The sequence below is a fragment of the Enterobacter sp. ECC_219_Taxon_10 genome (genome assembly GCF_058354905.1).
The window spans coordinates 1-115,343 of the sequence record NZ_CM178005.1 but is presented as its reverse complement, the minus strand read 5'-3'; the positions used below and the strand labels follow the sequence as shown (position 1 = coordinate 115,343).

General features: G+C 56.9%; 85 protein-coding genes, 1 tRNA gene, 3 pseudogenes and 1 other annotated feature (1 of these 90 running past the window's edge). Of the genes and pseudogenes, 34 read left to right on the top strand and 55 right to left on the bottom strand.

The annotated features are described in order from the left end of the window. Both AC4ICF_RS00445 and AC4ICF_RS00440 read left to right on the top strand, forming a co-directional pair. Positions 1 to 977, top strand: the 3' portion of a protein-coding gene (locus AC4ICF_RS00445) for a nucleobase:cation symporter-2 family protein (RefSeq protein ID WP_316380397.1). 415 nt of this gene lie to the left of the window's left edge; 977 of the gene's 1,392 nt are visible here — the last part of the coding sequence; its start codon lies beyond the left edge, outside the window; its stop codon occupies positions 975 to 977. 119 nt (positions 978 to 1,096) lie between these two features. Next, positions 1,097 to 2,800 (top strand): AsmA family protein, encoded by a 1,704-nt coding sequence (locus AC4ICF_RS00440; RefSeq protein WP_316380395.1) that lies wholly within the window; start codon positions 1,097 to 1,099, stop codon positions 2,798 to 2,800. Positions 2,801 to 2,860: 60 nt separating this feature from the next. Here AC4ICF_RS00440 and yicI read toward each other — a convergent pair whose 3' ends face one another. Together yicI and AC4ICF_RS00430 are read right to left on the bottom strand one after the other, a co-directional pair. After that, the gene (gene yicI, locus AC4ICF_RS00435) at positions 2,861 to 5,179 is read right to left on the bottom strand and encodes an alpha-xylosidase (RefSeq protein ID WP_316380393.1); all 2,319 of its coding nucleotides are present in this window, start codon (positions 5,177 to 5,179) and stop codon (positions 2,861 to 2,863) included. A gap of 12 nt (positions 5,180 to 5,191) precedes the next feature. Further along, a complete protein-coding gene (locus tag AC4ICF_RS00430; RefSeq protein WP_316380392.1) occupies positions 5,192 to 6,583 on the bottom strand; it encodes a glycoside-pentoside-hexuronide family transporter in 1,392 nt (463 codons plus the stop codon). Between the two features lie 288 nt (positions 6,584 to 6,871). On the opposite strand from AC4ICF_RS00430, the gene AC4ICF_RS00425 reads away from it, so the two are divergent. Further along, a tRNA-Sec gene (locus AC4ICF_RS00425) sits at positions 6,872 to 6,966 on the top strand. Positions 6,967 to 7,443: 477 nt separating this feature from the next. On the opposite strand, the gene AC4ICF_RS00420 is transcribed toward AC4ICF_RS00425, so the two are convergent. Continuing rightward, on the bottom strand, positions 7,444 to 7,626 hold the full coding sequence (locus AC4ICF_RS00420) for a YlcI/YnfO family protein (RefSeq protein ID WP_316380391.1): 183 nt from the start codon (positions 7,624 to 7,626) through the stop codon (positions 7,444 to 7,446). Between the two features lie 296 nt (positions 7,627 to 7,922). Between AC4ICF_RS00420 and AC4ICF_RS00415 the strand changes: the two genes are divergently transcribed. Then, the gene (locus tag AC4ICF_RS00415) at positions 7,923 to 8,273 is read left to right on the top strand and encodes a type II toxin-antitoxin system RelE/ParE family toxin (protein WP_032662102.1); all 351 of its coding nucleotides are present in this window, start codon (positions 7,923 to 7,925) and stop codon (positions 8,271 to 8,273) included. After that, positions 8,270 to 8,569, top strand: a complete 300-nt coding sequence (locus AC4ICF_RS00410) for a helix-turn-helix domain-containing protein (protein WP_032661956.1) — start codon at positions 8,270 to 8,272, stop codon at positions 8,567 to 8,569. The genes AC4ICF_RS00415 and AC4ICF_RS00410 overlap by 4 nt, the downstream gene beginning before the upstream one ends. Positions 8,570 to 8,591: 22 nt before the next feature. On the opposite strand, the gene AC4ICF_RS00405 is transcribed toward AC4ICF_RS00410, so the two are convergent. From AC4ICF_RS00405 to AC4ICF_RS00395, 3 genes are all read right to left on the bottom strand, one after another. Beyond that, positions 8,592 to 9,032, bottom strand: coding sequence for an acetyltransferase (locus tag AC4ICF_RS00405; protein ID WP_116342941.1), 441 nt, complete (start codon positions 9,030 to 9,032; stop codon positions 8,592 to 8,594). 102 nt (positions 9,033 to 9,134) lie between these two features. Continuing rightward, entirely contained in the window at positions 9,135 to 10,133 is a 999-nt protein-coding gene (locus AC4ICF_RS00400; protein WP_116342939.1) for a class I SAM-dependent methyltransferase, read from the bottom strand. Positions 10,134 to 10,211: 78 nt separating this feature from the next. Beyond that, entirely contained in the window at positions 10,212 to 10,736 is a 525-nt protein-coding gene (locus AC4ICF_RS00395; RefSeq protein WP_008500115.1) for a lipocalin family protein, read from the bottom strand. 117 nt (positions 10,737 to 10,853) lie between these two features. Here AC4ICF_RS00395 and AC4ICF_RS00390 point away from each other — a divergent pair, with 117 nt between their 5' ends. The 5 genes from AC4ICF_RS00390 (at position 10,854) to AC4ICF_RS00370 (ending at position 15,220) form a co-directional block, all read left to right on the top strand. Then, complete coding sequence (locus AC4ICF_RS00390) at positions 10,854 to 11,579, top strand: MerR family transcriptional regulator (RefSeq protein WP_032661978.1); 726 nt, start codon at positions 10,854 to 10,856, stop codon at positions 11,577 to 11,579. 99 nt (positions 11,580 to 11,678) lie between these two features. Then, positions 11,679 to 12,089, top strand: a complete 411-nt coding sequence (gene uraH / locus AC4ICF_RS00385; protein ID WP_069733374.1) for a hydroxyisourate hydrolase — start codon at positions 11,679 to 11,681, stop codon at positions 12,087 to 12,089. Positions 12,090 to 12,191: 102 nt separating this feature from the next. Beyond that, entirely contained in the window at positions 12,192 to 13,151 is a 960-nt protein-coding gene (locus AC4ICF_RS00380; protein ID WP_316380388.1) for a YbgA family protein, read from the top strand. A 146-nt stretch (positions 13,152 to 13,297) separates the two neighbouring features. Next, positions 13,298 to 14,386, top strand: a complete 1,089-nt coding sequence (locus AC4ICF_RS00375) for an AAA family ATPase (protein ID WP_316380386.1) — start codon at positions 13,298 to 13,300, stop codon at positions 14,384 to 14,386. A 102-nt stretch (positions 14,387 to 14,488) separates the two neighbouring features. Then, a complete protein-coding gene (locus AC4ICF_RS00370) occupies positions 14,489 to 15,220 on the top strand; it encodes a carbonic anhydrase (RefSeq protein WP_163329999.1) in 732 nt (243 codons plus the stop codon). 63 nt (positions 15,221 to 15,283) lie between these two features. Here AC4ICF_RS00370 and AC4ICF_RS00365 read toward each other — a convergent pair whose 3' ends face one another. From AC4ICF_RS00365 to AC4ICF_RS00285, 17 genes and pseudogenes are all read right to left on the bottom strand, one after another. Then, entirely contained in the window at positions 15,284 to 15,706 is a 423-nt protein-coding gene (locus tag AC4ICF_RS00365) for a nuclear transport factor 2 family protein (protein ID WP_192984148.1), read from the bottom strand. Positions 15,707 to 15,735: 29 nt separating this feature from the next. Then, on the bottom strand, positions 15,736 to 16,713 hold the full coding sequence (locus AC4ICF_RS00360; RefSeq protein WP_316380385.1) for a YncE family protein: 978 nt from the start codon (positions 16,711 to 16,713) through the stop codon (positions 15,736 to 15,738). A 157-nt stretch (positions 16,714 to 16,870) separates the two neighbouring features. Continuing rightward, on the bottom strand, positions 16,871 to 17,623 hold the full coding sequence (locus AC4ICF_RS00355; RefSeq protein WP_316380383.1) for an anti-sigma factor family protein: 753 nt from the start codon (positions 17,621 to 17,623) through the stop codon (positions 16,871 to 16,873). Further along, entirely contained in the window at positions 17,620 to 18,138 is a 519-nt protein-coding gene (locus AC4ICF_RS00350; protein ID WP_116342922.1) for a sigma-70 family RNA polymerase sigma factor, read from the bottom strand. The genes AC4ICF_RS00355 and AC4ICF_RS00350 overlap by 4 nt, the downstream gene beginning before the upstream one ends. Before the next feature lie 237 nt (positions 18,139 to 18,375). Continuing rightward, a complete protein-coding gene (locus AC4ICF_RS00345) occupies positions 18,376 to 18,930 on the bottom strand; it encodes a hypothetical protein (protein WP_116342920.1) in 555 nt (184 codons plus the stop codon). Further along, positions 18,917 to 19,639: pseudogene (locus AC4ICF_RS00340) on the bottom strand (DUF6862 domain-containing protein); the annotation flags it as partial. The gene AC4ICF_RS00345 and the pseudogene AC4ICF_RS00340, both read right to left, overlap by 14 nt. A gap of 99 nt (positions 19,640 to 19,738) precedes the next feature. Beyond that, a pseudogene (locus AC4ICF_RS00335) lies at positions 19,739 to 22,987 on the bottom strand (hemagglutinin repeat-containing protein); the annotation flags it as partial. A 2,814-nt stretch (positions 22,988 to 25,801) separates the two neighbouring features. Beyond that, positions 25,802 to 34,225: pseudogene (locus AC4ICF_RS00330) on the bottom strand (two-partner secretion domain-containing protein); the annotation flags it as partial. A gap of 961 nt (positions 34,226 to 35,186) precedes the next feature. Then, positions 35,187 to 35,438, bottom strand: a complete 252-nt coding sequence (locus AC4ICF_RS00325; RefSeq protein WP_316380381.1) for a MafI family immunity protein — start codon at positions 35,436 to 35,438, stop codon at positions 35,187 to 35,189. Between the two features lie 486 nt (positions 35,439 to 35,924). Beyond that, entirely contained in the window at positions 35,925 to 36,284 is a 360-nt protein-coding gene (locus AC4ICF_RS00320) for an immunity 8 family protein (RefSeq protein ID WP_116342911.1), read from the bottom strand. Next, entirely contained in the window at positions 36,281 to 49,465 is a 13,185-nt protein-coding gene (locus AC4ICF_RS00315; RefSeq protein ID WP_491466140.1) for a hemagglutinin repeat-containing protein, read from the bottom strand. The genes AC4ICF_RS00320 and AC4ICF_RS00315 overlap by 4 nt, the downstream gene beginning before the upstream one ends. 14 nt (positions 49,466 to 49,479) lie before the next feature. Continuing rightward, a complete protein-coding gene (locus AC4ICF_RS00310) occupies positions 49,480 to 51,120 on the bottom strand; it encodes a ShlB/FhaC/HecB family hemolysin secretion/activation protein (RefSeq protein ID WP_166709615.1) in 1,641 nt (546 codons plus the stop codon). Between the two features lie 237 nt (positions 51,121 to 51,357). Then, positions 51,358 to 52,311 (bottom strand): GlxA family transcriptional regulator, encoded by a 954-nt coding sequence (locus tag AC4ICF_RS00305; RefSeq protein WP_316380379.1) that lies wholly within the window; start codon positions 52,309 to 52,311, stop codon positions 51,358 to 51,360. Positions 52,312 to 52,337: 26 nt separating this feature from the next. Further along, positions 52,338 to 53,117, bottom strand: coding sequence for an MBL fold metallo-hydrolase (locus AC4ICF_RS00300; RefSeq protein ID WP_316380378.1), 780 nt, complete (start codon positions 53,115 to 53,117; stop codon positions 52,338 to 52,340). A 122-nt stretch (positions 53,118 to 53,239) separates the two neighbouring features. Continuing rightward, the gene (gene nlpA / locus AC4ICF_RS00295; RefSeq protein ID WP_302219447.1) at positions 53,240 to 54,040 is read right to left on the bottom strand and encodes a lipoprotein NlpA; all 801 of its coding nucleotides are present in this window, start codon (positions 54,038 to 54,040) and stop codon (positions 53,240 to 53,242) included. A gap of 214 nt (positions 54,041 to 54,254) precedes the next feature. Continuing rightward, positions 54,255 to 54,515 (bottom strand): antitoxin, encoded by a 261-nt coding sequence (locus AC4ICF_RS00290; RefSeq protein WP_302219449.1) that lies wholly within the window; start codon positions 54,513 to 54,515, stop codon positions 54,255 to 54,257. A 129-nt stretch (positions 54,516 to 54,644) separates the two neighbouring features. Further along, positions 54,645 to 55,064, bottom strand: a complete 420-nt coding sequence (locus tag AC4ICF_RS00285; protein ID WP_316380377.1) for a GNAT family N-acetyltransferase — start codon at positions 55,062 to 55,064, stop codon at positions 54,645 to 54,647. 139 nt (positions 55,065 to 55,203) lie between these two features. On the opposite strand from AC4ICF_RS00285, the gene AC4ICF_RS00280 reads away from it, so the two are divergent. After that, complete coding sequence (locus tag AC4ICF_RS00280) at positions 55,204 to 55,500, top strand: YicS family protein (RefSeq protein ID WP_316380376.1); 297 nt, start codon at positions 55,204 to 55,206, stop codon at positions 55,498 to 55,500. 45 nt (positions 55,501 to 55,545) lie between these two features. Here the strand turns inward: AC4ICF_RS00280 and AC4ICF_RS00275 are convergent, their stop codons facing one another. Next, positions 55,546 to 56,496, bottom strand: coding sequence for a LacI family DNA-binding transcriptional regulator (locus AC4ICF_RS00275; protein ID WP_061096675.1), 951 nt, complete (start codon positions 56,494 to 56,496; stop codon positions 55,546 to 55,548). A 293-nt stretch (positions 56,497 to 56,789) separates the two neighbouring features. Between AC4ICF_RS00275 and AC4ICF_RS00270 the strand changes: the two genes are divergently transcribed. From AC4ICF_RS00270 to AC4ICF_RS00245, 6 genes are all read left to right on the top strand, one after another. After that, complete coding sequence (locus AC4ICF_RS00270; protein ID WP_116342898.1) at positions 56,790 to 57,104, top strand: PTS sugar transporter subunit IIB; 315 nt, start codon at positions 56,790 to 56,792, stop codon at positions 57,102 to 57,104. A gap of 11 nt (positions 57,105 to 57,115) precedes the next feature. After that, a complete protein-coding gene (locus AC4ICF_RS00265; RefSeq protein ID WP_316380375.1) occupies positions 57,116 to 58,441 on the top strand; it encodes a PTS sugar transporter subunit IIC in 1,326 nt (441 codons plus the stop codon). A 17-nt stretch (positions 58,442 to 58,458) separates the two neighbouring features. After that, the gene (locus AC4ICF_RS00260; RefSeq protein ID WP_316380374.1) at positions 58,459 to 59,835 is read left to right on the top strand and encodes a glycoside hydrolase family 1 protein; all 1,377 of its coding nucleotides are present in this window, start codon (positions 58,459 to 58,461) and stop codon (positions 59,833 to 59,835) included. A gap of 5 nt (positions 59,836 to 59,840) precedes the next feature. Further along, positions 59,841 to 60,143 (top strand): PTS lactose/cellobiose transporter subunit IIA, encoded by a 303-nt coding sequence (locus AC4ICF_RS00255; protein ID WP_192845932.1) that lies wholly within the window; start codon positions 59,841 to 59,843, stop codon positions 60,141 to 60,143. A gap of 136 nt (positions 60,144 to 60,279) precedes the next feature. Next, the gene (locus AC4ICF_RS00250) at positions 60,280 to 61,659 is read left to right on the top strand and encodes a carbohydrate porin (protein ID WP_116342890.1); all 1,380 of its coding nucleotides are present in this window, start codon (positions 60,280 to 60,282) and stop codon (positions 61,657 to 61,659) included. Between the two features lie 578 nt (positions 61,660 to 62,237). Beyond that, a complete protein-coding gene (locus AC4ICF_RS00245) occupies positions 62,238 to 63,143 on the top strand; it encodes an EamA family transporter (protein ID WP_316380373.1) in 906 nt (301 codons plus the stop codon). Between the two features lie 118 nt (positions 63,144 to 63,261). On the opposite strand, the gene nepI is transcribed toward AC4ICF_RS00245, so the two are convergent. The 3 genes from nepI to AC4ICF_RS00230 form a co-directional block, all read right to left on the bottom strand. Beyond that, the gene (nepI, locus tag AC4ICF_RS00240) at positions 63,262 to 64,452 is read right to left on the bottom strand and encodes a purine ribonucleoside efflux pump NepI (RefSeq protein WP_192984167.1); all 1,191 of its coding nucleotides are present in this window, start codon (positions 64,450 to 64,452) and stop codon (positions 63,262 to 63,264) included. 65 nt (positions 64,453 to 64,517) lie between these two features. Next, positions 64,518 to 65,045 carry an SRPBCC domain-containing protein gene (locus AC4ICF_RS00235; protein WP_116343624.1) on the bottom strand — a complete coding sequence of 176 codons (528 nt, stop codon included), beginning with the start codon at positions 65,043 to 65,045 and terminating at the stop codon, positions 64,518 to 64,520. Positions 65,046 to 65,143: 98 nt separating this feature from the next. After that, positions 65,144 to 65,596, bottom strand: a complete 453-nt coding sequence (locus AC4ICF_RS00230; protein ID WP_008500140.1) for a DUF1198 domain-containing protein — start codon at positions 65,594 to 65,596, stop codon at positions 65,144 to 65,146. Between the two features lie 99 nt (positions 65,597 to 65,695). Here AC4ICF_RS00230 and AC4ICF_RS00225 point away from each other — a divergent pair, with 99 nt between their 5' ends. Further along, positions 65,696 to 66,598 carry a LysR family transcriptional regulator gene (locus AC4ICF_RS00225; protein WP_116343625.1) on the top strand — a complete coding sequence of 301 codons (903 nt, stop codon included), beginning with the start codon at positions 65,696 to 65,698 and terminating at the stop codon, positions 66,596 to 66,598. Here the strand turns inward: AC4ICF_RS00225 and AC4ICF_RS00220 are convergent. From AC4ICF_RS00220 to ivbL, 8 genes are all read right to left on the bottom strand, one after another. Continuing rightward, positions 66,586 to 67,590, bottom strand: coding sequence for an alpha/beta fold hydrolase (locus AC4ICF_RS00220; RefSeq protein WP_316380372.1), 1,005 nt, complete (start codon positions 67,588 to 67,590; stop codon positions 66,586 to 66,588). The genes AC4ICF_RS00225 and AC4ICF_RS00220 overlap by 13 nt on opposite strands. A gap of 148 nt (positions 67,591 to 67,738) precedes the next feature. After that, positions 67,739 to 69,136: a hexose-6-phosphate:phosphate antiporter UhpT gene (gene uhpT, locus AC4ICF_RS00215; RefSeq protein WP_316380371.1), complete on the bottom strand. Its 1,398-nt coding sequence runs from the start codon at positions 69,134 to 69,136 to the stop codon at positions 67,739 to 67,741. A gap of 132 nt (positions 69,137 to 69,268) precedes the next feature. Next, entirely contained in the window at positions 69,269 to 70,588 is a 1,320-nt protein-coding gene (locus AC4ICF_RS00210; protein ID WP_491466139.1) for an MFS transporter, read from the bottom strand. Next, complete coding sequence (gene uhpB / locus AC4ICF_RS00205; RefSeq protein ID WP_316380369.1) at positions 70,581 to 72,086, bottom strand: signal transduction histidine-protein kinase/phosphatase UhpB; 1,506 nt, start codon at positions 72,084 to 72,086, stop codon at positions 70,581 to 70,583. The genes AC4ICF_RS00210 and uhpB overlap by 8 nt, the downstream gene beginning before the upstream one ends. Further along, positions 72,083 to 72,676: a response regulator transcription factor UhpA gene (gene uhpA / locus AC4ICF_RS00200; RefSeq protein WP_116343630.1), complete on the bottom strand. Its 594-nt coding sequence runs from the start codon at positions 72,674 to 72,676 to the stop codon at positions 72,083 to 72,085. The genes uhpB and uhpA overlap by 4 nt, the downstream gene beginning before the upstream one ends. A gap of 82 nt (positions 72,677 to 72,758) precedes the next feature. Further along, on the bottom strand, positions 72,759 to 73,046 hold the full coding sequence (gene ilvN, locus AC4ICF_RS00195) for an acetolactate synthase small subunit (protein ID WP_010426528.1): 288 nt from the start codon (positions 73,044 to 73,046) through the stop codon (positions 72,759 to 72,761). A gap of 3 nt (positions 73,047 to 73,049) precedes the next feature. Continuing rightward, the gene (gene ilvB / locus AC4ICF_RS00190; RefSeq protein ID WP_316380367.1) at positions 73,050 to 74,738 is read right to left on the bottom strand and encodes an acetolactate synthase large subunit; all 1,689 of its coding nucleotides are present in this window, start codon (positions 74,736 to 74,738) and stop codon (positions 73,050 to 73,052) included. Between the two features lie 106 nt (positions 74,739 to 74,844). Further along, positions 74,845 to 74,943, bottom strand: a complete 99-nt coding sequence (gene ivbL / locus AC4ICF_RS00185) for an ilvB operon leader peptide IvbL (protein WP_057979964.1) — start codon at positions 74,941 to 74,943, stop codon at positions 74,845 to 74,847. Positions 74,944 to 75,263: 320 nt separating this feature from the next. On the opposite strand from ivbL, the gene tli1a (AC4ICF_RS00180) reads away from it, so the two are divergent. From tli1a (AC4ICF_RS00180) to emrD, 8 genes are all read left to right on the top strand, one after another. After that, positions 75,264 to 75,860, top strand: a complete 597-nt coding sequence (gene tli1a / locus AC4ICF_RS00180) for a Tli1a family immunity protein (protein ID WP_316380365.1) — start codon at positions 75,264 to 75,266, stop codon at positions 75,858 to 75,860. Beyond that, the gene (gene tli1a, locus AC4ICF_RS00175) at positions 75,848 to 76,459 is read left to right on the top strand and encodes a Tli1a family immunity protein (protein ID WP_316380364.1); all 612 of its coding nucleotides are present in this window, start codon (positions 75,848 to 75,850) and stop codon (positions 76,457 to 76,459) included. The genes tli1a (AC4ICF_RS00180) and tli1a (AC4ICF_RS00175) overlap by 13 nt, the downstream gene beginning before the upstream one ends. Further along, positions 76,447 to 77,058, top strand: coding sequence for a Tli1a family immunity protein (gene tli1a / locus AC4ICF_RS00170; protein ID WP_320720590.1), 612 nt, complete (start codon positions 76,447 to 76,449; stop codon positions 77,056 to 77,058). The genes tli1a (AC4ICF_RS00175) and tli1a (AC4ICF_RS00170) overlap by 13 nt, the downstream gene beginning before the upstream one ends. Beyond that, positions 77,046 to 79,454 carry a T6SS phospholipase effector Tle1-like catalytic domain-containing protein gene (locus AC4ICF_RS00165; protein WP_316380843.1) on the top strand — a complete coding sequence of 803 codons (2,409 nt, stop codon included), beginning with the start codon at positions 77,046 to 77,048 and terminating at the stop codon, positions 79,452 to 79,454. The genes tli1a (AC4ICF_RS00170) and AC4ICF_RS00165 overlap by 13 nt, the downstream gene beginning before the upstream one ends. A 401-nt stretch (positions 79,455 to 79,855) precedes the next feature. Next, the gene (gene tisB, locus AC4ICF_RS00160) at positions 79,856 to 79,945 is read left to right on the top strand and encodes a type I toxin-antitoxin system toxin TisB (RefSeq protein ID WP_008500146.1); all 90 of its coding nucleotides are present in this window, start codon (positions 79,856 to 79,858) and stop codon (positions 79,943 to 79,945) included. Positions 79,946 to 80,009: 64 nt separating this feature from the next. After that, positions 80,010 to 80,456 carry a GNAT family N-acetyltransferase gene (locus AC4ICF_RS00155; RefSeq protein ID WP_061096693.1) on the top strand — a complete coding sequence of 149 codons (447 nt, stop codon included), beginning with the start codon at positions 80,010 to 80,012 and terminating at the stop codon, positions 80,454 to 80,456. A 62-nt stretch (positions 80,457 to 80,518) separates the two neighbouring features. Beyond that, the gene (locus AC4ICF_RS00150) at positions 80,519 to 81,352 is read left to right on the top strand and encodes an EamA family transporter (protein ID WP_116343635.1); all 834 of its coding nucleotides are present in this window, start codon (positions 80,519 to 80,521) and stop codon (positions 81,350 to 81,352) included. A 175-nt stretch (positions 81,353 to 81,527) separates the two neighbouring features. After that, positions 81,528 to 82,712, top strand: coding sequence for a multidrug efflux MFS transporter EmrD (gene emrD / locus AC4ICF_RS00145; protein ID WP_192984735.1), 1,185 nt, complete (start codon positions 81,528 to 81,530; stop codon positions 82,710 to 82,712). On the opposite strand, the gene AC4ICF_RS00140 is transcribed toward emrD, so the two are convergent. Continuing rightward, positions 82,615 to 83,703: a glycoside hydrolase family 5 protein gene (locus AC4ICF_RS00140; protein WP_192984737.1), complete on the bottom strand. Its 1,089-nt coding sequence runs from the start codon at positions 83,701 to 83,703 to the stop codon at positions 82,615 to 82,617. The two genes, emrD and AC4ICF_RS00140, sit on opposite strands and share 98 nt — an antisense overlap. A gap of 95 nt (positions 83,704 to 83,798) precedes the next feature. On the opposite strand from AC4ICF_RS00140, the gene dsdA reads away from it, so the two are divergent. Beyond that, the gene (dsdA, locus tag AC4ICF_RS00135; RefSeq protein WP_316380840.1) at positions 83,799 to 85,085 is read left to right on the top strand and encodes a D-serine ammonia-lyase; all 1,287 of its coding nucleotides are present in this window, start codon (positions 83,799 to 83,801) and stop codon (positions 85,083 to 85,085) included. 17 nt (positions 85,086 to 85,102) lie between these two features. Here dsdA and AC4ICF_RS00130 read toward each other — a convergent pair whose 3' ends face one another. From AC4ICF_RS00130 to AC4ICF_RS00115, 4 genes are all read right to left on the bottom strand, one after another. After that, on the bottom strand, positions 85,103 to 85,450 hold the full coding sequence (locus AC4ICF_RS00130; RefSeq protein WP_116343639.1) for a DUF202 domain-containing protein: 348 nt from the start codon (positions 85,448 to 85,450) through the stop codon (positions 85,103 to 85,105). Continuing rightward, on the bottom strand, positions 85,440 to 85,787 hold the full coding sequence (locus tag AC4ICF_RS00125) for a YidH family protein (RefSeq protein ID WP_116343640.1): 348 nt from the start codon (positions 85,785 to 85,787) through the stop codon (positions 85,440 to 85,442). Before AC4ICF_RS00125 ends, AC4ICF_RS00130 begins: the two co-directional genes overlap by 11 nt. 92 nt (positions 85,788 to 85,879) lie before the next feature. After that, on the bottom strand, positions 85,880 to 87,202 hold the full coding sequence (locus AC4ICF_RS00120; RefSeq protein ID WP_116343641.1) for a 6-phospho-alpha-glucosidase: 1,323 nt from the start codon (positions 87,200 to 87,202) through the stop codon (positions 85,880 to 85,882). After that, positions 87,199 to 88,821 (bottom strand): alpha-glucoside-specific PTS transporter subunit IIBC, encoded by a 1,623-nt coding sequence (locus AC4ICF_RS00115; protein WP_192984743.1) that lies wholly within the window; start codon positions 88,819 to 88,821, stop codon positions 87,199 to 87,201. Before AC4ICF_RS00115 ends, AC4ICF_RS00120 begins: the two co-directional genes overlap by 4 nt. A 221-nt stretch (positions 88,822 to 89,042) precedes the next feature. Between AC4ICF_RS00115 and AC4ICF_RS00110 the strand changes: the two genes are divergently transcribed. Beyond that, positions 89,043 to 89,789 (top strand): GntR family transcriptional regulator, encoded by a 747-nt coding sequence (locus AC4ICF_RS00110; RefSeq protein ID WP_024907387.1) that lies wholly within the window; start codon positions 89,043 to 89,045, stop codon positions 89,787 to 89,789. Here the strand turns inward: AC4ICF_RS00110 and AC4ICF_RS00105 are convergent. From AC4ICF_RS00105 to ibpA, 3 genes are all read right to left on the bottom strand, one after another. Next, entirely contained in the window at positions 89,757 to 91,418 is a 1,662-nt protein-coding gene (locus AC4ICF_RS00105) for a putative transporter (protein ID WP_316380837.1), read from the bottom strand. The two genes, AC4ICF_RS00110 and AC4ICF_RS00105, sit on opposite strands and share 33 nt — an antisense overlap. Before the next feature lie 165 nt (positions 91,419 to 91,583). Then, positions 91,584 to 92,012 carry a small heat shock chaperone IbpB gene (gene ibpB, locus AC4ICF_RS00100; protein ID WP_116343644.1) on the bottom strand — a complete coding sequence of 143 codons (429 nt, stop codon included), beginning with the start codon at positions 92,010 to 92,012 and terminating at the stop codon, positions 91,584 to 91,586. Between the two features lie 136 nt (positions 92,013 to 92,148). After that, positions 92,149 to 92,559 carry a small heat shock chaperone IbpA gene (ibpA, locus tag AC4ICF_RS00095; protein ID WP_116343680.1) on the bottom strand — a complete coding sequence of 137 codons (411 nt, stop codon included), beginning with the start codon at positions 92,557 to 92,559 and terminating at the stop codon, positions 92,149 to 92,151. Further along, positions 92,553 to 92,624 (bottom strand) — a sequence feature (ROSE (Repression Of Heat Shock gene Expression) occurs in the 5'-region of heat shock genes and acts as an RNA thermometer to modulate expression.). (Overlaps the previous gene by 7 nt.) A 250-nt stretch (positions 92,625 to 92,874) precedes the next feature. Here ibpA and AC4ICF_RS00090 point away from each other — a divergent pair. Continuing rightward, positions 92,875 to 93,207, top strand: coding sequence for a YceK/YidQ family lipoprotein (locus AC4ICF_RS00090; protein WP_116343645.1), 333 nt, complete (start codon positions 92,875 to 92,877; stop codon positions 93,205 to 93,207). Between the two features lie 2 nt (positions 93,208 to 93,209). On the opposite strand, the gene AC4ICF_RS00085 is transcribed toward AC4ICF_RS00090, so the two are convergent. The 7 genes from AC4ICF_RS00085 to yidA all read right to left on the bottom strand — a co-directional run bounded on the left by AC4ICF_RS00085 (position 93,210) and on the right by yidA (position 100,352). Further along, positions 93,210 to 94,433: a YidR family protein gene (locus tag AC4ICF_RS00085; protein WP_316380834.1), complete on the bottom strand. Its 1,224-nt coding sequence runs from the start codon at positions 94,431 to 94,433 to the stop codon at positions 93,210 to 93,212. A gap of 51 nt (positions 94,434 to 94,484) precedes the next feature. Beyond that, complete coding sequence (locus tag AC4ICF_RS00080; protein ID WP_316380833.1) at positions 94,485 to 95,822, bottom strand: MFS transporter; 1,338 nt, start codon at positions 95,820 to 95,822, stop codon at positions 94,485 to 94,487. Positions 95,823 to 96,002: 180 nt separating this feature from the next. Further along, on the bottom strand, positions 96,003 to 97,151 hold the full coding sequence (dgoD, locus tag AC4ICF_RS00075; protein ID WP_028014940.1) for a galactonate dehydratase: 1,149 nt from the start codon (positions 97,149 to 97,151) through the stop codon (positions 96,003 to 96,005). Continuing rightward, positions 97,148 to 97,765 carry a 2-dehydro-3-deoxy-6-phosphogalactonate aldolase gene (locus tag AC4ICF_RS00070; protein WP_116343649.1) on the bottom strand — a complete coding sequence of 206 codons (618 nt, stop codon included), beginning with the start codon at positions 97,763 to 97,765 and terminating at the stop codon, positions 97,148 to 97,150. The genes dgoD and AC4ICF_RS00070 overlap by 4 nt, the downstream gene beginning before the upstream one ends. After that, positions 97,749 to 98,627, bottom strand: a complete 879-nt coding sequence (locus AC4ICF_RS00065) for a 2-dehydro-3-deoxygalactonokinase (protein WP_316380830.1) — start codon at positions 98,625 to 98,627, stop codon at positions 97,749 to 97,751. Before AC4ICF_RS00065 ends, AC4ICF_RS00070 begins: the two co-directional genes overlap by 17 nt. Continuing rightward, positions 98,624 to 99,313 (bottom strand): D-galactonate utilization transcriptional regulator DgoR, encoded by a 690-nt coding sequence (gene dgoR, locus AC4ICF_RS00060; protein ID WP_003861109.1) that lies wholly within the window; start codon positions 99,311 to 99,313, stop codon positions 98,624 to 98,626. Before dgoR ends, AC4ICF_RS00065 begins: the two co-directional genes overlap by 4 nt. Before the next feature lie 226 nt (positions 99,314 to 99,539). Then, positions 99,540 to 100,352, bottom strand: a complete 813-nt coding sequence (yidA, locus tag AC4ICF_RS00055; protein ID WP_192984751.1) for a sugar-phosphatase — start codon at positions 100,350 to 100,352, stop codon at positions 99,540 to 99,542. 164 nt (positions 100,353 to 100,516) lie between these two features. Here yidA and AC4ICF_RS00050 point away from each other — a divergent pair, with 164 nt between their 5' ends. The 4 genes from AC4ICF_RS00050 to AC4ICF_RS00035 are packed head-to-tail and all read left to right on the top strand — an operon-like array spanning position 100,517 to position 107,077. Continuing rightward, entirely contained in the window at positions 100,517 to 101,980 is a 1,464-nt protein-coding gene (locus AC4ICF_RS00050; protein ID WP_491466138.1) for a DUF3375 domain-containing protein, read from the top strand. After that, positions 101,967 to 102,572 carry a DUF4194 domain-containing protein gene (locus AC4ICF_RS00045; protein WP_316380827.1) on the top strand — a complete coding sequence of 202 codons (606 nt, stop codon included), beginning with the start codon at positions 101,967 to 101,969 and terminating at the stop codon, positions 102,570 to 102,572. Before AC4ICF_RS00050 ends, AC4ICF_RS00045 begins: the two co-directional genes overlap by 14 nt. Beyond that, on the top strand, positions 102,565 to 105,945 hold the full coding sequence (locus AC4ICF_RS00040; protein WP_316380826.1) for an ATP-binding protein: 3,381 nt from the start codon (positions 102,565 to 102,567) through the stop codon (positions 105,943 to 105,945). Before AC4ICF_RS00045 ends, AC4ICF_RS00040 begins: the two co-directional genes overlap by 8 nt. Then, positions 105,926 to 107,077 carry a Wadjet anti-phage system protein JetD domain-containing protein gene (locus tag AC4ICF_RS00035; RefSeq protein WP_316380825.1) on the top strand — a complete coding sequence of 384 codons (1,152 nt, stop codon included), beginning with the start codon at positions 105,926 to 105,928 and terminating at the stop codon, positions 107,075 to 107,077. The genes AC4ICF_RS00040 and AC4ICF_RS00035 overlap by 20 nt, the downstream gene beginning before the upstream one ends. 153 nt (positions 107,078 to 107,230) lie before the next feature. On the opposite strand, the gene AC4ICF_RS00030 is transcribed toward AC4ICF_RS00035, so the two are convergent. Then, the gene (locus AC4ICF_RS00030) at positions 107,231 to 108,256 is read right to left on the bottom strand and encodes a zinc-dependent alcohol dehydrogenase family protein (protein ID WP_316380823.1); all 1,026 of its coding nucleotides are present in this window, start codon (positions 108,254 to 108,256) and stop codon (positions 107,231 to 107,233) included. Positions 108,257 to 108,365: 109 nt separating this feature from the next. Between AC4ICF_RS00030 and AC4ICF_RS00025 the strand changes: the two genes are divergently transcribed. Further along, the gene (locus tag AC4ICF_RS00025) at positions 108,366 to 109,301 is read left to right on the top strand and encodes a LysR family transcriptional regulator (protein WP_316380821.1); all 936 of its coding nucleotides are present in this window, start codon (positions 108,366 to 108,368) and stop codon (positions 109,299 to 109,301) included. Positions 109,302 to 109,330: 29 nt separating this feature from the next. On the opposite strand, the gene gyrB is transcribed toward AC4ICF_RS00025, so the two are convergent. Genes gyrB through dnaA form a run of 4 tightly spaced genes read right to left on the bottom strand, consistent with a single transcriptional unit; the run spans position 109,331 to position 115,343 of the window. Then, a complete protein-coding gene (gyrB, locus tag AC4ICF_RS00020) occupies positions 109,331 to 111,742 on the bottom strand; it encodes a DNA topoisomerase (ATP-hydrolyzing) subunit B (protein ID WP_116343654.1) in 2,412 nt (803 codons plus the stop codon). A gap of 28 nt (positions 111,743 to 111,770) precedes the next feature. Then, positions 111,771 to 112,844 carry a DNA replication/repair protein RecF gene (gene recF / locus AC4ICF_RS00015; RefSeq protein ID WP_163329967.1) on the bottom strand — a complete coding sequence of 358 codons (1,074 nt, stop codon included), beginning with the start codon at positions 112,842 to 112,844 and terminating at the stop codon, positions 111,771 to 111,773. Further along, the gene (gene dnaN, locus AC4ICF_RS00010) at positions 112,844 to 113,944 is read right to left on the bottom strand and encodes a DNA polymerase III subunit beta (protein WP_008500170.1); all 1,101 of its coding nucleotides are present in this window, start codon (positions 113,942 to 113,944) and stop codon (positions 112,844 to 112,846) included. Before dnaN ends, recF begins: the two co-directional genes overlap by 1 nt. Positions 113,945 to 113,948: 4 nt before the next feature. After that, positions 113,949 to 115,343, bottom strand: coding sequence for a chromosomal replication initiator protein DnaA (dnaA, locus tag AC4ICF_RS00005; protein ID WP_032644944.1), 1,395 nt, complete (start codon positions 115,341 to 115,343; stop codon positions 113,949 to 113,951).

The following is a 115,343-nucleotide window of genomic DNA, read 5'->3' as shown; positions in this document are numbered from 1 at the left end:
CCAGCTGCACGGAGATGGTCATCTCCCGCGTGCTGCATCTGGCTCGCCGCGTCATTACCCCGCTGGTCTCCGGCGTGGTGGTGATGATTATTGGCCTGTCGCTGATCCAGGTGGGCCTCACCTCCATCGGCGGCGGCTATGCGGCAATGAGCGACCACACCTTCGGCGCGCCGAAAAACCTGCTGCTGGCGGGCGTAGTGCTGGCAATTATTATTCTGCTTAACCGTCAGCGTAACCCTTACCTGCGCGTCGCCTCGCTGGTGATCGCCATGGCGGCGGGTTATTTGCTGGCGTGGGCGCTGGGCATGCTGCCGGAAAACACCGCGCCGACCAACAGCGCGCTGATCACCGTTCCTACGCCGCTGTACTACGGACTGGGCATTGACTGGGGCCTGCTCCTGCCGCTGATGCTGGTCTTTATGATCACCTCTCTGGAGACCATCGGCGATATCACCGCCACCTCCGACGTCTCCGAGCAGCCGGTGTCCGGCCCGCTGTACATGAAGCGTCTGAAAGGCGGCGTGCTGGCGAACGGCCTGAACTCGTTTGTCTCTGCGGTATTCAACACCTTCCCGAACTCCTGCTTCGGCCAGAATAACGGCGTGATCCAGCTGACTGGCGTGGCCAGCCGCTACGTCGGTTTTGTGGTGGCGCTGATGCTGATCGTCCTCGGCCTGTTCCCGGCGGTGAGCGGCTTTGTGCAGCACATTCCTGAGCCGGTACTCGGCGGCGCAACGCTGGTGATGTTCGGGACTATCGCGGCCTCCGGCGTGCGTATCGTCTCCCGCGAGCCGCTGAACCGCCGCGCGATCATGATTATCGCGCTGTCGCTGGCAGTTGGCCTGGGCGTTTCCCAGCAGCCGCTGATCCTGCAGTTTGCCCCGGACTGGGTGAAAAACCTGCTCTCTTCCGGCATTGCCGCGGGCGGTATCACCGCTATCATGCTGAACCTCGTTTTCCCGCCTGAGAAGAACTGATCTCCCTCACGGCAGGCAGTCAATGCCTGCCGTGACATCTAATTACACCATTCCCGCCTTGAGCATTGCGTATAAATCGTGCATAACTCCTTTATGTTCGTTTTGCGGGATGGAAGACCATGAAATTTATTGGAAAGCTACTCGTCTATCTTCTGATAGCCCTGCTTATTGTGCTGCTGGCGTTCTATATTTTGCTCCAGACCCGCTGGGGCGCGGCTCAGGTCAGCAGCTGGATTACGGTGAATACCAACTACGAACTCAGTTTCGATAAAATGAATCACCGCTTTTCGTCGCCTTCCCACATCATTCTGGAAAACGTCACCTTTGGGCGGGATGGTAAACCTGCCACATTAGTTGCCAAAAAAGTCGATATTGGCCTGAGCAGCCGCCAGATCACCGATCCGCTGCACATGGGCACCATCACCCTGTTCGACGGTACGCTGAATCTCTCGCCTCAAACAGCACCGCTGCCCTTCCAGGCCGATCGTCTGCAGCTGAACAACATGGCCTTTAACAGCCCGAATACCGAATGGGACCTGAGCGCGCAAAAGGTCACGGGTGGCGTCAGCCCATGGCAGCCGGAAGCCGGCAACGTGCTGGGGAATAACGCGCAGATCCAGATGAGCGCGGGCTCGCTGACCCTGAACGGCGTACCGGCCACCAACGTGCTGATCGAGGGCCAGCTGAACGGCAAGGAGGTGGTGCTGAAAACGATTGGTGCCGACATGGCCCGTGGTTCACTCACCGGCTCCGCCCTGCGCAACGCCGACGGGAGCTGGATTATCGACACGATGCGCCTGAACGAGATCCGCCTGCAGAGCGACAAAACGCTGACGGCGTTCTTCGCACCACTGGCCACCATTCCCTCTTTACAGATTGGCCGTCTGGACGTGACCGACGCCAGGCTTCAGGGTCCGGACTGGGCGGTGACCGATCTCGACTTAAGCCTGCGCAACCTGACTCTCAGCAAAGGCGACTGGCAGAGCCAGGAAGGCCGCCTGTCCATGAATGCCAGCGAGTTTATCTACGGCTCGCTGCACCTTTTCGACCCGATCCTGAATGCGGAGTTTTCCCCGCAGGGCATGGCGCTGCGCCAGTTCACCTCCCGCTGGGAAGGCGGCATGGTGCGCACGTCCGGTAACTGGCTGCGCGACGGCAAAGCGCTGGTGCTGGACGATGTCGCCATCGCCGGGCTGGAGTACACCCTGCCGCAGAACTGGAAAACGCTGTGGATGGAGCCGCTGCCGGAATGGCTGAACAGCGTCACGCTGCAAAAATTCGGCCTGAGCCGCAACCTGGTGATCGACATCGATCCCGCCTTCCCGTGGCAGATCACCTCTCTGGACGGCTATGGCGCAAACCTGCAGCTGGTGAAAGATCGCCAGTGGGGCGTCTGGGGCGGCAGCGCAACATTGAACGGCGCGGCGGCGACCTTTAACCGCGTCGACGTACGCCGTCCGTCGCTGGCGCTGAATGCCAACGCCGCCACGGTGAACATTACCGACCTGAGCGCGTTTACCGAGAAAGGCATTCTGGAAGCCACGGCGACGGTTTCACAGCTGCCACAGCGGCAGACCACGGTGAGCCTGAACGGGCGCGGCGTGCCGCTCAACGTGCTGCAGCAGTGGGGCTGGCCTGCGCTGCCGATTACGGGTGACGGCAATATTCAGATGACCGCCAGCGGCAGCGTGCAGGCGAATGCCCCGCTTAAGCCGACGGTGAACGGCAAGCTGAACGCGGTGAATATGGATAAACAGCAGGTACAGCAGACGATGACGGGCGGTGTGGTGTCGACACCACCCTCACCCCAGCCCTCTCCCTGAAAGGGAGAGGGAGCAAACCCTTCCCTCGCCCCTTTGGGGAGAGGGTTAGGGTGAGGGGAATTAAAGGTGAACCACCACCACTTCCCCCTCCGCTTTCACCACCACACCCCACTCGCTGCCCGCGAGTGAACCGCCCTTCACGCCGCTCACCTTCTGCACGTTGCGCAAGCACACCGACCAGTTTTGCGCGTCTCCCGCGCCGGTAAAGGTCACAATGTCTCCCCGACGTGACGCCTTCAGCGTAAACGCCACTGAACCGTCCGCCGCAGGCACCTCGCTTACCGCCGTTGCGCCATCGTCCAGGTTAAACAGCTGGAAGGCCGTCCCCTCATTCCACGCGTAGTCCGGCTTCTGGTTGTTGTTACCCAGCGCCAGCAGGGTATTGTCGCGCACGTAGACCGGCAGGCTCATGAAATCGTGCTGCTGCTTATGCCAGCGGCTGCCCTGAAGTTCGTCGTTGTGCCACAGGTGCGTCCAGCGGCCTTCCGGCAGGTAGAACTGTACGTCGCCCGCCTCAGAGAACACCGGCGCGACCATCACTGAATCCCCCAGCATGTACTGACGGTCAAGGTAATCGCACGCCGGATCGTCCGGGAACTCCAGCATCATCGCCCGCAGCATCGGCGTGCCGAACTCACGCGCCAGCGCCGCCTGGCGATACAGATACGGCATCAGCTGACATTTGATCTGGGTGAAGTGACGCACCACGTCGCAGGACTCGTCATCGTACGCCCACGGCACGCGGTAGGATTTGCTGCCATGCAGGCGGCTGTGGCTGGAGAACAGCCCGAACGCGCACCAGCGCTTGTAGACGTGCGCCGGGGCGGTGTTTTCGAACCCGCCGATATCGTGGCTCCAGAACCCGAAGCCGGACAGGCCAATCGACAGCCCACCGCGCAGGCTTTCAGCCATCGATTCGTAGTTGGCGTAGCAGTCGCCGCCCCAGTGTACCGGGAACTGCTGCGCACCCACGGACGCCGAACGGGCAAACAGCACCGCTTCTTCCTCCCCCACCGTCTCTTTCAGCACGTTCCACACAAGTTCGTTGTAAATGTAGGCGTAGTGGTTATGCATCTTCTGCGGATCGGACCCGTCGAACCACTGCACGTCGGTCGGGATACGCTCGCCGAAGTCGGTCTTAAAGCAGTCGACACCGATCTCCACCAGACCTTTCAGCCTGTCGGCATACCACCGGCACGCGTCCGGGTTGGTGAAGTCATAGATCGCCAGCCCCGGCTGCCATTTGTCCCACTGCCACAGGGAGCCGTCCGGGCGCTTGAGCAGGTAGCCCTTCTCTTTCAGCTCCCGGAAGATCGGGGATTTCTGGCCGATGTACGGGTTAATCCACACGCAGACCTTCAGCCCTTTCTCTTTCAGGCGGCGGATCATGCCTTCCGGGTCCGGGAAGGTCACCGGGTCCCACTCAAAATCGCACCACTGGAAGGCCTTCATCCAGAAGCAGTCGAAGTGGAAGACGTGCAGCGGCAGGTCGCGCTCGGCCATGCCGTCGATAAAGCTGTTCACCGTCGCTTCGTCGTAGTTGGTGGTGAACGAGGTGGTGAGCCACAGGCCGAACGACCACGCAGGCGGCAGCGCCGGACGCCCGGTAAACTGCGTATAGCGGTTCAGCACCTCTTTCGGCGTCGGGCCGTCGATCACGAAGTACTCAAGATATTCCCCTTCCACGCTGAACTGCACTTTGGAGACCTTCTCGGAGCCGACTTCAAACGAGACGTTTTCCGGATGATTCACCAGCACGCCGTAGCCGCGGTTGGTCAGGTAGAACGGGATATTTTTGTAGGACTGCTCGGTGCTGGTGCCGCCGTCGCGGTTCCAGGTTTCGACCGTCTGGCCGTTGCGCACCAGCGCGGTAAAGCGCTCGCCCAGACCGTAGACCGTTTCCCCCACGTCCAGATCCAGACGTTCGAACACGTAATTGCGGTCGGTGTTGCTGTCCTGCACGTAGCCGTTGTTTTTCAGCTGGCTGCCGGTAATGCGCTGGCCGTTGCGCAGGAAATCCAACGCCCAGAACTCGCCTTTGGTGACTCGCACGCTGACGCTGCCGCTTTTCAACTCGGCAAAATCGGCGTTGTTTTCAATCTCTACCTTCACGTCTTTCAGAACGTTCAGCGGATAGTGCGGGCCGTTATTCAGCGCGCCCTGGAAGTGCTCGATACGCACCCCGACAATCCCTTCCTGGGGGGCGAACAGACGCACCGTGAACATCAACGTGTCGAGCTGCCAGGTGCGTTCGCGCACGTCGCGCGGCGCAACAAACACCACCAGGTCATTGCCCTGCTGCTCCACGTCGAACACCTGCACCGGATACGTCACGTTCAGGCCCGGTTGAATAAGCCAGTTTCCATCACTGATTTTCATGCTCTCGTCCTCTTAGTTCTGCAATTCTTTGCTGGCCGGCAGGTTTTCAAACTCCTGCTGATTGCGGCGTGCGCCCTGCGCCAGCTCGCCCAGGATTTTGGTCAGGAAAGGGGTTTTCAGCGTGTAATAGCGTTTGGCGATGATGGCGCTCAGCACGTAGCAGACCGCCGGGGCCAGGGTGAACAGGCCGATAATGATGCTGATGGTCGCGCTGTTCTGGGTTTTGGCCGCCGCGTCGTAGCCGCCGCCTGCCAGCATCCAGCCGATCATTGCCCCGCCCAGCGCCAGGCCGAGCTTCAGCACGAACAGCGTGCCCGCAAAGCTGATGCCGGTCAGGCGCTTGCCGTTGGTCCATTCGCCGTAGTCGACGGTATCGGACATCATCACCCACTGAATCGGCGTCACCAGCTGGTGCAGCACGCCGATGACGAAGATGAAGCCGAACATCAGCACGGTGGCGTGCATCGGGACGAAGAACATCGCCACACTGACCACCGCCAGCGCGGCGTTGGTCCACCAGAAGATGCTGACCTTGCATTTCCAGTCGGTGAGCGGTTTCGCCAGCGCGGAGCCGATCAGGTTGCCGACGCAGTAGGTGGTGAGGAACGCGACGAACACCTCCGGCGAACCCATGATCCAGGTGCAGTAGTACATCATCGCCCCGCCACGCACGCAGACGGCGAGGATGTTGAGGATGGTGAGCACGCCGACGATGCGCCACTGGTCGTTGTGCCAGATGTCGCGCAGGTCTTCCCGCATGGAGGTGGTGCTCGGCGGCACCTGAATGCGCTCTTTGGTGGTGAAGAAGCAGAACGCCAGCATCAGGAAAGCGACAACCGACAGCACGGCGATGCCGCCCTGGAAGCCGAACGCCTTATCGTCGCCGCCAATGAAGTTCACCAGCGGCATCATGAGCACCGTGGAGAGCATGCCGCCCGCGGTCGCCAGCACGAAGCGCCAGGACTGAAGGGAGATACGCTGCGTCGGGTCGTTGGTGATCACGCCGCCCAGCGCGCAGTAGGGGATGTTGACCACGGTATAGAGCAGGGTCAGCAGCGTGTAAGTAATGGCGGCATAGATCATTTTGCCGTTGAGGCTGAGGTCCGGCGTGGTGTAGGCCAGCACGCAGACGATGCCGAACGGTATCGCACCGAACAAAATCCACGGGCGGAACTTGCCCCAGCGGCTGCGGGTGCGGTCGGCAATCAGCCCCATGCACGGGTCGGAGATCGCATCCAGCGCGCGGGCCAGCAGGAACATGGTGCCGACAAAACCGGCGGGAATGCCGAAAATATCGGTGTAGAAAAACATCATGTACAACATGACGTTATCAAAAATGATGTGGCTGGCGGCGTCTCCCATACCGTAGCCAATCTTCTCTTTTACTGACAATACTTCGCTCATCTTTTTTATCCTTCACGCTGTAGGGGGCGCTGAGACCGGTTGCATTGGTTTTAAACCATTGTTTCAAAGGCGGGTATTGCGTTTTCTGGTTAGCAAATTACGTTTCTTGTTTTTTGTGATCGCGGTAAATGTTGGCAGCACGAAAAGCTAACCTGAGGATTTTCTTAAGTATTAACTGAAACAGGGGTGTACAGGTCAAAAGAGAGGTGAAAAAAGTGTGTGGGGGTATGTGGTAAATGCCTGAAAGTAGCTATAATGCGCCCCGCCTCCATGTAGCAATGCAGGCGCGGAAGATCGTCATCTCCGGTGAGGTGGCTGGACTTCAAATCCAGTTGGGGACGCCAGCGTTCCCGGGCAGGTTCGACTCCTGTGATCTTCCGCCAAAATGCCATCCGCTTTAATAAAAACTTTATTAATAAATAGATTCGCCCATTCCAGTCACCTTATGTGAACATGATCACTTATTCATTTAAATATTGAGTGTTATTCTCTCCCCCTTTTCAAAATTATCACCAAGGGAATCCGTAATGGAATGGATTATAGGTGCTGTAGTTTTAATGGTCATTATTGGTGCTATATTGAAGCCCAGACAGTGTGATATCTGTCATAATCCCTTTAAGAAGAAATACTACACATGGGAAATTGAAGGGAAGAAACAACATTTATGTCCCAATTGTAATGGTAAAATGCAACGACGAATCAGTTCGCAAAAATTTAAAAGCAGATTCGGTTAAAATCGACTGATACATTTTAATTATATAAATGATAATTATAAAATCATCATCAATGATAAGTTTGGAACATATATTCCGAACTTATCATCTATTTTATCGTTAACACTACCTATAAAGCTTTGATGACTACTCACTCAAAAGCCTAAGCCTACAAGCCTCTTTCACCCACTTATTAAAATTCCCCTTACCCGCAGCCTTTTCAATCTGTTCCAAAAGCTCATCCTCGAACCGGATGTTCTTCATCGTGCTCTTTGTGCGGTCAAAATTGGTTTCTTTTTCTTGAGACGTAATCCAATCTCCGGCAGCCATGGCCGATCTGTAAGGTAAAGATGTTCGAACTATTAATGGGTATCTCATGAAAAAATTTTCTGGTCGCAAAGTTGATTAACATTCAACTAACCGGTTATGCAGGATAGTTCACTAGCCAGCATGAATAGAAAATACGCTGGAAAGCGCCTCGCAATTTTTTAATTGCGCGATCCGCTTGATTTCCCTTCTTTGTCATACTCTTGCCACTAACAGCCTGGCTGTCGATGACAGCCATTGCATTTATTAACTACAGCTTATATTCTATTTATAAGCTACAGCTTATCATGGACGAAAGCATGTGGACGGTTCTGTTCGGAAAGGTATTCGAGCAATGGCTGCTTGAGCAGGAAGAAGGATTACAGGATAAGGTACTGGCAGACCTGTTAAATCTGCAAAACTATGGGCCACGTCTTCCTCGCCCCTATGCAGATACGGTTAAAGGCTCACGGTATAACCATATGAAGGAATTACGTATTCAATATGCTGGTCGTCCGATACGTGCTTTCTTCGCATTTGATCCTATCCGTCAAGCCATTGTGCTTTGCGCGGGCGATAAGAGTAATGACAAAGCCTTTTATGAAAAAATGATTCGCATCGCAGATGCCGAATTTTCCTTTCATCTGACAAGCCTGGAGGCAACCAAGTGAAAACCTTAAATGAAGTGATTGCGTCACGTTCACCGGAAAGCCAACAACGTATTAAAGAGATGGCAGATGAAATGATCCTCGAGACGGGTCTACAACTTTTACGTGAAGAGCTGAGGCTTTCGCAAAAAAATGTTGCCGATCTGATGGGGGTGAGCCAACCCGCAGTAACGCAGCTTGAGCAACGTGGAAATGAACTAAAAATTGCCACGCTTAAGCGTTACATCGAAGCAATGGGTGGAAAACTCTGTATCGACGTTGAACTTCCCACAGGAAAACGCGTTGCATTTCATATCTAACAAGCGTGATATTTGCGTTAAGTTAGCATTCACCCAACCGCATATGCAGCAACGGAAACGGATTCCCCTGCCCGTCCAGTTCCGAGCGTCCGACCTGCTCAAACCCCATATGGCGATAAAATCCCACGCCCTGCGGGTTCTGCTCATTCACGTCCACCTCGTTCGCGCCAAACTCTTCGATGGCGTGTTGCAGCAGCAATTTCCCGACGCCCTTTCCCCGGCTCGCGTCATCCACAAACAGCATTTCAATGCGGTTTTCATCCACGCCTAAAAAACCGTGAATAACGCCTGCGTCATCGCGAGCGATCACAACCTTGAGGTTAGGCAGGTAGGCGTTGAGCAATAGCGGGCGCAGCGCCGCAATATCGCTTTCCTGTAAAAAGTGATGGGTGGCACGGACGGAGGATTCCCAGATCGCGACCAGACGTTCGAAGTGTGAGGGGAGTGCGGTTTCTATTTTCATTGGGGGATCATGATTGGAAAACCGAGCTATTTCAAGCCACGCTTTGCGGTCTGTTCCACCCTCACCCTAACCCTCTCCCTCAGGGAGAGGGAACAGATCGAGCTAAACCTTAATCTCCATCACCGCGTACACCCCATCCTTCGGCACAACCACGGTGACGTTTTCCACCGGCACGCCCGCCGCGAGGTGAATATCCTGCAGCTGCTGTAACGATCTCGGGTAAATATCTTCCCAGCCGATACCCCGCAGCACAAAGTCAATTTGCGGGCTGCTGGTGAGCATGTTCGACACAATCACCGCGCCGCCGGGTTTGACCAGCCGCAGGGCGCGCTGGAGAAAAATCACCGCATCGGTATCGTTGAAGTATTCGAAGATCCCCAGCGCGTCGACCAGTTCGGCCTGATGCTCGCCCAGCTCCAGCAGCAGGTCCTCGTTACGCACCAGCGTATGGAGCAGGTTGCGCCTGAGCAGTGTCAGCTGTTCGCCCACCACAATGCCTTCCTGCGCCGCCATAGTTTCGGCCCAGCTGAGCGCTACCGGGTCTTTGTCCACCAGCGTGAGATAGACCTGCTGGCCGTCGAGCTTTGCTTCGCGCAGCGCCTCCAGCACCGGAATGGCGGCGCCGCTCGCGAGGCTGACCCAGTTGTTCTCGCTTTCATTATGAATGTACTTATCCACCAGCGCGGCCAGCACCCGGGCGCGGGAGCGCACGCCGATGGCATCGTTGGCGTGGATAAACCACTGGCGGCTGTCGCTGTCCATTTTTGTGCCGTCGGGCAGGCGGTCCTCCAGCGGATTTTGCACCACAAACAGCGCCAGCGCGGAGGGCACCAGCCGGGTGCGCCACGCGGCGAGCGCCGGACGGTTGCGGAAGGCCTGTTCGGAATAGCGGTTCTGAGGAACCAGCACGGCCTGCCCCCCTTCGTCGTATTCCACCCTCGGTGGCCGGAGCACCGGTTCGGCTTTCAGGGCGCGGTCAAGGGAGGCGATCTTACGGGCAGCATCGTCTTTCATCGGCCACTGGTCGCTGACGTCGGGAAAGGACGCGCTGAAAATGGTCATATTTTCCGGTGCATCGCCGCGAAAAGGCTGCCAGTTCATGTTGTCGTCCCTCCGTTAGGCTTTTAACGGAAGTCTATCCAGGCGAGCCAGTAATGCCCCAGGAAGAAAGCACGATTTTTATTGCTTCACCCACACCAGCTGATCAACCCGGAAGCCCAGACTGCGCGCGGTGTTCAGGTAATCCTGCTTCACCGCATCCGGAATGGTTGGCGTGCGCGACAGGATCCACAGGTAATCGCGGTTCGGGCCGCTCACCAGCGCGTACTGGTACTTATCGTCCAGCCTGATCACGTTATAGCCGCCGTAGAACGGGCCGAAGAACGACACCTTCAGCGCGGCGGTGGTCGGTTCGCCGGTAAAGTAGGCTTTCCCTTCGCTCTCGTTCCACTTGTTCTTCACCGGATCGTAGCCCCGGTTAAGCACGCTGATGCCGCCGTCGCTGCGTTTGCCGTAGGTGGCGGTTACCTGCTCCAGCCCGCGTTCAAAGCGGTTTTCCAGACGGGCGACCTCGTACCATTTTCCGAGATAGCGGCTGGCTTCAAAGTTGGTAATAGGCTGCACGCCCTTCGGCGGCGTGGGGGATTTACAGGCGACCAGCGTCAGCGCAATGGCAACACCGGTCACAACAGGCCATAGCTTCATGAGAATTCCTTTCATTTGCGCGGTTGGATATTAAGTGTAGTGCACCGTTTCGGCGCTTCATCCCGTTCGGGAAAATTCGTAGTATATTGAGAGTATTCCTCCACTCTGGACACGGACATGGCTTACTCCATCGGCGAATTCGCCCGACTCAGCGGCATCACCGCCACCACCCTGCGGGCGTGGCAGCGTCGCTATGGTTTACTCAAGCCACAGCGCACGGAAGGCGGCCACCGCCAGTACAGCGATGAGGACGTCCAGCAGGCGCTCAAAATCCTCGACTGGGTAAAAAAAGGCGTCCCGATCGGCCAGGTCAAACCGCTGCTGGAACGCCCGATGCCGGGTCGGACCAACAACTGGCAAACCCTGCAGCAGAACATGCTGCAGCGCCTGCAGGACGGCAAAGTCGAGTCCCTGCGCCAGATGATTTACGACGCCGGACGCGAATACCCAAGGCCGGAGCTGGTCGCGAACGTGCTGCGCCCTCTGCGCAGCCAGGTTTCGGCCAACGTCGCCGCCGCCATGACCCTGCGCGCGATCCTCGACGGCATCATTATCGCCTACACCTCGTTTTGCCTCGAAGGCGATAAAAAAGCGCCGGGCGATAACATTCTGCTCAGCGGCTGGCACCTGAATGACCCGTGCGAGATCTGGCTCGAAGCCCTGACGCGCACCGGGCAGGGCCACCGCATCGACATCCTGCCGGTTCCGCCTGACGCGCTGGCACCGGAAATTTTCCCGGAGCGAAAATGGCTTCTGGTCACCAGCGGCAAACTCACCGCCGGGCGGAAAAAGCAGGTGGAGCAGTGGCAGCAGCAGGTATCGCTTGAAGTGATTATCCTCTGATAATTTTCTCCTGCGGGAATCTTCACGAAAAGTTGAATATTTTCCCGCGCCGCAGATGCTAACGTTTTCCTGTGACGAATAACTCCACAGGAATACACCATGAAAAAAACTGCCCCTCTGCTGATCCTGGCCTCGATGGCCTTTGCCCCTGCCGCCTTTAGCGCCCCTGCCGGCACGCTGAGCGTCCACATTCTCGACCAGCAAACCGGGATGCCGCCGTCGGATGTGACTGTGACTCTCGAAAAGCAACAGCAGGACAAGTGGACCCCGATTGCCAGCGGCAAAACCGACCACGACGGCCGTATCAAATCGCTCTATCCGCAGGATCAGGACATGCAGCCTGGCGTGTATAAAGTGACCTTCAAAACCGCAGAGTACTTCCACGGCAAAAAGCTGGACACCTTCTTCCCGGAGATCCCGGTGCTGTTTACCGTGACCCGCACCAACGAGAAACTGCACATTCCGCTTCTGCTGAGCCAGTACGGTTATTCGACCTACAAGGGCAGCTAAGACGCATTGATTTTAAAGGATTATAAAAAATAGTTCCGCGAATACTTGGACAAATTAGTCATGTTGTGTAAGTTTTAGTTATATGAACGGGAGGACTTCACCATGACAACGAAACCTGTGCTCGGTATTAGCGGATGTTTGACCGGATCCGCTGTTCGCTTTGACGGCGGACACAAACGCATGGGCTTCGTCATGGATGAGCTGGCCCAGTGGGTGAATTTCAGGCCCGTCTGCCCGGAAATGGCCATCGGCCTGCCTACGCCTCGCCCGGCCATACGCCTGACGCTGACGGACAGCGGCGAAACGCAGCTCCGTTTCAGCAAGCCGCCTCATGATGACCTCACGCAGAAAATGGCCAACTTCACGGCGGACTACCTGCCGAAAATCGGCGATCTGTCAGGATTTATCGTCTGTGCAAAATCCCCAAGCTGCGGCCTGGAACGCGTGCGGCTGTATGATGAAAACGGCAACCGGGGCCGCAAGGAGGGCGTCGGGCTGTTCACCGCCGCCCTTCTTGAAACCTGGCCGTGGCTGCCCGTGGAAGAGGACGGACGCCTGCACGACCCAGTGCTGCGGGAAAACTTCGTCGAGCGCGTTTTTGCGCTGCACGAACTGAATACGCTGCGTAAAAATGGCCTTACGCGCCGCGCGCTGCTGGACTTCCACAGCCGCTATAAGCTTCAACTGCTGGCGCACCATCAGGCGGGCTACCGTGAAATCGGCCCGTTCGTTGCCTCGCTGCACGAGTGGGAAGACCTGGACGCCTTCTTCGTGGCGTACCGGGAAAAGCTGATGACCATCCTGAAAAAACCCGCCTCGCGGAAGAATCACACCAACGTGCTGATGCACATTCAGGGGTATTTCCGTAACCAGCTGAACAGCCGCCAGCGCGGCGAGCTGCGCGACGTGATCCTGCACTATCGCAACGGACAGTTGCCTATCCTCGCGCCGATCACGCTGCTGAAGCACTACCTGGCCGAATACCCCGACCGGTATCTGATGACGCAAAACTATTTTGATCCCTATCCTGATGATTTGGGTCTGCGTCTGGCAGTCAAGTGATCATAAAAATGCGAAGGCCCCATTGACCCTTAGAGGCCCAAAGCAGTACCCCGTTTAGACGACATCCTCACTGTCGTCTCTTTTTTGCATTTCACCTCAAAGACTGTGATTATATACAGGCTTATTCTGCAAAAAGGGGCCTGCCTGTGATCAACACCCTGCATATTCAAAACTACCGCTCCATCCGCGAGATGTCGCTGGAGCTGGAGCAGCTCAATATCGTCTTTGGGCCAAACGGCACCGGGAAATCCAATATTTACAAGGCGATATACCTGATGCACAGCGCCGCCCAGGGGCAGTTTTCCCAGGCGCTGGCGAACGAGGGCGGCATTCTGAAGGTGTTCTGGGCAGGTAAAACCCGCAGCGACCAGCTGCGGCGGATGAACCTCTCGGTGGAAACAGAGACCTATGAATACGAGTTGCAGGTCGGGTTTGTGGAGAAGCTGCCTTACCCGTCGCAGTTTCAGCTCGACCCGGTGATCAAAGAGGAGTCCATCTGGCTGAGCGGCCAGCACCGTCGACCGTCGTCACAGCTGATGAAGCGCAGGAATCAGGCCGTGTTTCTGAACAACGTGCATCATGAAAAAGTGACCCACAGCGGCACGCTGTACGAGAACGAATCGGTATTCGGGCAGCTCGGCGAACCGCACCTTTACCCGGAAGTGTCGCAGATGCGCGAGTCCCTGCGTAACTGGCGCTTTTATCATGAGTTTTCTGTATCAATCGGCTCGGCGATGCGCGCCCCGCAGGTCGGCTTTCGCTCGCCGGTGCTGGCCAGCGACGGCGCTAATCTCGCGGCGGCGTTTCAGACCATTGTGGAGATTGGCGACGAGCTGCTGCTGATGCGCATCCTCGACCAGGCCTTCCCCGGCTGCGTGTTTTACAGCGACAACACCGGCGGACGTTTTCGCATGATGATGCAGCGCGAGGGGCTGAGCAGACCGCTGGAACCGGCGGAGTTCTCCGACGGCACCCTGCGCTTTCTGTGCCTGGCGGTGGCGCTGTTAAGCCCGCGTCCACCGGCATTTATCGCGTTGAACGAACCGGAAAACAGCCTGCACCCACAGATGCTGCCCGCGCTGGCGAGCTTAATCGCCGAGGCCAGCCGCTACTCGCAGATTTGGCTCACCAGCCACTCGCCGGAGCTGGCGAAGCTGATTGAGAAGCAGCGGTCGTTTTCGCTGTATCAACTGTCGATGGTTGAGGGGGAGACGAGGGTGGAGAGGCTGGGGTAGCGTCTTTCATTTTCCACTTTAAAACACGTTTCAGGACGGGTCTTGTAGGACTTAATACGATGTCATCTCTATCTTTATCCGCTTTAACTATAGAGACACATCATGAAACGAGTCCTTACTGCATCCCTGTTCGTTTTGTCTGTTTCCGCCTTCGCGGAATCGACCCCGCACTGGGCGTATGAAGGAAAAGGTGGACCGGACAACTGGGGAGAACTCAGTGATACATTTTCCACCTGCAAGACCGGGAAATACCAATCCCCTATCGATATCCGCCATCCCTTTGATGCCACACTGCCGCCGCTGATTCTGGATTTTCATACCGCAGCAGAAAAGCTTGTCAACAACGGTCACACTCTTCAGGTCACTGCTGGAGATGAAGATGAATTCCGTCTGGATGACACCACGTTTATCTTGCGCCAGTATCATTTCCATACCCCGAGCGAGAACCGGATTAACGGTAAATCCTTCCCGCTTGAGGCGCACTTTGTCCATGCCAGCGAAGACGGCGACATCGCGGTGCTTGCCGTTATGTTCGAGGTTGGCCCTGAAAACACCGCACTGTCCCCGCTGCTGGCGCGTCTTCCGAAAGAGAAGAACCACGAAGTCTCGATTGATAAACGCTTCGACCTCCGCCCGCTGTTTCCGGCCGATCTCCACTATTATCGCTTCAGCGGCTCACTGACGACCCCACCCTGTACTGAAGGGTTGCGCTGGCTGGTGATGAAAAATACGGTAAACCTATCTGAAAAACAGCTGGAAACATTTAAGCAAGCGCTTGAACACAGCAATAACCGCCCACTCCAGCCGCTAAATGGACGGGTTATTGTTCAATAACACGCTGTGATGCATAAAAAAATCCCGCCGTACTGGCGGGATATAACTGGGGTCAGCCGTTTTTTAACCTTTTGCAGGATCAATCTGCCACGTTTCATTGACGATTTTGCCTTCGCGGTAGGTCAGGACATAAAAGACATTGATTGTCGTTTTTCCGGCAAACTGAACACGTGCGGTGACGGTACTCCCTTTCGGGTTTGTGACCTCATTCAGATTATCGACTTTGTGGCTCAGTTTTCCCTGGGTCGTGATGAATTTGCTCCATACTCCGCCAATCGCGTCAGATGAGGTATAAGTGCCGTCCAGCGGCCCTCCTATCCAATCCAGACGCGCGTCTTGCGCGTACTGTTGCTTGAGATCTGCGGTTTTCCCGTCGGCGATAGCGTTAAAATGCGCCAGCGCGTCATCCTTTACGGCAGCAACGCTTTGCCCAGAAACCAGAGCCAGCAGTGCAGCAAGTAAAACGTTGTGTGTTGTTTTTTTCATGTCATTCTCTTTGCGTAAGTTTCAGGTCTTCAGCGTTTGATCGTGGACACAATACGTTGCGTTTCACGATCGATTCTGGAGATGCTCAAATCTTTGTTCAGTACCCAGGCATATCGGTTATCTGCGGTAAAGACGATGGCCTGTCGCGGTTCGTTAAAGCCCTTCACGGTGGCGATCGCTTTGCGTGTCTGCACGTCGATAATGGAGACGCTGTTATCACCCAGGTTGCCGCTGTAAACGAATTTACCGTCTGGCGACAGCGCCGCACCATACGGTTGCTTCCCGACAGGAATGGTGTCAGTCACCTTTTGCGCGGTGGTGTCGACGACCGAAATCGTGTCATTCCCACTATTGGCGGCAAACAGCGTTTTCCCGTCTGCGGTCACGGAAATGGCGCGGATCTTATTAAACCCGCCAATTTCACCGATGATTTTGTTGGTGGCGGTATCTACGAGGGTGATTTTGTCGCTAACGAAGTTGGTAACATACAGCACCCGGCCATCCGGGCTGAGTCGCACACCCTGTCGGGGTTGCGAAAACCCGGTGATCACGGCATTCGCAATTTTCGTCTCAGTATTCATACTGATGACTGCGTTGCTGGCCTGATTATTGATATAGAGCGTCTTGCCATCTTTGCTTAACACCGTGCCAAACGCGCCAGGGCCTGCGGCATAGTATTCACGCGTTTCGAAGGTCGAAGCATCCACGCGCTCGATAAGGCCCAGACTGCTATCCGAGACATAGAAACTCTTACCGTCCGGTGCAAATACGATATTTCGCGGAGTGTTGAAGTGCTTCAGCACCGCGCTGACGGTACCGGTCGTCAAGTCGTAAACAATGACTTCAGGTTGTCCGCTGCGTGCAACAACGGCCTGTGTTTCATTCGGGCTCACTGCCAGCGTATTGTTCTGGATTTCGCCATCAAAATTTTGTTTGACCGCTTTTGTCAGCGGCGTCGTGCTTGCGGAAACCGGGAAGGCAGTACCTGCAAGCAATAAAGACGCCATGAAAAAACCGTGAGTGGCTAGCGTTGCTTTTCTCATCTCTCAATCCTTATTCATCCAGGTCTGCATCATGCAGACCTGTGTAAGAGATGCTTCAGCGCGCCGTTTATTCCCGACCGTTGCAAAAAAACTATTTTTTCCGCAACGGACAATGACGTCGTCAGATCCGTTTGCTCAGCTCGCGGGAAATGGCCGGATTATTGACCATGCCAGCCGGGCCGACGACGGCGTAGTTCAACCCCTGCGAGGAACCATAAAGGGCAACCAGACCTTCTGCGCTGCGCTGCCCGGAAGAAAGCAGCGGCTGGCGAGGGTCCGGTGGACGAATATAAAAGCTAAGGGTATGCCCGGCATGATCCCGATAGAGCACCATCGCGGCGGCCCCCTGTTCCGTAGCAAACAGGCGACCGCTCACCGGCGTGAAGCCAGCCTGACGCAGATCCGGCATTTGTGCGCTCGTACCAACGTGCTGGGTGAGCCACGCTGTCAGCGCTTTCGGTCCATCCGGAGTAAAATCGGCGGTCATGCTCTTCTCTATGACCATCAGCTTGTAGGCGCTGAGCGCATCACCCATCGGCGCGCTGGCGGGGCTTTGCCAGCTGTGAGCCTGCCAGCCCCCCAGCAAACCCAGCGCAATACACAAAACAAAAGAGGCGGCCAGCCGCATACGGCTGTGGGTGCGACGCACCTGTCGGGCGCGTATCGCGGCAGGATCCAGCGTGGTAGTTACGTCGGGCAGAGGCAGCCCTGCCAGCGTGGCACGCAGGCGTTGTGCATCCTCCCGCCAGCCCTGAACCTGACGGGCAATGTGCGGGTGCTGCGCCAGGTAACGTTCAATGACAACGCGTTCGCTCGCATCCAACTGGTCGTCGACGTACGCATGCAAATCGTGCTCGTTAGGCGGTATTTTCATTTCATCAGTCTCAATATCGGCTGTGGGACGTCACCCTCACCCAGACGGTGTAGTGCCTGGCGGGCCCGGGACAATCGGGACATCACGGTGCCGATGGGAATATCCATCACATGGGCAACGTCCTGATAACTCAGTCCTTCAATGGCAATGAGTATCAACAAACTCCGTTGTTCTTCCGTCAAACGACCAAAGGCTTCCAGCATACTTTGCGTTGCAATCTCTTGCTCTGCTGACGGCCAGGCAGGATTGTCATCGCTTTTCATTCTGCTGAGCAATCCCCAGTAGCGCTTTGTGCGGCGTTTCTCGATCAGGAACTCGCGATAAAGAATGGTGAATAACCAGCTTTTTAACGAGGCATCGGGGCGTCGTGTTGTCCATTTATCCAGGGCACGCTCAAGCGTTGTCTGAACCAGATCGTCGGCTACATGGACATCCCGAATCAGCCAGAGGGCGAAACGGCGCAGTCCGGGGATCAGCTCTCGCAGCTGGTTATTTTCAGCGTCATTAGGGGGCATAAGGTCTGCACTCGTCGTGGGCTCGTTATCATTCGCAATAAGATGCCGCTTGTAGGATTTTATTCCATCACGGCAGAATTATTTTTAAGCGGAGGGAGGCGGTGCCAACCTGGTGGCCGCGTTTCAGATTAACGTCGAGATTGGCGACGAGCGGCGGCGGCTGCGTATTCGCGACCAGACCTTCCCCGCCGCAAGCATGCCATCAATCCCGGAATAGTAGAGTTTGGAATTGTTTATCTACAGGTCATCTTCTGAGACAACGTCTATCGCTCCACAGGCTTTAAATAACTTTTTCAATGCTCCGGCCATAAACATTGAGTCCAAAGTCGTTACTTCTATTAAAAAGTGGGTATTATTTAAGGGCATATCGAAAATAATAGTATCCCACCAAAACCATTCACGCTCATTTGGCTCCATCCATGATAACCATGACGATAACGTCCACTGTTCATCATGAGAAGCTTCAGTTAGTTTCTCTTCGTATGTCAGGGCTTCCCAGTCTTTTGTTTGTTTTTCCCTTTCGACTTCCGATAACTCAGGCAAGAAACAATGAGTAAATTGAAGTGGAAGTATATTTAACCATCTATCAAGAGACGGCCAATTTTGTGTCGAATAATTATTTATAATAGTCATAACATCTTTCGCAAGTGTCAAAACTAAATAAGCATCATTACACGACACAACGAACCTGGCGATTCCGACTCCAGATGCCTTACTCATCGCCTGGGGAGGGGTTGTTAACCTCTCCCTTTCTAAAACAATTTGCCGTAATACTTCGTCATTTACTTGCATCTTTTCCCGTCCCCGGAATGATCTTATCTTGCAATTCTTTCAGCTTTTCAGGTCTTATCCCATACTGATCTTTAGCTTTTGTTGGATCAGCAATCACAGGCTTTCCTTTGTTCTCTGGCAATCTGGCGACACTCTCTTTGACAGCCGTTCTTCTCAAATCATCCAAAACAGAGTTGGGTACTTCAAATGTTTTGATCGTTGCATCGTCCATATTTTGGATGCTGCGTTTTTCAAAAAACGCTATAGCTCTGGCTTTATCGCCAAAATTTAAATATAAGGTTGTACTGCCAGTGATAGTAACTTGTCCATTATCTCCAATCAAAAGGCGAGTGTTTGGTGTCCCTTCAACGCGATAAACAGTTACCGTACTCGGGCCTCTCATCCCATAAAGAGACCCAGCAACAGCCGCAGTACTGTGCACGGCCGTCATTCCATCATAAAGTATCGCGGCGGTTTCCGGACTGACGCCCCAGTTTTTGCCTATTAACTCAACACTGGCGTCACGCTGCGCCTTAGCATCGGCGGTGGCGTACTGCCACTGCTGCCCGGCAATTTTCTCGGCACCGTCTTTATACACACTGCCCATTGTGCCGACATACTGACCATCCATCTGCTCATCATAGCTCTGACCCATTACAGCCAGCTCCTGCCTCATCCCCTGACATGCTGATGACGACAGTCCCTGGCAGGCTTTATCCAGCGCTATATCGAATGCTTTATCCTTCGCATTAAGATCAGCAATCAGCTTTTCAGCTTTCGCTTTTTCTGTTGCGTCCTTGATATACGGCAATGACCACTTCGCGTCCTGGCGTTTTTTCTCATCCTGTGCACTGAGCGAGTTATTCTCAACTGTCGTCTTGCCCGCTTGCGCCGACGCTACCGCATTCGCGCTACTGTCTCCGACGAGTCCGCCAGCCAGGCCAGAAGCCAGTGTCGCTAGCGCAGATACCGTCTGTTTCTCTTCCTCGCTCAGTTCGCTGACTTTTTTACCAAAGCCATCAACCGCAATCTTACCGGCCAGCTCGCCCACCGCCGCACCGGCTGCGGCGGAAGCAGCATCTCTGCCGGAAGCCGCTGCAAGCGCGGCGTTGACGACAGCATGGGCCAGCACACGTCCTTTAAGATCCGTCTCGGGTATGGCATTAGCGATGGCATTGGCGATATACGGCGCGGCACCGCCGCCAATCGCAGCTTTTATGTCTCCTCCTGCAAGCGCCTGAACGGCTGCCGTTGCTGCCGTGATGGCGCGCTGGGTGCTCTGCCCCGTTCCCATGCCAGACTTGTTGAACGCTTCGTTATAGAAGGTCTGGTACATCTGATCATGAATTGCCTGATCGGTAACCTCTTTACCGTCTTTTTTCAGCTGGCTGATGGCGGCGTTACGCTCATCGCCGCCAGCGGTTTTCATCTTCTCGTTGGCCGCTTCCGTGGCCGCAATCTTGCCGTTGGTGTGCGCAATATCCGCAACCTGATTGCCGATCTCACCAATCATCTGCGCGGTTTGCAGTCGTTTTTGCTCTTTCTCTTTGTTAAAGATCGGGTCGATACTGCCGTTGGCATGGTCAGTGTCACGGCTGAGCGTGCTGACATCCTGCTTCTGATTAGACTGGTCGCGAACGATGATAGCGCCGTCGGCCACCGCTGACTGCGTGGTCCCTTCCGCATTGCCGCTGCTCCCCATCCCTGCCAGCAGGGTGTTGGCCATATTGCCAACCAGATTACCTGCAACCCCGACGCCGGTACTGAAGCCCACGCCCTGATGCTCAACCTTATACTCCGCTTTATTGTTGATGTCCGCGAAGCCTAGCGTCGCCGTCTCCAGGCGGTTTTTGTCTGCGTCAGCACGGCTGGCAATCACCGCACCGTCCAGCTGCGTATGGTTGCCGACGTTAATATCAAAGCCGCCTTTGCCTGCAAAGATCCCGGTCTGCTCCTGCACCGAGTCATAATTACTCTTCATCTTATCGCGGCTGATGCTAAAGCTACCGCTACCGCCGCCCGCACCCCAGGTGTAGCTTGCGCCAGCATTCATGCTCTGCTGTTTGCTGTCGTATTTGTCGCTATCCTGCAGGCTGCTGAGGGTCAGGTCGCGCCCGACATCCGCCGTGATTTTATCGCCATTGACCTGTGCGCCTTTCAGCACCGTGTCGCGGCCGCTCGTGAGGCTGACAGTCTGCCCGGCATCCAGCGTCGTTTCGTTCCAGGAGGTTCCATTACCTTTTTCTTTACCTTTTGCAGCGTTTACGCTGGCAGAGAGGGTGATACCCGCACCTTTCGGACCGGCGGTGATACCGATGCCGACCGAGCCACCTTTGCTGGAGTTGCTGCCCGTCAGCTTGTTGGTATCGGCTGCGCCCGCCAGGCTGATATCCTGGGCTGCATTAAGCGTCAGATCTTTGCCCGCCTTCAGTTGGCTGCCCGTCACGGTAATATCACCGCTGTTGGCAGCATGTCCCTGACCTGTCGCCGTGATGGCGAGGTTATTACCAGCATTCAGCGTGCTGCCGGTGGTCTTATCCTGCTCCGAATGTGAAGTGGATTTAGAAGACTGCCCGCCAATCGAGGCCATCACGCCGAACGCACCATTCCTGGTGGGGTCGCTGCCGTGGGTTACTTCTGCGAGACGGTTGGCCTGCACGGCCTGGGCACCCGAAAGCGCAGCTTTGGTCGCCTGTAACGCTGCGAGACGACCATCGCTCTGCTCTTTTACCGCCATTGCCGTGCTGGCGGCAGCGTTCACTGCGTCACCCACGGCGCCGGAGAGGGCAATCGTCAGGCCGCTGCTTTTCTGCTTGAAGGTTTGATCGCTGGTAAGCCTGTCATGACCCGGTTCGATCGCCACGCTGTCACCGGTGAGCGCCATGTCCTTGCCCGCCACCAGGTCCGCACCGCCGACATGAAGCTGATTACCGGCAGCGATATCCACGCTTCCCCCTGTCGAGCCCACCGTACTGAAGCTCTGGCTCTGGGTGGTGCCCTTCTCACGGAGATCCTGGGTACTTTTGCTGCTGCCGATGGTGAAGCCAATCCCGCCCGAGCCCATCAGGCCGGATTTTTTCTCTTCCTTAAAGCGCCAGGAGGTGTCGGTGTTGGTAGCTGCAACGATATCAACGTTGTTACCTGCCTTAAGCCGCACGTCGCCATCGCCCGCCACGGCGGAGCCTGACACCCGCAGGTTATTGCCCGCCACCACCTGCACGTTATCGCCGCTCAGCAATGAGCCGGATTCACGCGTCGCGCTGTTCTCCTCGATGGTGTGGGTGGTTTTCTTGCTCAGGAAACCTTTCTTAGTTTTGGTCTGCTCTTTGTAGTGGTAATCGCTGTCGGTAGCGGTGGCGAGATTTATGTCCCGCCCTGCGCCCACGCCAATATCCCCGTGTGCTGTGACCTGCGCCGCCTGGGCATTAACATCACGGTTCGCAATGATTGTGGTGCTGCTGCCGCTGGCGATCTCCGTTCCCTGCTGGCGCACGGACTGGTTGATCTCGACCTTTTTCTTCGCGCTGTATTTGTCGCTGGTTGTGGTCTCTGCCGCCAGCAGATCGATATCCCGTCCGGCCTGCAGCCCCACGCGATCCTGTGCGGCAAGCGCCGCGGCGTTACTGCGCAGATCGCGGCCTGCGGCCAGCGTCAGATCGTCGCCAGCGCTAATGACCGTACGCGTATTATCCGTCTTCAGGGAATCCGTTTTCGCGGTCTGGCTGTGGCGGCTATTCTGCGCCACATCCAGCACCAGATCGTTCCCCGCCCAAAGCGCAGCGCTGCCTCCGGCCGTCAGATTACTGCCCGTAACGTTCAGATCGTGACCTGCCTGCAGGCCAAGATTGCCTCCGCTGGTGACCGTACTGCCCTGGTTGGTGACGGTCTCATTGAGATTGCGGCCATAACGGTCGCGCGTCACCAGTTGATTCCCTGTAACAGAGATATCATCCAGCGCTTTTAGCAACATATCGCCGCCAGCACTGAGGTTAGCGCCAGTATTGATGATATCTTTCCCGGCGCTCAGGGTCAGGCTGTCCGTCGCTTTGATGGAAGCAAGTGCGCCCAGGTCGGTTTGCGTCAGCGAGACGGCCTGGCTGTTCCATCCGTTCGTAGCGCCCGAGATATTCCACTGGTTGGTCAGCGTCTGGTTAATAATGCTCCCCCCCACGCTCTCAAGGCTAACCGTCTGCCCGCTGATGGTGGACCCCACGTTATTGATATTGCCCAGGGCGCTAAGCTGCAGGCTTCCGCTGGAACCGATCAGGCCGCCATTGATGTTGTTGATTGTGCTCTGGCTGCTGGCAGCCAGCAGGCTTTTACCCTGCAGCGTACTGCCGTCATTCGTGATGCTGCCAGCATTAAGGATCACCTGGTTCCCGGCGATAATGCTCCCTTTGTTAAACGCCACGTCCTTCGCCGACAGGTACAGCCTTGGCACGAGGACATTTTGTCCCTCAATCACCGTGTTTTCCCACCACAGGATACTGGAATCCAGCGAGGCAACCTGCTCTTCCGACAGGCTGACGCCGAGCTGTAACCCCAGCTTGTCACGGGCCTGAGCGGCGCGATCGATCAGATACTGCATCTGCTCAAGGTCGGAGCCCACGCCGTTAACGTAGCGGCTACCGGTCTCGTTCAGGATCTGATTGCTGACGTAGCGGGTGTCGAAGGCCGCATCGCCCAGGAAACGGTAATCATATTCCGGACGCAGATTCAGACGCGCCAGGAAATAATCCGACCCCAGGAACTGCGTGGTATCGGTATAGGTTGTACGGTTTTCCTGCGGCGCCGAAGGCGGCGTTGTCCCGGCCAGCTTGTACAAATCATTAAACAGGCTGCTATCCAGTTGCCCTAAACCCGCCAGTTTCGGGTTGGTAACAATGAGATACGGGCTTTTCGGATCGCGGTTTGCCACAAAATAGCCGTTATTGTTGGCCGGTAGCGGATAGTCGCTCAGCTTAATCGGCGAACCATTGCTGGTCAGCGCTGGGGCAACCGACGAGATATCGGTAAGCGAAACAGGACGGTAGTTATAACCCGGTGGCGGAGGCGTTTTCCCGCCGCTGGAAAGCGAAATGATCTGAGCCGTTACCGCAGCGATTTCACCGATCTTATCGCGGGAAGCCAGCGCGGACGTTCCGCTTGTTCCCGACTGCTTCTGCCCCGCCAGCGCTACGGCATCGCTGGCAATAGTCGTATGCTTGCCACCCGTGCTGCCGGGAACCACCAGGGCTGCACCGGTCCCGGTCAAATCAACCGGCGTACCGTTCGCACCGTTCTGGGAGGTTAAGCCTGCAGCCTGCAGGTGAACGTCAGCCAGCTTGCCGCCAGCCTGGCCAAAATCGCCGATGCTCTGGGGACGGTTATCAATCGATGCCAGACCGTTATTACCGGCATTGCGGCTGGTGAGCGCTTCCGCATTGCCTATGCCACTCCCACCGCCGGGCAGGTTAATGGTCGCCTGCGGTGCGGCAACGCTTTGGCTGCTTGCCGCGCCGAGCCCGGTGGCCTTAGCGCCAGACGCAACGGTCGGACCGCCAGACAGGTTCAGCCCGGGGGCACTGAGGCCAGGCTTATAGCCCGGGGCGTTCGCCGTGGTGGAGGTATTGCTGATATTGTTGCTGAAGCTGGCGACTACCGCGCCGCCAGCCTGGATAACGGCGCGATAAACGTCTCCGCTGGCCCCTTCAGTGGTCACACTGTCAAGAACATAGCTAATCGACTTCGATACCAGCTTGTCATAGCTTCGCGTGGTCTCATCAGGTCTGCGAGCATATTTATCGCCTACCCCATAGCGATAAACGTTATAAACCGTCGACGTGCCGTTTAGCCATGACTGGTTATTTAAGGTACTTCCTGAAAGCTGAATATTTCTGTTCGCCAGAATCGACGACGCCATATTTTCAACGTTATCAGACCGGGCGATGATGTCTCGGCCGGACGCAATGCGGGACTGCTGCCCCTTCGCGCTCACGGAAACCGAAACGGTTTTAACGGCAACTTTTTGAACATCCGCGTCTTCATAAGGCGCATAGTTGCCAAGCATTTCGCTCCAGTCGTCACCGTGGCCGTGATAACGCTGTCCTTCCGTCACATAAATACCGTATTTACCGGTACCGGAAGAGGAAATCCAGTCCACAGGAATATCCGCCGTTCCACCCTTAACCCAGGACGGTGCAATATTCGTTTCGCTCTGGACTGCATTGAGCCCATCCCGCTCGTTTACTAAATGCCCGGTCAGGATTGAAATGTCGCCACGCTGGGTTTCAATACTGCCTGAGGTATTCACGACCTCCGCGCTAGCGTTACCTGCGCTGTCGCGCTGCATCCACAGGCTGTTGCCGGCCAGAATATCGCCGCGCGCGTTACGGATACTGTTCGCCAGCAGGCTCATATTATTGCCCGCGTACAGCAGAGCGCTATTCAGCAGCGTGCTTCCGGCGCTGGCGATCAAATCGCCTGCAGTTCCGACAAACCCTGCGTTATTAATACCATTCAGGCTGCTCAGGCGCAGCGTACCGCCCGCCTCGACGCTGCCTGTACCATTCAGGTTTAGCTGTCCTGCGCTAAGCTGGCTTTCGCCATAGCCCGCCCGCAGCTGGCCGTTATTATTCAGCGTACCCGCAGCGGAAAGCTGTATCCCCTTGCCCTGCATCAGGCCATTGGTCGTGATATCGCCCTGGCTGGTGACGGACAGCGTATTCCCCGCAGCCAGCGTAGTCAGCTGATTATAAGAAGCCTTACTCGCGAGGGAGAGGTCCCCCAGCGCCACAACCTGCCCCTGAAGGCCGGTATTAGTGGCGTTAATCGCCAGGTTACCCTGGCTAAGCATCCGGGCAGCAGCAGCGTTATTGACCTGCGAGGCGGCAATCCCCAGATTTTGGGTGGCGTATACCGTACCGTTATTATCGAGCTGGCCCGGATTAACCGTCAGGTTCGCGCCCTGCAGCATGCCGTTGTTTACAATATAATTACCACCGAGCGTTCCCTGCTGCTGTGCCAGCACCGTACCGCTGTTGTTCAGCGAACCGGCGTTGAGCCACAGCGCAAAGCCCTGCACCCAGCCGCTGTTGGTCAGCCCCGGCGTATTCAGCGTTAGCGTTGCACCACTGAGTAACTGCCCCTGATTACTGCCGCGATCGCGCAGGTCAAGCTGTGTATTACCGTTCCCCTGTAGCGTACCGTCATTATTCAGCGTCTGTGCGCCCAGCTGGAAAGTGCCCTGGCTCAGCATCACGGCATTGCGTCCGTTATCGACGTTACCGCGCAGCGTGGCGTTGAGCGCGGTATTCGCCTCCATGCGGCCCTGGTTATTCAGGCTACCGGCATTCAGCGTCAGGGTGCTCCCCTGGATATGACCGAGGTTGGTCAGGATATTGGCGCCCATGCTGAGCAGGCCGTTGCTTAACAGCTTCGCACCCGCCTGCTGGTCAAGATCGCCGCTGAGCGTGACGCCAAGGCCATCGGCACCGCTGATGCTGCCGCTGTTACTGAGCGAACCGCCCGACAGCGACATCTTCTTCGCCAGCATTTGCCCCTGATTCTTCAGCGTTGGCGCCCCGAGCGTGGCCGTCCCGTTCGCCACCATTGAGCCCGTATTGACCAGGGAGGAGGTCAGCGCGAGATCCATATTTCCCGCGCTTTGCAGCGTGCCGTTGTTCTGTAACTGCCGGGCGTTAACCTTCAGGTACTGCGACTGCCACAGACCATCATTCGTGATGCTCTGCCCACCCGCCAGCAGCGTTCCCTGCGTTTTCATTGATGCACCGGCCCGGTTGGTCAGCCCCTGAAGAGGTTGAAGCGTCAGGGCGTTCAGACCAATCACGGAACCGGCGTTATCGACCGTACCACTATTTACCGTCAGGGTACTGCCCTGAAGGCTGCCCCCGTTTGACAGGCTGCCGCCGTCCACTATCAGGTCACCGTCAACCAGCAGAGAGCCCTGGTTATTCAGCGCCCCCGCAGCGACGCGCGTACTCCCCTGGCCAAGCAGGCGACCCGTGTTGGTCAACTGGTTATCAACCTGAGCGGTCAGTCCGTCGGTACCGAGCGCGCTGCCGCTGTTGTTCCAGCCACTCGCGTTCACGCCCAGCCGTTGCCCCTGCATTATCCCGGCATTCACAAGCTGACCGGCCTTGAACGTCAGCTGTCCGCCGGTAAGCAGTTTACCGCCCGTCAGGTTGTTCAGCGTCGGGCCGGTAATCGACAGCCCGCCGTCGCCCTGAAGCACGCCGCGGTTATTCAGGATATTGACCGCCAGCGTGGCATTACTCGCCGCCAGCTGACCTGCGTTATCCAGCCTTGCGGCCGTCAGGTTCAGCCCCTGCTGAGCGAGCAGCCGTCCACTTTGTTGGTTCGTCAGCTGGTTGCCGATATTCAGGCCCAGATCGCGCGCCTGCACGATGCCCTGGTTGTCGAGATTATCGAGATTAAGCGTGAGCCCCTGCTGCGAAAGCAGCAGCCCCTGGTTGGTCAGCTGCGGCAGGGAAAGCGTCAGCGCCCCGCCGGTGATAATTTGCCCGTCGCTCTTATTGTTAAGTACCAGAGTTGATGGCGTCAGGGAGTTCAGCGCCAGCGCGCTGTTGCCCTGCAGCAAGCCGACGTTGGTCAGCAGATTGGTGATGATATTCACCGAATCTCCCGCTAACGTGCCCTGGTTGTTAAGGCTGGCGGCGCTCAGGGTCAGATCTTTTTGTGCCACCAGGCGTGCATTGCCGCGGTTCACGACGTCGCCGGAGAAGCTTAGCCCCACGCGGCTCCCTTGTAGCGTTCCCTGGTTATCCAGGGTGGCTCCGGAAAGGACCAGCGCCTCTTTTACAGACATCAATCCCAGGTTGACCATCTGCGGGATAGAGAGATTCAGCGAGCTGCCGCTAACAATTTGCCCGTTCGTCAGATTGTTGAGACGCGGCGTGTGCAGCGCCAGCGCGCTATCTCCCTGCAGGATGCCGTTGTTGTCGATCTGGCCGCTGGTAAGCTCGACACTCATTGCGGCAAGCACACCGTTATTCGTCAGGCTGGCGCTCTGGCTGATAAGTTGACGGGTCGCCAGCAGCTTGCCCCCGCTCTGGTTATTCAGCTGTTGCGCGACGTTAAGATTTAACGCTCCGGCAGACAATGTGCCCAGGTTGTCAAAGCTGCCGGTCGTCAGCGTCATATCCTGACTCGCCTGAACGAGCCCGCCGTTGGTAAACTGCGGCAGATCGAGATTAAGCGAGCCGCCGGACAGAATTTGTCCACCGGTAAGGTTATCCAGGGCCCGGGTATCGAACGTCAACGCAGCGCTACCCTGCAATAAACCGCTGTTGCTGATGCTGTCCGATTGCAGGTTAAGCGTACCCGCCGCCAACTGCCCGCGGTTATCTACAGCGCCTGCGCGAATATCAAACCCGGCCTCGCTGAGTAACGTTCCGCTGTTTGTCAGCGTGCTGCTGACGTTCAGGCTCGCGCCTTGCTGGCCAAGCAGCGTTCCCTCGTTATTCCAGCTTCCGGCCTTAACGTTCAGCGTCCGGCCCTGTAGCGTGCCGGCGTTATCGCCCTTATCCCCGGCAATCGTCAAATCGCCGCCGCTTAACAGCTGTCCGCCGATCAGGTTATTAATCACTTTGGCAGCAGGCGTCTGCGCGGCGTCAACACTTCTCAGGCCCGAGGTCTGTGCCGCTTGACCCTGGATCGCCAGCCCACTGTTACCCTGCACCAGGCCGCTATTGTTCAGGATCCCGAGAGCCAGGTGCGCATTATCTGCCGCCAGCGTGCCGCTGTTGGTTAACGTATTGCCGTCAAAAGCCAGCGCCTGGGTGGCAAGCACTTTGCCCGTGTCCCGGTTGGTCAGCGCGTTTTTTACCGCGAGGGTCAGCGTGTCGGCCTGAATCACACCGCTGTTAGTCAGCATTGCGCTCGTGAGATTTAGCGCCTGTTTGGCCAGAAGCGTACCAACGTTGCTGAACGCGTCTGCAACGAGATTCAAAGCACCATTGCTTTGCAGCGTCCCGGTATTGTTCAGCTCTCCGGTGCTCACGCTAACCGTATTTGCTGCCAGAATACCGCTATTATCGAGCTGACTGGCGTCAAGCTGCAGCTTGCCCTGGCTCAGCATTTGCCCGCTGATGGTCGCGGTATTATCCACATTCAGCGTCAGATCGCCTTTACCTGTCAGCGAACCCGCATTAGTGAAATCCACGCCGTGCAGGAGAGCGTTCTGCCCCTGCATCAGGCCATTGTTATTCAGCTGCTGGCCGGTGATATCGAGCAGCCCACCGCTTAATATCTTGCCTGCTTGATCGTTATCGAGGCCGGTAACGGCAAGTTTTAGACCAATATCCCCCTGCAGCAGGCCGCTATTTTGCCCGCGCCCGGACGTAATAATGACGTTGTTGCCGATAAGCTGCCCGTCGTTACGCCAGCTTCCGGCGTTAAGCGTCAGCAGGTCGTCTGCAAACAGATGCCCCTCAGGCTGGTTGTTTACCTGACCGGACAAATTCAGCTGCACATTCAGTGCTTCCAGACCACCGCGGTTATCAAGAGAAGTCCCGTCCAGGCGCAGGTTTTTCCCCGTCGACATCAGCCCGTCATTGACCAGCGCAGGTACCGTCAGCGCTATATCATCGCCTGCTACCAGCGAACCGCTCTTTTGATTGGACAATGAGGCGGCGGAGAAGCTGAGCTTGCCGTCGGCCTGAATTAATCCGCTGTTATTTGCCTGCCCCACTGCGCTGTCGATGTTAACGGTTGCAGCAGCAATTACCCCGGTATTAGAAAGCGCCCCGCTTTTCAGGCTGAGGGAATTCTGGCTGATAAGGCGCCCGTCGTTGTTGAAGGCCCCGGCGAACAGAATATTCAGCGCCTCGCGGCCCAGCATTTGTCCGCGGTTAACGCCGCCAGACTGTCCACCCGCGAGCGTCAGGCTTTTCCCCTGAACCCGGCCAGCGTTATCCAGACGGTCAACATTAAGTCCCACATCACCATCGCTCAGCAATTGGCCGCTGGCGATGTTGTTCAACTGGCTGCCCTGCAGGCCGAGGGACTGGTTTCCCTGAATCAGCCCGCTATTTGTTAAGCTGCTAACCGCAAGACGCGCGTTACTGCTGATAAGCTTCCCGGCGTTATCACCGCTGGCGGCGTCAATCGAGAGGGTATCGTCTGCCAGCAGTACGCCACTGGTCAGGTTATTCAGCGTCTGTACCGACGTTAACGCCAGATTGCCCGCTTCAATATTGCCGCCATTCGTTAGCGTCAGCGCGTCGATAGCCAGCCCCTGGCTGACCGAAATCAGTCCGGCGTTGACCAGCTGATCAACATGTAAACTGCCCCCGCTGCCGCTCATTTCTGCGCCAGCAGTATTATTCAATTCCCCGGCGGTGAGCGACAGGCCGTTGACAGCAAGCACCTGGCCGCTGTTATCCAGCCTCCCCACACTGACCTGAACCGTATCCCCCTGCAGGCGACCGGCGTTTTTTCCCAGCACGGAATTCAGGGTAAGCGCGCCGCCGCTCAGGAGTTGACCTCCTGAAAGGTTATCCAGCGTAAGGCTGCTGACCGAAAGCCCCTGGTTTCCCTGCAGTAATCCCGCATTTGACAGAGTATCGGCGATCAAAGTGCCTGAGCGACTAATCAGCTGCCCCTGGTTGGTGAACACAGGCGTCGACAGATGAAGCGTATCATCTGCCAGCAGTACACCTTTCGCCTGGTTATTCAGCTGCTGGCGCAGCGTCAGCTGTAAATCCTTTGCCTCGATGTTCCCGGCGTTGTCCAGCGTCGCGGCCTCGATAGCCAGCCCCTGGGTGACCGAAATCAAACCGGCGTTAACCAGGTCGGGAATGGCAAGTCTTAGCCCGCTGCCGCTGATAATGCTGCCCTGCTTCTGGTTATGGAGTGAGGAGGCGGTAAAACCAAACAGCTGGTCACCCTGAAGCAAACCGTTATTGTTCATCTGCCGGGTGTTGATGTTCAGCTCGGGCGCCGCGATCTGCCCCTGGTTATCCAGCTGCTCGCTCGTAAGGCCCAGTTTGCCTTTGCTGAGCAAATTACCGTTATTGGTGAGGCTTTCGGTTCCGCTCAGGCTAAGCGCAGATAATCCCAGCATCTGGCCACTGTTATCCGCCCTTCTGGTATTCAGACCAATAGTCTCGCCCTGCACCTTACCGGCGTTGCTGAACCCTTGGGACTCATTGAACGTCAGCGTACCGCCGCTGACGACTTCGCCTTCGGAGGCATTGTTAAACTCCTCACCGTCAGCAACAAGTGCCGCGCTCCCCTGCAGCAAACCCTTATTGACGAGCGTCTTCGCGTTCAGCGTCGCGCTTTCCGACATCAGACGTCCGTCGTTACTGAGCAGCGGCGTCGCGAGCTTCAGGCTGCGCTGGGCGAGTAGGATCCCCTCAGCCAGGTTATTCAGCTTTTCGCGCAGCGTCAGCTGCAGATCCTGAGCTTCAATCCGCCCGTTGTTATCCAGCGTTAACGCATCAAGGGCAGCGCCTTGCTGAGCGGAGATCGCGCCAGCATTAACCAGCTGCTGTACGGTAACGGCCAGACCGCTGCCTGCCTGAAGAGTGCCGGAAAGCCGGTTAGCCAGCGCGCCGACATTCAGATCCAGCGCCCCGCCGCTTTGCAACCAGCCGTCGTTATTCAGGCTGTTGCCGCTAATGCGCAGATTGTCTGCCGTGACGCCGCCGAAATTAGCAAACTGCCCGGCGTTTACGCTGCCGCTCTGCTGGCTGACAAGCCGCCCGTCGGCGAGGTTAGTAAACGTATCGCGGACATTGACCGACAGATCGTCCAGCCCCGAAGCCTGACCCCCGTTGCTCCACTCCCCGGCGTCAATCGTCAGCGTTTTGCCCTGAACGCTGCCCGCGTTATCAAACGCCGGGGTGGTCAGCGCCAGCGACGCTTCCGCCAGCATTACGCCGCCTTGCTGATTACTTGATTTCTGACCCGCTTTCAGCGCCATCGACTGGGCTTCAAGATTGCCGCTGTTCGTCAGCATCAGGCTTTCAATGGTGAGCCCCTGCTTCACCGAAATCAGCCCGGCATTTACCAGCTGTGGGATGTTCAGCGTCAGCCCGCTGCCGCTGATGATTTTCCCGCCGCTCTGGTTAGCCAGCCTTTCGGAAGCGAGCCGCAACGTTTGCCCGCCCTGCAGCAGGCCGCTATTGTCGAGGGTATTCGCGCTCAGGTTCAGAGCGGATGAGGCCACTCTTCCGGCGTTATTGAACACCGGAGCGGTCAGGTCGAGAGTATTTTCTGCGAGCACGCTGCCGGAGGCCGTGTTGGTAAAGGCGTTATTTAGCGTCAGCGCCAGCGTGCTGGCAGCCAACTGACCGTCGTTGGTGAAGGTATTTCCCGTCAGCGTGAGTCCGTTGCGGGCCGTCATTTTGCCGCTGGCGTGGTTATCGGTATGCCCGTTAATGGCAATCGTTAAGGCATCGCTATCCAGAGAGCCACCGTTGGTCAACTGGCTGGCATTAATCTGCAGCGCTTTCTGCGCCAGCAGCGCCCCTCCGGCCTGCTGAACAATGGTTTCGGCGCTCAACGCCATGGCATTATCCGCCTGCAGGGTGCCGCTGGTGTCAATCTGGTTAGCCTGCAGAGAAACGTTGCTGCCGCGGCTCGTACCGCGATGCGTTAAGCTGCCGGTAGCGAGCGTCAGGTTGCCTTTTGCAGCCTGGACACCGTCCAGCCCGGCGGCGTTATGCGCCTGCAACAGCATATCGCCCTGCGACTGAAGCTGCCCGCTCGCCAGCGTCGTGATCCGGTCGCCGCTGAAGGACAGGCCGCCCTGGGCCAGAACCTCCCCGGCGATCTGCACATCACCCGCATTGAGCTGCAGGCTGCCCCCGCTGGTCAGCGTGCTCCCCTGAACAGCGCTGAATTGACGGCTGGTGAGCGCGAGATTCTGTTTCCCACTGACCAGCCCGTTGTTTATGACGCTGTCGGACTGCAGTCCGAGCCTGCCAGTGGATAACAATTGCCCGTTTTGCCCGATATTCAGCGCGCCGGTACCGCTAACGCTCAGATCGCTATCGCTGCTGAGCATTCCGTCAATCCAGGCATCCCCCGTTGAAATCCCCAGCACACCACCGGTCAGCAGCTGACCAGTGTGGTTCAACGTGCCCAGATCGAGCCGGGTATTTTTCTGCGCCTGTACCGCCCCGCTATTGGTAAAACCTCCCGCCTTCACGTTTAGATCGCCGTTCGCGGTCATTTTCCCGCTGTTAGCGAGCTGGCCTGCGGAAAGAGAGATACCGCTGCCTGCCAGCATCTTACCCGCATGGTCTGCAGCACCGGCGACGTTAGCCTGAATTGCGCCAGCCGCATTAACCTCACTCGTGGTATCTGCGGTAAGCGAACCAGAGCTCAGGTTAATGTCTTTACCCGCCGTTAACGTACCGTTAGCGACGCTCAGCTTTCCATTCCCGGCAAGCGTAATATCCCCGTCGCTAACCAGTTTGCCGTTCGTTACCGCCACGTCTGAACGGCTGTTGATCTGCATCGTTCCCGTACTTTTATGTTCGCCGCTGAGGACAACGCTATCCGCCTTCGCCGTCAGGCTACCGCTTGCAAGGCTGTTATTCACCCTCAGCTTACCGTTGGTATCCAGCGTAATATCGCCCTGTCGGGCGTTAAGATCCCCGAGGTTAACCCCGACGCCTTTTTCACTGGAAACAAGATGGATACGGTTGGCGTACATCCCGCCGAGCGCGCCAGTGTCCACAGAAACCTGAGGAGCCGCACCTTCCCCTGCGACAGGCGTGACGCTGCCGTCGGTGGCAACCCGGTTGGCGCCCACGGTCACAGTGAGATCTTTCGCGTGAATCGCGGCGTTCACTTCCGTTGCGCGCGCAATAATCGACAGCGCGTCGCTCCTGCTGGCGTCCAGCCCCTGGCCTTCAACCGTGATGGCCCCTTTCGTCACGTCCAGCGCCAGCAGGTTACCGTTAGCGTCAAACTGCGGTTTACCCGTGGTCAGCGTGGCATTGGGGGTGTTGATAAACCCGCATCCGTTACAGGTGATACCGTACGGGTTAGCCACCATGACGTTTGCCGCCTTGCCGGCGACTTCCGTGTAGCCCTGCAGCTGGGAGCGGCTGGCCCCTGTGACTTCGTTGATGATGCCTTTCGCTTCCCGCCCGGCCTGCAGGTTGGGGTTGTTCTGGATAAGCCCGCCCAGTTGGGTCTGGGTTAAGCGGTCCGTGCCGTTATTGAGGATAAGCCCCTCTTTGCCGACGTTGTAATCCTGGAACTGGTTATGCGAAATACCCGCCCCGTTCGGCGTGGCGATATTGATGACCGGAACCCCGTTCCCCGCCTGGTCCATCCGGGTACCTGGCGTCACCGGGTTGATGGATGCAGCAACTGCGGGAAAGACTGGCTGCCCTGCCACAAGAAACATGACCAGATAACTAATCAGACGCTTCGCTAATCCAACGGGATGCTTATCCATGCCTTTACCTTAAATCATCAACCCAATACGGTAATAAATGTCGAGGCGCTCAGGTGCCAAATCGCCCGGATAATAAAGCCGAGCGCCCTGCCCGATATTAAGCAGGCGGCGAATATCACGTGTAGTCAGGAGAAAAAGATGCGGTATTGCCGAGGGAGCAATACAATAACGAACAACGAAAGACAGCCGGGCTGTAATTACGCATAAGCAGAGAGAATTTTTTGAGTTTTCTTCAGTATGCCACCCCCACCATAAATAGGAATAGTCCCAAAGGAAGCACTACCAGAATTAGTAGTAATATTTAGGTTAAGGATGAAAATAATTAAAAACATGTGATATCGATGGGCAGCAGCGATGAAAATGGCATTATTCCGCTCGTCTTACTTCGCTATTTAAATAGAGATAGAGATGGGGGGCCGTCTGCTCTAATTTTTGATACGTAAGACGATTGTAAGTCTCTGCTATACGCGGGAAGGGGATGGTTCTGGTGGGATATGCTGGGGGGGGGGCGGGGGTTTAAGGGAAGGGCATTTTTAATAGCCTTGATGGCTGGTAAACAATTCTCGGCTCTAGAACTGGGATCACTAGCAGAATTTATCTAAAGTAGAATCGCCTGTCTAATCGGAAATTAACGTCTAAATTCTTACAGGAAACGTAGATCCTGCTCAGTAAATTATCAATACTTTTGCATTTGACTTCTTAGCGCGTCTGTATCGCTGCATACAGTTAGTTACATCCGCTTTCTTGCGGCACGAAATCTTTCCTTTGCACATTTCTAACTCTTTTTAAAAATGCTCCTGACGTTGGTGTTGGGAGCATTTGTACGTTTTAGCGGTTATTTTTCTGGATTTATATATGTATACCTACCATCAATTTCCAGACCAAGATCATTAGCTATTTTAAGCACTTGCGTGTACTCATCTTTACTGATCACAACATCATGATCAGCAATATGATCACATAGCGTTTCGAATGCTAATACATTCTCTGAAAACCCAAGATAACCAAGGGCAAAGTCAACTAATGAAGGATCCAGACGATTTTTTAATCCTTCACCAAATTCTCTAATTTCTTCGTTAATATCCATTTCACCCACACTATTTTTTAATAGGCTTTAAAGTTGGAGGAGTCGGATTACTATCCGGAAACGCTGTTACAATTTTCCCACTAGCGGGCTCGTATACCACACGAACTCTGACACCATCTCGTTCTTCCCAAGCAACCCACCTTGCCGGCCTACCTGCGTTTGTATACGCCCCACCAGTTCCGGTCTGAGCAAACCCTTGGGTATCGGGGGAGGTAGCAATGTCTTCTGCCTGGCCTGTACCGATGGCCGGTGCCAGGTTGCGGTTTTCACCGTTTCCTCTGCCACCCGCGCAGCCGGAAAGCGCCACCGTATAGCTGTTGCCGCTGGTCTGGCTCTCGTTGTGGAAATTACTGAAACCCAGCGTGGTGCAGCGGGAGTGCTAAACGATATCGGCGATGTGCCGGTGATTAGGGGCCGGGACGGGCATTTTAGGTGAGCCTGACGGCTAAAAGAAGATCCCGGCCCGGTGGCCGGGATCTCTACTACTTAAGGCTGATAATCTTCATATTCCCAGAAACTGAGTCGACTTAATTTGATGGCTGCTTTTGACCAATCACTATCATTGCAGGCAATGACCTTTTTCTCTACGTAAGAAAGGATCTCATCATAATCATATTCTTCGACAATGATCATTCCTTTACCAGACAAAACCGTATTTGATATTAGCTCGTTTTGAAGCCAAATTGGCGTACATACCAACATATCAAAAGCTTCAGCACCGTCTTGATCATTGGGTCCGATCATTGCTCTGATCCAACAACTAAAGTTGACAGGATCGGTTGGCCAATAGTTTATTAAACTATCTTCCAGTTCCAGCGATCTCAGCCCTTTCAATTCAATATTCATTTAGTTATATCCAGATGTCCATTGCTAATAGGTCTTCCCGTTGGCGTCAGTTTTTGTTCAAAATTGGCCTGAACCCCAGTCGTGGCATGAGGACTATTTGGTTTAGATGAAGGTGGGCGATAAACTCTCAACCCATCAGAACTTACCCATGCGGTACCATCACTAGATACTCTATACCCTGGCCCTACCCATGCTTCACCTAATGCGTTAGCGTCCTTAGCAGTAGCCTGGCCTAAACCAAAATTACCTTTGTTCCCTTTTGCCGCATCCCTCAATATACCTATCTGTTCTTCGACAGGTAGGGAAGATATATTATTGACATCGGATTTATTTGGTTGAGATTCAGTGCTCCGCGCATTCTCCTCATCCTGCGGCTCCCAGCCTCCCGGCGTGCCTGATCCCGCGCCACCCAGCTCTGCCTTCTCACCATCCGTCAGATCCTTGCCAATATTCGGATTCGAATTACTCCCGGAACCGTACTTATCCTGCAACGAACTGAGATACTTACTGGTGATCTCATCATTGCCCATCATTTCCAGGGTAACAAGATGATCCAGTTCATCAGTAGTCAGTTTGTCGGCAAGTGTTTTCGCCGCAGCGCCAGTAATACCGGCTTTCACCCCGATTTCCAGCAACTGCTCAGCAACTTTCGTCCGGCAGGGCGCTGCGATAGCACATCCTTCAAGGGCGAGTTTACTCAGCGAATTATTCTCAACCTCCACCTTCGCCGTTTCCGACGCCATCGCCGCCATGGAGACACTGCCATCCGTCACCGCAGCGCCCGCCAGACCTCCCGCGATACTCACGAGGCTACTGACCAGCCGTTTCTCATCCGCTGTCAGGTCACTGGATTTTTTATCTCCATACAACGCACTGACCAGATGGTCGGTCATCGCCGAGGCCGTAATGGCACCGATGGCTCCGGCCTTCAGGCCATCCGCACTGCTCCCGCCACTCAGCTGCGTCAGCGCCGCGGCCACAATACCGTGCAGCGCGGCACGGGCTGTCGGGTCCTTCTGCTCCTTGACCAGGGTCGCCAGCAGAGGGGCCGCCCCCGCTGCCGCGCCTGCCTTCAGGTTACCGCCAAGCGCACCTGCCAGTAAGCCTGCCGCTGCGCTGCCCTTCGTCCAGAAGTCACTCCCCGGACCGTATTCGGTATTCTGGTATCCAGGCTGCGTCTTCAGGAACGCTTCCTGCTCCTGCGGGGTATCGCCCTGCAGTTTTCCTTCTGACGCCAGCTTCGCGCCCAGCGCCGCATTGGATTCCCGCGCTTTCTGCTCCGCATACTTGCCGTAAGCATCCAGCGCAGAGGTGGCCAGCGCCGCGCCTTCGCTCTGGACCGCCAGGTTATCCCTGACCTTTTGCACATCACCGTTCACGTCCACGCCGTGGTGGGCGTCAGCCGTATCACGGCTCAGGTCAGCAATATCCTGTTTTTGTTCCGCCGGGTTGCGAATGACAATGCTACCGCCACTCACCGCTGATGAGGTCGTCCCGGTGTGGCTCTCTTCTCCCTGACCTGTACCGATAGCAGGTGCCAGGTTGCGGTTTTCACCGTTTCCGCTGCCACCCGCACTGCCGGAAAGCGCCACCGTGTAGCTGTTGCCGCTGGTCTGGCTCTCGTTGTGAAGATTACTGAAACCCAGCGTACCGGTGTCGAGGCTATTTTTATCAGCAGACGCCGTGGATGCAATCACCGCGCCGTCAAGCTGGGTATGATTTCCGGTGGTGACAGCAAAGCCGCCCTTGCCTGCGAATATCCCGCTCTGTTCAGCAACGCTCTTACCATTCTGAGTGATATTCTCACCCGATGCACTGACGCTACCGGAAGAGGCACCATAACACAGTGGCGGTATGCACAGACTGAGGGACGCGCCTGACGAAGACTGCTTACTGTCATAACTGGCCATATCCTGCACGCTGCTGATGGTGAGATCGCGTCCAGTGTTCACCACCACGCGGTTACCTTCCAGCTCCGCGCCTTTCAGGGTGGTGTCGCGTCCGCTGTTCACCGTGAGCTGTTCATCAGCATGGACAACGCTGTTGGTATTGCGCTGCGACTGGCTGTTTTCCTTACCCTTATGCTGTGACGCCCCCAGCTCCACCGAGATGCCGTTTTGCGCACCAATCAGGCTCACACCAGCCCCCACGCTAAACTGGCTACCGCTATTTTTGCTCTCAGAGGTGGTTGTGTTCTGGGAGGCCGCCAGCAGAATATCCCGACCCGCTTCCAGCGCCACGTGTTTACCCGCGATCTGCACCCCCGTGCCGGCAATGTCATTTCCGGCTCGGACAGAGACATTCTCACCGGCAGTAATGGTGGTGCCCTGCGTGTCCGTACTATGGTAACGACTGTCCTGTGATGACGTCCCCGCCGTTAAAGACACTTTAGCTTTGATGAGCGACGAGTCCGACATCGCGCCCTGTGCCGCGGTTGCCGCCGACTGGCCTGTTCTGATGGCGGTCAGCCTAGGGTCATCGCCGTTTTCTGCGCTGCGGGCAGCCGTCTCAGCGGCTTTTGCAGCATCGACAGCCCAACCACCAGCAGATGCCGTCACACCATACTGAGCGCTGCTGCTGTGGTTTTCACCGTCACGGGTATCCCGGCTCACCCCCATGAGTACATTTTCGCCACTGAGTGAGACCGATTTACCGGCACGGATATCCGTACCTGACAGGGAAAGATCGTTACCTGCCTGTGCGACAACGTTACCGTTTTTGCTGCTTAGCTGGCTGCGCAATCCGTTTTCGAGGCTGCTATCTTCCCGACTGCTGTTTTTTTCATGGCGGTAGCCTGCTGTGGCGCTGTAACTATCGCCTCCCAGCGTTCCCAGCGATTTGCTGCTGCCGCTGCTCTCATTACGTGATGTATCGCGTCCGGCTGAAACGGAGATATCTCCATTTGTGGCTGACAGCAACAGATCATCCGTGGCGGTCATCCGGCTGCCGCTGACATTCACGCTGCCGTCACGACTGTTAATGTAAATATCTGAGCCCTGAATGACCGACGCGTTTTGTGTGGTCCGGGTGCCGCTACTGTTGTTCTCCGCCTTGCTCATCCCGCCCGGCAGGAGCTGATTGCCGTGGGAACCCCCACCCGAGATGGCACGAACAGCACTTCCGGCATTCAGGTCGCTCGAAAGATTCCAGCCGCTATTTTTAGCGCTGCTGCCGTATTTCTCGCTGTCTGTGGAGGTGGTGATATCAACGTCGCGTTTCGCATCGAGGATCACCGTTTCACCGGCCTTAGCCTGGCTCCCGGCAATCAGGATATTGCCGCTGTTGCTGCCTCCCTGTTTACCGGTGGCAGTCATCTGGATATTGCCTGCGGCGGCAAGATGACTGCCGCTGTTAAACTCGCCCTCGTAGTACGACTCAGAGGAAGACCGGGTGGTGCCTGCGGCAACGGCCATCATCTGTCCTGGTCCGTCAAGCCCGAGCGCACCGCCTTCAGCTCCCAGTCCCTTCACTTTATCGACGGTACTGTTGCCGCTGTTACCCTTACCGCGCACGATATCACGCACGTTACGCACCGTGTCTTCGAATGGCGCTTTCACACTGACCGTGACGCCAGACGATTTGGTCTCCTGCTTCATAGACTGAGTGGTCGTATCCCGGCCAGGAAGGATGGCGATGCTGTCGCCGGTAATATCGATATGCCCGGTTTTGCGGGAGGCATCATCCTTCGCTCTTCCGGCAACCACATCTGTTGCACTGAGCTGGACGTTATTTCCGGCGCTGATGATGACATTACCGCCAGTAGTACCCACCGTGCTGCGGGCATCACTCTGCGTCGTATTTGCCCCCTGTCGGGTGCTTTTTGAAGACTGCGACCCGATGGTGATACCCAATCCCGACCCGCTGGAGAAAACGCCGGATTTCTTCGTCTTCTTCATGTCGTAGAACGTGTCGGTGTTGGTTGCTGCCTCCACGGTCAGATCATTTCCAGCCTTCAGGGCCACATCGCGCTCAGCGGCAACTGATGAGCCCTGCACCGTCAGGTTGTTACCTGCCTGGAGAGCAACGTTATCGCCGGAAAGCTGCGTACCTTTCTCACGTATGTGCGTTTCTTCATGGATGGTGTGAGTCGTTTTTTTACGCAGGAACCCGCCGGACGTCTTTTTCTCTTCCCGGTATGCATAGTCACTTTCGGTCGCCGTGGTAAGGGTGATATCCCGCCCGGCGGCCACAGCCGTATTGCCTGCGGCATAGATATCCGCTGCCTGCGCGGTCACATCCCGTCCGGCGACAACCGTCGCATTCCCACCCGCCGTGATGTCAGTTCCCAGCTGACGCACCGACTCGTTAATAACGGTTTTCTTGCCTGACCTGTAGCTGTCGCCCTGCGTGGTCTCTTCCGCAGCCAGATTCACGTCGCGACCCGCCTGCAGCCCGACATTGTTCTCCGCCGCCAGCGCGGCGGCCTGAGCGTTGATATCCTGCCCGGCCTTCAGCACCAGGTTATCGCCTGCGGAAATTGTGGTGCGGTCGATCCCGGTGCTGTGGGATTCGCTTTTCCCTTTCTGGCTGCTTTTGCTGGTCTGTGCCGCGTTCAGGTTGAGATTTTTGCCCGCGCTCAGCCCCGCGCTGCCGCCCGCCTTCAGGTCGCTGGCGGTCACGTCAAGGTCGTGCCCGGCATTCACCAGCAGGTTGCCGCCCGCGGTGATGTTGCTGCCCTGATACGTGACGGACGAGCGGCTGGTTTTCTCCCGGCTGGAGCTGTATGCGTCGTTGATCTGATTCGCGTTGACGGCAATATCGCCCCACGCGTTCAGCAGCATGTCGCCGCCGGAGGCCAGGTTCGCCCCGGTCACGGTGATGTTTTTCCCCGCCTCAAGCGACAGGCCATCCTGTGCGGTAATGGACGCCGTGTTGCCCAGAAGCGTGTCTTTCAGGCTGATGTTGCTGTATTTCCCTTTGGCATTGATATCAATCTGCTCAACCTGGGTCAGGTTGTTGATGCTGCCGTCCAGGCTCTCCAGCGCGACCGTTTTACCGCTGATGGTGGAGCTGATGTTATTGATGTCGCCGATGGCGCTCAGGTTCAGGTCGCCGCCCGCTTTCATCAGGCCGCTGTTGAGGTTGCTGATGCTGTTCTGGCTGTCGAGCGTCAGGCTGTTTTTCGCCAGCAGCGAGCTGCCGCTGTTGGTGATGCTGCCGCCCTTCAGGGTGACGTTGTTGCCCGCGATCACGCTGCCGTTATTGACGGTGACGTCCTTCGGCGACAGGTAGAGTTTCGGCACCATCACCGTTTCGCCGTTGACGGTGGCTTTCTCCCACCACAGCAGGCTGTGGTCGAGCGCGGCAATCTGATCCGCAGTCAGCGAGACGCCAAACTGCAGGCCAAGAGACTGCTGCGCCGCTGCGGCGTTGTCCATCAGATAGCGCATCTGATCCAGATCGGAGCCGATGCCGTTCAGGTAGCGGTTGCCGGTCTGGTTGAGCACCACGTTGGAGACATAGCGGGTATCGAACGCTGCATCGCCGAGGAAGCGATAATCATAGTCCGGGTTCAGGTTGAGGCGGCCCAGCATATAAGACGAGCCGAGGAACTGCTTCTCGTCGGTAAACGCCAGCCGCGTCTCCTGCGGCGCCGTGGACGACGGCTTGACTCCGAGCATCGCGTTCAGGTCGGCAAACAGGGTGGGATCAAGCTGCCCGAGACCGTTCAGTTTCGGGTTGATGCTGATCAGGTACGGGCTTTTCGGGTTGTCGGAGAAGACAAAATAGCCGTTGTTGCCCGACGGCAGCGGGTAAGCGCTGGTATCGACGCGCTGGCCCTGATAATGCCCGACGGCACCGCCCTGAGCGGTTCGGAGATCGGCGGTGGTGGCCCCGGCGTTCGCCAGCGCGCCCAGCTGGCCGAGATTGGCGTTACCTTTCTGCGTGGTGGCAATGTTACTGAGAGACGTGCCGGACGCACCGCCATTTTCCAGCGCCCCGCCGCCGTTAAGCTGCTGCAGCGCACCCTGGAGCTGATCGTTCCACTGCGGCGAGTTGACTGCCACGGTACCGGTATTGCTCAGCCCCTGTTTTTGCACCCCGCTGCCGATGGTCTGGTTGCTGAGGGTGTTCAGGGACGGCGCGGAGATAACGTTGCTGACGCCGCCCGCGTTGGCGGTGGTATTGGTGTTGCTGATATTGCTGGTGAAGTTCGCGGTGACGTTACCGCCTGCCTGAATGACGGCGCGATACGTACTACTTTCACCAGTATATTCCGTTTTTTGTTCGCCTAGTTTATAGGGTACCCAGCTACGATATTTTCGCTGGTCATCATCCCACCAGTACCATTTACCCTCACCGTATGACGACAACGGTGTCCATTTAGGGTCAGCACAATCTGAGAAAAACCACTCGCAATGATACTCTGCCTGCACGTAGGTAATACGTCGACCGGCTTCGGCTGAGAAATTGTTTAATGTCCCACCAGAAAGGGAGATATTACGCCCCGCCAGAATATTACTCGCGCGGTTATCCAGGGTTCCGGCATTAACAGTGATATCACGTCCAGCGGTGATACGAGCCGTACCTCCTGTAGCTGAAGCCTCTACGACTGACTCGCTGAGGATAAACTGCCTGATATCTTCTCCGAGAAGACGATATACAATCCCACGTGTACACTGCCCGCTGTTATTGCCCCCACCTGCCCGACATTCTTCATATTCATCAAACACCACGTTAGTGCCGTTGTGCTTCCACTCTTCCAGACTGATTTCAATATCGGGTTTCTGCTTACCGTAATAGGAACCATGCAAATAAGGTGACTGCTTCGGAATGGCATCCGGATATTGCTGCTCACGCTGATTAACGACCAGCCCCTCTGCTTCATTGCGCAGATATGCTGTTTTGATCGTAATATCACCACCCTGCGTCTCAATATTCCCCGACGTATTCACCACCTGGCTATTGGCATTCCCCGCTGCATCCCGCTGCATCCACAGGTTGTTCCCCGCCATGATGTCGCCGCGCTGGTTGGTGATGCTGTCGGCCAACAGCGCCAGATTATTGGCCGCATACAGCAGCGCGGTGTTGACGATGGCGCCCGGCGCGCTGAGAGTCAGCGAGCCGCGCGTGCCGGTGAAGCCGTCGACGGTAATATTGCTCCGGCTGGCCACGGTGATATCGCCCCCGCCCTGCACCGAGCCCGCGGCGTTCAGCGCCACATTGCTGCCAGAGAGCATACTGGCACCGCCGCCGGTAGTGATTTGTCCGTTGTTGCTGAGCTGCCCGCCCGCGCTGAGGTTAACCGCCTGCCCCTGCAGCACGCTGCGGTTATCGATGTCGCCGCCGCTGCTGATGGTCAGGGTTCGGCCTGCCGCCACGGCGGTCCGGCTGGTAAACGCGTTCGTCAGCTGCAGCGTTAAATCGCCCAGGGAAACCAGCTGGCCGGTGAGGTCCAGCCCCCGGCTCTGCAGCCACAGGTTGCCGCCGCTCAGCAGCTTGCCGCCCGCGCTCTGGGTCACCTGGTCGGCATTAATATTCAGCTGCGCGTTGCCGAGCAGCGTGCCGCTGTTGTTCAGATGGCCGTAGTTAACCGTCAGCTGTCCCGCCTGGGTGGTGCCCTGGCTGGCAAGCGTGGTGCCGGTCAGGGTGGCCCGGTCGGCCACCCACGTGCCGCCGTTAGTGGCGTTCGCCGCATTGAGGATCAGGTCAGTGGCCTGCAGCCAGCCGGTGCCGGTGAACTGCGGCGTGCCGAGCGTCAGGCGCGCGCCGGAAAGCAGCCTGCCGTCATTACGCGCCTGCGAGGAGGCGGTCACGCGCGTCTCGCCGCCGCCCTGGATCAGGCCGTAGTTAAACAACGCGGGTGTGGTCAGCGTCAGGCCATCGCGGCTGACGATTTCGCCCCCGCCGTTGTTGGTCAGCGTGCCGCTGAGGGCCAGCGTCGCGCCGTTATCGCCCTGCAAACGTCCGCCGTTGGTGAGCGCCCCGGTGGTGATGCCGAGCGTGCTCCCCTGAATCTTCCCGTCACTGGTGACACTGGCCGCCGTGACGTTCAGCGCCCCGCCGGAGAGCAGGGTGCCAGATGACTGCTGGCTCACCGCGCCGGTCTGGCTGAGGGTCAGGCCGTTCACGCCGCTGATGGCGCCGCTGTTGCTGAGCGTGCCACTTTTCAGCGTCAGGTTTTTCGCCGCCCATTGCCCCTGGTTCGCCAGCGTGGCAGCCTGCAGCGTCGCGCTGCCCAGCGCGGTAATCTTGCTGCCTGCGGTGCCAGTGAGCGTGTCGGCCAGCGTCATCTGCAGCGCGTCTGCGCTCTGCACCGCGCCGCTGTTGGTGAGCGACTGGGCGTTGAGCAGGATATTTTGTGCCTGCCAGCTTCCGGCGTTGGTCACCGCGCCGGACGTCATCGTCAGGGTGCCCTGAGTAAGCAGCTTGCCGCCTGCGCCGTTAATGAGTTCCTGCTGCGGCGCGGCCATCGCCATGCGCGCCATCAGCCGCTGCTGCCCCTGCAGGGTCAGGCTCTGCAGGCCGGTTAAGGTGCCCTGGTTGTTAATGCTGCTCTGACTCAGCGTGAGGCTTTTCCCCTGCACGGTGCCGCTGTTTTTGAGCGTGCTGCCGCCGAGCGTGACGTTATCCTCGCTGAGAAGCTGCCCGCGGTTATCCAGCGTCCGGGCGGTGATGTCCGCTCCGCCCTGGCTCATCAGCGAGCCGGTTGAGGTCAGCGTGCCGCCTGCATTTGCCGTCAGCGTTCCCTGGCTGAGCAGTGACCCGCCGTGCGACCAGTCGGTGGCGCGGACGTCTGCGCCGTTCCCCTGCAGCGTGCCCTGGGTGGTCAACTGGCCGGCATCCAGCGTCAGCATGCCGCCGGAAAGCGTGCGCGAATTCGTGCTCGTGGTCAGCGTGGTGCCGGTGAGCGCCAGGCCGTTCGTTCCCTGCATCAGCCCGCCGTTGTTGAGATCGCGAGCGTTGAGGGACAGCGTGCCGCCCATGATGCGCCCCGGGTTCTCCAGGGTGTCCGCGGTGAAGGTAGTTGCGCCGCCGCTCTGCAGCAGCCCGGTATTTGTTAACGCCCCGCTGAGCGTGCCGCTGAGTCCCGTCAGCCCGTTCACCGTGCCGCTGTTGGTTAGGGTGCTGCCCGTCATGCCCAGCGTCGCGCCCTGCAGCGTACCGGCGTTCGTCAGCTGTCCGCCCTTCAGCGTGAAGCCGCCGCCGGAGAGCCATTTGCCGTTCAGCTCGTTGATAAAGCGATCGGCGGTGGCGTTAACGGCGTTGCTGCCCTGCATCAGGCCGCTGTTGCGCAGTTCCGCTGCGCCTGCGGTCAGCGTTTTGCCCGCCACCGTGCCGCTGCTGGTCAGCGTCGTCGCGTTAAGGATGGCATTTTCAGTGGCAACGAGGTTCCCCGTATTTGTCAGGGTGTTGCTCAGGCCAAGATCCAGACTCTGCGCCTGAATATCGCCCTGGTTCGTCAGGTCACTTCCCCGGAGGGTGAACCCGCCGTCCACCAGCAGCAGACCGGCGTTATCAAGCGTGTCGAGGTGTAAATCCAGGTTGCTGCCGCTCACCAGCTGTCCGGTATTCCTGTTACTCAGCGCGCGGGTGGTCAGCGCCAGCGCGTCGTTACCCTGCAGAATGCCGGTGTTGGTCAGCTGCGCGGCCTTCACCGTCAGCGCTTTCCCGGCCAGCTGGCCGTCGTTAAACAGCTGCGCCGCCGTCAGCGTAAACAGGTTCTGGCTGAGCAGAGCCCCTTTGTTGTCCAGCCTGCCAGTGGCGGAAAGCGTCAGGGCGTCCAGCGCCTGAACGCTGCCCTGGTTGCTCAGGCTCTCTGCGCCAAGCGTCGCGCTGCGCCCTTGCAGGCTGCCCGCGTTGCTGAGGTTTTTTCCGCTCAGGGTCAGGGTCTCGCCGCCCGTCACCTGCCCCTGGGTCTGGTTCGCGAAAGTATCGCCGGACCAGGCCAGCGTGCTGCTGCCCTGAAGCAGGCCGCTGTTCTGCAGATCGCCGCGCAGGGTAAGCACTTTCGCCAGCAGCTGGCTCCGGTTATCGGTGCTGCCGGCCTGAACGTCCAGTGCCTGCTGGCTGAGAACCTTGCCGCTGTTGGTCAGCGCGCCGGTCACCTCCGCCGTCACGCCCGATTCCCCCAGCGCGTTACCGGTGTTGATCCACTCGCCGGTGGCCAGGTTTAGCGTTTTGCCCTGCAAAAGCCCGGCGTTGTTTAAGGTGGTGTGTTGCAGATCGAGCGCGCCACCGGAGAGCAGCATGCCCGACTGTTGATTGCTGAGCTGCGCCCCCGTCGCCGTCAGGGAATGGGTGCCCTGCAACGTGCCGCCGTTAGTGACTGCCGCGCTGTTGAACTGTGCGTCGGTACCTGCCATCAGCCCGCCGTTCGTCAGGCTGGCGGTAGTCAGGGTCAGGCCGTCCCGGGCAATCACCCGCCCGTCGGCATCGTTGGCGGCCTGGCGGGTCAGGTTCAGCAGCAGCGCGGTGGCGCTGAGCTCGCCGCTGTTAGCAAGCGTGTCGCCGTTGAGCGTCAGCGTTCCGCTGCTGCGCAGCGCGCCACGGTTACTGATGTCTGCCACACCGAGCGTCAGGGTATCTTCCCCCTGAACGGTGCCCTGGTTTTGCAGGCTGTTCGCCGTCACGTGCAGGTCGCTGGCCGCAATATTGCCCGCGTTAACCAGCGTGGTGCCGTTCAGCGTGATCCGCTCGTCCGCCAGCAGGCGTCCGCTGTTGCTCAGGTTGAGATAGTCGCTGCTCAGACTGACGCCGTTGATTTCACCCTGGTTTGTCAGCGTGTCGCCTTTGACGCGCAGCATGCCGTCGGTGGTGATAAGACCGCTGTTAGCCAGCACGGGTATGTTCAGCGTTAAATCCTGCGCGCTGTAGACCGATCCCCCGGTCAGGTTCGCGAGCGATCCGGTCTTCAGGCTGAGCAGGCTGGTTCCCTGCAGCAGGCCGCCGTTCTCCACCGACGCACCGTCCAGCGACAGGGTATCGGCCACCAGCGAACCGCGGGTGGTGATGCGGTCGCCTGCCGTCAGGGTCATGCGGTCCGCTTTTGCGACGCCGGACAGGAAGATGTTCTGTCCGCTGAGGCCGATCGTACCGGCGGTAAGTTCCCCGCTGCTGGTCAGGTCGTTGGTCGCGTTAAAATTCAGGGTGTTACCGGTGGATTTCCCGGCGTGCGCCAGCGTGCCTGCGGTCGCCAACAGCGCTCCTTTTGCCGCCTGGGTGCCGTTCAGCGTCGCATTCTGCGCCTGAAGGGTAAGCGCCTGCCCGCTTTGCAGGTGGGCATCCCGATCGGTGATCAGATCGCTGGTGGAAACGGTTAATGCCCCCGCCGCGTCCGTCTGCCCGTTCAGGCTGGCGCTACGGTTGGCGGTAAGCTGGACGTTGCCCTGGCTGGTAGTACGGGACGCCTGACCGCTGGTCAGGGTATCGGCCTGCGCCGTCAGCGCCGTCGCGCCGGACAGGGTGCCATTCTGTTCAAGGGTGCCTGCTGTCACGTTCATCGCGCCGTCAGCCAGCAGGTTGCCGCCGTTACGCAGGGTTTGCCGCGCCGTGACGTTCGCATCCCCTTTCGCGCTCAGCGCGCCCTGCTGCTCCAGATTATCAGCATTTAACGTCAGTTTTCCGACGCTCTGGAGGGTGCCATTATTGATGATCGTCTGCCCCTTCAGGGTGACGTCGTTACCCTGCGCCGTACCGCCGTTCGTCAGGTCTCCGGCGTTCACATCCAGATGACCTTTCGCCGCCAGCTGGCCGCCGTTTGACACCCTGTCGCCGGAGAGCACAATGTCGCGCCCCGCATTCACCAGTCCCTGGTTACTGACGGTACTGCCCGTCAGGCGGATATCGCCCGAGGCGTCGGCCCGGCTCTGGCCGTCCAGCACCAGCTGTCCGCCGCTCAGCGCAAGGTTCTCCCCTGCCGAGATTGCACTGCCCGTGGCTGACAGCGTGCCGCCGCTGGTCAGCGTGGTGCGGGTATCGCTGCCGACGCGGGTACTGGTCAGCGCGATATCCTTTCCGGCCGCCACGCTGAGCGCGCCTTTACTGGTGATGCTGCCGCCGCGCTGCGTCAGACTGCCGTCGGTAGACAGCATGGTGTCGGTCTGGCCTGTCAGCGTCGCATCCGAAAGCGCAATCCCCTGCCTGCCCACGACCGCCAGCGCGCCCGCGCTGTTCGTCCCGCCGCCCGTCATCTGCACTTTTCCCTCACCGGAAAGGCGCATATCGCCGCTGCTGGCGAGCATGCTGTTATTGAGTTCCACATCCTGCGAGCTGGTCACGTTCAGCGCGCCACCGGCCTGATGGCTGCCGTTGAGGGTCACCCCCGCGCCGCTGGCGGCGATCGATCCGCTGGCAAGGCTGTTCGAGACCGTCAGTTTGCCGCCCGCATCAAGCTGAATATCCCCCTGCCGCGCGTTGAGGTTGCCGAGGTTCACCCCCACGCCCGCCTCGCTGGAGACCAGGCGGATACGGTTGGCATACATCCCGCCGAGCGCGCCGGTATCCACAGCCACCACGGGTGCGGCCCCCTCACCGGCAATCGGCTTAACGCTTCCATCTTCGCCAACGCGGTTCGCCCCCGCCGTCACCTTCAGGTCGTTCGCGTGAATCGCGGCGTTCACTTCCGTTGCGCGCGCAATAATCGACAGCGCGTCGCTCCTGCTGGCGTCCAGCCCCTGGCCTTCAACCGTGATGGCCCCTTTCGTTACGTCCAGCGCCAGCAGGTTACCGTTAGCGTCAAACTGCGGTTTACCCGTGGTCAGCGTGGCATTGGGGGTGTTGATAAACCCGCATCCGTTACAGGTGATACCGTACGGGTTAGCCACCATGACGTTTGCCGCCTTGCCGGCGACTTCCGTATAGCCCTGCAGCTGCGAGCGGCTGGCCCCTGTGACTTCGTTGATGATGCCTTTCGCTTCCCGCCCGGCCTGCAGGTTGGGGTTGTTCTGGATAAGCCCGCCCAGCTGGGTCTGGGTTAAACGGTCCGTGCCGTTATTGAGGATAAGCCCCTCTTTGCCGACGTTGTAATCCTGGAACTGGTTATGCGAAATACCCGCCCCGTTCGGCGTGGCGACATTGATGACCGGAACCCCGTTCCCCGCCCGATCCACCGTGGTCTGCCCGGTCGGCGTGAGCGCCGCCGCGACGGCAGGAGCCATCGGTTGCCAGATCATCAGGCCGCAGACAATCCAGCTGATCAGACGCTGCGAGAAACGAACGGGAGGGTGACGGGTATCCATAGTCGTAGAGTCTCTTAAAGCATAAAGGCAATGCGCCAGTTAACGCTCACATGATCCGGGCCGAGCCAGTCGGGATAGTGCAGCGGCGTGCCGACTGAAACCTGGCTGCTGTACCAGCGCCCGGCGCTGCTCAGCCCTACAGAGGCACCCCATAACGTGCCGGAGGCAAAGCGGTCCTGACTGTCTTTCTCCAGCCAGCCGCCGTCAACGGCGACCGTGGCGCTCACCGCGCCAATCACCGGGAGGGTGAAGAGGGAATATCCCAGCTCGTTACGCCAGTAGCCGCCGTTATCCCCGGACAGATACTGCTCTTTAAAACCGCGCACGGAGCTTTCGCCGCCGAGCGTCAGACGCTCGGAGCCGTACAGCCGGTCAGGCGACCACTGGCCGTAGGCGCTGGTCAGCCACCAGGCGTTACGGGCTATCGGACGCTGGAAGCTGGCGTTCAGGCTCCATTTGCGGAATTCAGCCCGCGGCATATCGCCGGATTTATCTTCGTCGGTTTCGGCATTGAACCACGGCATGCCGTGGCTCCAGGTCGGGTTGAAGGTCGCGACGCCGCCCAGCATTTTTTGCGTGTGGGTAACGCCCAGGATCAGGCTGGAGAGATTGCGCGTGCTGCTCTGAAGCGGCGCGTCGTTGAGCCAGTTGCGGCTTGAACGCTGAACCACGCCTGCCGCGATGCCGGTTTTCACATCCCCGTTGCGGAAAACCACCCACGACGCGTTGACGCGGTGGGTTTTGGTATCGCCCGTAGAGAGCCAGTTGAACCCCTGGTTATTGATGGTGGTTCGGTAGTTGCTCCAGGCATAGCTGTAGTCCAGCAGGCCGTAGCCAAACGGCACGCTGACGCCCGCCTGGAAATTCTGCGCATCGTACGCGCTGGCAAAATCGCTGCTGCGCCCGCCGCTGACGAACCATTTATCCGCCAGCCCCAGCATATTATTGGCGGTGAGCACGCCATTAAGCTGCTCTTCACCGGTGCTCTTCTGCCCGCTATTATCCAGGCTTACCGATGCACTTAACGGAAATTCCGGTTTTGCCGTGAGATTAACAATCGAATATCCTTGCTGGGTTCCCGGAAGAATTTCAATCTGAACCGGCTCGGCGCGCAAACGGTTTATTTGCTCCATGCCCTGTTCGATGTCGCGTAAATTAAGGATGCGCCCCACCCGTCCCGGAAACGCCATTTTCAGCATCCGCGGCGTTTCACCTTCCAGGCGAATCGCTTCCAGCCGGCCTTCCAGCACAACAATATTCAGCTGGCCCCCGGAGAGATCCTGCTCGGTAAGAAAGGCGCGGCTGGTGATATATCCCCGGCTGATATACCAGTCAGAAATATGGGCCAGAAGCTCCGTTATTTTCGCCATATCCAGACACTGTCCTTGCCACGGCGCAACAAGGTTATGCTGGTTTTTTGGAGAGATTAAGGTCGCGCCGGAAAGCGTAATGCTGTTAATGGTGAAACAGGGCCCGGAGCCGGTAACAGGCCCTGGTCTGGCGGGCTCGGGGAGGGGAATACTCCGCTCCAGCTCGTCACGCTGCTGCTGGTTTTGAAGTAAAAGCTGCTGCTGTTGCTGTTGAATAGCATCGCGATCCGCTGGAGACAGCGGTGCAGCGTTAGCGCTCGCTGAAAATAGCGCAGCCAGGAACATAGCAATAGCATAATTTCTAAATGAAATTATTTTATTTTTTATTTTAGACGTGTTCATCCATGCCACAAAATTAAGACGCAATTATAATTTGTACAATATAAGAGCATTCTTAAGGCGAGTATATCTAATTTAAGTTATGGCATCTTAAAAAAGATTATTTTAGAAGCGTAAGAAGTCACTTAACAAAAAATAAGAAATGTTTAACTAACCCTTAAATCTTAAGTTAGCTGCAATGCATTAAATATGCAGACGGAACGTTTTCCGCCACTCAGCAGGGCTCACCCCAAAGCGTGCCTTAAACTGCTGCCGCCAGGTGACGGCGGAATTAAATCCCACCAGCTCCGCCACGCTCTCAACGGGCATATTTCCGGCTTCAAGCAAAATCTGGCTGCGCCGCAGGCGTTCGGCGGTAAGCCAGTCGGCGACGCTCATGCCCGTGGCTTTAATAAAATGGCGGGTCAGCGTGCGGCGGCTCATCGAAACCACCTCCGCCAGCGAGTCCAGGCTATGCGGTTCGGTAATGTGCTGCTGCAGGTAGTCGATCAGGCAGTTAATGCGTGCGTCACGGGTATCTTTCGGTACCGGCTGGGCGATGAACTGCGCCTGCCCGCCCTCGCGGTGCGGCGGTACAATCATCCGGCGGGCAATCTGGTTGGCGACCACGCTGCCAAAGCGCTGGCGAATAATATACAGGCAGCAGTCCAGCGCGGCCGCGGTACCGGCAGAGGTGATGATATTGCCGTCATCCACGTAGAGGGCATTGATATCCAGCTCGACGTTCGGGAAGAGCGACTGGAACTGGCGTTCAAATTCCCAGTGGGTGGCGGCCCGTTTACCGTCGAGGATCCCCGCCCAGGCCAGCACAAAAGACCCCAGACATAGCCCGACGATTTCTGCGCCGCGGTCTCTCGCCTGTACCAGGCTGTCTAGCAGCGTCTGAGGCGGACATTCAAGAACGTGCTGCCAGTAGGGAACGACAACAATATCGGCCTGCCCGATGGCGGTGTAATCATGCGTGGCATTGAGGGCGAACCCGTCTTTTGAGCTAAGAAACCCCGGCGTTTCGGCGCAGATCGTCACATTAAAGCGCTTTTCGCCGGAGACCGAATCGCCAAACAGAATGCAGGGAACGGAGTAGTGGAATGGGCTGAACCCGTCTACCGCGACAATCGCGACGTTGACTAGCGACATCTGTCTCTCCTTTCCCGTTAACGCACTCAGAATATAACGGTTTCGCCATCCTGGGGAATGCTCACCGCATCGCTCACCTGGTTGGCTTCAACGTACTCACGCAGCGCGCTGCGGGTCAACAGGCAGTGGTTAATCGCCTCCATATGGCTCGCCACAATGTTGGCCTGCGGCAGCAGGAAATGAACGTTGAGCACGTCCTCCTGCCCCATAATAATGGGCCCAAAGCCGATGACGTGGGCATAGCCGGCGTTCAGTACCACTACATCCGGCTGGTGCTTTTGCAGATCGGCCGCCACCTCTTCGCGCCAGATGGTATCCCCGGCAAGATAGAGCGTCTTCTCGTCGGGATGACGCAGCACCACGCCACAGGCCTCGCCCAGCCGCTCCGCCAGCTCCGGTACGGCGTAAGCGCGGTCGGTACCGTGCTGGCCGCCGCGGGTTTTCGTAATCTGAATATCGCCAAAGGTGGTCGCGTCGGTCATGACCGTCAGGTTGCTAAACCCCTGGCTGCGCAGCAGCGCGGCGTCACGCTCGTTTTGCACGTAGATCGGTTTATCTTTGGCGATCAGCTCTGCTGCGGCGCGATCCCAGTGATCATCATGTGTATGAGTGACGATCACCGCGTCGACGTCCAGCAGCGTGTTGACGTCAACGGGGAGTTCGACCGTCGGGTTACGGATATCGGCATGCGCCGTGCCGGGAAAGCCCGGATAAGCGCCCTTCGGGGCCAGCATCGGGTCGATTAAAAGACGTTTTCCGGCGTAGGTAATCAGCTGGGTGGCGTTGCGAATGTGGGTAATGTTCATGGGCTATCCTCCGGTTGGTGTGATAAGGAGGATAGCCAGCCGTCGCCGGTAACGCTGTGGGTTAAAGGGCGATTACCGATGGAATCGGGCCAATTTAATCACCGCGTTTTCTGCCGGTTCCTTTACCAGCCCGGCACCGCCCCGCCGTTAAAGATCGTCTCCGCCGCTTTCGCCACTTCCGGTGACTGATAGGACTGGATAAACGCCTTCACGTTCTCCGCGTCTTTGTTGTCTTCGCGCGTCACCACGATATTCACGTACGGCGAGTTTTTATCTTCAATAAAGACGCTGTCATGCACCGGCGACAGCCCGGTTTGCTGAATATAGGTGGTGCTGATGATGGCGACATCCACTTTCGGATCCTCCAGCACGCGCGGCAGCTGTGCCCCTTCCAGCTCCATAATTTTCAGCTGTTTAGGGTTGGCGGTAATATCCAGCGCCGTCGGCAGCAGCCCGGTGTCCGGCTTCAGGGTGATGAGCTTCTCTTTTTGCAGCAGCAGCAGCGCGCGGCCAAGGTTGGTCGGATCGTTTGGAATGGCGATAGTCGCCCCGTCCTTCAGGTCAGACACGGATTTGATTTTGCGGGAATAGCCAGCCATCGGGAAAACGAAGGTGTTCGCCACGGCCACCAGCTTGTAGCCATGCGCCTTGTTATCTTCTGCAAGGAACGGGCGGTGCTGGAAGACGTTGGCATCCAGCTCTCCCTGATTTGTGGCATCGTTAGGCAACAGCGAGCCGCTGAACCCTACCAGCTCCACGTCCAGGCCATATTTCTCTTTCGCCACCTTTTTGGCGACTTCCGCCACGTCCTGTTCCGCGCCGTTGATGACGCCCACTTTAATGTGTTTGGCATCGCTGCCACTTTGATCGCACCCTGCCAGCAGCAGGCCAGCGAGTACCAGAGCACCCAATCGACGTTTCACGAGACAGTTCCTTTTGCTGAATGGTGTAGTGACTATATCGACAACGAGGCGGTGAAATAAAAAACGAAAAAGAATCAATAAGAAGGATAAGTTATATGCGGGTATCGCCGGGCGGCGCTGCGCTTACCCGGCATCAGGGATCACGACGTTGTCGTCCAGTCCTCGACGGCAAGCTCCTGCACCATTCTGAATGCACGTTTGTACGCAGCATATTCTAGAGCCCTTCAAATGGATCTCTCGTTGTATAGCTCTGATTACGTTCCTCTTTGCTCAGGAATGAATCTGGAACATGGGTCTGCTTCAATAAACGTAAAAAGTTATCTCTATGACGCTCTTTCTCCGATCTCGCAGTTAAAACGACATTCCCCACCTCATCCCGCCGGATGTAGACGCTCTCCGTATCAAACGCGAATTCAGCAGGCAGCATCACCGCCTGATTCCGCCCCTTTTTGAAGAGTTTTGCTGTCCGTTCCATTGACATCTCCATGCTTTATTTAACCAGGCCAAAGCATGCGCCAGGGCCTGAAAAGAAGACAAGCAGCACGCTTCAAATTAGGAAAGCGACTCGCAATAAATAGCAGAATCCATAATCACCGCAGCGGACTTAAAGCGCTTTCGCCAGGTAATGTCGCTGCATGCCCGGATAAGGATAATCCTGCAAAGACATTTGCAACTGGTACCCCTGTTTTTCATAAAACGGGCGCGCCTGGAAGCTGACGGTATCCACCAGCGCGTGCTTACAGCCTTTGCGTCTGGCTTCCTCTTCGGCCGTTTTGATAAGCTGGCTGCCCACGCCGGTACCCCGCACGGTGTCGCTCACCCAGAGATAGTCGATATTCAGCCAGTCGCCTTTACGCACGCCGATTAACCCGCCCAGCATTGCGCCATTATCGTCACGCACGTAAACCCCAACGTCGCCGCTAAAATTTGTCAGATCGAGAAACTGCCCGTTAAAAGCCCTCAGACCCGTCAGTAACTCCTCTTTCTCCTGCGTCGTGACATTATCAGTAATGCTCAGGTGCATATTTTTCTCCTTATTTTTTCTGCCGTTTCACTATCGCATACCCACACTCTGGAGAAAATTCATACTTTCGACTGGCGTCGCGACACTGAATGTAACGATATATTTCATGGGAAGCCTGTGACTTCTCAAGGGGGTTTTGATGAAAGCTGCGCACCTGGTCTGCCTGCTGGTTTGTCTGCTCTTCGCCACGTTTGTCCATGCTCAGGAAAAAGACGATCCGGCAAAGGATGCACAAATAAAACAGCAGGTTCTGAAAGATGTGAAGAAAGCCTGTACGCCGCAGAAAAAGCAGAGCGATAAGGCCTGGCAGGCAATGATTTTGTCTTCAGAGGCCAACCAGCTGCTGATCAAAAATGCCGTTACCGCCGTGAAGCGCGACAACCTGGACGCCTACTGGGATGCAGTAAGTCAGGTGGATTGCATGGAGGATTATTGAGTTCTCGCCGGGTGTCGCTGCGCTTACCCGGCCGACAAAACATGCTTAACGCTTCCGCACATCCGGAATGATGAGATCCCCGCGCAGAACATAGGACCCGAGCATCTGCGTTTTCTCCGTCAGCCAGCTCACGATGCGTGCCGCCATCGCGTCCATGGAATATTCAATGGCCGGGATCACCGGAATACCCGGCAGGTGCAGCGATCCGGCAAGACTGAAGACCATGATGTCTTCCGGCACCGATTTATTAAACGCCTGCAGCTGCGGGATCACCCGCTGAGCTTCCTGCTCGTCCGCCACCAGAAGCGCGTTGAAATTCAGGGTGCTGGCGTTGTTAAGCAGCTCCTGCAGCGCAACGGACGAGGAGGTCGCGTCCATAAAGACGAGGTTGCGATTAAAGGGCAGGAAATTTTTCTCCAGCGCGTGCTTGTAGCCAAGCAGCACCTGGTCGGCAAACCCGCTGCCGTGGGGGTGGATCAGGGCAATCTGGCGTCGTCCCTGGCTGGTCAGGTAGTTACAGGCGGTTTCGGCGGCAAAAGCGTGGTCGAACTGGATGCTGTTGGAATTATCAGCCTCCATGCAGTCCACCAGGATGACGTTTTCCATATCCACGTCCAGCGGGAAACGGGCACCAATCACCAGGATGTCGTCACACAGGCCGCAGGAAAGTTCTTCGAGAGCGTTCATCACTTCCGCTTTGCTATGCGCGAAGCGCAGCAGCAGGTGTTTTTGATGCTGGCTGAGCTGTTTTTCCAGCGCGTACAGATACCCGGTGGTCTGGTTAATGTTTTCCTGCGCGCAGATCACCCCAATGCAGCCCGTCGACTGGCTCAGCAGCGACTGGGCAATCACGTTGGGACGATAGTTCAGCTCATCCACCGCCTTCAGCACAGCCTGACGGCTGGCTTCCTTAACGCCACGTGACCCACTCAACACTCGCGATACCGTGGCTTTAGACACCCCGGCCAGACGTGATACATCATTGATTGTCGACATCTCTTTCCCCTGGCAGGCTAACCTCGCGCCTGCAAATTCCATCACCGCTACGGCTCACATTATAGCCAGAACGGAGTATATCCGTTTCCGTTTTTCATGGAAACCGATTTTCCGTTTCCACTCAAAATGACGCAAATACAGCCAAATTATGTGACCCACATCCGGTTAATTAGCCTCATAAGTAAGGGATCTTGATGATTGTCACACTTCTGTCTTTTATGAATGGAAACCGGTTTCCGTATCATGTCCAATCATCCTCGCAATAACTTTTTACATTTAGAGGATGGTTGTCGATGTTCAAGATTATGCTGTGCTGCTCTGCCGGGATGTCCACCAGCCTGTTGGTCAGCAAAATGGTCGATGTCGCGAAAGAACGTGGTGTTCCGGTAAAGATTGATGCGTACGGTGTTTCCGAATTTGATACGCAGTTTCCGCAATATCAGGTGGTACTTCTCGGACCGCAAGTGAAATACATGTTACAGACACTCTCAGACAAGGCGGCTACGAAAGGCATTCCGGTGCAGCCCATCGACATGATGGACTACGGCATGCAGCGTGGCGATAAAGTACTGGACTATGCTCTGTCGCTCATCAAAGCGGCACACTAAAAGGTGTTCACATGAGTTCGTTATATCAATCCATGGTCGCGGTGATTGAGCAGTCAATTACCCCGCTGGCCGCGAAGCTGGGTCAGCAAAAGTATGTGATTGCCATCCGCGACGGCTTTACCGCCGCGCTGCCGTTTATGATCATCGGCTCGTTTATGCTGGTGTTCATCTTCCCGCCGTTCTCGGCGGATACCACCAACAGCTTCGCCCGCGGCTGGCTGGATTTCTCCCAGACCTACCGCGAACAGCTGATGCTGCCGTTTAACCTCAGCATGGGCGTGATGACCTTCTTCATCTCGGTGGGGATTGGGGCGAGCCTGGGGCGTCAGTTTAACCTCGACCCGGTGATGTCCGGCCTGCTGGCCTTTATGGCCTTCCTGCTGGTCGCCGCGCCGTATGCCGACGGCAAAATCTCGACCCAGTACCTCTCCGGCCAGGGCATCTTCACCGCGCTTATCACCGCAATCTACTCCACCCGCGTCTATGCGTGGCTGAAGCAGAACAACGTGACCATCCGCCTGCCGAAGGAAGTGCCAACCGGCGTGGCGCGCTCGTTCGAGATCCTGATCCCGGTGATGGTGGTGATTGGTACCCTGCACCCGCTGAACCTGTTCATCGAAGCGCAGACCGGAATGATTATCCCGCAGGCAATTATGCACCTGCTGGAGCCGTTGGTGTCCGCGTCTGACTCCCTGCCCGCGATTCTGCTCTCCGTGCTGCTGTGCCAGATCTTCTGGTTTGCCGGTATCCACGGCTCGCTGATCGTCACCGGCATCATGAACCCGTTCTGGATGGCGAACCTCTCTGCAAACCAGGCGGCACTGGCCGCTGGCGCAGCGCTGCCGCACGTTTACCTGCAGGGCTTCTGGGATCACTACCTGCTGATTGGCGGCGTAGGTTCCACGCTGCCGCTGGCGTTCCTGCTGCTGCGCAGCCGCGCCACGCATCTGCGCAGCATCGGCAAAATGGGCATTGTGCCGAGCTTCTTTAACATCAATGAGCCGATTCTGTTCGGCGCGCCAATCATCATGAACCCGATGCTGTTTATCCCGTTCGTGTTCGTTCCGCTGGTCAACGCCTGCCTGGCGTACGGCGCAACCAAACTCGGCTGGCTGGCACAGGTTGTGTCGTTGACCCCGTGGACCACCCCCGCGCCGATTGGTGCCTCGTGGGCGGCAAACTGGGCGCTCAGTCCGGTGATCATGTGCCTGGTCTGCATGGTGATGTCCGCGCTGATGTATCTGCCCTTCCTGCGCGCCTATGAGCGTACGTTGATGAAAAACGAAGAGCAAAAAGCCCAGGCAACCGTCGGTAACGCTGAAGCCGCAAGCAATTAAGTCAAAGAGGAATGGTCATGAAATACGCATTTCCCGATAACTTCTGGTGGGGCAGCGCAAGCTCCGCTCTCCAGACCGAAGGGGCAAGAGAGGGGGAAACCACGTGGGATTACTGGTTTGCCCGCGAGCCGAACCGTTTTCACAACGGCGTGGGGCCGCAGCACACCTCCACGTTTTATCAGCACTGGAAAACGGACATTCAGCTGTTAAAGCAGCTGAACCACAACAGCTTTCGCACCTCGATTAGCTGGGCGCGCCTGATCCCCGACGGTATCGGTGAAGTGAATCCGGAAGCGGTCGATTTTTACAATCAGGTCATTGATGAGCTGAATGAACAGGGCATCACGCCGTTTATGACCCTGTTCCATTTCGACATGCCGATGGCGATGCAGGAGATTGGCGGCTGGGAAAACCGCGACGTGGTGGAGGCTTACGCCCGCTATGCGCAGATCTGCTTCGAGCTGTTCGGCGATCGCGTGTTGCACTGGTTTACCTTCAACGAGCCGATTGTCCCGGTGGAAGGCGGTTATCTGTACGACTTCCACTACCCGAACGTGGTGGATTTTCGCCGGGCAGCCACCGTGGCGTATCACACCGTGCTGGCCCATGCGAAGGCGGTTCAGGCCTACCGCGCCGGGCATTACGCCGGGGAAATTGGCATCGTGCTGAACCTGACGCCGTCCTATCCGCGCTCGCAGAACCCGGCGGACGTGAAGGCGGCGCACATCGCGGACCTGATGTTTAACCGCAGCTTCCTCGACCCGGTGCTGCGCGGCGAATACCCGGCGGACCTGGTGGCGCTGCTGAAGGCGTACGATCAGCTGCCTGCCTGCAGGCCGGAAGACAGCGCTCTGATTGCGGAAGGGAAAATCGACCTGCTCGGCGTGAACTACTATCAGCCACGTCGCGTAAAGTGTCGCGACAGCGCGGTGAACCCGCAGGCGCCGTTTATGCCGGAGTGGTTCTTTGATAGCTACGAGATGCCGGGCCGCAAGATGAACCCGTACCGCGGCTGGGAAATCTACGAGCCGGGTATTTACGATATTCTGGTTAACCTGCGCGACAATTACGGAAACCCTCGCTGCTTTATTTCTGAAAACGGCATGGGCGTCGAAAATGAGCAGCGCTTTATTGAAAACGGCCAGATTAACGATCAATACCGCATTGAGTTTATTTCCGAGCATTTAGCGTGGCTGCATAAAGGGATTAGCGAAGGGTGCAATTGTCTTGGCTACCATATGTGGACGTTTATTGATAACTGGTCGTGGTGCAATGCCTATAAAAATCGCTACGGATTTATCCAGCTCGATTTACAGACGCAGCAGCGCACCATTAAGAAAAGCGGAGAGTGGTTTGCCGCCACCGCCTTAAATAATAGTTTTGAAAAAGAGTAATAATGATGATCGCACTAGAAGAAGCCGTAATGGAAATTATCGTCAATGCCGGACAGTCACGCAGTCTGTGCTTTGAAGCTCTGCACGCGGCGCGTCAGGGCAACTTTGACGAGGCCAAAAGCCTGCTGCGCGAAGCCGACGGCTACTCGCGCCAGGCGCACAAGATGCAGACCAAACTGATCGAGCAGGATGCAGGCGAAGGCCGCCAGCCGATGACGTTAATCATGGTGCACGCGCAGGATCATTTAATGAATTCTTTATTAGCGCGTGAACTGTCCGAAGAAATTATTCATTTATATCAGAGATAGTCTATGGCGAAATAATTAATGTAATACCTCTGTACCCTAAATAGAGATCCACTTGTTCTGATGATAGCGACATACTCTGTCAGATCGGAGCGGGATGGTTATTGTCTGAATAAAATTAAACTATATTGAGATAACCATGAATACGATTAAAAAACTTCCATTAACCATGGCGGTTATCGCCGCGCTTTGCCCAATTTCCGTGCTCGCACAAGAATTTACCCAGGAGCAAATCGACGCCATTGTGGCGAAAGCGGTAGATAAAGCCCTGGCGGAGCGTCAGGCCAAAATGGATGCGGCAGTCGCGAAAAAAGCGGACATCGTGACCGAGCCGCAAAGCGCGGCGCAATCCCCGGATATGGCGATCCCGTTCGGCGTGAAATTTACCGGCTACGCCCGCTACGGCGCGCACTTCCAGGCCGCCGATCAGAAATACGTGGCGGTGGACGGCTCCTACAACGGCGCGTCCGCGATTGGTCGTCTGGGCAACGAAGGTAACGGCGGGGAATTCCAGCTCTCCAAGGCCTTCAAGGGTGACAACGGCGCCATCTGGGACATCAACGTGATGATCGACCACTGGGGCGATGAAGTTAACCTGAAAAAAGCCTACGCGGGGGTGACCAACATTATGGCCTCCAACCCGAACGCCTATTTCTGGGCAGGCCGTGACTTCCACCAGCGTCCGCAGCAGGGCATCAACGATTACTTCTGGATGAACCACGACGGCCAGGGCGCCGGGGTGAAAAACTTCGACATCGGCGGCGTGCAGTTCGACGTCGCTGCCGTGGCGGCGGTGGAATCCTGTAGCCCGGAAGTGATGGAAGATGAAGCCAACCCGTCGCGCATCACCTGTACCGGCGGTTCCGGGACGGGCGATAAAGGCAACTACGCCGCAACCTCGAAAATCCACGGCATGAAGCTCGGTCCGATCGACATGGAGCTGTACGCCAACTACGGCTTTGACTCCAAAGCGGTGGAGAGCGACGAGCGTCTGAACGCCTGGCAGGGCGGCGTGGTGCTGAGCCACACCAACGACAGCGGCGTGAACAAGGTCATCGCCCGCTACTCCGATAACGCGGACAACAGCGTGTTCAATAAAACCGAGGATCTGACCACGGTTTACGCCAGCTTCGAAGGGCTGTACAAATTCACCCAGGCCACGCAGGTGGAGTACATCCTCGCCTTCCACGACTACGACAACAGCCGCGATAAGACCGACAACCGCAAGAACTACAATGCCATCGTGCGTCCGATGCACTGGTGGAACGACGTTCACTCCACCTGGCTGGAAGCGGGCTGGCAGCATGTGGATTACGACAACGGCGGCGACAACAAGGGCTGGAAGCTGACCCTGTCGCAGAACATGTCTATCGCCATGGGGCCGGAGTTCCGCCCGATGCTGCGCTTCTACGTGACCGGCGGCAAGGTGGACAACGAACGCACCGCGCGCGTGAACAACACCAAAGACGAAACGCTCGACGACTTCAACGTCGGCGCGATGTGGGAGGCGTGGTTCTAAGGTAAAAGCAAAACGGCAACGCAACGTTGCCGTTTTTAGTGTTTGCTCCCTCTCCCCGTGGGCTGAGGGATCCCCACAAAATAATGTTTGCATGGACGACCCCCTCTCCCTTGAGGGAGAGGGCTGGGGTGAGGGGGAACATACGGCTCTGGTGGTCATTCCGTTCACTTTATGTTCCTTGCTACTCTGTGATTTCTGTACCGGTGAACGTGCCAGGGCGGCTCAATCGCCACCGCCCTGGCGACCCGGGCTCCCGGCGGTAAATCGCCGCTTCGCGGTGCCCTCAGCTTATTCCTTCAGGCTATCGGGTCGGGCATGAGCCTGCATCCCTGCAGGCCACGCCCTCTCGGCGCATCCGTGCGCCTCGCCCCGGCCTTACGGAAACGCTTCGGCGATTTACAGCCGGACCAGGGCATCGCTGAAAGCTTTAACTCGTTCTGAAACAACATTATTGCTTCTGCTTAAAAATTACTGGGGATTCCTCAGCCCTGTGGGAGAAGGCCGGGGTGAGGACATCAGGCCGCACACAACCATGCTATGCTGTTGACCGAATTAACGACAACATAACAGGGGAGAACATGGGTTCTACACGCAAAGGGATGCTGAACGTCCTGATTGCCGCCGTTTTATGGGGCAGCTCAGGGGTTTGCGCGCAGTACATCATGGAGAAAAGCCACATTTCTTCGCCTTACCTGACCATGGTTCGCCTGCTGTTTACCGGCGTGATCCTCCTGACGCTCTCCTTCGTTCACGGCGACAAGATTTTCTCGGTCATCAAAAACCGCAAGGACGCCCTCAGCCTGCTGTTTTTCTCGCTGGTCGGCGCGCTCACCGTGCAGCTCACCTTCCTGCTGACGATTGAAAAATCCAACGCGGCGACCGCTACCGTGCTGCAGTTTCTGTCACCGACCATCATTGTGGCGTGGTTCGCCCTGGCGCGGAAAAAGCGTCCCGGCGTATTTGTCCTGTCAGCGATTTTTACGTCGTTGATCGGCACTTTCCTGCTGGTGACCCACGGCGACCCGACCTCGCTCTCCATCTCCCCTGCCGCGTTGTTCTTCGGTATCGCCTCGGCGTTTGCCGCCGCGTTTTATACGACCTATCCGTCGACGCTGATCGCCCGCTACGGCACGCTGCCGATTGTCGGCTGGAGCATGCTGATTGCCGGATTGATGCTGACGCCGTTCTACGCCGGGCGCGGCACCACTTTCGTGATTGACGGCGGCCTGCTGCTGGCGTTTTTCTATCTGGTGGTGATTGGCACGGCGCTGACGTTCAGCTTGTACCTGAAAGGCGCGCAGATGATTGGCGGGCCGAAGGCGAGCATTCTGAGCTGCGCCGAGCCGCTGAGCAGCGCGCTGCTGTCGGTGGTGTTGCTGGGCGTGGCGTTCACCCTGCCGGACTGGCTGGGCACGCTGCTGATCGTGTCGTCGGTGGTGCTGATTTCGATGGATTCGCGCAGAAGGGTTAAGGCATCGGCGTAGCCTGATGTCCCCTCACCCCGGCCCTCTCCCCAAAGGGGCGAGGGTGAAAAGACAGTACCGAGCAGTCCCCTCTCCCCTTTGGGGAGAGGGTTAGGGTGAGGGGGGGGGGGGAAATTTACTACTTCGCCTTAACCTTCCCCGCCACCAGCAGCGCCGTCAGCAGCATCAGCGTACCGGAAATCACCAGCGGTGACGTCAGCCCCAGATGGTCAAGCGCCACGCCGCCAATGGCCGCGCCGCAGGTGTTCGCCAGCTGGATCACCGCCACCTGAATCGACCCGGCTTTTTCCGCCTGATCGGCCAGAGAGCGGGTGATCCACGTCGACCAGCCCACCGGCACCAGCGCAAAGGCAAAGCCCCAGATAATCGCGATGGCAGACGCCACCCACTTATCGCTGCCCCACAGCACCAGCACCGTGGCGCTCGCCGCCAGCACCAGCGGCGCGCCCGCCAGCGCCACCTTCAGGGAGCGTTTCAGGAACTGGGACGACAGCGAGGTGCCGACAAAGCTGGCGATACCGAAGCTCAGCAGCACCAGCGTCAGGCCGTCAACGTCAAAACCCGCCATGGTCATGTACACCGGGCGGATATAGGTGAAGAAAGCAAACTGCCCGGCAAAGGCCATGAAGATAGCGGTCATCCCCGCCAGCACGCCAGGGCGCTTGAGCAGCGCGAACATGTTCTGCTTATGGTGCGCTGCTTCGCCCGGCAGCGACGGCAGCGCTTTCCACACCCAAATGATACAGAGCAGGCCCATTACTGCCGCGGCGTTAAAGACGTTACGCCAGCCGATAATCCCACCGAGGAAGCTGCCCAGCGGCGCGGCAATAACCAGCGCGATGGAGACCGCACCGAAGATAACGGAAAGCGCTTTTGGCACCGTGCGCGCGGGCACCAGGCGCATAGTCAGCGAGGCCGACATCGCCCAGAAGCCGCCGAGCCCCAGCCCCAGGCAGGCGCGACCGAGCAACAGCAGGGTGAAGCTTTCCGCGAAGGAGACCAGCAGGCAGGAGAGCGTCAGCAGCACGCTGAACAGAATGACCACTTTACGGCGGTCGATGGTGCCAATCACCTGGGTGATAAACAGGCTGGCGAACATCGCCACGAAGGCGGTGACGGTAACGGACTGCCCCGCCACGCCTTCGGAAATGCCCAGATCCTGCGCCATCGGCGTCAGCAGGCTTACCGGCAGAAACTCAACGGTAATCAGGCAGGCGACGCAGAACGCCACGGAGAAAACCGCCGACCAGTTGGGCCGAGAAACCTCGTTGGTCTGCGGTCTGGTCGTGGGCTGGATATGTTCTGTCATGGCGTCACCTGAAGATAAAAACGTGCGGAAAAGTCGCGCAGTTTATCATCAAAAGTGTGACGAATTTAACGATTTGACAACTTTTCTTGCATCGCCGCATTCGCCAGCCCGACGATCCACTCCTGATGCCCGTTAATCATCGGATTCGGCACGGCGCGAGCAAGTTCCTGCGCTGGTGCGCCTTTCTGCGATTCCTGAGTCAGAATGCGCACTCGGTTTCCGGGCAGGTCTTCAAACAGCCAGGCGTGGATCACATCCAGACGAGAATTTGCATCCCCTTCCACCCAGCCGTGCCACGCGATACGCGCGGCTTCACCGTCCACAGGTGGAACATACTCCGTTACCTGCGCCTCAACCGGAAAGCCAAAGGTGGTAAAGCGAAAGCGAGCGTTAGCACTCAACGCCGGGCCGCTGCCGTCATGGAAACGGATATCCTCGGCGTTGCTGTAATAAGACGGCCACAGGGTGGTGTCGTTGAGCTGAGCCCAGATCTCTTTCGCGCTCAGCCCGGCGACGATGATTTCGTTAGATGCAAAGTTATCGGTAGTGCCTGGCAGGTAGTCGTTCGGCCAGATAATGGCGGATTGTTTCATGGTTCACCTCATCGTTTTAGTGGATGAGGTGATGGTGCACCCGTGAGTGGTATAAATCTAATGACGATGCTTTATACTCTTCATCACGGTTCGTGATATCAGTGCAGGTAAAACACGCCCTCTTCCGGCAGGAAGAGCTGGTTATAACGCAGTTGAAAGGCGTTAAGCTCCTGCGGGTCAGGTTCCATCTCGCGCATAAAGCCGAGGGCGAGACGGATTTGTGCATCGGTAATCGGCGCGGCCAGGCGAGCTTTACGCAGCAGGCGGTGCCAGGTATGCAGGTTCTCTTCGCTACCGTCGACAATGCAGACCTGCCAGATAAGCAGCACCTGCGCGGCGTTTTGCAGATGCGCCTCGTCCGGGCGCTCAAGGTAGCGGATAAACTCATTGCCCGGCGTTTTACCGAACTGATCGATCATCGACTCAACAGGCATTGGGGTAATGCCCAGACGCTCGCTTAAACGTTTGATGGCGCGGCGGGAATCTGAGGTCAGGACGCGAAATCCCACCACAAAGACCACGGCAAGCGTTGCCAGCATTATCCAGACCATGTGTTCTCCTTTGACTAGCCGCTCATCATAGCGGGAAACGCAGCGCGTCGACAGCGGGCGGCACCAGAATAGTGTACGGAAAAGAGGTGGAAAAACGTCATGAAAGCGGATCTTCGCACGCTGGATCTTAACCTGCTGAAAACGCTCGACGCCCTGCTGGATGAACGCAGCGTCACCCGCGCGGCGGCGCGTCTTGCCCTGACCCAGCCCGCCGTAAGCGGCATGCTCAACCGCCTGCGGGATTACTTCAACGATCCGCTCTTCATCCGCGCCCCGCATGGGATGGTGCCAACTACACGCGCTGAAGCGTTAGCCGCTCCGGTGAAGCGTATACTTGCTGATATCGACGTGCTGTTACAGCCCGTGGCTTTTGACCCGATCACCGCAACGCTCACCTTCACCCTCGCCGCGACCGACTACGCCCTGCGCGCGGTGGTCGTACCCTTTATCGCCGCCCTTAAAGTGCAGGCGCCTGGCATTCGCGTGCGCGTGGTGCCCGTGGAATCTGGTCGCCTGGTCAGCCAGCTTGAACAGGGCAGCGTTGACGTGGCGCTGATCACCCCACATACCACGCCCGATGAGCTTCACAGCCGGGCGCTTTATGATGAACGGTACGTTTGCATGATGCGCGCCGACCATCCGGATGCGGGAAAGACTATGGCGTTAGACCGATTCTGCACTCTGGAGCATGTGCTGGTCTCTTACGAAGGCGACGGTTTTCGTGGCGTTACCGATGGTGCGCTGGAGAAAATTGGCCGCATGCGGCACGTGGGGCTTTCAGTGAGCAACTTTTTGGTCCTGCCGGACGTGCTGGCTCTCAGCGATATGATTGCCGTCGTGCCGTCACGCATAGCGGAAAACCAGACGGGGATGTTCGTGTGCGAAACGCCAGTGGCCGTACCCGGCTTTACCAAAAGTATGGCCTGGCACGGCAGAACGCACCGCAATCCCGCGCAGGCGTGGCTGCGCGGGCTGTTGCTGGAAACCAGTCAGCGAGCCTGAAGTTCCTTCAGCAGCGCCTCGTGGAAGCGTACGGGGTCCTGCATCTGCGGCGCGTGGCCCATGTCGTTAAATTCCACCAGCGTCGCGTGCGGAATGCGCTTCGCCGTCTCTTTCCCCAGCACCGCATAGTTGCCAAGCGTCTTGCGGATTTCCGGTGGGGCGAGATCTTTCCCGATGGCAGTGTTGTCCTTCGTGCCGATCATCAATAATACCGGCATCTTCAGGTCGCTAAATTCGTAGATAACCGGCTGGGTGTAGATCATGTCGTAAAGCAGCGCCGAGTTCCAGGCCACGCGCGTTTTGCCCGGCCCGTTGTTCAGCCCGGCAAGCATGGTTACCCAACGCTCGTATTCCGGCTTCCACTCCCCGGCGTAATAGGTGTTTTTCTCATACTGGCGAATGCCGTCGGCGCTGACCTTCAGCTCGCGCTGATACCACTGGTCGACCGTAATATGCGGCACGCCGCGTGCTTTCCAGTCTTCCAGGCCTATCGGATTGACCATCACCAGCTGCTCCACCTGCTGCGGCCACATCAGCGCGTAGCGGGTCGCCAGCATGCCGCCGGTCGAGTGGCCGATAACCGTCACGCGATCGACGCCGAGCGATTTGAGCAAGGCGTGGGTGTTATCCGCCAGCTGCTGGAAGGTGTACTGATACCGCTCCGGCTTGGTGGATTTACAGAAGCCGATCTGGTCGGGAGCAACCACCCGATACCCGCTGGCTGAAAGCGCGCGGATCGTGCCGTCCCAGGTACCGGCGCAGAAGTTTTTTCCGTGCATCAGCACCACGGTGCGGCCGTTAGGGTTTTCCGGCTTAACGTCCAGGTAGGCCATTTCCAGAGGCTGGTTTTGCGAGGTAAAGGCAAAGTGTTTTACCGGCCAGCCATAGTCAAAACCTTCCAGTTTCTCGCCGTAGGTAGGGTTATCCGCGGCCATCGCGGGGGACGCCAGCGCCATCAGCAGCGCCAGGCAGGACAATCGTCGGGTCAACATGCAGGTTCTCCGTTCTAAGGCTGCACGAATGGCGGCAGCAAAAACACTGTAGAGCATGGAGAGGAGCGGGTGTGTAAAGCGGGGTAAAGGTAGAGCCTCTAAATAAAAAAGCCCGGCGGTCAGCCGGGCAAAGAAGTTACCTGCACACTCAGGCCGCTTTCAATTTCTGCTTCTGCGCACGATTCTCACGGCGAATTTTACGTTCTTCCAGCACCGCTACCATCGCCATCAGGACGATACAGCCGATCGCTGCGGCATCCAGCGCCGCGAAGGTACCCGCCCAGCCGGTCAGGCCGAAAATCGGCGTGCCGTCGGCGATCATCCCCAGACCCAGCTTGGCGAAGCTGTCGCCGATAAGATAAGCGAAGGTGCCTTTAATTCCATCGGCGGCGCCGATCGCTTTTTTCGGCACGAAGCCAACTGCCGCCACGCCGATCAGCAGCTGCGGGCCAAACACCAGGAAGCCGAGCGCGAACAGGGACGCCAGATAAACGTACTGGTTGCTGGCGTGCTGGTAGATGCCGAGGGTGGCGATAATCAGCGCCAGCGCGATGCAGGCCACCAGCGCGCGACGGCCGTTGGCGAGGTCGGAGAGCCAGCCCCACAGCAGCGTGCCGACCAGCGCGCCCACTTCAAATAGGGTGAAGCCCTGAATCGCCACTTCTTTAGAAAGCTTCAGCTCCTGGAAGGCATACACCGTCGACCACTGGTCAATACCGATACGCACCACGTAGAGGAAGATGTTTGAGAAGCACAGCAGCCAGATCACTTTGTTTTTCAACACGTACTCAACAAAAATCTGCCATTTGGACATCTCGTTTTCTTCGGTCTCTTTGTCCTCTTCGCTGATCTCCTCGCCGAACAGCTCTTCGGCTTTGCCGAGACCGTAGGATTCCGGGGAGTCGCTGCCGAAGCGCAGGCCGATAAAGCCGACAATCAGGGCGATAATCGATGGGAAGATAAACATGCCGATCACGTGGCCGTCGAACAGGTAGTTCGCGCCAAACAGCGCCACGCCTGCCGCACCCGCCCCGCCGAGGTTGTGGGAGATGTTCCACATGCCGAGGTAGGAACCACGCTTGCGGCGCGGGGTCCATTTGGTGATGGTGGAGTAGCTGCATGACCCGCCGGTACTCTGGAAGAAACCGCTCAGGGCGTAGAAGGCGATCATCAGGAACAGGCTGACGGAGCCCGCGCCCATGCTGGCGCTGAAGCCGAGCATACAGATGGCGGAGAGGATCAGCATAAACGGCAGGAACTGCTTGGTGTTTTTGCCGTCCGCGTAGTAGGACACAACGGTTTTCCCCACGCCGTAGGTGATGGAAAAGCCCAGGCCAATCATCCCCAGCTGCGTCATGCTCAGCCCGTAGGTGGAGATCATGTCGTTCTGCGCGATGTTAAAGTTTTTGCGGATCAGGTACATGGTCAGGTAGCCGATGAAGACCACCAGATAGGACTGCATGAACGGTTTGAACCACATCTTGCGCCGCACGTCGAGCGGCAGATCCAGGGTCGGCTTGCGCACCTGATTTAAGAAGGCCAGCATGGTTGGTTTACTCCTGAGCTGATTTTTGCAGCATTGTAAAAATCAGCCGGGAGAGATGCCTGAGACAGCGTCCAGGTAAAACCGGGAAAATTTCCTAGTTTTGCGCCATACGGGGTGAAAAGGTGAAGCGCATCACATCACGCTGGCTTCGCGCGGGGCCTGCGCGTGCAGGAACGGCAACAGCAGCAGGGCGGAAATTCCCGCCGCGATGGCGATCACCGCGAAGAAACCGCTCCAGTGCCAGACGTCGATCACCCGCGCCAGCGGCCAGCCGGAGAGCGATGCGCCGAGGTAGGCAAACAGCCCGACAAAGCCCGTCGCCGCGCCTGCCGCCTCTTTGTGGGAACACTCCACCGCCGCCATGCCAATCAGCATCTGCGGGCCAAACACGAAGAAGCCGATGGTGAAGAAGCATGCCGCCTGCATCACGTAGCTGGCGAACGGCATCAGCCACAGCGAGCCGACGGAGAGCAAAATCCCGGCGGCGAAGATCAGGTTCATCGGACCACGGTTGCCGTTGAACAGCTTGTCCGAGCCCCAGCCCGCCACCAGCGCGCCGATAAACCCGCCCAGCTCGAACATCGTCACCGCGGAGTTGGCGGTCACCAGGTCCACGCCGAGCGTCTCGGACATGTACAGATTGCCCCAGTCGTTGATGGCCGCTCGCACCACGTAGACCAGTACGTAGCAGAGCGACAGCAGCCAGATGTACGGGTTTTTCAGCACGTATCGGGTGAGGATCTCCCTGCGGGTCAGCCCCGCGCCCTCCTGCTGCTGGGCGATCTCCATCTCGTCGTGCCGCCAGTCGCCCACCGGCGGAAGGCCGACGGTTTGCGGCCTGTCGCGCAGGCGCCAGCAGAGGAACAGCCCGGCGACAATCGCCAGGCCACCGGCAATCATCATCCCCGCGCGCCAGCCGTAGTGCAGCGCCGCGGCACCCACCACCATCGGGATCAGCGCCCCGCCAACGTTATGCGCGGTGTTCCAGATTGCCCACCAGCCGCCGCGCTCGTTGCGCGAGTACCAGGCGGTGAGCAGGCGGGCGCAGACCGGCGCGCCCCAGCCCTGGAAAAAGGCGTTCAGCGCCCACAGCAGGGCGAAGGCCCACAGCGAGGTGGAGAAGCCGAACAGGATGTTCACCACGCCGGTGGCAATCAGCCCAACGCCCATAAAGTAGCGCGCGTTGGAGCGATCGCTGACGATGCCCGAGAAGAACTTCGACAGGCCGTAGGTGATGTAAAACAGCGTCGCCAGCAGGCCGATATCGGTGCGCGTCATCACGCCGCTGGCGAGGATTTCCGGCGCGGCGGCGTTGAAGCTTTTGCGGGTGAAGTAGAACAGCGCGTAGCCGAGCCAGATGGTAATCAGGATATGGCGACGCCAGTAGCGGTAGCGGGCGTCGATTTCCGCTTTGTTGATTAATGGGGCTGCGCTGGCTGGGGTTTTAAACATGAGACGTCCTTAACAGCAAACTGACGCTGACGCGCGTCCCGTGGGTGCAGGAGAGGGTCAGCGTGCCGCCCAGCGCCTTTACGCGCTCGCGCATGCCCGCCAGGCCAAAGCCCTGCTGGCCCGATCCCGGCGGCAGGCCGCAGCCGTCGTCTTCAATCACCAGCATCAGGCGCTCGTCCTGCTGCCAGCCCTGGATGGTGACCGCGCTGGCACTGGCGTGCTTGACGATGTTGTTCAGCCCCTCCTGACAGACGCGGAACAGCGTCACGCGCTGGCCTTCGCTGAGCGAAGATTCGTTAATGCGCCAGTCGAGATGGCTGACAATACCGCGGCTTTCCAGCTCCATCTCGCGCATCAGGGAACGCACCGCCTGCTCAAGCGTAAGGTCGTCAAGCTGGCGCGGGCGCAGCCGTCCTAACAGGCGACGAACGGAATCATAGACGCCCAGCGAAAGCTGTTCGATATGCGCCCCGCCCTGCTTCACGACCGCGTTTTCAGCCGCCAGGCGCTGAACAATGCCCGCCTGCGTGCGGATGGCGGTGATGGTCTGGCCGATATCGTCGTGCAGCTCGCGGGCCACCTCCTGCCGCACGCTCTCTTCCGTCTCCAGCAGACGCTCCGCCAGACGGCGGTTGCGCGCCAGCTCGGTTTGCAGGGACTGGTTCAGCTCGCGCAGGCGCTGAATGCCCGCCCCGAGCAGCAGCCCGGTCAGGCTCTGGGCCAGCAGGGAAAGCAGTAAATCTACGGGATGATCGTGCCAGGTCTGGCTGGCAATCAGCGCGATGGCGTTCATCAGCGTGGCGATCAGCGCCCCCTGCCAGCCGTAGTGCCAGGCCAGGGCGATAATCGGCAGCGCCAGACAAAATGGCGTGAAGCGTGAAAGCTCGGCGGGCAGGCCAAGCTGGAGCCACAGGCTCACCACAAACAGCAGCAGATACCAGATAAGGTGCCGGGCGCGCCAGTTCACCGGTTGAGAAACCAGCGCCGGGCCGAGCGGCTGCCAGACGGTGCTGGTGAGGTAGTGCCAAATAACGAGACAGGTTGGCGCCAGCGTCAGGCCGCCGGTGAGGGTCAGCAGCAGGGCGTTGAGCATCTCCTTCTCGCCAATCCACGGCAGGGATTGTAGCAACGCGGCGGCAATCAGCGCCGCCCCCTGCCGCAGCAGCGTGCGCCAGTCGCGCTGGTGGCGGTAGCGGGAAATGAGCGCAACCGGGAGAAGCGTGAGCACGCTTCCGGTCATCAATAAGGGCAGGGGCGCGAGGGCAACTTCCTGCGCCAGCCAGACCAGCATCAGCCACTCAGCGCCGAGCAAAACCGGCCAGTAGCCGCGCGGGCACTGGAGCATTAGCCCAAGACGCAGGCCGAAGGGAAACAGCAGCACCGCCAGCTCGGGGCGCTCGACAAGATGCAGGCTGATGCTCCACAGGCAGAACCACGCGGCGGAGAAGATAAAAAAGCTGGCGACGACGGCAATCAGCCGTGAAAAAGCGGAACTCATTGCCAGCTGTCGAACATGCGGCGCGCCAGCTCGACGTCGTTGCTGACGTTGAGTTTTTCCATCAGGTTGGCGCGATGGACGTGCACGGTTTTCGGCGACAGATCCAGCTCGGCGGCAATCTCTTTCACCGACATGCCCTGCGCGAGCTTCTCCGCCACCTGACGTTCGCGTCTGGTGAGCGGATCCTGCCTTCCGGCCGCCAGCTTGACGGCGATATCCGGCGTTAAATAGCAGCCGCCGGTGGAGACGGTGCGCACCGCGGCAATAAGCTCGTCCGGGCTACAGCGTTTAGAGAGGAAGCCCCGCGCGCCCGCGTTGAGCGCCTGCTCGACCAGCGCCGGGCTGTCGTGAACCGAGAGCATGATCGTCGCCATTCCTTTCGGCAGCTGGCTTAACAGCTCCAGCCCGGAGAGATCCGGCATCGAGATGTCGCAGATACAGACCTGCACCCCGCGCCCCGGCAGGCCCGCCAGCGCCTCGCGACCAGAGCCAAACTCGGCCACGACCTGAAAATCTGGTTCGAGGTTCAGAAGCTGGGCAAAGCCGGAGCGAACGATAAGGTGATCGTCGATGAGAGCGATGGTGGTCATGTATCTTCCTGCGGTCTGAAAACGCCGGATGGCGCTACGCTTATCCGGCCTACAAGAGCGAAAGACGCTTACCTTAAGCGATTTACTCGAAAAACACCGCAATTTTGTTAAACATGGTGGGATCGGACTGGTTGCGCGCCACTTTGGTGACGTCTTCCAGCTTGTCGATCTGCGCCATCATCTGCTCCAGACGCTGATCGTCGTTGACCAGTAGCCAGATGCGGCTGTGCTCGCTGCCCTGAATCGGCAGACAGAGAATGCCTTCCACGTTAAACGCCCGACGGGCAAAGAGCCCGCAGACGTGGGTCATGACGCCAGGGTGGTTGCGGACGGTGAGTTCCAGAATGACGTTATCATGTTGTTTCTGCATGGCTTATTCTCCCACCATCTCAGTATTTGCCGCACCCGGCGGCACCATCGGATACACTTTTTGTTCAGGGTCGATACGCACGTGGATCAGCGCCGGGCCGGGGCGAGAAATCATCGCCTGCAGCGCCGCGTGTGCGTCTTCTTCCGCGTTCAGATCGCAGGTGTGCAGGCCAAAGCCGGCGGCGATCTGTATAAAGTTAATCATCCCCGGATAGGTCGCCGCAAACACCCCCTGCTTGTAGAACAGACTCTGCTGCTGGTGCACTAAGCCCAGCGCCTCGTTGTTCATCAGGATGATTTTAACGTCTAACTGGTTTTCGGCCGCGGTCGCCATTTCCTGAATGTTCATCATCAGGCTGCCGTCGCCGGAGAAGCAGATGACCTTGCGGTCCGGATTCGCCAGCGCCGCACCCACGGCTGCGGGCAGGCCAAAGCCCATAGTGCCCAGGCCGCCGGAGGTCAGCCACTGACGCGGACGGTTCAGCGGATACGCCTGGGCGGTCCACATCTGATGCTGGCCCACGTCGGTGGTGATAATCGCGCTGTCGTCCACGCAGGCGGCCACGGCGTTGATCAGCCCGTAGTGGCTCAGCGGGTCGCCCTCGGTTGGGATGGCGCCCGGGTACTCGCGCTGCAGATCGGCCACCAGCTGACGCCAGTCGGCGCGTTCGGCTGCATCGGTTTGCGGGATCAGCTGCGCCAGCACTTCGGCCACGTCGCCCTGAATCGCCACGTGCGGCTGCTTGATTTTACCCAGCTCGGCGCGGTCGATATCCACGTGAATGATTTTCGCGTTCGGGCAGAACTGCTCGGTTTTTCCAATCGCCCGGTCATCAAAACGCGCGCCCATAACAATCAGCAAATCAGCTTCTTGCAGGATGTAGTTGGTGCTGCGCGCGCCGTGCATGCCCAGCATGCCTAATGACAATGGATGTGCTTTAGGCAGCATGCCCAGCGCCATCAGGGTCATGGTGGTCGGCAGGTTGGCTTTTTCCGCAAACTGGCGGATTTCATCCGCGGCGTTAATCGCCCCGCCACCCAGATAGAGCACCGGGCGTTTGGCCGCGTTAATCATGGCGGCGGCATCGCGCACGCTCTCAGCGCTGAATTCCGGTGCGGAGGCACGCTCGCCCGGCTCCGGCAGCACGTCGATCTCGATCTCTGCGGTCTGGACATCCTTAGGAATGTCTATCCACACCGGGCCCGGGCGGCCTGACTGCGCAATGCGGAACGCATCGCTGATAACCTGAGGAAGCTCGGTGATATCGCGAACTAAATAGTTATGTTTGGTGATGGGGATAGAGATGCCGTAGGTGTCCACTTCCTGGAACGCATCGGTGCCGATCATGGAGGACGGTACCTGCCCGGTAATGCAGATCAGCGGAATGGAGTCGAGACGCGCGTCGGCGATGGCGGTGACCAGGTTGGTTGCGCCCGGGCCGCTGCAGGCCATACAGACCGCCGGTTTGCCCTGCGTACGCGCCATGCCCTGAGCGATAAAGCCTGCCCCCTGCTCGTGACGCGCCAGCACGTGGCGGATCTGCGTGCTTTGGCTTAACGCATCGTACAGCGGCAGCACCGTGCCGCCAGGGATGCCCGCAACCGTGGTGATGCCCTGCCGTTCCAGCAGATGAACGATAAGCTGCGCGCCGGTAAAACGCGTCTTGGTGGATGTTGTGCCCGAACTTGCCATGCTCCAGTCCTTTTCTTCTGAGCCAGCCTTCCGGGGAGGGTCCTAAACGAAAAACCCCGCCCGGTTTGCGCCGGCGGGGTTTTGGATTCGTGTGTTGATCCAGTCCCTACGGCGCATTGCCGACGACCACCACCACACGCACGACGACCACTGCGGCTGGTTGCGCAGTTTTTAGTAGGGTCGAAGTGAAGATGGATGAAGTCATTGGGGACCTGTGTTTGGAATCATTGATGGAATTTATACAAACACAGGTTTTAGGGCGTGACAATGGAAATATTTTCATCTGCGCAAAAATGCGTCAGGGATCACGTTTCGTTTGTTGGGTTTACTCTTCGTTTTCACCTCTCAGATTTTCCATAAACGCTATTACGTTCAGTTACATACTAATCCCTTATAAAAATCTGAAAATAACGGCTCGATCGTGTAGTGACATACTTTATGTGGTTATTATTTTTTTAACCTAACTACAACTACAAAGATACTAAAGCGTGCCGAGGGATGCATGCGAGTGTTAAGGAAGACAGCATGAACAAGTTTTACACAATGCTTTTCGCTGCTTTGCTTTTACTGGCCGGATGCGACAAGCCTGTGAAAACAGAACCTGCCCTGCCCGGCGGGGGCGGAACCATTGAAGCCATTAACCACACAAGCTGGGCCATCAACCGCTTCAGCGTTAACGGGCAGTCCGGCCTCGATATTATTGGCCCGTATTCGGGTGGCGGTGGGGGCTGCTGCTTTGGCGTGAGCGGGCCGTGGACGCCAGGAATGACGGTGCAGGTTGACTGGGAAACAGGCGTCGCGTTTGCCAGCGATGTGCCGGAGATCCCGCAGCCTGATGAACCAGATACCACCGGGATGAACCGGGATGACCGTTACAAGGCATGGCAGGCTTATTCGGATAAAAAAGAGGAGTGGTACCAAAAAATCAAGGCACTAAATAAAAAACATACTCAAACCGTTCCGGTCCCCGATTACACCGGACAGAAAACCTGCGGCATTACCGTTCACTTCCTGCCCTGTGACCAGGTGAAGGTCACCACCAGCTGCGCCGACTATGGCAGCCCGGATTATCCCGTCAAAGACCCCGTGCATATGGAGAAGCCGACAGTATGTCCCCAGTGATTGCAGCATGGCGTACCCGCATTTTGCTGGCCGCAGCCCTGCTGCTGGCCGGGTGCGACCAGCCCGTAAAAACGGAACCAGCCCCGCCCGGCAGGGGTGGAACGATTGAAGCCATTAACCATACCAGCTGGGCCATCAATCGCTTCAGCGTGAACGGGCAGTCCGGCCTCGACATTATCGGCCCTTATTCGGGTGGCGGTGGAGGCTGCTGCTTTGGCGTGAGCGGGCCGTGGAAGCCAGGAATGACGGTGCGGGTTGACTGGGAAACGGGCGTCGCGTTTGCCAGCGATGTGCCGGAAATCCCACAGCCTGATGAACCAGATACCACCGGGATGAACCGGGATGAGCGTTATAGGGCATGGCAGGCTTACTCAGATAAATATCACGAATGGTATGGCAAAATTAAAGCCATCAGTAAAACACATTCCCGAACGGTTCCGGTCCCCGATTACACCGGCCAGAAAACCTGCGGCATTACCGTTCATTTCCTGCCCTGTGACCAGGTGAAGGTCACTACCAGCTGCGCCGACTACGGCAGCCCTGATTATCCCGTCAAAGACCCCGTGCATATGGAGAAGCCGACAGTATGTCCCCAGTGATTGCAGCATGGCGTACCCGCATTTTGCTGGCCGCAGCCCTGCTGCTGGCCGGGTGCGACCAGCCCGTAAAAACGGAACCAGCCCCGCCCGGCAGGGGTGGAACGATTGAAGCCATTAACCACACCAGTTGGGCCATCAACCGCTTCAGCGTGAACGGGCAGTCCGGTCTCGATATTATCGGCCCTTATTCGGGTGGCGGTGGAGGCTGCTGCTTTGGCGTGAGCGGGCCGTGGACGCCAGGAATGACAGTGCAGGTTGACTGGGAAACGGGGGTCGCATTTGCCAGCGATGTACCGGAGATCCCACAACCTGTACGACCTAATCTTGAGGGATTGAACGAAGAGGAAGGATACAAGGTAGCTCAGGCTTATTCGGATAAAAAAGAGGAGTGGTACCAAAAAATTAAGGCACTAAATAAAAAACATACTCAAACCGTTTCGGTCCCCGATTACACCGGCCAGAAAACCTGCGGCATTATCGTTCACTTCCTGCCCTGTGACCAGGTGAAGGTCACCACCAGCTGCGCCGACTATGGCAGCCCGGATTATCCCGTCAAAGACCCCGTGCATATGGAGAAGCCAACAGTATGTCCAAATTGACCCCTGATAATGTCTGGTACCCTCCTGAGTTTCCGGAAAGAGGTAGATTACCTAATACCAGATCTCACTTTTTGCAAAACTGCAGGGAACAAAGCAGTCTGGAAACGAAATATCATAACCAGCTTTGCACCGCTGCAAACCGACGCGTCTTGCCTCCCTGCTGTAAAACGCTCCATATCAGCCTTTTCTTTGACGGTACGGGCAACAACCTGAATCATGACCTCTATGAGTCGACCCCGCCTCATCCGACCAATATCGCTCGCCTGTTCCGTGCCACCATAGGACAAGGCTATGCCGGGGGAACCGGCGCGCATAACGCAGAGCTGGTCGATCAGGACGGCGTCGCGCACAACCAGTATTACAAATACTATATTCCCGGCGTGGGGACGCCTTTTCCGGAGGTGTTAGATCTCGACTTCAGCGATGCAGGCCTTAAATACGCGGCTTACGGCGAGGAGCGCATCAACTGGGGTCTGCTTCGACTGGTAGACGCCCTGCGACGTACGCTTGGGCTTGGGAAACTAAGCGATGATGAAAACTGGCACTCCATTCAGGCGATGAACTCCAGCTATTCTCAATCCAACGCTCATGGAGAATACCTCCGTTGCACAGAGCTTTTCCGGCTGTTAAACGGGTTAGGTAAAACGCTGGAGACCGCGTTAACGCAGCCAACGCCGGGCACCTCTAAGCTGCTGGGAATCAAACTCTATGTTTACGGTTTCTCTCGCGGAGCAGCCTCCGCCCGGGCCTTTGTTAACTGGCTTAACACCCTGCTTTCTCCCTCTCGGGAAGGGGCCTTACAACCTTTTTGCCTGGCGACAAAGCAGGGTGAAATTCCGATTAGCATTGAATTTCTGGGTTTGCTGGATACGGTTGCTTCCGTAGGAATTGCCCATATTGCCCCGGTAGCGGAAGGTCATATGGGCTGGGCCGACGGAACGATGGAATTGCCGAACAATGCGCTGATTAAGCGCTGCGTGCATCTGGTTTCGGCTCACGATCAGCGGTTGTGCTTCCCACTCGATTCAATCTGTCGTGCTGACGGGCGATATCCTGAGTATGCCGTAGAGGTGGTTTATCCTGGCATGCACTCTGATATTGGAGGTGGGTATCCGCCAGGGGAACAGGGTAAAGCGACCGGTAATGATGATCGTTTTTTACTGTCGCAAATATCATTAAATGAGATGTTTTCAGCGGCTTTTAATGCAGGCGCACCATTAAAAATACTTGAACAATCCCTCCCAGATGAAATGAAAAAAGATGTATGGCGCATCATGCCTACCAGTTTAAGAGATGAATTTTATGTTGAAACCTCAATAGTCCAACGCTTCAACGCCTGGCGCCAGCTCACTCTTGATTTACCTCTTTCCGAAACTGGCATTCCCGATGAACAGGCAACCCACTACTCCCCCGTTCGCGCTCGGGTCAATATCATCGAAGCGCTTGAAAACCAGATCGGCTGGATAACCGCCTGGCGCATCAATCGCTACGCCCAGGAAACATTCCGGAGCCAGCGCTTTTATCACGACGCCGCAGCCAATAATCAAAATCAGGATAACGATCCTGGCAAAAGGGCGGAACGGGAAAGAGAACGCGAAAAACTACAAAAAGATGCAGAAAGAGAGCGAATTAAACAGCTCGGTAACTACCCGCGGGGTCAGTTTGTCATGCTTAAGACAGGCCCAAAAGACTTTGACGCTTTACTCGGGCAAACACAGCTTTTACAGGCAGCATTAGAGTTTAAAGAAGACTATCATGGCGTTTCCCGTACTCAGGCAAAAAGCACCACCTATGCCGTACTGGATTACTTCAAAGGCTTTGTTTTTGCCTTTAACCAGGATGATATTCCCGTTGAGTTTAAAAAGATCAAAGAGGCGGGGAAACAACACCTGGAAACACTGTTTCCACCACAAGGCGAACAGAGCAATGCCAATGACCCCTCAGGGCTGACAAGAGCGCTTTTTGATGACCAAATTCACGATTCCCGCGCCTGGTTTATGCACAGCGCGTTGGGCTCGCGCGAACCCTGGGGCAGTTATTTTATCTACCGTATGATCTATTTCGGCGAAGCGACGAGTAAACAGGTAAAGCCACTCTCCATGCTGGGCTATGTTGCAGGACTGGGTTATCCCATCTCAACGCACGAGGTCCAGTTTCTTATTGAATTGCGAAATACCGGGCAGAGGCCATCTGCCCCCGTCGAACAACGCATTTCTATCCTTGATGCCAGCACGGGATATCCGCTGGGGGTACTTCAGGATAAAACCCGGCAAATACCCTGCGTTCACTACCCTGCCTCAGCCCTGGCAGAGTGTCAAAAAGCGGAGGAAATGGCCTTTGAACAAAAGAGAGCCACAATACAGTCTTACATTGAAAATATGAATTATTCAGACTGACAGAAAACAAAAAACCCCGCCTAAGCGAGGTTTTTATCAGGGTTTTGCGGTTGGTTGCCGCAGAACACACTGTGTTACGTCAACGCAAAAAGTATACGCGATCGAAGACGAACGCGCAATTCCGGCACGGATTTTGACGTTTTTGAGTATGGATCACCTTCCTGATTTTGTCCAAAAAATACTGTTCATGCATACAGTATTTATCTATACTGAGGGTGTTCGCAGTGAGCGAGGGGGCCGCAGTTCTACCGGCGCAACGAAGTCCTGGCTGAAACGGGTGGTGCCGTCAGTGCCTTAACCCCCTGAAGTGAGCACACTGTGTTACGTCAATCCAGGTGCTGGCAACAGGCGGCGGAAAGGTACGCCAGCATCGTGCTCCTTTTAACCAAAAGGAGACGCGTATGAGCGTAGTGGATATGGTGATACTTATCCTCAAACTCATTGTTGCAGTACTGCAACTGCTTGATGCTGTCCTGAAATTCGTTCGGTAATTCAGGTTCAAGTCGCACCTGAGAGGGGCGGGCAACCGCCCCTCTTTAATAACGAGGGAATGCTATGTCGCGTCTGTTAATTGAGCCTGTCACGCCCGATGAGCCGGGGTATATCGCCCTGAAGGCTGAAAGTATCGCGCTGAATTTCAACATGCTGCGCAGGCTGGAAGAGAACTGGCTGCGGGGTGAGAACCGCTTTAACGCGCCGGGTGAAAAGCTGCTGGGCGCGTTTCTCAACGGCAGGCTGGTGGGCGTGTGTGGCCTCAACCGCGATCCGTTCAGCCAGCAGCCGCGTGCCGGGCGCATTCGCCATCTCTACGTTAGCGAGAAGTGCCGCGGGCTGGGCATTGGCAAACAGCTTTTAACAGTGGTGATGGCCGATGCCAGCATCTGGTTTGATTTCCTGAATACCCACGCGCCGGACAGCGCGTACGGATTTTACAATCGAGCCGGTTTTACGCTGGTCTCGGACGAACCGCGGGTGACGCATCGCCTTTTTTGTGCGGTGTAACCGGCTGGCGGCATCAGGATGTGAATGTTACAGTTGAGTGACAACTCACCACCCGATACGCCATGACCATCACCGTTTTCTGCATTTTGCTTTTCGCCGCACTGCTGCATGCCAGCTGGAACGCCATCGTTAAAGCCGGAACGGACAAGCTCTACTCTGCGATCGGCGTTAGCGGCTCAGCCGCGATTATTGCCCTGATTTTATTGCCCTTCTCAACACAGCCATCTGCAGAGAGCTGGCCGTTTTTGATCGTCTCCTGCGCCTTACAGGTGGTCTACACCGTGCTGGTAGCGAAGACCTATCAGGTCTCTGACATGAGCCAGACCTACCCGCTGATGCGTGGCACCGCCCCGCTGCTGGTGGCGCTGATTAGCGTGCTGGTGCTCGGCGATCGTCTCTCCTGGCTTGCCTGGTCCGGCATTGGCGTAATCTGCCTGTCGATTCTGGCGATGGCGATGAATGGCCGCATGCAGTCACGCAGGGGGATCTGGCTGGCGCTGCTGAACGCCTGTTTTATCGCCGGGTATACGCTGGTGGATGGCACCGGCGTGCGGCTGTCGGATACCGCGCTGGGCTACACGCTCTGGACCTTCTTTATGAACGGCTTCTGCCTGCTCGGCTGGGCGATGGTGGCACGTCGGCGCGAGGCGTCCGGCTACCTGCGCCTGCACTGGAAAAAGGGGTTGCTCGGCGGCGTTGGCACTATGGGCTCTTACGGTCTGGCCCTCTGGGCAATGACGCAGGCACCGCTGGCGGTGGTCGCGGCGCTGCGTGAAACCTCCATTCTTTTCGGGGCGCTGATCGCGTTTGTCCTTTTAAAAGAGAAGGTTGCGGGCCTGCGCATCGCGGCGGCGCTGGGCATTGCAGCCGGTGCCATTATGCTGCGCCTGGCGTAAAGCACTGGCAACATTAGTTGCCGTTCTTGTTTACAAATCCTGCCTTTACCGGTTTTTTGATTCACCACGACAATGCTTAAATTGTCATCTTACTGTGGTAGATTCCTCGCGCATTTATGGGAATGCGTAGTCACTTATTCTTCATTTTCCTCTTTTGGCAAAAGTATTCAGCGACATGAAAAAGCAACGGAACGTTAACTTATTGTTGATGCTGGTGTTACTGGTGGCCGTCGGTCAGATGGCGCAAACGATCTACATTCCGGCGATCGCCGACATGGCAAAGGAACTGAACGTCCGCGAGGGTGCGGTACAGAGCGTGATGGCAGCGTACCTGCTGACCTATGGCGTTTCACAGCTCTTCTACGGCCCGCTCTCCGACCGCGTCGGGCGTCGTCCGGTGATCCTGGTAGGCATGAGCATTTTCATGGTGGCGACGGTAATTGCCATTACCACGCACAGCCTGACCGTGCTGATTGCCGCCAGCGCCCTGCAGGGCGTTGGGACGGGTGTCGGCGGGGTGATGGCGCGAACCTTACCGCGCGATATGTATCAGGGCACCCAGCTCCGCCACGCCAACAGTCTGTTAAATATGGGCATTCTGGTCAGCCCGCTGCTGGCCCCGCTGATTGGCGGCCTGCTGGAGACGATGTGGTCCTGGCGCGCCTGCTACGCCTTCCTGCTGGTACTGTGCATCATTGTCACCTTCAGCATGGCGCGCTGGATGCCGGAAACCCGCCCAAAAGACGCGCCACGCACAAAGCTTATCGCCAGCTACAAAACGCTGTTCGGCAACGGTGCGTTTACCTGCTACCTGCTGATGCTGATCGGCGGCCTGGCGGGCATTGCGGTGTTTGAAGCCTGCTCCGGCGTGCTGCTGGGCGCGGGTCTTGGCCTGAGCAGTATGGTGGTGAGCATTCTGTTTATTCTGCCGATCCCGGCGGCGTTCTTCGGTGCGTGGTTTGCCGGGCGTCAGAACAAGCGCTTCTCCACCCTGATGTGGCAGGCCGTAATTAGCTGTCTGCTGGCGGGTCTGATGATGTGGATCCCAGGGCTGTTTGGCGTGATGACGGTCTGGACACTGCTGATTCCGGCAGCGCTGTTCTTCTTCGGCGCGGGAATGCTGTTCCCTCTCGCCACCAGCGGCGCAATGGAGCCGTTCCCGTTCCTCGCAGGCACGGCAGGCGCGCTGGTGGGCGGTTTGCAAAACATCGGTTCCGGTGCGCTGGCCTGGCTCTCGGCTATGATGCCGCAGACCGGGCAGGCTAGTTTGGGCCTGCTGATGACGCTGATGGGGCTGCTGATTTTACTGTGCTGGCTGCCGCTGGCGTCGCGTGTTCCGCATCACGAGCAGCCGGTTTAACCGCATGATGGCCCGGCTTCTCGCCGGGCTTTTCACAGACGGGCGCAATCATCGCCTGCAATAACGGCTCTGGTGCTGGCCGCCAGGCTCCCTCTTCCCCGTCGTAAAACTGGAAATCCGCGTTAAGCGCATACGGGATTTTCGCCTTTTGCAGCTCGCAGGCCATAAAGGTGGCGAAGGCCATTTGCGAGGCGGTGGGCGTAAGACGGCTTGACTCCCCCACGCCCCAGCCCCCGACCCAGCTGACGTGCCCGGTTTTTTGCTGCCAGCGCAGTGCGGTGCTGATGCGGTTACGGATAGCCGCCTTCTCCGCCGCCGTGCCGGACGTCCACGGGTATTTACCGCTATTTTTCAGCGGCCCCCACGGGAAAATATGCCACTCCGCCAGCAGGTAGTTTTGACTGTGCGCAGGCAGCTTCAGGCTGGATAAATCTTCCGGCGCGGCACGCAGGCGCGGCGCAATGAAAATCATGCGCTGCGGGTCTATATCGTGGATCGCTTTAATGGTTTTTTCATACACGCGGTTTAACGACGCGAGGTTGTGGTTAAGCTTGTCGGCTGGCTCATAAATGAGATCAAAACCCAGCAGCGGGTAGCTCTGACCGAAATAGTGCGCCACGGCAATCCACCAGTTGATCGTCTCTTTCTCGTTATCGGCTTTGGGGTCGTTTTTATATTCATCAGCCTGATAAGCGATAATCGGGATCACGCCATACTGCTCGCAGGCTTCCACCAGCTTGCGCAGGTGGATCAGCCGCGCTTCCGTCGGCTCATCGGCGACGCGAATGCGCACGTGGGTAATGCCTTTTGCACGAAAATCCCGTACCACCAGCGGGTCGAATTCGCGTATGCCGCGCTCGGTGCGCGCCCAGTCCACATCCATCCCGACGCCCAGCTGCTGCGCATAACGGGCAGCCATCAGCGGCGGCTCGGCGGCAATGGCCCAGCCGGAAGAGATCAGTAACGCGGTAGCAATAAGAGGCTTTAGCACGGTTTACCCTGGATAAATCGAAAGCATTACCTGTATTTAGCACGCTTTTTCACATTTGGTGTAGAGTCAGAACGAACTAATTGTTGAGAAAAATTATGAACGCAACAGCCATCAATACACTCATCGCACAGTTTCCTCTGGTTGAGGATCTGATTGCCCTGAAAGAAACCACCTGGCTTAACCCGCGCACCACGACGCTTACGGAAGGATTGCCGTACGTCGGGCTGACCAAAGCCGACGTGGACGACGCCCACGCGCGCCTGAAACGCTTCGCGCCGTATCTGGCGAAAGCCTTCCCGGAAACGGCGGTAACGGGCGGGATTATCGAGTCCGAGCTGGTTGCTATTCCGGCAATGAAAAAACGGCTGGAGAAAGAATCTGGCAAGGCCATTCCCGGCACGCTGCTGCTGAAAAAAGATAGCCACCTGCCGATTTCCGGCTCGATTAAAGCGCGCGGCGGCATCTATGAAGTGCTGGCCCACGCGGAGAAGCTGGCGCTGGAAGCCGGGTTGCTGACCATCGAAGACGATTACAGCATTCTGCTGGAGCCGCGCTTTAAGGCCTTTTTCAGCCAGTACAGCATTGCGGTGGGCTCAACCGGCAACCTGGGGTTGTCTATCGGCATAATGAGCGCACGCATCGGCTTTAAAGTGACGGTACATATGTCTGCCGACGCCCGCGAGTGGAAAAAAGCCAAACTGCGCAGTCACGGCGTCATCGTCGTGGAATATGAGCAGGATTACGGCGTGGCGGTAGAGCAAGGACGAAAAGCGGCGGAAAGCGATCCGAACTGCTTCTTCATTGACGATGAAAACTCCCGCACATTATTCCTGGGCTATGCGGTGGCAGGCGAGCGCCTGAAGGCGCAGTTTGCCGAACAGGGCCGCGTGGTGGATGCGGATCACCCGCTGTACGTCTACCTGCCGTGCGGCGTCGGCGGCGGCCCCGGCGGGGTGGCGTTTGGCCTGAAGCTGGCCTTTGGCGATAACGTCCACTGCTTCTTCGCAGAGCCAACGCACTCCCCGTGCATGCTACTAGGCGTTTACACCGGTCTGCACGATGAAATCGCGGTGCAGGATCTGGGCATTGATAACGTGACGGCGGCGGACGGTCTGGCGGTTGGGCGCGCGTCCGGCTTCGTCGGCCGCGCGATGGAGCGACTGCTCGACGGGTTTTATACGCTTTCCGATCGGAGCATGTACGACATGCTCGGCTGGCTGGCGCAGGAGGAAGGGATCCGTCTGGAACCGTCGGCGCTGGCGGGGATGGCCGGGCCGGTGCGCGTTCATTCGGATGCCAGCGTTACCCACCTGGTATGGGCAACCGGCGGCGGCATGGTGCCGGAAGACGAGATGGCGAAGTATCTGGCTAAAGGGAAGTAATTAAGCCGCCACCCGGCTTACAGGCTCAAAATTTGCTGAATATGGGTTACCGCAAACAGCAGCGACAGCGAGAGAACAGCGAGTGCGATCAGGAACTTATCCCGCACCGCTTTCGGCTGTACAAAATCGTTCTGCGCCACGTCCATCAGGTTACGGCTGCGGGTATAGCGCCATAAAATGATGGCCACCAGCGCCAGCACAATAATGGAAATCCAGAATGGCACCCCTGTACGGTGCCAGTTGTGCTTAATCGCCAGGGCAATTAGCGCGCCATACCCCAGCAGCGTGCGCAGCCAGGCGAGTGACGTCCGCTCCGGCTGCAGGCCGGGGTCCGCTTCGCGCCGCGCTTTGCGGCTATCCGGCATAGAACACCAGCACCATTACCACGCCCGCCACCGTCAGCAGAATCACGCTGATGATGAGTAACCCGCGCGTATAGGGCAGATCCTGCTTCAGACGCATCGCCTTCTCATTGCGAAGCCAGCGAAGGTAACCGTAAATCGCCAGCACGCCCGCGAACAGGCACAGCAGCAGCGCCAGCACTTCACGAATCAAGGGCGTGGCAAAATCGGGTGCGAGCTGGTCAAGGCCGACACCGGCGGCCAGAAAGCCCAGTGCGGTGCGGATCCACGCTAAAAAAGTGCGTTCATTAGCCAGAGAGAAGCGGTAGTCCGGCGCTTCGCCGAGGCGGGAAATTTTCATGGAGGTTCCTTGTCGTGCTACAGGCAAGCTTCAGCATAGCGTAAATCGACAAGGACAAGGAGACCGGCATCGGGCGATGCCGGTCAGGACGATTAATGCAGCTCTGGCCAGTACTCTTTGTTGGCCTCAATAAGGTCATCCAGAATCGCTTTCGCGACGGAGGCGCTCGGCACGGTTTTCGACAGGGTAATCGCCTGCCAGAGCTTCTGGTACGAGCGCTGCTCCCAGGCATCCACCACCAGTTTTTCCACCGCCACCTGCTGGCTCATCAGCCCTTTCTGGAAGTGCGGAATATCGCCCACCGTAAGCGGCTCCGGCCCGTTATGACCCACCAGACACGGGATCTCCACCATCGCATCGGCATCAAAGTTATGGATGGCCCCGTTGTTTGGTACAATCAGCAGCATCCGCTCCTGGGTGTTAAAGGCAATCGCCGTCGCCAGATCGACGATGTACGACGCATGTTCGTCGATTTCCAGCTCACCTGCGGAGGATTTTCCCGCCTCAATAATCGCCCGGCAGGAACTGAACACGTGCTTCTCACGGTGGTCCATGACCTCATTGGCGCGGGTGCGTTCCGGGTTGGAATGCGCAACCACGTAGTCCGGGAACAGGTAATACTTCAGGTAGGTGTTCGGCATGGTGTCCGGATCCAGCGCCTGCACGTCTTTGGCTTTGGCGAAAGTATCGTTCCAGCTCGCTTCGGTATGTGCATCTTCGGAAGGCGGAACATAGCCGTTTTTCGCCACGTATTCGCGCAGTTTCGGCATCAGGTCGTTGCCGTTCAGATCCTCAATCGACGTCCACCAGCCGAAGTGGTTCAGGCCGTAGTAGCGCACGCGCATCTCTTTGCGGTCCTTCAGGCCGACAATCTGCGCCATGCGCCCTTCAATGCCGATCGGCATATCGCAGATGTTGAGAATTTTGGCGTTCGGGCGTAGGCGGCGCGTGGCTTCCGCGACAATCGCCGCCGGGTTGGAATAGTTCAGCATCCACGCGTTCGGGGAGTACTGCTCCATATAATCCACCAGCTCCAGCACGCCGCCGATAGAGCGCATGCCATAAGAGATACCGCCCGGCCCGCAGGTTTCCTGACCCAGCACGCCGTGGCGCAGCGGAATTTTTTCATCTTTTTCGCGCATCGGGTATTTGCCCACGCGGATGTGCGCCATCACGAAATCCACATCGGTAAACGCCGCTTTAGGATCGGTGGTGTAGCTGAACTCAATCTCCGGGGCCTGCTCCCTGAGGATGATTTTGCACGCTTCGGCGATGGTCTCCTGACGTGCGCCGTCGTTGTCATAGAACTTCAACGCGCGCAGCGGGAAGCGGTCACGGTTGGCTAACAGCATCAGGACGATACCAGGCGTAAAGGTGCTGCCGCCGCCTGCAATGACAACTGAGAATTTTTTCATGATATAGCCTCTGTCAGGGTGGTTTGTTCATTCGTTAAAGGAGTTTTCATCAGCGATTCCAGCTGGTCGCGCACCTGTGGAACGTGCAGGCCGACAATCACCTGAATGCCGTTGCCGCGTCGCACCACGCCGTGGGCGCCGAGGGCTTTGAAGACGTCATCGCTTTGGGTTTTCGCCATATCGACCAGCGCGATACGCAGGCGGGTGGCACAGTTATTGATGCTTTCGATGTTGGCCGCGCCGCCCAGCGCCTGCAGGAATCCGGCGGCCTGTCCAACCTGCTGGCTGGCCGCCGCCGGGGCGGTGGTTTGCCCGCGCGCAGCCTTATAGTCGGCCTTGCTGTAGAGTTTGATTTCGCTCTCTTCCCGGCCAGGCGTTTTCAGGTTCAGACGTTCGATCAGCGTTTTGAAGACCACGAAGTAGATGCCGGTGAAGCAGACGCCAATGCCGATCTGGGTGAAGACCGTCGTGGCGTGGTTATGGAACATCGGGATCCAGTTTTGCGGCAGGAACTGATCCAGCAGGCCGCCGCCCATGTTCCCTACCACGCCGAAGGTGTACATCACCGTTGCCATGGTGGCCGCCAGCACCGCGTGCACGGCAAACAGCAGCGGCGAGATAAACAGGAAGGTGAACTCAAGCGGTTCGGTAATGCCCACCAGCACGGCGGTGAGCGTGGCAGGAACCAGCAGGCCCGCCACCTTGACGCGGTTTTCCGGCGACGCGGTGTACCAGATAGCAAATGCAATCCCGACCGAGCCAAACACTTTTGAGTTGCCGTGCAGCGCGAACCCGCCTTCCGGGAAGAGGGTTTTCAGCGGCAGGGTGCTCTGGCTGAACTCCTGCAGGTGCTGCGCCCAGTAGACCTGAATCCCGCCCTCCACCGCCGCCGGGCCGAAGATGAACGGACCGTAGACGAAGTGGTGCAATCCGGTTGGGATCAGAATGCGTTCCAGGAAGGTATACACCCATACGCCCAGCGCGCCGGCAGAGCGCAGAAACGCCTGCAGGGACTCGATGCCCATCTGCACTTTCGGCCAGCCCAGCAGCGTCAGCCAGGCGCAGGGGATCATGACGAAGAACGCGAGGATAACGACAAACGAGCTGCCCTGGAAAATCCCCAGAAACACCGGCAGCGGCTTGTCGAAGTAGCGGTTGTGGATGGCGGTGACAATGCCTGAAATCACAATGGCCCCGATGATGCTGGTATCGAGCGTTTTGATCCCGGCAATCATCGCCAGCCCGCTACCCGCCGTCGGTTCGGCGGAGAAGTCGACGCCGAAAAAGTGGCCCCAGGTCATCCCCATCGCGTTAATAAAGTAGTTCCAGGTGAGGAAGCTAATCAGCACCGCCAGACAGGCGCGGCCCTGCGCCTGCTTCGCCAGGCCAATCGGCAGACCGACGGCAAAAATCAGCGGCATATTGCGAAACACCGCCCAGCCGCCCTCTTCAATGATGTGAACAATCTGCGCGAAAAGATGATCGGGAGAGGTTAAGGCTTCGCCAACAAACAGCGGGTTGCGAAGCATGATGGCGATTCCCACCACGATCCCGGCGAACGGAAACAGCAACACCGGGGTAAACATGGCACCGCCAAAACGTTGTATTTGACTGAGCATTTTTAAATCCTCATGAAACAACCTGTAGGGGTAGGGGCCTTTATGGTTTTTTGCTGGCCTGAGGTGAGCATAAGAACTTACTGATGCGTGAACATGGCGTGCCGCTGCGATTCGTGATCGCATTCATGGTTTTATTTTGACCAATCAGGTCTACTTTTTGCGGTAAATATGGACATGTCGGGACACAATCCACGCCCTGATAAGGGCAGAGAGGTCTGGTGGTGATCTACAAATCTATTGCCGACAGGTTGCGGCTGCGGCTGAACTCGTCGGACTACAACATCGGCAGCCCGCTGCCCGGAGAAAAAGCGCTGGCGCAGGAGTTCGGCGTGGCGCGAATGACCATTCGAAAAGCGTTAGACCTGCTTGTGAGCTGGGGGCTGGTTGAGCGGCGGCACGGCAGCGGAACGTTTGTCTCACGCAAAGACGTACATCACGAAACCACCAACCTGACCGGGCTGGTGGAGGTGCTGCGTCAGCAGGGAAAAGAGGTGCAGAGCAAGGTGCTGCAGTTCGAAGTGATGCCCGCCCCGCCCGCCATCGCCAGCCAGCTTCGGATTCAGGTGGATGAGCGGATCTACTTTTCACGGCGGGTACGCTACGTGGACGGGAAGCCGCTGATGCTGGAGGACAGCTTTATGCCGGTGAAGCTATTCCGCAACCTGTCGCTGGCGCATCTTGAGGGGTCTAAGTTCGATTACATCGAGAAGGAGTGCGGGATCACCATCAGCGGCAACTACGAAAGCCTGACGCCGGTGCTGGCAGATAAAACGCTGGCCGGTTATATGAACCTGCCGGAACAGACGCCGCTGCTGCGCATTACCTCTCTTTCCTACAGCGACAGCGGCGAGTTCCTCAATTATTCCGTGATGTTCCGAAATACCAGTGATTACCAGGTGGACTACCATCTGCGGCGCATCCACCCGGACGATCTGCTAGCCCATCCCCCAGAACAGCACCGCCAGTAGCTGCGGGGTGATGATGCGCAGAAACATCACCAGCGGGTAGACGGTGGCATAGGAGAGCGCGGCCGCGCCGCTGGTGGCGTGCAGGTTGTTGGCAAAGGCCAGCGCGGGCGGATCGGTCATGGAGCCCGCCAGCATGCCGCAAAGCGTCAGGTAGTTCATTTTGGCGAACATCCGCGCCAGGATTGCCACCGTCAGCAGCGGGATCGCCGTGATGAAGATGCCGTAGCCGACCCAGCTCATCCCTTCGCCCTTGACCAGGGTATCGACAAAATCCCCGCCGGATTTCAGGCCAACCACCGCCAGGAACAGCACGATGCCCAGCTCGCGCAGCGCCAGGTTGGCGCTCGGCGGCATAAACCAGTAGAGCTTCCCGATACAGCCGATACGCCCGAGGATCAGCGCCATAATCAGCGGCCCGCCCGCCAGGCCGAGCTTGAGCGCCACCGGGAAGCCCGGCACGTACACAGGAATAGAACCGAGCAGCACGCCGAGCCCGATACCGATAAACACCGGCAGCATCTGCACCTGCTGCAGTTTCTGCTGGGCGTTACCCACCATATCCGCCACGGCGTCGATGGACGACGGGCGCCCAACCAGGTTGAGGATATCACCGAACTGCAGGCTGGCCTCCGGGCTGGCGACCAGTTCGACACCTGCACGGTTAAGTCGAGAGATCACCACGTCATAGCGCTCTTTTACCTGCAGATCGCGAATTTTTTTGCCCAGAACGTGCTCGTTAGTCACCACTACGCGCTCCACGCGCATATCGGTGCCGCGGGTTGAGAGCGAGGTATCCACTTCCTGACCAATCACCAGCCGCGCGTTATTTAAATCCCCCGGCTGGCCGACCAGGTGCAGCAGATCGCCTTGCCGAATGACGGTGCCAGGTGCAGGCACCATCAGCATATCGTCACGCTTAAGGCGGGAGCAGATGATATTGGCGCTGTTCAGGATCGGTACGTCCTGAATCGCCATATTGTTCAGGTTGGGGTTATCGACGCGAATGTTGATGGTTTTGATCGGCATATGGCCGTTGGTAAGCGTGGTTTCGTGATCTTTTGCCTCTGTTTCGACGTTAATGCGAAACAGGACGCGTACCAGCCACATAGAGAGCAAAATGCCGCAAATCCCAAACGGATAGGCCATGGCGTAGCTCATCCCCATTTGGTCGACAATGCCGGACTCAATGCCCAAATCGCGCAGGATTTGCTGCCCGGCACCGAGCGCCGGCGTGTTGGTGACCGCCCCGGAGAAAATGCCCAGCACCACGGGCAGCGGGATAGCAAAGATTTTGTGCAGGATCGCGGTGACCAGCCCACCCATTACCACAATGCCGAGGGCAAACAGGTTTAGCCGTAGCCCGGAGACGCGCAGGGAAGCGAAAAAGCCCGGCCCTACCTGAATCCCGATGGTGTAGACGAAGAGGATCAGGCCGAACTCCTGAGTAAAGTGGAGCATTTCGGCGCTGAGAACCAGCCCGAGCTTGTCGGCGAAGTGTCCAACAAAAATGCCGCCAAACAGCACCCCGCCTATCCCAAACCCGACGCCGCGGATTTTGATATTCCCTATCCACAGGCCAACAACAGCGACCAGGGCCAACACGCTTACGGTTAACGCGATATCACTCATGATCCACTTCCTTGGCATAACCTTAGTTATGCTAAGGATTCTCTCAGAGCCGGGGGCGGTTGTATGGGCGATGGCGCACAAAAAAGCCCTGCCGGGGCAGGGCTTTATCTTTTCACCCTCTCCTTGTGGGAGAGGGCCGGGGTGAGGGCATCAGCCCGCACACTATTAGCTATTCAACGCCGGGCGCTCGCTAATGGCGATACGCTGCGGCGCGATGGCTTCCGGTACGTTACGGATCAGGTCGATATTCAACAGCCCGTTAGTAAACGTCGCACCGGACACTTCCATATGGTCTGCCAGGGTAAAGCTCAGGCTAAACGGCTGATTAACCAGCCCCTGATGCAGCCACCGGGTCTCGGTCTCTTGTTTTTCCGGCGACCCCTTCACGGTCAGGCGAGTGCCTTCAAGCTGGATGTCCAGATCGTCCTGGCGGAAACCGGCCAGCGCAAGGGTAATGCGATAGTGGTTATCGTCGCTTTTTTCGATGTTGTACGGCGGAAACGTCTGTTGCTCGGTGGTACTTTGCAGGGCATTAGCCAGCTTGTCAAAACCAATCCACTGACGCAGCAGGGGGGATAAATCATAGTTACGCATACTAAATCTCCTTCTGAGAAGCGAGTTCGGCACAGTTTAATTTTGTGCGCAGTTGTTCCTGCAAATCCTGATGGATTCGCATATGCTCCCGTTACGGCAAGCAAGTCCGGGTGGGCCGCTTACGCGACCCGCGTAATTAGTTAATTTCGATACGACGCGGTTTTTTCTCTTCCGGAATCACACGTTCCAGTTCGATAAATAGCAGGCCGTTGACCAGGTTCGCGCCTTTAACGTGAATGTTTTCAGCTAACTGGAACTTGCGTTCAAAGTTGCGCTCGGCGATGCCCTGATAAAGGTAGGTACGTTCTTTCTGCTCGGCCGTATGGGAACCTTTCACCACCAGCAGGTTGTCCTGCGCGGTGATCTCCAGTTCGTGTTCTGCAAAACCGGCGACGGCAATGGCGATGCGGTAGTGGTTTTCGTCAACCAGCTCAACATTGTATGGAGGGTAGCCGTTGCTCTGGCTTTGGTTATTTTCTAAATGGTTAAACAGGCGATCAAAACCAATTGCAGAACGGTATAGCGGAGAAAGATCGAAGTTACGCATAAATAAAACTCCTGAAATCAGCGAGAAATTATAGCCTTCCACCATGGACAGGCCTTTGCGCCCCCGAACACCCATCAGGCGTGCTCGTTATCGGGCCACATTCTTAAAATGGGTCTGGAATCGGGCTTTTCAAGCGTATTGTTGTGAGATTTTTTTGCACTTTGCTGGTTGTCGCATAGACTCTGGGACAACAGCACAAAGGGTTAAATTGCGATGGCTGCCACAGTGCGGGGTTATCGGGCTATTCATTTCGGATAAGGCTCGCTATAACCCTGAGTTGCAGGTCTATGCAGTGCCATTAACGATGACTGAGTGATGATGAAAAATGTTCTGATAAAGCTGACGGCGTTCAGCGGGGTAGTTTTGCTTTGCGGGTGTTCGAGCGTGATGTCTCACACCGGCGGTAAAGAAGGAACATATCCGGGGACGCGCGCCAGCGCGGCGATGATCTCCGATGACGATACCAACTGGGGCACCAAATCCCTGGTTATCCTGGATATGCCTTTCACGGCAGTCGCCGATACGCTGCTGCTGCCGTGGGACATGTTCCGCACGGACAATTCCGTGCGCTCACGCGTTGAGAAAAGCGAGCAGGAAAATCTGGCGACCAATTCCGTCATCCCGCCCGCTGCAATGCCCCCGCGCTAGTCCTAAGCGGTTTCCGTTAGCCACAGCTGGCGGAAACCGCCCGTCTCTTCCATCCATGCAATAAAGCGCCCGTCCGGGGAAAACACGACGGCATCAGCAGACGGCGGGTTGCCGTGATCGGACGTCAAAAACGTTACCTTTCCGCTCTGCGCGTCGCAGCAGGCGATCCGGTTTTCAAGCACAAATCCCAGCATGTTCCCGGAAGGGTGCCAGTTAAACGCAGACTGAATCCCGCTCTCCGTATGGGTTAACTGGCGCGGCTCGCCGCCCTCAGGAGAGATCAGCCACAGCTGCACAATGCCGTTATCATCCCGCATCAGAAACGCGATCTGCGTCTCCTGCGGATTACTGCGAACCCAGTGACGCGGCACGTTCACCAGGCCTGGATACGCCCTCTTATGCGTAAAGGTCAAACGACGCTGCATCACCCCGGCAGGCGGCGCTGGCAGGGTGTCTGGCGTTCCCTGCAGCGGCGCATCGCCCGCTTGTTTCCAGCCCTGCTCGTCTTCTGGCAGGTTAACAATAAACAGTTCAGGCACTTTTTCGCCCTGCGCGGACAGGGTATCACCGATAAACGCCAGCCTGTTGTTGCCCACCCAGCCCTCTTCATAGGCGCGGTTGATTTCATCGCTGCCCGGCTGCGGGTCGGGCGTCGTGCGGCTGACCAGCACGCTCCAGAACGTGCCAGAATATTCACGCGGATGGTTCCCCTGCGGGTTCACCGGGCCGAAAGGCGCCGCCACGCCGACATTGCGTAAATCGAGCTTTGGATCGCGCTCATGTAAAACATGGTCGTTATAGGTGAAGCTGACGAACTGCCCGTTTGGGCTGAAGACGTGCACGTGGCTGCCACCGCGCAGCGCGCCTGCGGTGTAAGGGACAGTGATATCCAGCGCGTCCAGATTGCTGACCTGACCGTTATGCGCGATCACCCCCTGACGATGATGAAAATCGTAGCGCCAGCCTGCATCCGGATTTTTCGGGCCGTGGATAAAGACGTATTTATCCTCTGCCGGATGAACGGTCACCACGCCAACATGCGCGCCGTCAGTGGCGCGATAGACCACCTCCACCTCACCCGTAGCGACATTGACCCGCTCAATGGTTTCGCCGGTGAAGGACGCGCCTGACGGACGTACGTCGTAGACCAGCCACCGGCTGTCCGGCGTCCAGGTATTGATGTTGGTGAGCTGGTGGTTGCGGGAGGCGAAGGTGATTTGTTTCATGAGGATACCCTGATGCACGGTGAGTGCATCAGGGTAAAACATCCGCAGGGATTAGCCTACACGTTTCACATCGCCCACCAGCAGGATGTAGGAGAGTGCCCCGATCAGCGCTACGGCAGAGATGTAGACCAACGCCGGGCCGAAGCCGTAGTCCTGCGCCAGGTAGCCGATGACCAGCGGTACGGTGATCCCGCCCAGTCCGCCGACAAAGTTGAACACGCCGCCGGTCAGGCCAATCAGCCGCATCGGCGCAAGGGACGACACCAGCGACCAGGTGATAGAGGCGAAACCGTTACCAAAGAACGCCACCGCCATCAGGGCCATAATCCACACTGGATCGTTGGTGTAGTTGGCACCCATGATGCAGGTTGAGATCAGCAAGCCGCAGATAATCGGCGTTTTACGCGCCACGCCCAGCGAGTACCCTTTTTTCACCAGCTTATCGGCCAGCCAGCCGGAGAGCAGCACGCCGAAAAATGCGGCGAGGAACGGCACGGTGGTCATAAAGCCCGCCTTCAGCGCCGCGATCCCCTTTTCCTGGGTCAGGTAGTTCGGGAACCAGGTGAGGAAGAACCACAGCGTAGAAGTAACCGCGAACTGGCCCAGATAAACGCCAACCAGCTTACGGTGGAAGACCAGCTTCCAGTCCGCTTTGGTCAGCGGCTGGCGCGCCTCTTTTTTCACCGGCGCATCACCATCCACCAGACCGCCACCGTCGCGGATGTAATCCAGCTCGGCCCTGGTGATACTTTCGGTCAGACGCGGCGGCTGGTAGACCTTGAACCAGATAAGCGACCAGATAATGCCAATCCCGCCGGTGACGATGAACACCCAGTGCCAACTCAGCAGCTCCTGGATCCAGATCAGCAGCGGCGTCAGGAACGCCAGGCCGACAAACTGCCCGGAAGTGTAAAAACCAACGGCGGACGCACGCTCGTGTTCCGGGAACCAGCTGGTCACCATACGGTTGTTGGTCGGAAACGCGGGCGCTTCGAAAACCCCGGTGATGGCACGCAGGCCAATCAGCGACATCAGCCCGGTGGCGAAGCCCTGGAACAGGGTCGCCACGGACCAGCCTAATATGGCGATAAAGTAGGTCAGACGTGAACCCACGCGGTCAAGAAACCAGCCGCCGGGGATCTGGCATAAGGTATACAGCCAGGCAAACGCCGAGAAGACGTAGCCCATTTCCGCTTTGGTGATGCCAAACTCTTCCTGAATATGGGCCGATGCCACGGCAAGGTTGGCGCGGTCGACATAGCAAATGACCACGGTAATAAAGATCATAATCAGCGTCAGGTAGCGGCGACGCCCGGTTTTTGTAGCGGTAACTGGAATATCCATCGCAATCTGTCTCCAGATTTTGGGCATAGCGAAGCCGCTCACCATGCCCTGTAATTTACAGAGGGTGTATTTGGTTTTTTTAATTAAAAACGTAAACAGAATGCGCTAAATAATTCGTGCTGGGGGAAGGCGGCAAGTTTTCGCATCCCCGGGAGCATACAAAAGTATGTGACCGGGGTAAGAAAACGCAGCCAACGCATCACCAGCGCGAAGTATGACGCGCATTTACCATTCGGCTACGCTGCCGTCCTCATGACGCCACAGCGGGTTTCGCCAGTCCGGCGCATTCTTACTCAGCTCAATGACTTTAGCTTCGTCAATTTCCACGCCAAGGCCCGGCTTCGTTAGCGGTTTAAAGAAACCGCCTTCCATGCAGAAGTCTTCTTTATTTTTCACAAAATCGAGCAGTTCCGCGCCCTTGTTATAGTGAATCCCCATGCTCTGTTCCTGGAACACCGCATTGCGGGAGACGAAGTCGACGTGCAGGCAGGCCGCCAGCGCGATTGGGCCGAGCGGGCAGTGCGGTGCCAGCGCCACGTCGTAAGCTTCTGCCATCCCGGCAATTTTGTAGCATTCGGTGATGCCGCCCGCATGAGAGAGATCAGGCTGCAGGATCGCAATCCCGCCCGCTTCAAGCACGCGTTTAAACTCGAAGCGCGAGAACATACGTTCACCCGCCGCGATAGGAATGTGGGTCTGTTCAGCCAGCTTCGGATAGTACTCCGCCTGCTCGGCCAGCACCGGCTCTTCGATAAACAGCGGGCGATAAGGCTCCAGCTCTTTAATCAGCACTTTGGCCATCGGCGCGCTGACGCGGCCGTGGAAATCCAGGCCAAACTCAATCTCGTTGCCGAAGGCTTCACGAATTTGCGCCACGGTATTGACCGCCCGGTCTACCGCACGCGAATTGTCGATAACGCCCATCTCTTCGCAGCCGTTGAGCTTGAAGGTGTCAAAGCCGATGTTGCGCAGCTGCGTGATGCCGTCGATCACTTCCGCCGGACGGTCGCCACCGACCCAGCTGTAGGCTTTGATTTTGTCGCGCACCAGGCCGCCCATAAGCTGCCAGACCGGCGCGTTAAGCACTTTACCTTTGATATCCCACAGCGCCTGGTCGATACCGGCGATGGCGCTCATCAGGATCGGACCACCGCGGTAGAAGCCCGCGCGGTACATCACCTGCCAGAGGTCGTTAATGCGCGCCGGATCCTGACCAATCAGGTATTCGCCCAGCTCGTGTACTGCCGCTTCAACGGTGCGCGCGCGCCCTTCAATCACCGGTTCGCCCCAGCCTACAACCCCTTCATCGGTTTCGATTTTCAGGAACATCCAGCGCGGGGGTAAACGGTACGTGGTGAGTTTGGTTATTTTCATTTCACTGCCTCTCGATACGCTTTCACAAATGCTGCCGCCTGCTGTGCGGTACGTTCCACGGACTGTCCGGCACGATAAAGATCGCTGCCCAGCCCTGCGCCCACACAGCCAGCGCTCATCCACTGGCCCAGGTTTTCTGGCGTTACGCCGCCCACGGCAAAGACCGGCACGCTGGCGGGCAATACCGCTTTCAACGCCTTGATGTAGTCCGGTCCAAAAGCCGATGACGGGAAAATTTTGAGCGACTGCGCGCCCGCATCAAGGGCAGTAAAGGCTTCTGTGGCGGTGGCGCAGCCCGGGCAGACTGTCATGCCGTAACCCACCGCGCGGCGGATCACCTCAGGCTGAATATTGGGTGTGACGATAAGCCTGCAGCCCATCTTTGCCAGCCGATCGACCTGCTCAGGCTGTAACACGGTACCTGCGCCAATCAGCGCCTTATCGCCGAAGGCCTCCACCACGGCCGGAATGCTTTTTTCCCACTCGGGCGAGTTGAGCGGGATTTCTACCGCGTCGAACCCGGCGTCGATAACCGCGCCGACGTGGTCTAACACCTCATCGGGCGTGATGCCGCGCAAAATCGCGATAAGGGGAAGATCAGTTTGCCACTGCATGAGCGATGCTCCTTATTCCTGCCTGAAATGCCGTGTCGCCGGATACCGTCGAAACATCACGCCCAACGGCGCGAAATGCCTGTTCGTAGCGCGACGTTAGCGATGCGCCTGCGACAATCGTAATGGTCTGCTCGTGCGCGATGAACTCACGCATGCTGGCGACCTCAGCGCCAATCAGCAGGCCGGAGAGAAACTCGCTGACCTGCTCGCGCGGGAGAAGTCCCAGCACGTGCGAGGCGCGAACCTCAAAAAGCTGCGGCAAAACATCAGGGGAGGCGATCCCACGTTCAAGCCCGGCGGTAAACGCCTCTGACGAGGATTCCTGCTCAGGTAAACCGGCCCCGACCAGCGAATGGTTGAGCAGCAAATGGTGCAGCTCGCCGGTCATTACGGTGCGAAAATCGTGGATTTGCTCAGCGTCGGCCTGGACCCACTTGCAGTGCGTCCCGGGCATAACGTAGACAGAAGAAGGAGAAAGCGTGCGCGCGCCAAGCAGCTGCGTCTCTTCGCCGCGCATCACGTTGCGGTTATCGTCGCGAGAGACGCTCAAACCGGGAATAATCCAGATATTGTCGCCAACGGACGTTAACTGCTCACCAATAGCGGAGAAACGGGCGGGAACCGGCAGATAAGGTGCAATTTTCCAGCCTACGTTACTGCCGACCATACCCGCCATGACCACCGGCGTGGCGCCATCGCGCCAGTTTTGTGTGATCTCTGCTAACACCGCCTCGGGGGATTTACCGTTCAGGCGCGTCACGCCTGCTTCTGATTGCCTGCTCTCCAGGCACTGCTCGCCCTGGTATAGCCAGGCGCGCAGATTGGTCGATCCCCAGTCAATTGCGATGTAGCGAGATGTCATGTGATTTCCTTCAGCCTTCGTGTCGAGCTGGCAATCATGGTAAGCGCCGCCTGCTCTGCCGCATCGCCGTCCTGATGCCGTATCGCATCGAACAGCGCTTTATGTTCCTGGAGCGTTTTTGGCATGTTGGCCTCATCACCCATCCAGGTACGTTCAAATACCGCTCGCTGTAGCGAGCTGATCGCCACGCTAAGCTGCTGTAATACCGGGTTATGCACCGACTGCAGCACCGCTTCGTGATAGCGAATGTCCGCCTCGTTGAACGCCTCCCGGTTCTGGTTATTGGCGATCATGTCGTTTAAAGCCGATTCAATCTGGGCCAAATCACCGGAGGTCGCGCGTTCCGCCGCCCAGCGCGCAATTGCCGGCTCTACCAGGTTTCGAACTTCACTCATCGCGCCGATAAGCCGCGGGTCGTAGTCGTTTTCCAGCACCCACTGCAGCACGTCGGTATCGAGGTAGTTCCACTGGTTGCGCGGGGCAACAAACGCGCCGCGATAGCGCTTCATTTCAATCAGCCGCTTCGCCATCAGCGAGCGGAACACTTCCCGGATGATGTTGCGCGAGGTTTCAAACTCCTCGCACAGTTCAGCCTCTGCGGGGAGCGGCGAACCGGGAACGTATTTACCGCCCACAATCTGGGTGCCCAGCGTGATAACAATGCGATCGGTTTTATTGAGAGTCATGGAGAGTCCTTGTGCTCTGTATGTCCATCACTACTTTACCGCGACCGCTGAATTTCACCTCACTTTTGCAGTACAAACGTGAGAGAGTTCGTCTTTGCCGTGGTGACAATGTAGTACAATCAATTAATGTTGTACTACAATCCAGATCACAAAAAGAACAATTGGATAAATTCAGCGCAAAAAAAAGCCCCGGTTGATAACCGAGGCTGATGATTGAAAATAAGCGTTACTGCAGCACAAACTTCTCGATGGCGTAGGCAACGCCGTCTTCCAGGTTGGATTTGGTGACGAAATTAGCCACTTCTTTCACCGACGGAATAGCGTTATCCATCGCCACGCCCACACCCGCGAATTCAATCATCGCGATGTCGTTCTCCTGGTCGCCGAGCGCCATGATCTCTTCAGGTTTGATGCCCAACGTATCAGCGAGCGATTTCACACCGGTACCCTTATTGACGCGTTTATCGAGGATTTCGAGGAAATACGGCGCACTTTTCAGCACGGTGTACTTCTCTTTTACCTCGGCCGGAATGCGCGCGATGGCTTTATCCAGGATCTCCGGCTCGTCGATCATCATCACCTTCAGGAACTGCGTCGCCGGGTCCATTTTCTCGGCTTCACAGAACACCAGCGGAATGGTCGCAACGTAGGATTCATGTACCGTGTAGTAGCTGATATCGCGGTTGGCGGTGTAGAGCGTATTGCGATCGAGCGCGTGGAAGTGGGAGCCCACTTCACGGGACAGTTTTTCCAGGAACAGGTAGTCGTCATAGTTCAGCGCGGTTTGCGCCACCGTACTGCCATCTGCGGCTTTCTGCACCAGCGCGCCGTTATAAGTGATGCAGTAATCACCCGGCTGATTCATGTGCAGCTCTTTCAGGTAGCTGTGAACGCCCGCATACGGACGCCCCGTGGTCAGAACCACATTCACACCCTTTGCGCGTGCGGCCGCGATCGCATTTTTAACGGCTGGAGAGATAGTGTGGTCTGGCAGCAGCAGCGTGCCGTCCATATCGATTGCAATAAGTTTGATAGCCATGAGTTCCCCGGGATAAATGAGTGCTGCCTCATGCTAACGCGATCCGGCTCAAAAAACAGCAGATTAAAAGAGGATTGTAGCAATGCGATCTGCACCTCTTTTTTGGCGGAAGATAAACAAGATAAGATAGAAAATAACCTTATATTTTCGGGAGATGCGCATTTATGGATTTTGGCACTCTAGATACCATGCGCACAAACCACCCTGCATGGAAATTACTACGTGCAGATTCCGCCGCGCTTATTGCCAGCTTTCTCTGGCACGCTTTTGCATTACCAAACGCCCGTAGCATTACGCAGGAAGCATTGACAGAAAAACTCGAAGACACGCTTTATGTCTTACGCCAGCAATACGGAGATGAGTTTTATCCTCGTGCTGCACGGGATTATCTGAACGACTGGGCAGCGCCAGAGCGCGGCTGGTTACGTAAATTTTATCCCCCGGGGGATGACCGCCCTTGGTTCGATCTGACACCCGCAACAGAAAAGGCATTAAGCTGGCTGGATAAGCTGGGTGATTCCTCTTTTATCGGTACGGAATCCAGACTGGTCACATTGTTTGAGTTGCTCAAACAAGTGATCTCCAGCAGTGAACATAATCCTGAACTGCGTATTCAGGTACTTGAGCAACAGCGTAACGAAATAGATGCAGAGATAATGGCTATCCGCAACGGCAAACTGTCGCTGCTTGACAGCACCGCGCAAAAAGAGCGTTTCCAGCAAATTGTACAATTATCGCGTGAATTACTCTCAGACTTCCGACAAGTTGAGCATAATTTCCGTCAACTCGATCGCAATGTTCGCGAGCGAATTGCCTTATGGAACGGGGCTAAAGGTGGTCTGTTAACACAAGTGCTGGATGAGCGCGATGCCATCACGGAATCTGATCAAGGGCGGAGTTTTCGCGCATTTTGGGACTTTCTGATGTCACAATCGAGACAGGAAGAGTTCTCTCGATTGCTGGAAAAGTTACTTTCCCTTGACGCTATTGCCGAAACACAGCCCGATTCTCGCATCAAGCGTATTCACTATGACTGGCTTGAAGCCGGGGAACATACGCAACGCACCGTTGCGCAGCTCTCACAACAATTACGACGTTTCCTTGACGATCAGGCTTGGCTTGAAAATAAGCGGATTATGGAAATTTTGCATAATATTGAACATCATGCCATCGCCTTAAAAACTGCGCCGCCGGAAGGCGATATAATGGATATCAGTCATGCTCAGCCACAGATAATGTTGCCCTGCGAACGCCCGCTTTACACCCCTCCCGTTAAAGCCAAAATAATTCAGCAGGTACTTGAGCAGGGTGATGAATCAATAGATATTAATATTCTTTTCTCGCAAGTCACCGTCGATAAAGCTCGCTTATTACGCAATATTCGCAAAGAACTACAAACCCGGTCCCAAATCACGTTGAATGAATTGGTATCCCTGTATCCCTTGCAGCAAGGCCTTGCTGAACTGGTCACCTACATCCAACTCGCCAGCGAGTCCGCTACCGCAACGTTTGATGAAAGCAGCAATGAAAGCATCAATTGGTTTACCGCAACGGGTGAAGAAAAAATGGCGCGCATTAACACCGTCATTTTTACCCGAGCACAGGAGATAATTAATGGAACAGAATGATGCCCCATTTTCACCGGATAGCGCGCTTTCAACGCTCATCATCTCATTGCTAAAAGGAGTTATTTACCGGGAAAACGATCCTCATCTGTGGGGAGCGTTACTGCGTTTACAAATTCAGATTCGAGATTACTGTCGGGTAATGAATCTGGAACTTCATCTGGACGAAGCTGAAGGTTACGCTTTTTTGCGTTCAGATTCTGATAATGCCGATGATGAGACCGCTGCTCGCCTTATTTCCCGACGACCGCTTTCGTTTCCCGTGAGCCTCTTACTGGCTCTGTTACGCAAAAAGATGGCGGAATTCGACGCCAGCGGTAGCGAAACACGTTTGATTCTTACTCAAGAACAGATAGTTGATTTACTGCGTGTCTTCATGGCTGAAAGCACCAACGAAGCTCGTCTGGTCGATCAGATTGGCCGTCATATCAATAGAATCGTTGAAATGGGTTTCTTACGCCCTCTACGTAACCAAAATCAAACCTGGGAAGTTCGACGTATTTTGAAAGCGTTTGTCGATGCTCAGTGGTTATCTGATTTTGATACGCGCTTGCAGGCCTATAGACAACATCTCAAGGAAGAAAATAATGACTAATGCACTGGAACTCGATTTTAGCAGCGACGAATCATCTGCCGGTTTTCGCCTCGTACGCCTGGATATTTTTAACTGGGGTACATTTAACAACCAGGTCTGGACCTTTAACTTAGAGGGAAAAAATGCCCTTCTCACAGGCGATATTGGTTCCGGAAAATCAACCCTTGTTGATGCGATAACCACATTATTGGTGCCATCTCATCGTATTGCCTACAACAAAGCCGCTGGAGCGGAGAATAAGGAACGCTCGCTCCGATCGTATGTGCTGGGGTACTACAAATCAGAGCGACTGGAAAACAGTATGGGGGGAAAACCCGTCGCACTCCGTGATCATCGAAATTATTCCGTTATTCTTGGTGTTTTTCGTAATGAAGGTTTTGGTCAAACCATTACTCTGGCACAGGTATTTTCGTTAAAAGAACCCGCAGGAAAACCGGTCGCTTTTTACGTGGCTACAGATAATGAACTCTCTATCGCACAAGATTTTTCCGGTTTCGGTTCCGATATTAATAATCTGCGGAAAAAACTCAGAAAAAACGGCGCCGAGATATTTGATTCATTCCCACCTTACGGCACCTGGTTCCGTCGCCGCTTCGGCATAAACAACGAACAGGCACTGGAGCTGTTTCATCAGACCGTCTCGATGAAATCAGTCGGTAATCTCACTGATTTCGTCCGTAGCCATATGCTGGAACCGTTTGATGTGGCCCAGCGAATTAAGCATCTGATTGAACATTTTGACGATCTTAATCGCGCCCATGAGTCGATACTGAAAGCACGTCGCCAGGTTGACCAATTAAGGCCGCTTGTTGATGAGTGTGACAGGCATGCCCTGCTGATTCAGGAAACAGAAACCATGCGCGTCTGCCGTGATGCCCTCGCAGGCTGGTTTGCCAGTTTGAAGCAAATACTGCTCGAAAAACGGCTGCTTAACCTCAACGAGGAACTACAGCGATATCAAAATACGCTTACGGTTACGGCTGAACAATTACACGAAAAACGAAGCCAGGAAAGGCAGTTACGCGCCGATATTGCCGCTAATGGCGGCGATCGATTGGAACAATTGCGACTGAACATCAGCCATCACGAGCAGGAGAAAAATCGTCGTCTGAAGGCGGCGGAAAATTATAACGCGCTATTAGGCAAAGTTAATCTCTCAGCGGTTAAAGATCATGATGAATGGCTGGCGACACGCCAGCTTTTGCAAATTCATGCTGACGAGCTTACCGACCGCGAAGCCGAGTTGCAGCAGCAAAAACACGAGTTACATTTCAACTTTACCTGTAAACGTGAAACACACCAGCAACTAAGCGCTGAAATAAAAAATCTTCGTTCACGGCGTAGCAATATTGATGCCCGGCAAATTACGCTGCGCGCAGCTATCTGTGAGGCGCTCGGTCTCCACGAAGAACAGCTTCCCTTTGTTGGCGAGTTGATCGCCATACGTGAAGAGGAAAAAGCCTGGGAAGGGGCTGCAGAACGGCTTTTGCATGGCTTTGGTCTCTCCATTCTGGTTTCTGACGAGCACTACCCCCAAGTATCACATTGGGTTGAAAATAACCATCTCAATGGCCGTTTAAGTTATTTCAGGGTAAATGCTGGTATGCATCATGCTGCTTTATCCCCGCTTCCTGGCGCGATTAGCGAAAAACTGCAAATAAAGCCCGATACTCTCTGGTATGACTGGCTGGAAAGACGGCTACAACAATTTAACCATATCTGTTGCGACACGCTGGAGCAGTTTCGTCGTGAAACTAAGGCGATTACCCGTAGCGGCCAGATAAAATCCCCAAACGACCGCCACGAAAAAGATGACCGTCATAATATTAATGACCGCAGTCGCTATATTCTGGGATGGAGCAACCTGGAGAAAATCGCCGTACTGGAAAAACAGGCAGGGGAGCTGGAGCAAGAGCTAGCAGAACTCGGAAAAGAGATAATCTCAGTTGATATAAAACTCAAAAACCTGCAACAACAACGCGATATTTACAATCGCCTCGGTGAACATAACGATTATCAGGCCATGAACTGGCAGCCGCTGGCGCAGGAAATTGCCAGGCTGGAAATTGAAAAACGCGAACTTGAAGCAACCTCCGATCGCCTGACGGTGTTAAACCAACGACTGAATGAGATCCTGACGGAAATCCAGACGCTGGAGACAACCCATGCGGATAAAATCGATTTACGCGGGCGCACGCAGGAAAAGATCGATCGCGCAGAGGAGAGCTTACAGGAAGCGCAAGTTGTGCAAATCACAGCAAATGAGCAGAACTTGCCTCGCTATTATCCTCAATTAGAGCAATGGCGTGAAGAGGCTCTCCCAGGCAGGCAAATCAGCGTCGAGTCTTGTGATAATTGCCAGCAGGAGATGCGCAGTTGGTTGCAGGTTAAAATCGATAGCGAAGATAAAAAAATTGGCCGATCCCGTGACAAAATTATCAACAGCATGACGGGGTATAATCATCTGTATCCGCTTGAGACGCAGGAGATAGACGCAAGTATTGAATCCGCCCATGAATATCGTCAGATGCTAAACGCATTGCAGGCTGACGACCTCCCCCGCTTCGAGGCTCGCTTTAAGCAGTTGCTAAATGAAAACACCATTAATGATATCGCCAGTTTTCAGAGCCATCTCAACCGTGAAAGAGAGACCATCAAAGAGCGTATCGAGAAAATTAATGATTCTCTGGTCCCCATTGATTACAACTCTGGACGCTATATTTCACTGGTGGCTCAACTCAGCGCTGATGCAGATATTCGTGATTTTCAGAATGAACTACGCGTCTGCACAGAGGGTGCATTGACAGGCTCAGAAGATGAGCAGTATTCAGAAGACAAATTTTTGCAGGTCAAACGTATTATTGAACGCTTCCGGGGCCGGGAAGGATTAAGCGATCAGGACAAACGCTGGACCACTAAGGTGACAGATGTGCGTAACTGGTTCATTTTCTCAGCTTCCGAACGCTGGCGAGAAGATGATACAGAACATGACCATTATTCGGATTCCGGCGGTAAATCCGGCGGTCAGAAAGAGAAACTGGCCTATACCATTCTTGCCGCCAGCCTGGTTTATCAGTTTGGCCTTGAGTGGGGTGAAAAACGCTCGCGTTCGTTCCGCTTCGTCGTGATTGATGAGGCGTTTGGCCGGGGTTCAGATGAATCCGCGGAGTATGGTCTGGAGCTCTTTAAGCGCTTAAATCTGCAATTACTGATAGTCACGCCATTGCAAAAAATCCATATTATCGAACCGTATGTCGCCAATGTAGGGTTTGTGCACAACGAGGCCGGGAAGATTTCTCGTCTGCGCAACATCAGTATTGACGTCTATCAGAAGGAAAAAGCAGAGAAAAAACATGAGCTGGACAACGCCTGAGGCGCTGAAAAAACAGTTACAGAAACTGTGGGAAAAAGGGGTGCTTTTGCGTGAGCTGGTGGAGGATAGCGGCTATTTCCCGCGGCAGTTGATCTGTAAAAAACCGACCTCAGACGACCTCTCTTCACGGTTTAATGAAGTTCGCCAGTGGATCAGCTTGTTGACTCCGATTGCAGAAAAAGGCTATCACCTTGAGTGGCGGGAAGTCAGGCATCGCGTAATTGGCGTGAATCGACTGCCGGCAAAAATTTGGGTGAATTCGGCCTTTGATGCTGTAAAAATTCTTGGCTTGCGTAAAACGTCCGAGCGCTATCTGCATCTGTTCCAGCACATTGTTGTCGCTCAGCCCGCCCTGCGCAGTTGGTTAATAAAATATCCCTTACGCGTGCTGGAGCAAGACTGGACGAAGCTGCTGGCGATTATCGGCTGGTTACAGTTAAATCCTCGCCCGAACATCTACTTACGCCAACTCGATCTCCCTGACATCAACAGTAAGTTTATTGAGCAACACAGGGGCATCTTAACGGAATTACTGGATCTGACCCTACCGCCAGAAACCATTGATCCGATGGCGCGCGGTGTTCTGCAGTTTAATCGCCGCTTTGGTTTTCGCGAAAAACCCCAACGCGTCAGATATCGCTTTGCCAGTCAGGACCGGGAAATTGATAGCCATGAATTCGCCTCGCTGTCTTTACCCGTAACCAGCGTGTTTGTGATTGAAAATGAAATCAATTTTTTGACCTTTTCTGGGCCAGCAGGAAGTATGGCGGTTTTCGGACGAGGATACGGCTTTGACATGTTGTCATCAGCCCGCTGGCTTTGTCGTCACAAGCTCTATTACTGGGGAGATATTGACACCCATGGCTTTGCGATACTGAGCCAGTTCCGTCAGCTTTACCCCCATACCCAAAGTTTTTTGATGGATGAAAACACCCTGCTAATGCACCGGGCTTCATGGGTAGAAGAAGACAAGCCATGCTTACGGTTACTGCTTCACCTTACAGAACAGGAGCAGCAGCTTTATCAGGCGCTAGTGCATAATCACTTCGGTAAGAATATACGTCTGGAACAGGAATATATTTCGATAGCTGTGATACAGCAGGCTCTGGAGAAATTATGCCCATCATCCTAACTGTCTCCCTGTGTACAGTCCGGGGACAGGGTAGTCAGTGCCATCCATATCGACAGAGATGAGTTTGATGGCCATGAGATCCCCGGGATAAATGAGTGCTGCTTAATGCTTACGCGATTAAGCCCTTTTACGCTTATTCCGGGGAACGACGACTTACTCGCGGGTGAGAACGATTTTACCGAATGCGCCGCGATCCAGATGTTCAAGGGCCTGTTCAAGCTCGTTAAAACGGTAGTGATGCTCAATCACCGGCTTCAGTCCCGTGACGTCAACAGCGCGGACAAAATCTTCCAGCGCCCGACGGTGCCCCACGCCAATCCCCTGAATGACGGGGGATTTAAGCAGCAGCTCGCCAGCAGGCAGCGAAATGTCAGTCCCGGCCAGCACGCCAATGACGGAGATACGCCCGTGAACGGCAACGGCGCGCAGGGAATGCTTCAGGTTCTCCCCACCTACGGTTTCGATAATATGGTCGATGCCGCGATCCTGCGTGAGCGCCAGCGTATTTTCAGCCCAGTCGCCCTTCAGACGGTTGATGCCCTGATTAGCCCCCAGTTTTTTGGCCTGCGCCAGTTTTTCATCGCTTCCGGAGGTGACAAACACCTCTGCGCCGTGCGCTTTTGCAATTTGCAGGGCGAAAATCGCCACGCCGCCCGTCCCCTGCACCAGCACCGATTGCCCGGCGCGCAGCTGGCCGCGTTCCACCAGCGCAAACCAGGCGGTAAGCCCTGCGCAGGGCAGCGTGCTAGCCTCGGCGTCATCCAGAGTCTCAGGAGAGGCCACCAGCGCGTCTTCCTTCACAATCACATACTCGGCGAGCATTCCCTGGAAGTATCCGCCGGACGTTTTATAGGGCAGATTGCGCGCGTCCGCCTGCGGCTTACCGTCGATCCACTCCGGGAAGAAGGTTGAGATGACGCGCGCGCCGGGTTTGAAGCGCGTAACGCCTTCACCAATGCTGTCCACTACGCCGGCCATGTCAGACGCCGGGGTAAACGGGAAGGAAAGCGGGATCGGCATTGTGCCTTCAATGACCATTTTATCGCGGTAGTTGAGCGCAACGGCATTTACCCGAACGCGCACTTCACCCGGGCCTGGCTGGGGAACCGGTTCATGAACGAGTTTAAGATTCTCGCGCCCGAGGGCGTTCATTGACCAGCGCTGCATTGTCTCTGTCATTTTTTTCTCCTGCCATCAGATAAGCTTCAGTAATGACAGTCTACCGTTGACTCATATTCTCCAGTGGCGATAAGTTTTCCCTTTATTGACGCCAGAATAGAGACAATCTATGTCCGATACGCTGAAGGATATTCCTGTTTTTGTGGCCGCCGTTGAGGCGGGAAGTTTTGCGCAGGCCGCCATTCGTCTGCATTTGTCACGCTCGGCGGTAGGAAAAGGCATCGCTCGCCTCGAACAGCGGTTGGGAGTTCGTCTTTTTCACCGCACCACCCGCAGCCAGAGGCTGACCGATAACGGCGCCCTTTTTTATGAACGCTGCCTGCGCGCGCTGGAGGAAATCCGTGGCGCGGAATCGCTACTTGAAACCGGGAAACAGCAGGTCAGTGGCCGCCTGCGCGTTGCCATGCCGGTACTGTTTGGCCGTCAGTGCGTCGCCCCGCTGCTGATCGCGCTGGCGCAGGAACACCCCGGGCTTGAACTGGAAATGTCATTCAGCGACCGCGTGGTGGATCTGGTCGAGGAAGGGTTTGATATGGCGGTACGTAACGGCACGCTTCAGGACAGCAGCGTGCTGGTGGCCAGAAAGCTGGGAGAACACCGCATGGTGCTGTGCGCCGCGCCGGATTACCTGCAGAAGAAAGGCCAGCCACAACGCGTTGATGATTTACCCCAGCATACGGCGATTAACTATTTGAGCGCAGGCAGAGTGTTGTCCTGGCAGCTGATGGATGACGAAGGAACGTCTCGCACCTTTACTCCCCGTTCGTCGCTAAACATGGATGATTTGCAGGCTATTTGCGACGCTGCGCTGGCCGGGCACGGCATTGCCTGGTTGCCCTGCTGGATGGTCATCAAAGAAATTCATCAGGGAAAACTCGTCCCGCTCCTGAAGCAGGCGCCGGATGTTCACTTCAACGTTCATGCCGTCTGGCAGCTGACGCCTCATCTGCCGCTGAGGGTTAGAATTGCTGTAGATACGCTGGCGAGCCGTTTACCGGCTGTGATGTCGCTGGACCTTCCTGCGCCCATAAAAAAGCCGCGCTGAAGCGCGGCTTTTATCGCAGTGTAACGGCATTAGATATCGATATTCGCCGCTTTCAGCGCGTTCTCTTCGATGAAGGCACGACGCGGTTCAACCGCGTCACCCATCAGAGTGGTGAACAGCTGGTCCGCAGCAATCGCGTCTTTCACGGTGACGCGCAGCATGCGACGGCTTTCCGGATCCATGGTGGTTTCCCACAGCTGATCCGGGTTCATTTCGCCCAGACCTTTATAACGCTGGATAGACAGACCGCGACGGGACTCTTTCACCAGCCATTCCAGCGCCTGCTCGAAGCTGGCTACCGGCTGACGACGCTCGCCACGTTCGATGAACGCATCGTCTTCGATCAGGCCGCGCAGCTTCTCGCCGAGGGTGCAGATACGACGGTATTCCGGACCGGTCACAAATTCGTGCTCCAGCGGATAGTCGGTGTCGACGCCGTGGGTACGGACGCGAACGATAGGCTCAAACTGCTGTGCCGCATTCTGCTGAACGTCGAACTTCCACTGGCTACCGTGCTGTTCTTTCTCGTTCAGCTCGCTCACCAGAGCGTTCACCCAGCGCGTCACGGTCTGCTCGTTGCTCAGATCGGCTTCGGTCAGGGTCGGCTGATAGACCAGCTCCTTCAGCAGCGCTTTTGGATAACGGCGCTCCATACGGCCAATCATTTTCTGCGTGGCGTTGAACTCGGAGACCAGACGCTCCAGCGGCTCGCCTGCCAGTGCCGGAGCGCTGGAGTTCGCGTGCAGGGTTGCACCGTCAAGGGCGATCGCGATTTGGTACTGATCCATCGCATCGTCATCTTTGATGTACTGTTCCTGCTTGCCTTTTTTCACCTTGTACAGCGGCGGCTGTGCAATGTAGACGTGGCCACGCTCAACGATTTCAGGCATCTGACGATAGAAGAAGGTCAACAGCAGCGTACGGATGTGCGAGCCGTCGACGTCCGCATCGGTCATGATGATGATGCTGTGATAGCGAAGCTTGTCCGGGTTGTACTCATCGCGGCCAATGCCGCAGCCCAGCGCGGTGATGAGCGTCGCCACTTCCTGGGAAGAGAGCATCTTGTCGAAGCGCGCTTTCTCAACGTTGAGGATTTTACCCTTCAGCGGCAGAATCGCCTGGTTTTTACGGTTACGGCCCTGCTTCGCAGAACCGCCCGCGGAGTCCCCTTCCACAAGGTACAGTTCGGACAGCGCCGGGTCGCGTTCCTGACAGTCAGCCAGCTTGCCCGGCAGGCCCGCTAAGTCCAGCGCGCCTTTACGACGGGTCATCTCACGGGCTTTACGCGCCGCTTCACGGGCACGCGCCGCATCGATAATTTTGCCCACAACGATTTTCGCGTCGTTCGGGTTTTCCAGCAGGTACTCGCTCAGCAGTTCGTTCATCTGCTGCTCAACCGCTGATTTCACCTCGGAAGAGACCAGCTTGTCTTTGGTCTGTGAGGAGAACTTCGGATCCGGCACCTTCACGGAAACAACGGCAATCAGGCCTTCACGGGCGTCGTCACCGGTGGCGCTGACTTTCGCTTTTTTGCTGTAGCCTTCTTTGTCCATGTAGGCGTTCAGGGTACGGGTCATCGCCGCGCGGAAGCCCGCAAGGTGAGTACCGCCGTCACGCTGTGGAATGTTGTTGGTGAAGCAGTAGATGTTTTCCTGGAAACCATCGTTCCACTGCAGCGCCACTTCCACGCCGATACCGTCTTTTTCGGTGGAGAAGTAGAAGATATTCGGGTGAATTGGCGTTTTGTTCTTGTTCAGATACTCAACGAACGCCTTGATACCGCCTTCGTAGTGGAAGTGGTCTTCTTTGTTGTCACGCTTGTCGCGCAGGCGAATCGATACGCCGGAGTTCAGGAACGACAGTTCACGCAGGCGTTTCGCCAGAATGTCGTACTCGAATTCGGTGACGTTAGTGAAGGTTTCGAGGCTCGGCCAGAAACGCACCATGGTACCGGTTTTGTCGGTATCGCCGGTAACGGCCAGCGGGGCTTCAGGCACGCCGTGCTGGTAAATCTGACGGTGAATTTTGCCTTCGCGCTGGATGACCAGCTCCAGCTTCTGCGACAGGGCGTTAACTACGGAAACGCCTACACCGTGCAGACCGCCGGAAACTTTATAGGAGTTATCGTCGAACTTACCGCCTGCGTGCAGAACGGTCATGATCACTTCCGCAGCGGATACGCCCTCTTCCGGGTGAATACCGGTTGGGATGCCACGGCCATCATCGGTGACGGAGACGGAGTTGTCCGCATGGATGGTGACCACGATGTCTTTACAGTGACCCGCGAGCGCTTCGTCGATAGCGTTATCTACCACCTCGAATACCATGTGGTGCAGACCGGTGCCGTCATCCGTGTCGCCGATATACATACCCGGGCGCTTACGCACCGCATCCAGCCCTTTCAGGACTTTGATACTGGAGGAGTCATAAGAATTCGACATCAACGTTTCTCGCTCATTTCAACTTGGGTTAATCCGTTATTTTACCCTTTTCCACGGTAAACATCTTCGAATTTTCGTCCGACATGTCCATAACGTGTTCAGCGCTTATGGCGCTGACGAAAACCTGCGACTGCGTGGCTTTTAAGCGGCTGGCAAGCAGCCCGCGCCGCGCGTCGTCAAGTTCCGAGGCAAAATCATCTATCAGGTACAGGCAGCGCCGCCCGCTCTCGCGGGTGAGGAACTCCCCTTGCGCCAGGCGCAGCGCGCACATCAGGAGCTTGAGCTGCCCGCGCGACAGCGTATCTTCCACCGGCGCACCGTCGGCACGAATGCGAAAATCCGCCTTGTGCGGGCCGTGCGCGGTGTAGGTCAACATGCGGTCGCGCTCGAAGCTTCTCTCTAACACCTCGGCATAATCCGTCTCTTTCTCCCAGCCGCGCTGGAAGGAGAAGGTGAGAGAGAACTCGGGTAAAAACTGTTTGCAGGTGTCGGCCATGTCTTCGGCGATACCCGCGCTGTATTCGGCACGCCAGTTGCTGATTTGTTCCGCGAGAGGGATTAACTCCATGTCCCATGGACGCAGCTGGGCGTAACGGGTAACCTGGCGCAACGCGGCGTTACGCTGCTTGAGCAGACGCTTCAGGTTGCTCCAGGCGTTAAAGAAACCGGCTTCGTTGTGAAAGCATCCCCAGTCGAGGAACGCTCTTCTGTATTTGGGGCCGCCGTTGAGTAAAGTAAACCCCTCCGGCGTAATCAGCTGCATCGGCATCAGCAGCGCCAGCTCCGCCACTTTGTGGCCGTCGGTGCCGTCGATGCGCACCTTGCTGTCGCCCTGCTTGTCTTTGGTCAGGCCGATGGCGGTTTCCCGCTCTGCGCCCTGCAAACGTCCGTGCAGAACAAAGGATTCCTGCTCGTGGCGAATGACGCGACCAATCTGCAAACTGCGAAACGCCCGACCGTGGCCGAGCGTATAGATGGCTTCCAGCACGCTGGTTTTGCCGCTGCCGTTCGCGCCAACCAGGAAGTTAAAGCCGGGGGATAAAGCGAGATCCGCGCTTTCGATATTGCGAAAGTCGCGGATCAACAGACGGGTGAGCGACATTACAGTCTCATTGGCATGACAACATAAGCAGCCGACTGTGATGCGGCATCTTCAATCTGTACGCTCGAAACGGAGTCGGTCAGCAGGATGCGCACGTTCTCGCATTTCAGTGCATTGAGCACATCCAGCACGTAGCTGACGTTAAAGCCGATTTCCATCTCAGCCCCGGCGTAGGTGACGTCCAGAATCTCTTCTGCCTCTTCCTGCTCCGGGTTATTAGCGGTGATTTTGATCTGGTTTTCACTCACGTAAAGGCGCACGCCGCGGAATTTCTCGTTAGAGAGGATCGCGGCACGGGCAAACGCCTGCTTGAGGCTATCGCAGCCCGCTTCCAGCGTTTTGTCCGGGTTTTTCGGCAACACGCGGCGATAATCCGGGAAACGGCCGTCAACCAGCTTCGATGTGAAAACAAAATCGCCCACGTGCGCGCGGATGTTGTTGCTGCCGATCTGCACGCGCAGCGGCGTGTCGCCACCGTCGAGCATACGCATCAGCTCAATCACCCCTTTACGCGGCACGATCACCGAATGGTTTGGCAGTGAGTCGCCAATCGGCATAGAACAGACCGCCAGACGGTGGCCGTCGGTAGCCACGGTACGCAGCTCTTCACCTTCGGTTTCGAACAGCATGCCGTTTAAGTAGTAACGAACGTCCTGATGCGCCATGGAGAACTGCGTGGCTTCAATCAGACGCTTCATCGTCGCCTGCGGCAGGGTGAATTCCACTTCACTCTGCCAGTCGTCCAGGTTCGGGAAGTCTGCAGCTGGCAGCGTGGAGAGTGAGAAACGGCTGCGGCCAGAGCGCACCAGCATGCGGTCGCCTTCCAGCTGCACGGCGATTTCAGCGCCTTCCGGCAGCCCGCGGCAGATATCAAAGAATTTACGTGCCGGAACCGTGGTCGCGCCCGCGTCGTGCGGCTGCGTCAGCGTAACGCGCGCGATCATTTCCATTTCCAGATCTGTACCGGTCAGCGACAGCGTACCGTCCGCGACCTGAAGCAGCAGGTTTCCGAGAATAGGCAGCGTTGGGCGGCCGCCTAATGGGCCACTCACCTGTTGCAGCGGTTTTAATAAATGTTCACGTTCAACGGTAAATTTCATAGCGTCACGATGATAATGTTCTGATTAGATTGGAAAAATCTTCTTTTATGTCGTGGCTTTCTTCGCGTAACTGCTCAATCTTGCGACAAGCGTGCAGCACGGTCGTATGGTCACGGCCACCAAACGCATCGCCGATTTCCGGCAGACTGTGGTTGGTTAACTCCTTTGCCAGCGCCATCGCCATCTGACGCGGACGCGCCACCGAGCGGGAACGACGTTTAGACAGTAAATCTGCCACTTTAATCTTGTAGTACTCGGCCACCGTCTTTTGAATATTGTCGATAGTGACCAGTTTTTCCTGCAATGCCAGCAAATCACGCAGCGCTTCACGCACAAAATCGATGGTGATCGCACGACCGGTAAAGTTGGCATTGGCGATAACGCGGTTCAGCGCCCCTTCCAGCTCACGCACGTTGGAGCGCAGACGCTTGGCAATGAAGAACGCCACTTCACCCGGCAGGCGAATGTCGTTCTCATCGGCTTTCTTCATCAGGATCGCAACGCGGGTTTCCAGCTCCGGTGGCTCGATCGCCACGGTCAGGCCCCAGCCGAAGCGGGATTTCAGACGATCTTCAACGCCGTTGATCTCTTTTGGATAACGATCCGAGGTCAAAATGATCTGCTGATTACCTTCCAGCAGGGCGTTGAAGGTGTGGAAAAATTCTTCCTGCGATCGTTCTTTATTGGCAAAGAACTGGATGTCATCGATCAGCAGCGCGTCAACGGAACGGTAGTAACGTTTAAACTCTTCGATCGCATTGTTTTGCAGGGCTTTTACCATGTCCTGAACGAAGCGCTCGGAGTGCATATACACCACTTTCGCGTTAGGCTTGCGGGCCATAATGCCGTTACCTACCGCATGTAGCAGGTGGGTTTTACCGAGACCCGTGCCGCCATAGAGGAACAGCGGGTTGTAGGCACCGCCAGGGTTATCCGCAACCTGACGGGCCGCCGCGCGCGCCAGCTGGTTCGACTTACCTTCAACGAAGTTATCGAACGTGTGTTTCACGTTAACGTTAGAGCGATAGGTTGGCTCTGCGGGGGCAGGGACGTTATCCCAGCCCTGACGAGCGGGTGCGACGCGAGGTGCCGGAGCCGGAACAGCCTGAGCAGGCGCGGCTACATTTACGGTTTCACGAACGGTTTGGGTGACCGGCTTTGTGCCCACTTCAAAACGCAGTTGTGGGACATCTGACCCGCAGAAATCGTTCAGCAGACCATTGATGTTATTAAGGTATTTGTCCCTTACCCAATCGAGCACAAAACGGTTTGGCGCATACAAAGCCAGCGTGTTATCGCTCAGCTCCGCCTGCAACGGGCGGATCCACATACTGAATTCTGTGGCTGGTAACTCATCCTGCAATCGGGCAAGACACTGCTGCCAAAGCGAAAGTGACAC

Excerpts from the sequence above, each read along its gene's own strand:
- AC4ICF_RS00440 (WP_316380395.1), top strand. The coding sequence starts at position 1,097 with ATGAAATTTATTGGAAAGCTACTCGTCTATCTTCTGATAGCCCTGCTT.
- yicI (WP_316380393.1), bottom strand. The coding sequence starts at position 5,179 with ATGAAAATCAGTGATGGAAACTGGCTTATTCAACCGGGCCTGAACGTG.
- AC4ICF_RS00430 (WP_316380392.1), bottom strand. The coding sequence starts at position 6,583 with ATGAGCGAAGTATTGTCAGTAAAAGAGAAGATTGGCTACGGTATGGGA.
- AC4ICF_RS00420 (WP_316380391.1), bottom strand. The coding sequence starts at position 7,626 with ATGGCTGCCGGAGATTGGATTACGTCTCAAGAAAAAGAAACCAATTTT.
- AC4ICF_RS00415 (WP_032662102.1), top strand. The coding sequence starts at position 7,923 with ATGTGGACGGTTCTGTTCGGAAAGGTATTCGAGCAATGGCTGCTTGAG.
- AC4ICF_RS00405 (WP_116342941.1), bottom strand. The coding sequence starts at position 9,032 with ATGAAAATAGAAACCGCACTCCCCTCACACTTCGAACGTCTGGTCGCG.
- AC4ICF_RS00400 (WP_116342939.1), bottom strand. The coding sequence starts at position 10,133 with ATGAACTGGCAGCCTTTTCGCGGCGATGCACCGGAAAATATGACCATT.
- AC4ICF_RS00395 (WP_008500115.1), bottom strand. The coding sequence starts at position 10,736 with ATGAAGCTATGGCCTGTTGTGACCGGTGTTGCCATTGCGCTGACGCTG.
- AC4ICF_RS00390 (WP_032661978.1), top strand. The coding sequence starts at position 10,854 with ATGGCTTACTCCATCGGCGAATTCGCCCGACTCAGCGGCATCACCGCC.
- uraH (WP_069733374.1), top strand. The coding sequence starts at position 11,679 with ATGAAAAAAACTGCCCCTCTGCTGATCCTGGCCTCGATGGCCTTTGCC.
- AC4ICF_RS00380 (WP_316380388.1), top strand. The coding sequence starts at position 12,192 with ATGACAACGAAACCTGTGCTCGGTATTAGCGGATGTTTGACCGGATCC.
- AC4ICF_RS00370 (WP_163329999.1), top strand. The coding sequence starts at position 14,489 with ATGAAACGAGTCCTTACTGCATCCCTGTTCGTTTTGTCTGTTTCCGCC.
- AC4ICF_RS00365 (WP_192984148.1), bottom strand. The coding sequence starts at position 15,706 with ATGAAAAAAACAACACACAACGTTTTACTTGCTGCACTGCTGGCTCTG.
- AC4ICF_RS00360 (WP_316380385.1), bottom strand. The coding sequence starts at position 16,713 with ATGGCGTCTTTATTGCTTGCAGGTACTGCCTTCCCGGTTTCCGCAAGC.
- AC4ICF_RS00355 (WP_316380383.1), bottom strand. The coding sequence starts at position 17,623 with ATGAAAATACCGCCTAACGAGCACGATTTGCATGCGTACGTCGACGAC.
- AC4ICF_RS00350 (WP_116342922.1), bottom strand. The coding sequence starts at position 18,138 with ATGCCCCCTAATGACGCTGAAAATAACCAGCTGCGAGAGCTGATCCCC.
- AC4ICF_RS00345 (WP_116342920.1), bottom strand. The coding sequence starts at position 18,930 with ATGCAAGTAAATGACGAAGTATTACGGCAAATTGTTTTAGAAAGGGAG.
- AC4ICF_RS00325 (WP_316380381.1), bottom strand. The coding sequence starts at position 35,438 with ATGGATATTAACGAAGAAATTAGAGAATTTGGTGAAGGATTAAAAAAT.
- AC4ICF_RS00320 (WP_116342911.1), bottom strand. The coding sequence starts at position 36,284 with ATGAATATTGAATTGAAAGGGCTGAGATCGCTGGAACTGGAAGATAGT.
- AC4ICF_RS00315 (WP_491466140.1), bottom strand. The coding sequence starts at position 49,465 with ATGGATACCCGTCACCCTCCCGTTCGTTTCTCGCAGCGTCTGATCAGC.
- AC4ICF_RS00310 (WP_166709615.1), bottom strand. The coding sequence starts at position 51,120 with ATGTTCCTGGCTGCGCTATTTTCAGCGAGCGCTAACGCTGCACCGCTG.
- AC4ICF_RS00305 (WP_316380379.1), bottom strand. The coding sequence starts at position 52,311 with ATGTCGCTAGTCAACGTCGCGATTGTCGCGGTAGACGGGTTCAGCCCA.
- AC4ICF_RS00300 (WP_316380378.1), bottom strand. The coding sequence starts at position 53,117 with ATGAACATTACCCACATTCGCAACGCCACCCAGCTGATTACCTACGCC.
- AC4ICF_RS00290 (WP_302219449.1), bottom strand. The coding sequence starts at position 54,515 with ATGGAACGGACAGCAAAACTCTTCAAAAAGGGGCGGAATCAGGCGGTG.
- AC4ICF_RS00285 (WP_316380377.1), bottom strand. The coding sequence starts at position 55,064 with ATGCACCTGAGCATTACTGATAATGTCACGACGCAGGAGAAAGAGGAG.
- AC4ICF_RS00280 (WP_316380376.1), top strand. The coding sequence starts at position 55,204 with ATGAAAGCTGCGCACCTGGTCTGCCTGCTGGTTTGTCTGCTCTTCGCC.
- AC4ICF_RS00275 (WP_061096675.1), bottom strand. The coding sequence starts at position 56,496 with ATGTCGACAATCAATGATGTATCACGTCTGGCCGGGGTGTCTAAAGCC.
- AC4ICF_RS00270 (WP_116342898.1), top strand. The coding sequence starts at position 56,790 with ATGTTCAAGATTATGCTGTGCTGCTCTGCCGGGATGTCCACCAGCCTG.
- AC4ICF_RS00265 (WP_316380375.1), top strand. The coding sequence starts at position 57,116 with ATGAGTTCGTTATATCAATCCATGGTCGCGGTGATTGAGCAGTCAATT.
- AC4ICF_RS00260 (WP_316380374.1), top strand. The coding sequence starts at position 58,459 with ATGAAATACGCATTTCCCGATAACTTCTGGTGGGGCAGCGCAAGCTCC.
- AC4ICF_RS00255 (WP_192845932.1), top strand. The coding sequence starts at position 59,841 with ATGATCGCACTAGAAGAAGCCGTAATGGAAATTATCGTCAATGCCGGA.
- AC4ICF_RS00250 (WP_116342890.1), top strand. The coding sequence starts at position 60,280 with ATGAATACGATTAAAAAACTTCCATTAACCATGGCGGTTATCGCCGCG.
- AC4ICF_RS00245 (WP_316380373.1), top strand. The coding sequence starts at position 62,238 with ATGGGTTCTACACGCAAAGGGATGCTGAACGTCCTGATTGCCGCCGTT.
- nepI (WP_192984167.1), bottom strand. The coding sequence starts at position 64,452 with ATGACAGAACATATCCAGCCCACGACCAGACCGCAGACCAACGAGGTT.
- AC4ICF_RS00235 (WP_116343624.1), bottom strand. The coding sequence starts at position 65,045 with ATGAAACAATCCGCCATTATCTGGCCGAACGACTACCTGCCAGGCACT.
- AC4ICF_RS00230 (WP_008500140.1), bottom strand. The coding sequence starts at position 65,596 with ATGGTCTGGATAATGCTGGCAACGCTTGCCGTGGTCTTTGTGGTGGGA.
- AC4ICF_RS00225 (WP_116343625.1), top strand. The coding sequence starts at position 65,696 with ATGAAAGCGGATCTTCGCACGCTGGATCTTAACCTGCTGAAAACGCTC.
- AC4ICF_RS00220 (WP_316380372.1), bottom strand. The coding sequence starts at position 67,590 with ATGTTGACCCGACGATTGTCCTGCCTGGCGCTGCTGATGGCGCTGGCG.
- uhpT (WP_316380371.1), bottom strand. The coding sequence starts at position 69,136 with ATGCTGGCCTTCTTAAATCAGGTGCGCAAGCCGACCCTGGATCTGCCG.
- AC4ICF_RS00210 (WP_491466139.1), bottom strand. The coding sequence starts at position 70,588 with ATGTTTAAAACCCCAGCCAGCGCAGCCCCATTAATCAACAAAGCGGAA.
- uhpB (WP_316380369.1), bottom strand. The coding sequence starts at position 72,086 with ATGAGTTCCGCTTTTTCACGGCTGATTGCCGTCGTCGCCAGCTTTTTT.
- uhpA (WP_116343630.1), bottom strand. The coding sequence starts at position 72,676 with ATGACCACCATCGCTCTCATCGACGATCACCTTATCGTTCGCTCCGGC.
- ilvN (WP_010426528.1), bottom strand. The coding sequence starts at position 73,046 with ATGCAGAAACAACATGATAACGTCATTCTGGAACTCACCGTCCGCAAC.
- ilvB (WP_316380367.1), bottom strand. The coding sequence starts at position 74,738 with ATGGCAAGTTCGGGCACAACATCCACCAAGACGCGTTTTACCGGCGCG.
- ivbL (WP_057979964.1), bottom strand. The coding sequence starts at position 74,943 with ATGACTTCATCCATCTTCACTTCGACCCTACTAAAAACTGCGCAACCA.
- tli1a (WP_316380365.1), top strand. The coding sequence starts at position 75,264 with ATGAACAAGTTTTACACAATGCTTTTCGCTGCTTTGCTTTTACTGGCC.
- tli1a (WP_316380364.1), top strand. The coding sequence starts at position 75,848 with ATGTCCCCAGTGATTGCAGCATGGCGTACCCGCATTTTGCTGGCCGCA.
- tli1a (WP_320720590.1), top strand. The coding sequence starts at position 76,447 with ATGTCCCCAGTGATTGCAGCATGGCGTACCCGCATTTTGCTGGCCGCA.
- AC4ICF_RS00165 (WP_316380843.1), top strand. The coding sequence starts at position 77,046 with ATGTCCAAATTGACCCCTGATAATGTCTGGTACCCTCCTGAGTTTCCG.
- tisB (WP_008500146.1), top strand. The coding sequence starts at position 79,856 with ATGAGCGTAGTGGATATGGTGATACTTATCCTCAAACTCATTGTTGCA.
- AC4ICF_RS00155 (WP_061096693.1), top strand. The coding sequence starts at position 80,010 with ATGTCGCGTCTGTTAATTGAGCCTGTCACGCCCGATGAGCCGGGGTAT.
- AC4ICF_RS00150 (WP_116343635.1), top strand. The coding sequence starts at position 80,519 with ATGACCATCACCGTTTTCTGCATTTTGCTTTTCGCCGCACTGCTGCAT.
- emrD (WP_192984735.1), top strand. The coding sequence starts at position 81,528 with ATGAAAAAGCAACGGAACGTTAACTTATTGTTGATGCTGGTGTTACTG.
- dsdA (WP_316380840.1), top strand. The coding sequence starts at position 83,799 with ATGAACGCAACAGCCATCAATACACTCATCGCACAGTTTCCTCTGGTT.
- AC4ICF_RS00130 (WP_116343639.1), bottom strand. The coding sequence starts at position 85,450 with ATGCCGGATAGCCGCAAAGCGCGGCGCGAAGCGGACCCCGGCCTGCAG.
- AC4ICF_RS00125 (WP_116343640.1), bottom strand. The coding sequence starts at position 85,787 with ATGAAAATTTCCCGCCTCGGCGAAGCGCCGGACTACCGCTTCTCTCTG.
- AC4ICF_RS00120 (WP_116343641.1), bottom strand. The coding sequence starts at position 87,202 with ATGAAAAAATTCTCAGTTGTCATTGCAGGCGGCGGCAGCACCTTTACG.
- AC4ICF_RS00115 (WP_192984743.1), bottom strand. The coding sequence starts at position 88,821 with ATGCTCAGTCAAATACAACGTTTTGGCGGTGCCATGTTTACCCCGGTG.
- AC4ICF_RS00105 (WP_316380837.1), bottom strand. The coding sequence starts at position 91,418 with ATGAGTGATATCGCGTTAACCGTAAGCGTGTTGGCCCTGGTCGCTGTT.
- ibpB (WP_116343644.1), bottom strand. The coding sequence starts at position 92,012 with ATGCGTAACTATGATTTATCCCCCCTGCTGCGTCAGTGGATTGGTTTT.
- ibpA (WP_116343680.1), bottom strand. The coding sequence starts at position 92,559 with ATGCGTAACTTCGATCTTTCTCCGCTATACCGTTCTGCAATTGGTTTT.
- AC4ICF_RS00090 (WP_116343645.1), top strand. The coding sequence starts at position 92,875 with ATGATGAAAAATGTTCTGATAAAGCTGACGGCGTTCAGCGGGGTAGTT.
- AC4ICF_RS00085 (WP_316380834.1), bottom strand. The coding sequence starts at position 94,433 with ATGAAACAAATCACCTTCGCCTCCCGCAACCACCAGCTCACCAACATC.
- AC4ICF_RS00080 (WP_316380833.1), bottom strand. The coding sequence starts at position 95,822 with ATGGTGAGCGGCTTCGCTATGCCCAAAATCTGGAGACAGATTGCGATG.
- dgoD (WP_028014940.1), bottom strand. The coding sequence starts at position 97,151 with ATGAAAATAACCAAACTCACCACGTACCGTTTACCCCCGCGCTGGATG.
- AC4ICF_RS00070 (WP_116343649.1), bottom strand. The coding sequence starts at position 97,765 with ATGCAGTGGCAAACTGATCTTCCCCTTATCGCGATTTTGCGCGGCATC.
- AC4ICF_RS00065 (WP_316380830.1), bottom strand. The coding sequence starts at position 98,627 with ATGACATCTCGCTACATCGCAATTGACTGGGGATCGACCAATCTGCGC.
- dgoR (WP_003861109.1), bottom strand. The coding sequence starts at position 99,313 with ATGACTCTCAATAAAACCGATCGCATTGTTATCACGCTGGGCACCCAG.
- yidA (WP_192984751.1), bottom strand. The coding sequence starts at position 100,352 with ATGGCTATCAAACTTATTGCAATCGATATGGACGGCACGCTGCTGCTG.
- AC4ICF_RS00050 (WP_491466138.1), top strand. The coding sequence starts at position 100,517 with ATGGATTTTGGCACTCTAGATACCATGCGCACAAACCACCCTGCATGG.
- AC4ICF_RS00045 (WP_316380827.1), top strand. The coding sequence starts at position 101,967 with ATGGAACAGAATGATGCCCCATTTTCACCGGATAGCGCGCTTTCAACG.
- AC4ICF_RS00040 (WP_316380826.1), top strand. The coding sequence starts at position 102,565 with ATGACTAATGCACTGGAACTCGATTTTAGCAGCGACGAATCATCTGCC.
- AC4ICF_RS00035 (WP_316380825.1), top strand. The coding sequence starts at position 105,926 with ATGAGCTGGACAACGCCTGAGGCGCTGAAAAAACAGTTACAGAAACTG.
- AC4ICF_RS00030 (WP_316380823.1), bottom strand. The coding sequence starts at position 108,256 with ATGACAGAGACAATGCAGCGCTGGTCAATGAACGCCCTCGGGCGCGAG.
- AC4ICF_RS00025 (WP_316380821.1), top strand. The coding sequence starts at position 108,366 with ATGTCCGATACGCTGAAGGATATTCCTGTTTTTGTGGCCGCCGTTGAG.
- gyrB (WP_116343654.1), bottom strand. The coding sequence starts at position 111,742 with ATGTCGAATTCTTATGACTCCTCCAGTATCAAAGTCCTGAAAGGGCTG.
- recF (WP_163329967.1), bottom strand. The coding sequence starts at position 112,844 with ATGTCGCTCACCCGTCTGTTGATCCGCGACTTTCGCAATATCGAAAGC.
- dnaN (WP_008500170.1), bottom strand. The coding sequence starts at position 113,944 with ATGAAATTTACCGTTGAACGTGAACATTTATTAAAACCGCTGCAACAG.